The organism is Agromyces sp. NSFZ (assembly GCF_056156205.1).
Genome location: NZ_CM149585.1, coordinates 389,138 through 504,480 on the forward strand (window position 1 = coordinate 389,138; position 115,343 = coordinate 504,480).

General features: G+C 65.0%; 94 protein-coding genes, 2 tRNA genes and 1 pseudogene (2 of these 97 running past the window's edge). 67 read left to right on the forward strand and 30 right to left on the reverse strand.

The window, feature by feature from the left end; all coding sequences use genetic code 11:
- From ACVFI9_RS01920 to ACVFI9_RS01930, 3 genes are all read left to right on the forward strand, one after another.
- Positions 1-763, forward strand: the 3' portion of a protein-coding gene (locus ACVFI9_RS01920) for an inositol monophosphatase family protein (protein ID WP_474764358.1). It extends 77 nt beyond the left edge of the window; the window shows 763 of its 840 coding nt (coding positions 78-840); its start codon lies off the left edge, out of view; its stop codon occupies positions 761-763.
- A 291-nt stretch (positions 764-1,054) separates the two neighbouring features.
- Positions 1,055-3,187 carry a M23 family metallopeptidase gene (locus tag ACVFI9_RS01925; RefSeq protein WP_474764359.1) on the forward strand — a complete coding sequence of 711 codons (2,133 nt, stop codon included), beginning with the start codon at positions 1,055-1,057 and terminating at the stop codon, positions 3,185-3,187.
- A 315-nt stretch (positions 3,188-3,502) separates the two neighbouring features.
- On the forward strand, positions 3,503-4,438 hold the full coding sequence (locus tag ACVFI9_RS01930) for an endonuclease domain-containing protein (protein WP_474764360.1): 936 nt from the start codon (positions 3,503-3,505) through the stop codon (positions 4,436-4,438).
- Positions 4,439-4,549: 111 nt separating this feature from the next.
- Here ACVFI9_RS01930 and ACVFI9_RS01935 read toward each other — a convergent pair whose 3' ends face one another.
- A complete protein-coding gene (locus ACVFI9_RS01935) occupies positions 4,550-6,235 on the reverse strand; it encodes a glycoside hydrolase family 13 protein (protein WP_474764361.1) in 1,686 nt (561 codons plus the stop codon).
- A gap of 271 nt (positions 6,236-6,506) precedes the next feature.
- Between ACVFI9_RS01935 and ACVFI9_RS01940 the strand changes: the two genes are divergently transcribed.
- The 4 genes from ACVFI9_RS01940 (at position 6,507) to ACVFI9_RS01955 (ending at position 12,393) form a co-directional block, all read left to right on the forward strand.
- A complete protein-coding gene (locus ACVFI9_RS01940; RefSeq protein ID WP_474764362.1) occupies positions 6,507-7,742 on the forward strand; it encodes a sugar ABC transporter substrate-binding protein in 1,236 nt (411 codons plus the stop codon).
- Between the two features lie 76 nt (positions 7,743-7,818).
- A complete protein-coding gene (locus ACVFI9_RS01945) occupies positions 7,819-9,438 on the forward strand; it encodes an ABC transporter permease subunit (RefSeq protein ID WP_474764363.1) in 1,620 nt (539 codons plus the stop codon).
- 65 nt (positions 9,439-9,503) lie between these two features.
- Entirely contained in the window at positions 9,504-10,427 is a 924-nt protein-coding gene (locus ACVFI9_RS01950; RefSeq protein WP_474766354.1) for a sugar ABC transporter permease, read from the forward strand.
- A gap of 31 nt (positions 10,428-10,458) precedes the next feature.
- Positions 10,459-12,393: a glycoside hydrolase family 13 protein gene (locus ACVFI9_RS01955; RefSeq protein WP_474764364.1), complete on the forward strand. Its 1,935-nt coding sequence runs from the start codon at positions 10,459-10,461 to the stop codon at positions 12,391-12,393.
- A gap of 26 nt (positions 12,394-12,419) precedes the next feature.
- Here ACVFI9_RS01955 and ACVFI9_RS01960 read toward each other — a convergent pair whose 3' ends face one another.
- The 3 genes from ACVFI9_RS01960 to ACVFI9_RS01970 are packed head-to-tail and all read right to left on the reverse strand — an operon-like array spanning position 12,420 to position 15,136.
- Complete coding sequence (locus ACVFI9_RS01960) at positions 12,420-12,821, reverse strand: PIN domain-containing protein (RefSeq protein WP_474764365.1); 402 nt, start codon at positions 12,819-12,821, stop codon at positions 12,420-12,422.
- Positions 12,806-13,057: a type II toxin-antitoxin system Phd/YefM family antitoxin gene (locus ACVFI9_RS01965; RefSeq protein WP_474764366.1), complete on the reverse strand. Its 252-nt coding sequence runs from the start codon at positions 13,055-13,057 to the stop codon at positions 12,806-12,808. Before ACVFI9_RS01965 ends, ACVFI9_RS01960 begins: the two co-directional genes overlap by 16 nt.
- A 39-nt stretch (positions 13,058-13,096) precedes the next feature.
- The gene (locus ACVFI9_RS01970) at positions 13,097-15,136 is read right to left on the reverse strand and encodes a hypothetical protein (protein ID WP_474764367.1); all 2,040 of its coding nucleotides are present in this window, start codon (positions 15,134-15,136) and stop codon (positions 13,097-13,099) included.
- A gap of 167 nt (positions 15,137-15,303) precedes the next feature.
- On the opposite strand from ACVFI9_RS01970, the gene ACVFI9_RS01975 reads away from it, so the two are divergent.
- From ACVFI9_RS01975 to ACVFI9_RS01985, 3 genes are all read left to right on the forward strand, one after another.
- The gene (locus ACVFI9_RS01975; protein WP_474764368.1) at positions 15,304-16,959 is read left to right on the forward strand and encodes an MFS transporter; all 1,656 of its coding nucleotides are present in this window, start codon (positions 15,304-15,306) and stop codon (positions 16,957-16,959) included.
- A 138-nt stretch (positions 16,960-17,097) separates the two neighbouring features.
- Positions 17,098-17,169: transfer RNA gene (locus tag ACVFI9_RS01980), tRNA-Thr, on the forward strand.
- 37 nt (positions 17,170-17,206) lie between these two features.
- Positions 17,207-17,280 (forward strand) — tRNA-Met (locus tag ACVFI9_RS01985).
- 158 nt (positions 17,281-17,438) lie between these two features.
- Here ACVFI9_RS01985 and ACVFI9_RS01990 read toward each other — a convergent pair.
- Positions 17,439-18,548 (reverse strand): tyrosine-type recombinase/integrase, encoded by a 1,110-nt coding sequence (locus tag ACVFI9_RS01990; RefSeq protein ID WP_474764369.1) that lies wholly within the window; start codon positions 18,546-18,548, stop codon positions 17,439-17,441.
- A 400-nt stretch (positions 18,549-18,948) separates the two neighbouring features.
- Between ACVFI9_RS01990 and ACVFI9_RS01995 the strand changes: the two genes are divergently transcribed.
- The 4 genes from ACVFI9_RS01995 to ACVFI9_RS02010 all read left to right on the forward strand — a co-directional run bounded on the left by ACVFI9_RS01995 (position 18,949) and on the right by ACVFI9_RS02010 (position 27,270).
- Positions 18,949-20,466, forward strand: coding sequence for a class I SAM-dependent DNA methyltransferase (locus ACVFI9_RS01995; protein ID WP_474764370.1), 1,518 nt, complete (start codon positions 18,949-18,951; stop codon positions 20,464-20,466).
- The gene (locus tag ACVFI9_RS02000; protein ID WP_474764371.1) at positions 20,459-21,658 is read left to right on the forward strand and encodes a restriction endonuclease subunit S; all 1,200 of its coding nucleotides are present in this window, start codon (positions 20,459-20,461) and stop codon (positions 21,656-21,658) included. Before ACVFI9_RS01995 ends, ACVFI9_RS02000 begins: the two co-directional genes overlap by 8 nt.
- Positions 21,655-24,651 (forward strand): type I restriction endonuclease subunit R, encoded by a 2,997-nt coding sequence (locus tag ACVFI9_RS02005; protein ID WP_474764372.1) that lies wholly within the window; start codon positions 21,655-21,657, stop codon positions 24,649-24,651. Before ACVFI9_RS02000 ends, ACVFI9_RS02005 begins: the two co-directional genes overlap by 4 nt.
- A gap of 75 nt (positions 24,652-24,726) precedes the next feature.
- Positions 24,727-27,270, forward strand: coding sequence for a DEAD/DEAH box helicase family protein (locus ACVFI9_RS02010; protein ID WP_474764373.1), 2,544 nt, complete (start codon positions 24,727-24,729; stop codon positions 27,268-27,270).
- A 563-nt stretch (positions 27,271-27,833) separates the two neighbouring features.
- Here the strand turns inward: ACVFI9_RS02010 and ACVFI9_RS02015 are convergent.
- Positions 27,834-28,430: a hypothetical protein gene (locus ACVFI9_RS02015; RefSeq protein WP_474764374.1), complete on the reverse strand. Its 597-nt coding sequence runs from the start codon at positions 28,428-28,430 to the stop codon at positions 27,834-27,836.
- Positions 28,431-28,533: 103 nt separating this feature from the next.
- Between ACVFI9_RS02015 and ACVFI9_RS02020 the strand changes: the two genes are divergently transcribed.
- The 4 genes from ACVFI9_RS02020 to ACVFI9_RS02035 all read left to right on the forward strand — a co-directional run bounded on the left by ACVFI9_RS02020 (position 28,534) and on the right by ACVFI9_RS02035 (position 33,106).
- On the forward strand, positions 28,534-28,737 hold the full coding sequence (locus tag ACVFI9_RS02020) for a helix-turn-helix transcriptional regulator (protein ID WP_474764375.1): 204 nt from the start codon (positions 28,534-28,536) through the stop codon (positions 28,735-28,737).
- A 604-nt stretch (positions 28,738-29,341) separates the two neighbouring features.
- On the forward strand, positions 29,342-30,112 hold the full coding sequence (locus ACVFI9_RS02025) for a DUF2637 domain-containing protein (protein WP_474764376.1): 771 nt from the start codon (positions 29,342-29,344) through the stop codon (positions 30,110-30,112).
- A gap of 394 nt (positions 30,113-30,506) precedes the next feature.
- Positions 30,507-31,229 carry a hypothetical protein gene (locus ACVFI9_RS02030; RefSeq protein ID WP_474764377.1) on the forward strand — a complete coding sequence of 241 codons (723 nt, stop codon included), beginning with the start codon at positions 30,507-30,509 and terminating at the stop codon, positions 31,227-31,229.
- Positions 31,226-33,106, forward strand: a complete 1,881-nt coding sequence (locus ACVFI9_RS02035) for a type IV secretory system conjugative DNA transfer family protein (protein ID WP_474764378.1) — start codon at positions 31,226-31,228, stop codon at positions 33,104-33,106. Before ACVFI9_RS02030 ends, ACVFI9_RS02035 begins: the two co-directional genes overlap by 4 nt.
- A 184-nt stretch (positions 33,107-33,290) precedes the next feature.
- Here ACVFI9_RS02035 and merA read toward each other — a convergent pair whose 3' ends face one another.
- Complete coding sequence (gene merA, locus ACVFI9_RS02040) at positions 33,291-34,667, reverse strand: mercury(II) reductase (protein ID WP_138176038.1); 1,377 nt, start codon at positions 34,665-34,667, stop codon at positions 33,291-33,293.
- Positions 34,668-34,767: 100 nt separating this feature from the next.
- On the opposite strand from merA, the gene ACVFI9_RS02045 reads away from it, so the two are divergent.
- Positions 34,768-35,157, forward strand: coding sequence for a heavy metal-responsive transcriptional regulator (locus ACVFI9_RS02045; RefSeq protein ID WP_138176040.1), 390 nt, complete (start codon positions 34,768-34,770; stop codon positions 35,155-35,157).
- A gap of 15 nt (positions 35,158-35,172) precedes the next feature.
- Here the strand turns inward: ACVFI9_RS02045 and istB are convergent, their stop codons facing one another.
- From istB to ACVFI9_RS02065, 4 genes are all read right to left on the reverse strand, one after another.
- Positions 35,173-35,973: an IS21-like element helper ATPase IstB gene (gene istB / locus ACVFI9_RS02050; RefSeq protein WP_251201782.1), complete on the reverse strand. Its 801-nt coding sequence runs from the start codon at positions 35,971-35,973 to the stop codon at positions 35,173-35,175.
- Positions 35,970-37,664, reverse strand: a complete 1,695-nt coding sequence (istA, locus tag ACVFI9_RS02055; RefSeq protein WP_138176056.1) for an IS21 family transposase — start codon at positions 37,662-37,664, stop codon at positions 35,970-35,972. The genes istB and istA overlap by 4 nt, the downstream gene beginning before the upstream one ends.
- 133 nt (positions 37,665-37,797) lie before the next feature.
- Positions 37,798-38,064, reverse strand: a complete 267-nt coding sequence (locus ACVFI9_RS02060) for a hypothetical protein (protein ID WP_474764379.1) — start codon at positions 38,062-38,064, stop codon at positions 37,798-37,800.
- A gap of 599 nt (positions 38,065-38,663) precedes the next feature.
- Positions 38,664-39,269, reverse strand: coding sequence for a DNA-processing protein DprA (locus ACVFI9_RS02065; protein WP_474764380.1), 606 nt, complete (start codon positions 39,267-39,269; stop codon positions 38,664-38,666).
- Between the two features lie 866 nt (positions 39,270-40,135).
- Between ACVFI9_RS02065 and ACVFI9_RS02070 the strand changes: the two genes are divergently transcribed.
- The 3 genes from ACVFI9_RS02070 to ACVFI9_RS02080 all read left to right on the forward strand — a co-directional run bounded on the left by ACVFI9_RS02070 (position 40,136) and on the right by ACVFI9_RS02080 (position 42,452).
- The gene (locus tag ACVFI9_RS02070; protein WP_474764381.1) at positions 40,136-41,485 is read left to right on the forward strand and encodes a ParB/RepB/Spo0J family partition protein; all 1,350 of its coding nucleotides are present in this window, start codon (positions 40,136-40,138) and stop codon (positions 41,483-41,485) included.
- 352 nt (positions 41,486-41,837) lie between these two features.
- Positions 41,838-42,068: a glutaredoxin-like protein NrdH gene (nrdH, locus tag ACVFI9_RS02075; protein WP_474764382.1), complete on the forward strand. Its 231-nt coding sequence runs from the start codon at positions 41,838-41,840 to the stop codon at positions 42,066-42,068.
- An 18-nt stretch (positions 42,069-42,086) separates the two neighbouring features.
- Positions 42,087-42,452, forward strand: coding sequence for a single-stranded DNA-binding protein (locus ACVFI9_RS02080; RefSeq protein ID WP_474764383.1), 366 nt, complete (start codon positions 42,087-42,089; stop codon positions 42,450-42,452).
- 343 nt (positions 42,453-42,795) lie between these two features.
- On the opposite strand, the gene ACVFI9_RS02085 is transcribed toward ACVFI9_RS02080, so the two are convergent.
- Positions 42,796-43,107, reverse strand: coding sequence for a hypothetical protein (locus ACVFI9_RS02085; protein WP_474764384.1), 312 nt, complete (start codon positions 43,105-43,107; stop codon positions 42,796-42,798).
- A 348-nt stretch (positions 43,108-43,455) separates the two neighbouring features.
- Here ACVFI9_RS02085 and ACVFI9_RS02090 point away from each other — a divergent pair, with 348 nt between their 5' ends.
- The 12 genes from ACVFI9_RS02090 to ACVFI9_RS02145 all read left to right on the forward strand — a co-directional run bounded on the left by ACVFI9_RS02090 (position 43,456) and on the right by ACVFI9_RS02145 (position 57,974).
- Positions 43,456-44,685 (forward strand): MinD/ParA family ATP-binding protein, encoded by a 1,230-nt coding sequence (locus ACVFI9_RS02090; RefSeq protein ID WP_474764385.1) that lies wholly within the window; start codon positions 43,456-43,458, stop codon positions 44,683-44,685.
- 20 nt (positions 44,686-44,705) lie between these two features.
- Positions 44,706-44,993, forward strand: a complete 288-nt coding sequence (locus ACVFI9_RS02095) for a pilin (protein ID WP_474764386.1) — start codon at positions 44,706-44,708, stop codon at positions 44,991-44,993.
- A gap of 83 nt (positions 44,994-45,076) precedes the next feature.
- A complete protein-coding gene (locus tag ACVFI9_RS02100; RefSeq protein WP_474764387.1) occupies positions 45,077-45,682 on the forward strand; it encodes a hypothetical protein in 606 nt (201 codons plus the stop codon).
- A complete protein-coding gene (locus ACVFI9_RS02105; protein ID WP_474764388.1) occupies positions 45,682-47,028 on the forward strand; it encodes a hypothetical protein in 1,347 nt (448 codons plus the stop codon). The genes ACVFI9_RS02100 and ACVFI9_RS02105 overlap by 1 nt, the downstream gene beginning before the upstream one ends.
- Positions 47,025-48,680, forward strand: a complete 1,656-nt coding sequence (locus ACVFI9_RS02110) for an SCO6880 family protein (protein ID WP_474764389.1) — start codon at positions 47,025-47,027, stop codon at positions 48,678-48,680. Before ACVFI9_RS02105 ends, ACVFI9_RS02110 begins: the two co-directional genes overlap by 4 nt.
- A complete protein-coding gene (locus ACVFI9_RS02115) occupies positions 48,677-50,122 on the forward strand; it encodes an ATP/GTP-binding protein (RefSeq protein WP_474764390.1) in 1,446 nt (481 codons plus the stop codon). Before ACVFI9_RS02110 ends, ACVFI9_RS02115 begins: the two co-directional genes overlap by 4 nt.
- Positions 50,123-50,126: 4 nt before the next feature.
- On the forward strand, positions 50,127-51,173 hold the full coding sequence (locus ACVFI9_RS02120; protein WP_474764391.1) for a hypothetical protein: 1,047 nt from the start codon (positions 50,127-50,129) through the stop codon (positions 51,171-51,173).
- 300 nt (positions 51,174-51,473) lie between these two features.
- Positions 51,474-52,697 (forward strand): IS256 family transposase, encoded by a 1,224-nt coding sequence (locus ACVFI9_RS02125; RefSeq protein WP_474762828.1) that lies wholly within the window; start codon positions 51,474-51,476, stop codon positions 52,695-52,697.
- Positions 52,698-53,048: 351 nt separating this feature from the next.
- Entirely contained in the window at positions 53,049-53,255 is a 207-nt protein-coding gene (locus ACVFI9_RS02130; protein ID WP_474764392.1) for a hypothetical protein, read from the forward strand.
- Between the two features lie 489 nt (positions 53,256-53,744).
- Positions 53,745-54,053, forward strand: a complete 309-nt coding sequence (locus ACVFI9_RS02135; protein WP_474764393.1) for a hypothetical protein — start codon at positions 53,745-53,747, stop codon at positions 54,051-54,053.
- 247 nt (positions 54,054-54,300) lie between these two features.
- Entirely contained in the window at positions 54,301-55,335 is a 1,035-nt protein-coding gene (locus ACVFI9_RS02140) for a HEPN domain-containing protein (RefSeq protein WP_474764394.1), read from the forward strand.
- A gap of 284 nt (positions 55,336-55,619) precedes the next feature.
- Complete coding sequence (locus ACVFI9_RS02145; RefSeq protein WP_474764395.1) at positions 55,620-57,974, forward strand: hypothetical protein; 2,355 nt, start codon at positions 55,620-55,622, stop codon at positions 57,972-57,974.
- 228 nt (positions 57,975-58,202) lie between these two features.
- On the opposite strand, the gene ACVFI9_RS02150 is transcribed toward ACVFI9_RS02145, so the two are convergent.
- Positions 58,203-58,772, reverse strand: coding sequence for a hypothetical protein (locus ACVFI9_RS02150; protein WP_474764396.1), 570 nt, complete (start codon positions 58,770-58,772; stop codon positions 58,203-58,205).
- Positions 58,773-59,148: 376 nt separating this feature from the next.
- Between ACVFI9_RS02150 and ACVFI9_RS02155 the strand changes: the two genes are divergently transcribed.
- The 5 genes from ACVFI9_RS02155 (at position 59,149) to ACVFI9_RS02175 (ending at position 63,617) form a co-directional block, all read left to right on the forward strand.
- The gene (locus tag ACVFI9_RS02155) at positions 59,149-60,345 is read left to right on the forward strand and encodes an IS481 family transposase (protein ID WP_474766251.1); all 1,197 of its coding nucleotides are present in this window, start codon (positions 59,149-59,151) and stop codon (positions 60,343-60,345) included.
- Between the two features lie 242 nt (positions 60,346-60,587).
- On the forward strand, positions 60,588-60,872 hold the full coding sequence (locus ACVFI9_RS02160; RefSeq protein ID WP_474764397.1) for a helix-turn-helix transcriptional regulator: 285 nt from the start codon (positions 60,588-60,590) through the stop codon (positions 60,870-60,872).
- Positions 60,873-60,975: 103 nt separating this feature from the next.
- Positions 60,976-62,205 carry a cytochrome P450 gene (locus tag ACVFI9_RS02165; RefSeq protein WP_474764398.1) on the forward strand — a complete coding sequence of 410 codons (1,230 nt, stop codon included), beginning with the start codon at positions 60,976-60,978 and terminating at the stop codon, positions 62,203-62,205.
- Positions 62,202-62,972 carry a glucose 1-dehydrogenase gene (locus ACVFI9_RS02170; protein ID WP_474764399.1) on the forward strand — a complete coding sequence of 257 codons (771 nt, stop codon included), beginning with the start codon at positions 62,202-62,204 and terminating at the stop codon, positions 62,970-62,972. Before ACVFI9_RS02165 ends, ACVFI9_RS02170 begins: the two co-directional genes overlap by 4 nt.
- Before the next feature lie 51 nt (positions 62,973-63,023).
- Positions 63,024-63,617 carry a TetR/AcrR family transcriptional regulator gene (locus ACVFI9_RS02175; RefSeq protein ID WP_474764400.1) on the forward strand — a complete coding sequence of 198 codons (594 nt, stop codon included), beginning with the start codon at positions 63,024-63,026 and terminating at the stop codon, positions 63,615-63,617.
- 79 nt (positions 63,618-63,696) lie between these two features.
- Here the strand turns inward: ACVFI9_RS02175 and ACVFI9_RS02180 are convergent, their stop codons facing one another.
- From ACVFI9_RS02180 to ACVFI9_RS02190, 3 genes are all read right to left on the reverse strand, one after another.
- Positions 63,697-64,119, reverse strand: coding sequence for a nuclear transport factor 2 family protein (locus ACVFI9_RS02180; protein ID WP_474764401.1), 423 nt, complete (start codon positions 64,117-64,119; stop codon positions 63,697-63,699).
- 88 nt (positions 64,120-64,207) lie between these two features.
- Positions 64,208-64,849: a TetR/AcrR family transcriptional regulator gene (locus ACVFI9_RS02185; protein WP_474764402.1), complete on the reverse strand. Its 642-nt coding sequence runs from the start codon at positions 64,847-64,849 to the stop codon at positions 64,208-64,210.
- Between the two features lie 2 nt (positions 64,850-64,851).
- Positions 64,852-66,483, reverse strand: a complete 1,632-nt coding sequence (locus ACVFI9_RS02190; RefSeq protein WP_474764403.1) for a class I adenylate-forming enzyme family protein — start codon at positions 66,481-66,483, stop codon at positions 64,852-64,854.
- 147 nt (positions 66,484-66,630) lie between these two features.
- On the opposite strand from ACVFI9_RS02190, the gene ACVFI9_RS02195 reads away from it, so the two are divergent.
- The 9 genes from ACVFI9_RS02195 (at position 66,631) to ACVFI9_RS02235 (ending at position 77,417) form a co-directional block, all read left to right on the forward strand.
- Positions 66,631-67,410: an enoyl-CoA hydratase-related protein gene (locus tag ACVFI9_RS02195; RefSeq protein ID WP_474764404.1), complete on the forward strand. Its 780-nt coding sequence runs from the start codon at positions 66,631-66,633 to the stop codon at positions 67,408-67,410.
- 128 nt (positions 67,411-67,538) lie between these two features.
- Positions 67,539-69,617, forward strand: a complete 2,079-nt coding sequence (locus ACVFI9_RS02200; RefSeq protein ID WP_474764405.1) for a hydantoinase/oxoprolinase family protein — start codon at positions 67,539-67,541, stop codon at positions 69,615-69,617.
- Positions 69,614-71,383: a hydantoinase B/oxoprolinase family protein gene (locus ACVFI9_RS02205; protein WP_474764406.1), complete on the forward strand. Its 1,770-nt coding sequence runs from the start codon at positions 69,614-69,616 to the stop codon at positions 71,381-71,383. Before ACVFI9_RS02200 ends, ACVFI9_RS02205 begins: the two co-directional genes overlap by 4 nt.
- An 86-nt stretch (positions 71,384-71,469) precedes the next feature.
- The gene (locus tag ACVFI9_RS02210; RefSeq protein ID WP_474764407.1) at positions 71,470-72,624 is read left to right on the forward strand and encodes a saccharopine dehydrogenase family protein; all 1,155 of its coding nucleotides are present in this window, start codon (positions 71,470-71,472) and stop codon (positions 72,622-72,624) included.
- 61 nt (positions 72,625-72,685) lie between these two features.
- Positions 72,686-73,729, forward strand: coding sequence for a 3-keto-5-aminohexanoate cleavage protein (locus tag ACVFI9_RS02215; RefSeq protein WP_474764408.1), 1,044 nt, complete (start codon positions 72,686-72,688; stop codon positions 73,727-73,729).
- A 52-nt stretch (positions 73,730-73,781) separates the two neighbouring features.
- Entirely contained in the window at positions 73,782-74,765 is a 984-nt protein-coding gene (locus ACVFI9_RS02220) for an NADPH:quinone oxidoreductase family protein (protein ID WP_474764409.1), read from the forward strand.
- Between the two features lie 22 nt (positions 74,766-74,787).
- Complete coding sequence (locus tag ACVFI9_RS02225; RefSeq protein WP_474764410.1) at positions 74,788-75,549, forward strand: SDR family NAD(P)-dependent oxidoreductase; 762 nt, start codon at positions 74,788-74,790, stop codon at positions 75,547-75,549.
- Between the two features lie 58 nt (positions 75,550-75,607).
- A complete protein-coding gene (locus ACVFI9_RS02230) occupies positions 75,608-76,393 on the forward strand; it encodes an electron transfer flavoprotein subunit beta/FixA family protein (RefSeq protein WP_474764411.1) in 786 nt (261 codons plus the stop codon).
- A 28-nt stretch (positions 76,394-76,421) separates the two neighbouring features.
- Positions 76,422-77,417, forward strand: a complete 996-nt coding sequence (locus ACVFI9_RS02235; protein ID WP_474764412.1) for an electron transfer flavoprotein subunit alpha/FixB family protein — start codon at positions 76,422-76,424, stop codon at positions 77,415-77,417.
- A 69-nt stretch (positions 77,418-77,486) separates the two neighbouring features.
- Here the strand turns inward: ACVFI9_RS02235 and ACVFI9_RS02240 are convergent, their stop codons facing one another.
- From ACVFI9_RS02240 to ACVFI9_RS02265, 6 genes are all read right to left on the reverse strand, one after another.
- On the reverse strand, positions 77,487-78,308 hold the full coding sequence (locus tag ACVFI9_RS02240) for an SDR family NAD(P)-dependent oxidoreductase (RefSeq protein WP_474764413.1): 822 nt from the start codon (positions 78,306-78,308) through the stop codon (positions 77,487-77,489).
- A gap of 53 nt (positions 78,309-78,361) precedes the next feature.
- Positions 78,362-79,342, reverse strand: coding sequence for an ABC transporter permease (locus ACVFI9_RS02245; protein WP_474764414.1), 981 nt, complete (start codon positions 79,340-79,342; stop codon positions 78,362-78,364).
- On the reverse strand, positions 79,339-80,847 hold the full coding sequence (locus ACVFI9_RS02250) for a sugar ABC transporter ATP-binding protein (protein WP_474764415.1): 1,509 nt from the start codon (positions 80,845-80,847) through the stop codon (positions 79,339-79,341). The genes ACVFI9_RS02245 and ACVFI9_RS02250 overlap by 4 nt, the downstream gene beginning before the upstream one ends.
- A 42-nt stretch (positions 80,848-80,889) precedes the next feature.
- Positions 80,890-82,080 (reverse strand): sugar ABC transporter substrate-binding protein, encoded by a 1,191-nt coding sequence (locus ACVFI9_RS02255; protein ID WP_474764416.1) that lies wholly within the window; start codon positions 82,078-82,080, stop codon positions 80,890-80,892.
- A 44-nt stretch (positions 82,081-82,124) separates the two neighbouring features.
- Complete coding sequence (locus tag ACVFI9_RS02260; protein ID WP_474764417.1) at positions 82,125-83,597, reverse strand: APC family permease; 1,473 nt, start codon at positions 83,595-83,597, stop codon at positions 82,125-82,127.
- Between the two features lie 349 nt (positions 83,598-83,946).
- Positions 83,947-85,314, reverse strand: a complete 1,368-nt coding sequence (locus ACVFI9_RS02265; protein WP_474764418.1) for an APC family permease — start codon at positions 85,312-85,314, stop codon at positions 83,947-83,949.
- A gap of 382 nt (positions 85,315-85,696) precedes the next feature.
- Here ACVFI9_RS02265 and ACVFI9_RS02270 point away from each other — a divergent pair, with 382 nt between their 5' ends.
- The 7 genes from ACVFI9_RS02270 (at position 85,697) to ACVFI9_RS02300 (ending at position 92,405) form a co-directional block, all read left to right on the forward strand.
- Complete coding sequence (locus ACVFI9_RS02270) at positions 85,697-86,863, forward strand: aminomethyl transferase family protein (protein ID WP_474764419.1); 1,167 nt, start codon at positions 85,697-85,699, stop codon at positions 86,861-86,863.
- A gap of 2 nt (positions 86,864-86,865) precedes the next feature.
- Complete coding sequence (gene purU, locus ACVFI9_RS02275) at positions 86,866-87,708, forward strand: formyltetrahydrofolate deformylase (RefSeq protein ID WP_474764420.1); 843 nt, start codon at positions 86,866-86,868, stop codon at positions 87,706-87,708.
- A 34-nt stretch (positions 87,709-87,742) separates the two neighbouring features.
- Positions 87,743-88,138, forward strand: a complete 396-nt coding sequence (locus ACVFI9_RS02280; protein ID WP_474764421.1) for a cupin domain-containing protein — start codon at positions 87,743-87,745, stop codon at positions 88,136-88,138.
- Positions 88,139-88,207: 69 nt separating this feature from the next.
- Positions 88,208-88,552 (forward strand): 2Fe-2S iron-sulfur cluster-binding protein, encoded by a 345-nt coding sequence (locus ACVFI9_RS02285; RefSeq protein WP_474764422.1) that lies wholly within the window; start codon positions 88,208-88,210, stop codon positions 88,550-88,552.
- A gap of 15 nt (positions 88,553-88,567) precedes the next feature.
- Positions 88,568-89,797, forward strand: coding sequence for an NAD(P)/FAD-dependent oxidoreductase (locus ACVFI9_RS02290; protein ID WP_474764423.1), 1,230 nt, complete (start codon positions 88,568-88,570; stop codon positions 89,795-89,797).
- A 72-nt stretch (positions 89,798-89,869) separates the two neighbouring features.
- On the forward strand, positions 89,870-91,159 hold the full coding sequence (locus ACVFI9_RS02295) for a cytochrome P450 (RefSeq protein WP_474764424.1): 1,290 nt from the start codon (positions 89,870-89,872) through the stop codon (positions 91,157-91,159).
- Positions 91,160-91,190: 31 nt separating this feature from the next.
- Positions 91,191-92,405, forward strand: a complete 1,215-nt coding sequence (locus ACVFI9_RS02300; protein ID WP_474764425.1) for a cytochrome P450 — start codon at positions 91,191-91,193, stop codon at positions 92,403-92,405.
- A 91-nt stretch (positions 92,406-92,496) separates the two neighbouring features.
- On the opposite strand, the gene ACVFI9_RS02305 is transcribed toward ACVFI9_RS02300, so the two are convergent.
- Entirely contained in the window at positions 92,497-93,384 is an 888-nt protein-coding gene (locus ACVFI9_RS02305) for an alpha/beta hydrolase (protein WP_474764426.1), read from the reverse strand.
- Between the two features lie 321 nt (positions 93,385-93,705).
- Here ACVFI9_RS02305 and ACVFI9_RS02310 point away from each other — a divergent pair.
- The 3 genes and pseudogenes from ACVFI9_RS02310 (at position 93,706) to ACVFI9_RS02320 (ending at position 96,643) form a co-directional block, all read left to right on the forward strand.
- Positions 93,706-94,862: pseudogene (locus tag ACVFI9_RS02310) on the forward strand (IS3 family transposase).
- Positions 94,863-95,013: 151 nt separating this feature from the next.
- Entirely contained in the window at positions 95,014-95,934 is a 921-nt protein-coding gene (locus ACVFI9_RS02315) for a HipA domain-containing protein (RefSeq protein WP_474764427.1), read from the forward strand.
- Positions 95,918-96,643, forward strand: a complete 726-nt coding sequence (locus tag ACVFI9_RS02320; protein WP_474764428.1) for an HIRAN domain-containing protein — start codon at positions 95,918-95,920, stop codon at positions 96,641-96,643. The genes ACVFI9_RS02315 and ACVFI9_RS02320 overlap by 17 nt, the downstream gene beginning before the upstream one ends.
- A 389-nt stretch (positions 96,644-97,032) precedes the next feature.
- On the opposite strand, the gene ACVFI9_RS02325 is transcribed toward ACVFI9_RS02320, so the two are convergent.
- Both ACVFI9_RS02325 and ACVFI9_RS02330 read right to left on the reverse strand, forming a co-directional pair.
- Positions 97,033-101,115 carry a hypothetical protein gene (locus tag ACVFI9_RS02325; protein WP_474764429.1) on the reverse strand — a complete coding sequence of 1,361 codons (4,083 nt, stop codon included), beginning with the start codon at positions 101,113-101,115 and terminating at the stop codon, positions 97,033-97,035.
- Between the two features lie 381 nt (positions 101,116-101,496).
- Positions 101,497-101,991, reverse strand: a complete 495-nt coding sequence (locus tag ACVFI9_RS02330; RefSeq protein ID WP_474764430.1) for a hypothetical protein — start codon at positions 101,989-101,991, stop codon at positions 101,497-101,499.
- Positions 101,992-102,583: 592 nt separating this feature from the next.
- On the opposite strand from ACVFI9_RS02330, the gene ACVFI9_RS02335 reads away from it, so the two are divergent.
- The 6 genes from ACVFI9_RS02335 to ACVFI9_RS02360 all read left to right on the forward strand — a co-directional run bounded on the left by ACVFI9_RS02335 (position 102,584) and on the right by ACVFI9_RS02360 (position 109,364).
- Positions 102,584-103,834 (forward strand): DDE-type integrase/transposase/recombinase, encoded by a 1,251-nt coding sequence (locus ACVFI9_RS02335; protein ID WP_474764431.1) that lies wholly within the window; start codon positions 102,584-102,586, stop codon positions 103,832-103,834.
- Positions 103,835-104,932: 1,098 nt separating this feature from the next.
- Positions 104,933-105,895 (forward strand): hypothetical protein, encoded by a 963-nt coding sequence (locus ACVFI9_RS02340; RefSeq protein WP_474764432.1) that lies wholly within the window; start codon positions 104,933-104,935, stop codon positions 105,893-105,895.
- Between the two features lie 179 nt (positions 105,896-106,074).
- Entirely contained in the window at positions 106,075-107,016 is a 942-nt protein-coding gene (locus ACVFI9_RS02345; protein ID WP_474764433.1) for a hypothetical protein, read from the forward strand.
- 511 nt (positions 107,017-107,527) lie between these two features.
- Positions 107,528-108,190 (forward strand): DUF3800 domain-containing protein, encoded by a 663-nt coding sequence (locus tag ACVFI9_RS02350; RefSeq protein ID WP_474764434.1) that lies wholly within the window; start codon positions 107,528-107,530, stop codon positions 108,188-108,190.
- An 18-nt stretch (positions 108,191-108,208) separates the two neighbouring features.
- Positions 108,209-108,445, forward strand: a complete 237-nt coding sequence (locus ACVFI9_RS02355; RefSeq protein WP_474764435.1) for a helix-turn-helix transcriptional regulator — start codon at positions 108,209-108,211, stop codon at positions 108,443-108,445.
- A 67-nt stretch (positions 108,446-108,512) separates the two neighbouring features.
- Positions 108,513-109,364 (forward strand): enoyl-CoA hydratase/isomerase family protein, encoded by an 852-nt coding sequence (locus ACVFI9_RS02360; RefSeq protein ID WP_474764436.1) that lies wholly within the window; start codon positions 108,513-108,515, stop codon positions 109,362-109,364.
- Between the two features lie 85 nt (positions 109,365-109,449).
- Here the strand turns inward: ACVFI9_RS02360 and ACVFI9_RS02365 are convergent, their stop codons facing one another.
- The 5 genes from ACVFI9_RS02365 to ACVFI9_RS02385 are packed head-to-tail and all read right to left on the reverse strand — an operon-like array spanning position 109,450 to position 113,500.
- Complete coding sequence (locus ACVFI9_RS02365; RefSeq protein WP_474764437.1) at positions 109,450-110,220, reverse strand: SDR family NAD(P)-dependent oxidoreductase; 771 nt, start codon at positions 110,218-110,220, stop codon at positions 109,450-109,452.
- Positions 110,220-111,416 (reverse strand): acyl-CoA dehydrogenase family protein, encoded by a 1,197-nt coding sequence (locus ACVFI9_RS02370; protein ID WP_474764438.1) that lies wholly within the window; start codon positions 111,414-111,416, stop codon positions 110,220-110,222. The genes ACVFI9_RS02365 and ACVFI9_RS02370 overlap by 1 nt, the downstream gene beginning before the upstream one ends.
- A 13-nt stretch (positions 111,417-111,429) precedes the next feature.
- Complete coding sequence (locus tag ACVFI9_RS02375; protein ID WP_474764439.1) at positions 111,430-112,578, reverse strand: acetyl-CoA C-acyltransferase; 1,149 nt, start codon at positions 112,576-112,578, stop codon at positions 111,430-111,432.
- On the reverse strand, positions 112,575-113,009 hold the full coding sequence (locus ACVFI9_RS02380) for a MaoC family dehydratase (protein ID WP_474764440.1): 435 nt from the start codon (positions 113,007-113,009) through the stop codon (positions 112,575-112,577). The genes ACVFI9_RS02375 and ACVFI9_RS02380 overlap by 4 nt, the downstream gene beginning before the upstream one ends.
- Positions 113,006-113,500, reverse strand: a complete 495-nt coding sequence (locus ACVFI9_RS02385) for a hypothetical protein (protein ID WP_474764441.1) — start codon at positions 113,498-113,500, stop codon at positions 113,006-113,008. The genes ACVFI9_RS02380 and ACVFI9_RS02385 overlap by 4 nt, the downstream gene beginning before the upstream one ends.
- Before the next feature lie 150 nt (positions 113,501-113,650).
- On the opposite strand from ACVFI9_RS02385, the gene ACVFI9_RS02390 reads away from it, so the two are divergent.
- The 3 genes in view from ACVFI9_RS02390 to ACVFI9_RS02400 are tightly spaced (at most 7 nt apart) and all read left to right on the forward strand, a layout consistent with a single transcriptional unit that may run on beyond the window.
- Positions 113,651-114,214: a VOC family protein gene (locus tag ACVFI9_RS02390; protein ID WP_474764442.1), complete on the forward strand. Its 564-nt coding sequence runs from the start codon at positions 113,651-113,653 to the stop codon at positions 114,212-114,214.
- Positions 114,211-114,396, forward strand: a complete 186-nt coding sequence (locus ACVFI9_RS02395) for a ferredoxin (RefSeq protein ID WP_474764443.1) — start codon at positions 114,211-114,213, stop codon at positions 114,394-114,396. The genes ACVFI9_RS02390 and ACVFI9_RS02395 overlap by 4 nt, the downstream gene beginning before the upstream one ends.
- Positions 114,397-114,403: 7 nt before the next feature.
- A protein-coding gene (locus ACVFI9_RS02400; protein WP_474764444.1) for an NAD(P)/FAD-dependent oxidoreductase crosses the window boundary here: on the forward strand, positions 114,404-115,343 show its 5' portion. Its footprint extends 281 nt past the window's final position; only the first 940 of its 1,221 coding nucleotides appear in the window; it begins with the start codon at positions 114,404-114,406; its stop codon lies beyond the right edge, outside the window.

Genomic DNA, 115,343 nt, shown 5'->3' on the forward strand with positions numbered 1-115,343 from the left:
GGCCGCGGAGTTCACGCTCGAGGCCCGGCGGGCGGGCGTGAGCGTCGCCGACACCAAGTCGACGCCGACCGACATCGTGACCGCCGCCGACCGCGACACCGAGGCGCTCATCCGCTCGATGATCCTCGAGGCACGGCCCGACGACGGGATCGTCGGGGAGGAGGATGTCGCGCGCATCGGCACCAGTGGGCTCGACTGGGTCGTCGATCCGATCGACGGCACCGTCAACTACCTCTACGGCATCCCGGCCTGGGCGGTGAGCATCGCGGTCGTCGAGGGCGCGGCGGGCGGGGACGTGGGTGGGACCACCCTGGCCGGTGTCGTCGTGAACCCGGTCAACGGTGAGCTGTTCGAGGCGAGCGCCGGGGGAGGTGCGCGGCTCGGCGGTCGTGACCTGGCCGTGAACACCGGCGTGCCGCTGGCGGCGGCGCTCGTCGGCACCGGGTTCGGTTACGCGCCGGAACGACGTCGCGAGCAGGCGGCCGTGCTGCTCGAGCTGATGCCGAACATCCGGGACATCCGCCGCATCGGTTCGGCCTCGCTCGACCTGTGCGCGCTCGCCGCCGGGCGACTCGACGCGTACTACGAGCGCGGGTTGAACCCGTGGGATCACGCCGCGGGGGCGCTCATCGCCCGCGAGGCGGGTGCACGCGTCGGCGGGCGGCGCGGGGGTCGGGAGAACTCGGAGTTGATCGTCGCCGCGGCCCCCGATCTCTACGAGGAGCTCGCGGCCGCGCTCCGGGCGGCCGGCCTCGACGCCTGACGCGGGCGGGGTGGCCGTGCGGATGCCGCGCGGCGCTGGGCGCGGGTGCCGCGGCGCTGCGGTGCGGTGCCGCTGGCTGCTGCGGTGCGGATGCCTCGCGGCTGCGGATGCCTCGGGGCTTCGGTGCGGATGCCGCGGCCGGAATGCCCGGCCAACATCGAAAAGCATCGCGGAGCGTGGCGAAGTCCGATGAGAACGGCTACTCTTTACCAATCCGTTATCGCGGCCTCCGGGCCGTGATGATCACCTCCGATCCGATCGTCCGTCCCCGAACGCCGAAAGTCCCCCCACGTGCCCGAGTCCCCCCTCGTGCCCGACGGTTTCGCGCCAGGCACCCAGGTCCCACTGCGGCCTGAGCGACCCCTGACCCGACGCGAGATCCGCGAACGAGAGGCGGCGGCGCTGCGGCGCGACGGAGGCGCCGAGGTGGATTCGCGGGGAGTGGTGCCGCAGGCGGCGACGCCGTGGATGTCCGCGCCCAGCGCTGCGGTCGCACCGGGCACTATGGCCGCGCCGGCCGGTACAGCCGGACTCGGCGCCTCAGTCGCCGCGGCACCGGCCGGGCCGTCCGCTCGGGTCGCTCCCGCACCGACCCCGCCAACCCCGCCGACTCCGCCTGCCGCGCCCGCACCCGGTGGCCGCGACCCGTTCGGGGCCGCGCAACCGAGGCCGCCGCGACCCGGGTTCGATGAGCTCTTCGGAGCCGGCGCCCCGGCGTCGCATCAACCGCCGACGCCCGCCCAGTCGCATCCGACTCCGTCCGCATCGACGTCCACCCCCCGACGCCGCATCGCCGAGCAGACCCCGGTTCCCTTCCACACTCATGAGGCCGAGCAGGCCGACCGCCCCGTCGGCCGCCGCTCGGCCTCTGACGTTCCACCGCGGGCCGAGATCGCCAGCGATTTCGACGCGCTCTTCGCGGGCATCGCCGACGACGAGGCCGAAGAGCGCAGCGGCCGTGGCATGCGGGCCGCGCGCTCGGAGCGCCAGGGTCGCAGCGACCGCAAGGCGGCGAAGGCTGAGATGACCGCGAGGGCCGAGAAGACGGCGAAGCCGGGCAGGTCCATGTTCGGCAAGTCGGCCCCCGCCGGGCCCCGCCGCACGGGCGGAGTCCCCAGCTCGCCCGTGTCTGGCGCTTCGGCCGCCGCGGGCGCTTCGGCCGCCGTCGATCTCGCCGCGCTCATCGGCGGAACGACGGCACCCGGCGCCGCGTCGGCGACCGCGCAGGCAGCGTCCGGCTCAGCGGCCGGATTCGCGGCAGCCCTCTCCGCGGCGGCCGCGGTGCCTTCGCCGTCGCCGGCCGCGCGTGATGTCGCTCCCGTGGCGCCCTCCGCGGCGCCGGCTGCGCCTCGGTCCTCGGTGCCGTCGCCCGCACCGTCCGCACCGGCCCCCCTGACGTTCGATCGCCGCGCACGCCGCGCTGCCGACGACCTGTTCGATGTGTCGACGGATGTCGCGGCCGACCTCTTCGGCCTCACCCCGGAGCCCGCCGTCGTGCCGGGCCCCGCGTCCACGCCCAGGGGCGTCGATGCCCCGAGCAAGCTGCCCGAGCCGGTCGCCGGCACCGGCGCCGGGCTTCCCGAGCCCGCACGCGACGACCGCCGGCGCCAGCAGCCGGCACGCGATGCCGTACGTCAGGCCCCGCGCAGCACGAAGGTGCGGGTGCGAGTTTCGACGCGCCCGCAGTCGCGCCCCGTGGCATCCGCCTCTCGTGCCCGTGGCGGCCGCCGGATCGTGGCCAGTCTGGCCGCGATGAGCTTCGCCGCACTCCTCGCGGTCGCGACGACGATTCCGTCGTTGTCGCTGCTGACGCCTTCCGACGTGCAGGCGCTCGCGCTCTCGAGCACCAACGGCCCGGCCCTCGACGGTCAGCGTGTCGTGTTGAACGGCGACATCGTCGCGCAGAGCGTGCAACGCGAGGGCTACGAGTCGCAGACGATCGAGGAGTACGCGCGGGCCGCCGGCATCCGCCCCGAGGCGACCTTCACGAACAACCCCTCCGGCACCATCCAGTGGCCGTTCGCGGTCGGTGTCCACATCGGCGACCGCTTCGGGTATCGCGACTGCTGGGGCTGCTCGAGCAACCACGGCGGCCAAGACTTCAACCCGGGGCTCGGCGCCGAGATCCAGGCCATCGCCGACGGCGTCGTCTCCAACTCGACCGACTCCGGCGGATCGCTCGGCGTCGTGATGATGATCGACCACGTGATCGACGGCGAGCTCATCACGAGCGTCTACGCGCACATGGAGTACGACTCGCGGCGCTTCGAGGTGGGCGACACCGTCGAGGTCGGCGACGTCATCGGCACGACGGGCGACACCGGCATGTCGACCGGCCCGCACCTGCACTTCGAGATCCGCATCGGCGGCATCAACGGCACCAAGGTCGACCCGCTCGAGTGGCTCTACGCCAACACGAACTGACGCCGCCCGCCGCCTACTGTCGCGCCATCCGCCCTGCTCGGGCCGCGCGCCATCCGCCCTGCTCGGGCCGCGCGGCATCCGCCCTGCTCGGGCCGCGCGGCATCCGCCCTGCCGCTGTCCCCGTCGATCGCTGCCGTGCCGCCGATCGCTGCCCGCGCCGGCGGTCGCTGCTGTGCGAAAGAACACATGAGAATCGACGGTACGGCCACCCTGAGGACCCCATGGATCGGATCTTCATGCATTTCGCGCGGTCGAGTTCTTCACAGATCGCCCGGAGCCGGCCATCGGATGCCCCAACCGGGGCACACTCGACGCGTGTCATCGGTCGCGCAGCACATCCGTGAGAACGGCGGGGTGCTCCCGTACTCCGTCCTCGACACCGCCGGCCACTCGCGCAGAGCGGTCCAGACGGAGATCGGGCGCGGACTGATCCTGCGCGTGCGGAACGGATGGTTCGCCGTTCCCGACGCGAACGACGAGGTCGTCCGAGCCGTGCGCGTCGGGGGAGCTGCGACAGCGACAACGGTCGCCCGACTCCACGACCTCTGGGTGCTCGACGATGGCCTGCTCCACGTGCGGGTGCCGCATTCGACCGGCCGCCTCAGCTCACCGCACGACCGCCACGTTCCGCTTGATCGCGAGAAGCACGCGGTGTGCGTGCACTACAGCGCCCGTCGGCCGCACGATCGCGCGCGCGACCCGCTGACCGTCGCGCTCGCCGAGATGTTCGCATGTTCCGAACCGTCCAACGTGCTGTCGACGATCGACTCCGCGCTCGAGAGGGGCGTCCTCCAACTCGGGCATCTCGACCTGATCAAGCGTCGGATGCCGCCATCGCGACGTCGACTCCTGGTCGCCGTGGACCCTGACAGCCAATCAGGCATCGAAACGAAGGTTCGCCTCCTGCTTCGATCGCGACGGGTCCGCTTCCGGAGCCAAGCGGACATCGAGGGCGTGGGACGCGTCGACTTCCTCGTCGGCGGGCGACTCGTCATCGAGGTCGACGGACGTGCCTTCCACACGGGCGAGGCATTCGAGGAAGACCGGCGCAGGGACTTCGTGCTCATGACGCGCGGGTATGCAGTCCTCCGGCTGAGCTACCGCCAGATCATCGACGACTGGGAGCGTACGCGCGCGGGCATCGTCGCGCTCCTCGCTCGCGGCGAGCACCGTTGGGACGGCCGAGGGCCGTACGAGCCCGAGCTGCCGGCATCGGCTCTCAGCTTGAGTGCCGGAGCCGAGAACGCATGAGAATCCGCATCATGAGTCCCGTGGGGAACGCATCATGCGGATTCTCATGTGTTTTTCGAACGGCTGGAGGGCGGGCGGATGACTCGGCATCCGCCCGCCCCGCGACACGCGCTAGGCGCGCAGCCAGACCGCCGTGTCGGCCGGAAGCGTGCGGCCGTCGAGGGCGCCGCTCGCGAGCAGCACGTCTCCGGCAGGCAGTTCGACCGCAGCCGTGCCCGCGTTCGCCACCACGACCACCGACCCGTTGCGGAGCGCCACCACGCCGTCGCCGAAACCGTCCAGCCACTCGAGCGTTCCCGCGCCGAGCGCATGCTCGCGGCGCAGCGCGAGCAGCGCCCGATACATCGAGAGCGTCGAGTCGGGCACGTCGCGCTGCCGATCGCGCGCGAGCTCGCGCCACTCCGGCGGCTGCGGCAGCCACGGGTCGCCAGCCGGGCCGAAGCCGTAGTTCGGCGCGTCGCCCTCCCAGGGCAGCGGCACGCGGCATCCGTCGCGTCCGTACCGCTCGCCGCCGGTGCGGAACCACGTGGGGTCCTGGCGGGCGGAGTCGGGCAGGTGGATGACCTCGGGCAAGCCGAGCTCCTCACCCTGGTAGATGTAGGCCGAACCGGGCAGCGCGAGCATGAGGGCGGTCGCGGCGCGCGCACGCCGGAGCCCGTCCTCGTACGACGGCAGGCCCTTCGAGCGCGGACCGAGGCCGTGACCCTGCGGGTTCGGCTCCGTGACCGAGAGTCGGGTCGCATGGCGCACGACGTCGTGGTTCGACAGCACCCACGTCGAGGGGGCGCCGACCTCGCCGAACGCGCCGAGCGATGCATCGATCACCTGGCGCAGGGCCGCGGCATCCCACGGCGTCTCGAGATAGGCGAAATTGAACGCCTGGTGCATCTCGTCGGGCCGCACCCACTTGGCCACCCGGGGCAGCGGGTCGACCCAGGCCTCCGCGGCGAGGATGCGTTCGCCGGGGTACTCGTCGAGCACCGCCCGCCAGTCGCGGTAGATCTCGTGCACGCCCTCCTGGCCCCAGTAGGGCGCGTGGTCGTCGGGCTCGTCGCTGATCTCGGGCTCGAGGGTGACGCCGGATGCCCCGGTGCCTCCGGCACCGCCCATGCTCCCCGAGTCGGCGGGCGGCGTCCAGTCGGGAAGGCCCTCGGCCTTGACGAGGCCGTGCGCAACGTCGACGCGGAAGCCGTCGACGCCGCGGTCGAGCCAGAAGCGCAGGATGCGGCGGAACTCGGCGCGCACCTCCTCGTTCGTCCAGTCGAAGTCGGGTTGCGAACTGTCGAAGAGGTGCAGGTACCACTGGCCCGGCGTGCCGTCGGGCTCCGTGACGCGCGTCCAGGCGGGGCCGCCGAAGACCGACTCCCAGTTGTTCGGCGGCACATCACCGAACGGCCCGAGGCCGTCGCGGAAGAGGTAGCGAGCGCGCTCGGGGCTGCCGGGCGCCGCGGAGAGCGCCGCCTGGAACCACTCGTGCCGGTCGGACGAGTGATTCGGCACCATGTCGATGATGACGCGGATGTCGCGGGCGTGCGCCTCGGCGAGCATGGCGTCGAAGTCGGCGAGCGTGCCGAAGCGCGGGTCGACGTCGCAGTAATCGGCCACGTCGTACCCGGCGTCGCGCTGCGGGGACGTGAAGAACGGGGAGAGCCAGATCGCGTCGATGCCGAGGGCCTGCAGGTCGCCGAGGCGGCCCGTGATGCCGGCGAGGTCGCCCATGCCGTCGCCGTTGGCGTCGGCGAAGGACCGGGGATAGATCTGGTAGATCGCGGCGGTGCGCCACCACTCGGAGGTCATGTCGAGAACTGTACGTCATCCCGCCAGTACATGGAAACGCTTGCAGCAGCGCCGCGCCCCGCAATGGTCACAAACCGGTATCGATGCGAAACATCCGGTTTGGTAATGGCGCGTGCGCAGGGTATACCTGTAATCGCTTGCACAACTGCGAGCACTCACACGGAAGAACGGCCTTTCGGGCACGGTGCTCGGTTCCGCGATCCGGAACGGGGACCACAGCTCCCACACCTGGCGAAGGCGCCGATCTCACACCACTGGGAAGGGCACACCAATGAGGGTGAACAGGAAGAGCCTCCTCGCCGCCGGAGCGGTCGCGGTCGTCGCGACGCTCGGTCTCGCGAGCTGCGCGAGCGGCGGCGACAGCGGCTCCGACGGGGATGCCTCGTCGAGCGGCACGCTGACCGTCTGGGTCGACGCCGAGCGCGTCGACGCGCTGAAGGGCGCGGCCGAGGCGTACACCGAGAAGACCGGCGTCGAGGTCGAACTCGTCGGCAAGGACAACGCCGACATCAAGGATGACTTCATCCAGCAGGTTCCGACGGGCAAGGGCCCCGACATCACCATGGGCGCGCACGACTGGCTCGGCGAGCTCTCGACCAACGGCGTCGTCGCACCGATCGAGCTCGGCGACTCCGCCGGCGACTACCTCCCCGTCGCGATCGACGCGTCGACCTACGAGGGCACCGTCTACATGCTCCCCTACGCCGTCGAGAACATCGCGGTGCTCCGCAACGCCGACCTCGTCCCCGAGGCCGCCACGAGCTTCGACGACATGATCGCCAAGGGCCAGGCCGCCGGCCTCGCGCAGCCGTTCGTGGTCGAGCAGGGTGCCGAAGGCAACCCGTACCACCTCTACCCGTTCCAGACCGCGTTCGGCGCTCCCGTCTTCGGCACGAACGACGAGGGCTACAACCCCGAGGACCTCCAGCTCGGCAGCGCGGGCGGCGAGCAGTTCGCCACCTGGCTCGGCAGCCAGGGCAAGAACGGCACCGGCCACTTCAACACCGACATCGACGGCGACATCGCCAAGCAGGCCTTCCTCGACGGCACGGCCGCGTTCTGGCTCACCGGCCCGTGGAACGTGGGCGCCGCGATCGACGGCGGCATCAACGTCGCGATCGACACCGTGCCCAGCCCGACCGCCGACGCAGCCCAGCCGTTCGCCGGCGTCAAGGGATTCTTCATCTCCGCCGAGTCCGAGAACAAGGTGGCCGCGAACGACTTCCTCGTGAACTACCTCGGCACCGAAGAGGTGCAGCTCGACCTCTTCGAGGCCGGCAACATCCTCCCCGCGCTCGAGTCCGCCGCTGAGACCGCCTCCAGCGACCCGATCATCGAGGGCTTCGCCGCCGTAGGTGCCGAGGCCGTGCCGATGCCGGCGATCCCGGCCATGGGCTCGGTGTGGCAGTACTGGGGCATCGCCGAGGCCGACATCATCAACGGTGCCGACCCCGTCGCGACCTGGCAGAAGCTGACCGCCGACGTGCAGGCTGCGATCAGCAAGTAACGACCGAGCGCAACCGGGCCGGATGCCCCAGCGACATCCGGCCCGGTTCCCTCACGTTCGACGGGAAGCGGGCAAGATGAGCACCATGATCGACGACGAGGTCGGCACGGCACCGCCGAAGCGGCCGACCAAGCGGCAGCAACAGGCCACGAGCATCGCGGACGCGGCATCCGGCGGCGTCAAGATGATCCTCGTCAAGCTGCTCCTCCTCGGCATCCTCGACGCGATCGCGGTGTACGCGGTCTTCGTCCTCGTCACCGGCGGGCAGTGGCTGATCGCCGCGATCGTCGCGGTGGTGGCCGCGGCCGTGAACTGGATCTACTTCTCGCGCCGGAAGCTGCCGGCGAAGTACCTCACTCCCGGCATCATCTTCCTCGTCCTCTTCCAGGTGTTCGTGCTCATCTACACCGGGTACATCGCCTTCACCAACTACGGCACCGGCCACAACGGCTCCAAGGAGCAGGCGGTGTCGTCGCTCATGGCCTCGTCGCTGCAGCGCGTCGAGGACTCGCCGACGTACCCGGTCACGGTCGTCGACCAGCTCGGGACGCTCGGCCTGCTCGTCACCGACCCCGACGGCGACGCGTTCCTCGGCACGAACGACCAGCCGCTCCAAGAGGTCGATGCCGACATGGAGGGCGGCAAGGCCGTCGCGGTCGACGGTTGGACCAGCCTCAGCTTCGCGGACGTGCTCGCTCGCACCGACGAGATCACCGAACTCGCGGTGCCGTTCTCCGACGACCCGAACGAGGGCGCGCTGCGCACGCCAGACGGGTCGAACGCGTACCAGTACGTCTCCACGCTCGAGTACGACGAGGCCGCCGGAACGATGACCGATGTCACGACCGGCACCGTCTACTCCGACGTCGGCACGGGCGCATTCACCTCGGACGACGGCGATGAACTGCTGCCCGGCTGGCAGATCACCGTCGGATTCGACAACTTCGTGCGCGCCGTCACCGACCCGCGACTGCTCCAGCCGCTCGTGTACGTGACGCTTTGGACGTTCGCGTTCGCGCTCATCTCGGTCGCGTCGACGTTCTTCCTCGGCCTCTTCCTCGCGATCGTGTTCAACGACATGCGGATGCGCGGACGCAGGTACTACCGAGTCGCGATGATCCTGCCCTACGCGATCCCATCGTTCCTCTCCGCGTTGATCTGGGCGGGCATGATGAACGAGAGCTTCGGATTCATCAACCAGGTGCTCCTCGGCGGGGCATCCGTACCGTGGCTGACCGACCCGTGGATGGCGAAGGTCTCGGTGCTCATCGTGAACCTGTGGCTCGGATTCCCGTACATGTTCCTCATCTGCATGGGGGCGCTGCAGGCCATCCCCGACGACATCCTCGAGGCGGCGAAGGTCGACGGTGCGAGACCGTGGGCGGTCTTCCGGCTGATCAAGCTGCCGCTCCTGCTGGTGACGGTGGCGCCCCTGCTCATCGCGTCGTTCGCATTCAACTTCAACAACTTCAACGTGATCTACATGTTGACCGACGGTGGCCCGCGCGACTCGAACGCGCCGATCCCCGTGGGCTTCACCGACCTGCTCATCACGATGGTGTACAAGGTGGCCTTCACCGGGCAGTCGCGTGACTACGGCCTGGCGAGTGCGTACTCGATCATCATCTTCATCGTGGTCGCGGTGATCGCGGTCATCGCGTTCCGCCGCACCAAGAGCCTCGAGGAGCTGAACTGATGGCCGCGAAGCCCACAAAGGAACACCGCTCCTGGATCGAGGCCCCGGTCGTGGAGGCGGAGATCATGGCATCGGGCCTCGACCGCGAGGCCGAGCGCGCCGAACACCCGCGTGGCGTCCGGGCGCGTCGGCCATTCAAGTTCGGTCGATGGTTCCGCGAGACCGGTTGGCGCCACATCGTCGGCATCGTGATGGTCGCATTCGCGCTGTTCCCCATCGTGTTCGTCGTCTCGTCGTCGCTGAACCCGCAGGGCACGCTCACCGGCTCGAACGCGCTGTTCTCCCGGATCGGTCTCGACAGCTACGTGCGGATCCTGACCGACCCGCAGGTGCCGTTCTCGCAGTGGTTCCTGAACACGATCATCATCGCCAGCGTGACCGCGGTCAGCACGGTGTTCCTCGGCGCGCTCGCCGCGTACTCGTTCTCGCGCATGCGCTTCACCGGTCGGCGGTTCGGGCTCGTCACGATCGTCGTCGTGCAGATGTTCCCCCAGATGCTCGCCGTGGTCGCGATCTTCCTGCTCATGAGCACGGTGGCCGACTGGTTCCCCGCCATCGGCCTGAACACGCAGATCGGGCTCATCATGGTGTATCTCGGCGGCGCGCTCGGCGTGAACACGTTCCTCATGTACGGGTTCTTCAACACGATCCCCGCGTCCATCGACGAGGCGGCGAAGATCGACGGCGCCGGGCACGCGCGGATCTTCTTCACGATCATCCTGCGGCTCGCGGCGCCGATCCTCGCCGTCGTGGCGTTGATCTCGTTCATCTTCACGGTGAACGAGTTCGTCGTGGCATCCGTCATGCTCATCGACACCGAGAAGCAGACCGTGGCCGTTGGCCTCACGAAGCTCGTGTCGAACCCGCGCTACGCCGACTGGAGCGCGTTCTCGGCGGGTGCCGTCATGACGGCACTGCCCGTGGTCGCCCTCTTCCTCTTCCTGCAGAAGTACATCGTCGGCGGCCTCACGGCGGGCTCGGTCAAGTGACGGTCGGACGCGTCGAGTAGCCTCGGGAACCATGCTGACGCCCCACCACGACGGCTCGCCGCTGCACGTCTCGACCCAGACGCCCGCGCTCGGCGAGGTGGTGCGGGTGCGCCTGCGCGTGCCCGAGTCGTTCGGTCCGCTCGCGTGGGTCGGCACGCGCTCGAACCCGAACCGCGAGCCGCGGTTCAGCGAGGCATCCGTCATCGCGTCGGCAGACGGCTGGACGTGGTGGGAGGCGCCCGTCGAGGTCGAGAACCCGGTCCACGGCTACCGCTGGCTCCTCGTCGGCGAGGACGGCCGGCAGCTCTGGTTGAACCAGCTGGGGCTCTCGACGATCGAGACCCGCGACCACGACGACTTCCGGCTCGTCGCCCATGAGCCTGCCCCCGAGTGGGCGGCCGAGAGCGTCATGTACCAGGTGTTCCCCGACCGGTTCGCGAAGTCCGAGAGCGCGCCCTTCGACGCGCTCAAGGAACGCGGCGAGCTGCCCGCGTGGACGGTCCCGGCCGAGTGGGGCGACCCCCTCGATCCGGTGCCGCCGGGGCGCTCGGCGCAGGTCTTCGGCGGCGACCTCGACGGCGTGCGGCAGAAGCTCGACCACCTCGAGCGGCTCGGCGTGAACCTGCTGTACCTCACGCCCGTGTTCCCGGCGCGGTCCAACCACCGCTACGACGCGTCGACCTTCGATCACGTCGACGAGCTGCTCGGCGGCGACGACGCGCTCGTGCGACTCGTCGAGGAAGCGCATCGCCGCGGCATCCGCGTCATCGGAGACCTCACGTCGAACCACTCGGGCGACGCGCACGAGTGGTTCCGCATGGCGGTGGCCGACCCGTTGTCACCCGAGCGTTCCTTCTATTACTTCCGCCCTTCGACAGGCTCAGGGACCCCTTCGACGGGCTCAGGGGCCGAAGGTCCGGTCGCTGAGCCCGTCGAAGCGGGGGCCCCGGAGTACGAATCGTGGCTCGGCGTGCCGAGCCTGCCGAAGTTCGACTGGAGCTCGCCCGAGTTGCGCCGCCGATTCATCGAGGGGCCCGACTCGGTGGTGGCCCGCTACCTGAGGCCCCCGTTCTCGCTCGACGGCTGGCGCATCGACGTGGCGAACATGACCGGCCGGCTCGGCAACGTCGACCTCAACGCCGAGGTGCGGCAGACGATCCGACGCACGATGCTCCAGGTGAACCCCGACACGATCCTGATGGGGGAGTCGACGAACGACGCGGCATCCGACTTCCAGGGCGACGCGTGGCACGGCGCGATGACGTACACGCCGTTCACGCGCCCGCTGTGGAGTTGGCTGCAGGCGCCCGGCAGCACGGCGGCCGGCGGCATCGGGTTCGCGCTGCACCGCGTTCCGACCTTCGACGGCCGCGACTTCCATGAAGCGCACGTGCGGTTCGCGGCGGGCTTCCCGTGGCGCACGCGCCTCGCCACGATGAACGCACTCGACACGCACGACACGCCCCGGTTCGCCACCTCGGCGAGACCCGGCACCGTGCCCGTGGCGTTCGGCCTGGCGGTGACACTGCCCGGCATCCCGGTCGTCTGGGCGGGCGACGAGTTCGGGCTCACGGGCGTCGACGGCGAGGCATCCCGCACGCCGATGCCGTGGGGGAGCGAGACGGATGCCGCGGTCGTGCCCGTGCTCGGCACGTACGCGTCGCTCGTGGCGCTGCGGCGAGCGCATCCCGTGCTCGCGACGGGCGGCATCCGGTGGCTCGCCGTGGGAGAACATGCGGTCGCGTTCATCCGGGAATCCGCCGAGGAGTGCGTGCTCGTGTTCGCGGCGCGCGGCCCCGCGAGGCTCGAGATCCCGGCCGACGGCGTGGTCGGGGCGACGGATGCCGCGGCGCACGCGTTCGGGGATGCCCGGCTCGAGGCATCCGACGGTCTCGTGCAGCTCATCGCCGAGGGGCCGGGCTTCACCGCATGGCGGCTGCCGGGCGTCGACGCGCCCGCGTGGTGACCGCCCAGGTGGGGGCCGGTGAACGTTCAGACGACGATGCAGTCGACGCCCGGTAGTGCGTCGAAGCGGGCAGCGCGATCGGTCGTCAGGACGATGCGCTTCGTCGCCACGGCGGTTGCGGCGATGATGAGGTCGTGCGCTCCCCGCTTCGTTCCGGTTCGGGAGACGTGCGCGAGGAGACGCCCGTGCGCTTCCGCCGTTTCGATGTCATAGGGCTCGACCGGCAACGTCTCGAGCACGCGCACCAAGAACTCGGCGCGTCGCTCGCGATGCTCGGCGGAGGTGAGTTCGATGCCGGTTCGGAGTTCGGCGAGGGTGACCGCGGAGATGACGAGGTCGTCGTCGGGTTCGACCACAGCGGCGAGATCCCGGCGCTGGCGTTCAGAGGCGACCAGCACGCCGGTGTCGAGGATCAGTCGGCGGGCCATGCCGGCTCGGTGAGCTCGACTGCCTCCCGTGCGGCGGCGACATCCTGCGCGAAGTCGTCATCGACGGGACTGTACTGGAGCAGCGCCACGACCTCGGATCCGTTGCTGAGGTCCGCCGGACCGACGGTGGCGATACGTCGCCCCGCGCGGGTGATGATGATGGTCTCGCCCCGCTCGGCCTCATCGAGCAGCGCAGCGAACGACCTGCTGGCCTCGGTGGCGGTCATCGTGCGCATGAGATCAGATTATCTGATCGAGGTCCAGTGACCAAGCGGTCAGTACGGGTAGAACTCGGCGGAGTCGCTGCCGATCCACTCGGCCGGCAGTTCCACCGGGGGTTGCTCGCGGCCGTCGTTCACGTCGGCCTGGGTCGTCGGGTCGTAGCGGAGCCTCGCGCCGGTCGCCGCCACATCACCGCCGTCGAAGGTGTCGTCGGCAACGGTGAACGTGAGGGTGATGACCGCCCGGCCGCGATCGGCGGGACCGGGCAGCTCGCAGATGCCGGACGCGAACGAGGCGCAACCGCGAGGCGACCCGTTCAGGATGAGCGCCTCCGGCCAGGTGAGCTCGACGCCGAGCGCCCACGAGCCGGTACGCAGCGTCTCGATGTCGGACGGCAGCGGCGTGTGCGTGATCTCGACGGTCGCCGTCACGGCCTCGCCGGCCTCCGCCTCATCGGTATCCAGTTCGACGGAGACCGGGAACAGGTCGTCGACCGCGATCAGCAGCTGCTCCGCGCCCCGGATCTGCTCGCCGAGCTGCGCCGACGGCACGTCGACATCGTCGACCGAGAGCTCGACGCCCTGCGCGGAGACCAGGCCGGCTCGGGGCGGATCGACGTCGACCGCCAACGTCGCCGAGACCTCCCAGAGGTCGAGGTCGGGTCCGAAGAACACCACGCACGTCGCGTCGGTGTCGCCGAGGGCGTCGCAGCCCTCGAAATCGTCGAGCTCGGCGAAGCCGGGCAGCAGGAGCTCGAACCCCACGCGCGCCGACCCCTCGGAACCGTCGCCAGACAGGGTTCGGTGGACGGTGATCGTCGCCTGACGCTCGCCCTCGCCGGAGTCCGGCGGCTCGGTGATCGCGACGTCGAGCCAGAACGGATACGGTCGCAGTTCGACGGGCAGGCCCGCCTGGCCGAAGCTCGACCCGTCGGCGGTCTCGAGCTCCTGCACCTCACCGTCGGCGCGCGTGAGGAGCCGCGTCGCCGCAGCGTCGACCTGCCCGCTGAAGCCGGCGGGCGGCGTCGCGAACGTGAGTTCGGCTCCGCCCCCCGTGCCGCTCGGGTCGATGAGGCACTCGTCGCCCGGTCGCGGTTGGCCCTGCAGTTCCCGGTCGATCTCGGGGCCGACCCAGCTCTCGCAGGTGGAGTCGGAGAGCGTCAGCTCCGGCGGCCACTGCACCGCGACGGCGACGAACGCGCCCTCGGGGGCATCCGCGAGCGCAGCCTCCACGGCGATGATCGCGTCGTCGCCCGCCTGTCCGAGGTCGGTGGCGTCGAGCTCGACCGCGACGTCCACGGGCGGGGCGGATGTCCCGTCGGCGGGGGTCGCCGACCGGTTCGCGTTCGGGTCGGCCAGGCCGCCCAAGGCGAGCCCGGCGAGCCCGACGACGGCGAGCACGGCGAGCGCGGCGGCGGCGGCGAGCGCTGCGATGAAGCCGCGCTGGGAGAACACCGGCTGCTGGCTGAACATGCCCCGCAGTGAGATCGGCGACGCGGCCTCGGGTGCGACGGTGACGACGAACGGATGCTCCACCGGCTCGCCGCGCCAGAGGATGGTGCGCGCGCGGAGACCGACCTCGACGCCCTCGGTGCTGCCGGCCGGGATCGTCACACGTCGCCGCTCCAACTCGACCGCAAGCTCGCCGGCGTCGACCGAGAGGTTCGCGTAGGCGTGCGCATTCCCGGCGTTCGCGATCAGGATCCCGGTCTCGTCGCCGCGGCGCCCTTCGATGTGGATCGGTGTCAGCGCGGCCTTCAGCCGGCTCACCGGGCGGACGGCCACGATGGCCTCCGCCGCCACGGGGTCGTCGGGCTGCGCCGCGGCCGCGATCTCGAACCGTATGACGTGACTCCCGACGGGCCAGGAGGCTTCCGGTGGGAGGTCGATCGTCGCGGTGGCGGTGCCCGATTCGCCGGGGTCGACCAGCAGGGTCGGGGGCTCGATGGTGATGTGGTCGGCCGCCTCGGCGTCAGCCGAGAGCCGGTACGACTCCGCGTCCGCGCCATGGTTGTGGATGGTCAGGGTGACGGATTCCGCGCGTCCCGGAGTCAGCGCGAACGACGCGGGCTCGATGTCCACGACCGTGTCCATGGTTCGACGGTACGTCGGCCGGGCCGCATCGGCGAGCCCGCCGCTCCGCTTCCGCGGAGGTCGGGATAGGGGAGGAGGGCTGGCGCACCACGTCGCTGTGGCGGCATCCGACCGCTCGACCGTATCTTCCCGACGCGGTGTCGAGAAAAGGAGTAGGGTATTGCCTCGTGCAGGAAACGAACCGATTCCACCGACTCCGCTGGCTCGGGTTGGGCGCGATCTCGCTGGCCGTCGCGCTCATCATCATGGATGCCACGATCGTGTCGGTCGCGGTGCCGGTGATGGTGACCTCGCTCGATCTCACCGCCACGCAGGTGCAGTGGGTCCAGGAGGTCTACACCCTCGTGTTCGCGGCCCTGCTCATGGTGTGGGGAACGGTGAGCGATCGCATCGGACGGCGCCGGCTGCTCGTGATCGGTCTCGTCGTCTTCGTGGCGTCGAGCATCCTGTGCGCCTTCGCGCCCGACGGCACCTGGCTCATCGCGGCGCGCGCCATCCAGGGCGTGGGTGGATCCATGATCCTCCCGACCACGCTGGCGCTCCTCAACGCGACCTTCCGCGGCCCCGAGCGCACCATCGCCTTCGCGGTGTGGGGCGCCACGATCGGTTCCATGGCCGCGGTCGGACCGGTGCTCGGCGGATGGCTCACCACCGCGTTCTCCTGGAACTGGGCGTTCTGGATCAACCTGCCGTTCGGCCTGATCGCGCTCGCCGGCGTGCTGATCGCGATCCCCGAGTCGCGCCAGCGCGAGACCGGCCGGTTCACCGACTGGCTCGGCGCCGGTGCCTCCATCCTCGGATTCGGCATGCTCGTCTTCGCGCTCATCGAGGGTCGGGCGTACGGCTGGTGGGAGGCGACGGACTCGGCCCCCGTGAGCCTCGGCGGGTTCAGCATCATCCCGGTGCTGTTCGGGCTCGCCGTCATCGTGCTCGGCGCGCTCGTGTTGCGGGAGCGTTCGCGTGTGGCTGCCGGCAAGTCGGTGCTGCTCGACGTGACGCTGTTCCGGATCCCGACGTTCGCCAACGGAAACATCACGGCGCTCACCGTCTCGCTCGGCGAGTTCGGGCTCATCCTCTCGCTGCCCTTGTGGTTCCAGTACGTGCGCGGCATGGATGCGCTCGGCGCGGGGCTGGCGCTCCTGCCGCTGGCGGTCGGGTCCTTCCTCGCGAGCGGCGCGGTGCGATCGCTCTCGAAGCGGATGTCCCCGGTGCAGCTGGTTCGCCTCGGCGTGCTCCTCGAGATCATCTCGCTCGCGGTGATGGCGATCATCATCCGCCCCGACTCGGGCCCGTGGGTCACGGGCGTGCCCCTGTTCTTCTACGGCATGGGCGTCGGATTCGCCACTGCACAATTGACCCAGCTCATCCTCATGGACGTGCCGCTCGACAAGTCGGGACAAGCCTCGTCGACCCAATCGACAGCGCGCCAGGTCGGTTCCGCGCTCGGCATCGCGATCCTCGGCACCGCCCTGTTCACGACCCTGCGCCTCGGCACCGAGGCCCGGCTGAGCGACGAGATCGCCGCAGACCCGCAGGTGGGCGAGCTGGTGAAGGGCGTCTCCGACTCGGCTGGAGGGCTCATCGCCGAGCTGTCGACGAATCCCGCGACCGCGCCGATCGCCGAGGCGGCACGAGAGGCGCTGACGCAGGGCGTCTCGGTGGCGGCGTGGATCGGGATCGCCGCGCTCATCATCGGCCTGCTCACGACGATTCCGCTCGGGCGGCGGTCTGCCGCGACGGCACCTGCTTCCGAGGGGCCGGCTTCGGCTGCAGTTGGAGCCGAGGCATCCGATTCGGGATCAGATGACGTTCGGGCGGATTGAGCGCGCTGCACGACGCGGTTGACGAGCCGGTTTCAGGTCGTCGCGAAGGTGCGGGGCACGGGTTCGCGGCGCATCGACGCCGGTTCGAAGCATCCGTGCCGAGGTGATATCCTCGTACGGTTGCCGAGTGCGGCACACGCCCCGATAGCTCAGTGGTAGAGCACTTCCATGGTAAGGAAGGGGTCGTCAGTTCAATCCTGACTCGGGGCTCTGGTTCGTTCCGGGCGTATGCTCGAAGGACCTTCCCGGCGGGGTAGCTCAGGTGGTTAGAGCACACGGCTCATAATCGTGGTGTCGCGGGTTCGAGTCCCGCCCTCGCTACAACAGCAGAATCTCGCGGATCTCAGGCCGTTCAGGTCGATGGATTCAGCTCGCGTCGATTCGCGTGACCACATTCTGACCACATCCCAAACCGAACGGGTGTGATTCCGACCTTGGGATCGTGATCCACCAACGTGTAGCCGTAGCCCGGTTCGGTGTCAGTCGAGCGCGCTCAGGACTCTCGACGCAGCTTCGTCGAGTCGAACAGCGACGATGTCCAGGTCGTCGTCGAAGAGGTCGGAGTAGGTGTCGAGGGTCATCGCCGCCGAGGCATGCCCGAGCATTCGCTGGACTGCTTTCACGTTCGCCCCGGAGGAGACCGCCAGGCTCGCGGCGGTGTGGCGGAGATCGTGAATGGTCATCGGCTTGAGGCCGGCGGTATCGAGGGCGCGGTCGAACCAGGAATTCTCGCGGATGGTCGGCGTTGTGAGATGGTTTCCGAACCTGTCGGGGAAAAGCACCGAGCCGCCCTCGCGATCGAGGCACAGCTCCGCCAAGGAAGTAGTCAGGAATGCAGGGAACGGCACCACGCGCCTCTTGTGTGTTTTGGGAGTCCCGACGACGACCTTCCCGCCCACGAGCACAGCGTTCACGCTCACGGAGAGTCTGCGGCGCTCGAGATCCACGTCGCCCACCCGGAGACCGCTCACTTCGCCCCATCGAAGGCCGGTGTACGCCAGGACGCGGATGAGGGGAGCATGGGCTCCGGAGGCGCGCGCGAGGCGGTCGACCTGCAGATGAGACAGGTAGATGTGCTCTTTACTCACCTTGCGAGGCAGTCCCACCCCACGCGCGGGATTGGAGGGGATACGGCGATCCTTCACGGCGGCGTCGAGGATGCTCGCGAGCACGCCGTAGCAACGATGGACGAGCGCAGCCGACTTTGGCTTGGATCGCCCCGGTTCGCCCGTGCTCAGCCGTGCGACCCAGCTCTGAACATCGCTGTGGCGGACGTCCGCGACGGCAACGCGTCCCCACGACGGCTCGACGTGTAGTCGCCATGCCGACTCCACGACCGCGGTCGAGGACGGTTTTAGGTGGGTTTGAGACTCGAGCCATGCGGCGCCCAGGGTTCCGATTGTGATCCGGGCCTTCGACGGATCGATGAAGGTCCCGGCGGCCTTACCAAGCTCAACACTTGCGAGGAAGAGTTCGGCCTCCTTCTTGGTGGTGAATCCCCTCTTCGTGGTCTGGGAGTGGTCAGGCTTTCGGTACCGCACCCGATAGCGCTTGCCGGCAGCTGTCGAATACGGCTCGACGGTTCCCACTGATCAGCCCCTCCCCGAAACGAGACATTCCACCTTACGAGCGGCGACCTCGCGGACGACGATTATCCTCGCGGTCGCAGACATTGATCGGGTCCCATCGCAATCGGGGTTCCCACCTTGGCTACGATCGGTCTCGGTCGTGACCTTCCGATTTTCAGTCCGCGTCGATGCCGCGGAATCTCGGTGGTCGGGATCGATACCCCGATGAATCCGCGGCATTCGGCGGCAATGTGATCACCATGCATCCCGATCGGTGGTGGGCACTTGTGGGCAAGATGTGGGCACGGTTGGCGTGGATCCTCCTGCGACACGAACGGGGGCGGGCTCGCCGATCTGACGTAGTGGCAGAGTAGCCGTAGCGCCGGTGTCGGCGTCTCAGCCTGTTGGAGCAAAAGCCGCAATGACCCTCGCGCCCACCGACCAACTACACCTCACCCAGGCGCAGCTCGAGAGAGCGCTTCTCGCGGCCGCGAACGCCTTGCGCGGCCCGGTCGATCCCGCTGATTTCAAGAGTTACGTCTTCCCAGTGCTCTTCTTCAAGTGGATCAGCGACACCTGGGACCACAACCACGCCCGCGCCATCGCAGAGTTCGGCGACGATCTCGACGATGAGATCGAAGCCGACTTCCACGTCTTCGCCATCCCCGATGACTGCCACTGGCGAGACGTCTACAACACCGTCGAGAATGTCGGCGACAAGCTCGCCGGCTCGCTGCTGTCCGTACAGGAAGCAAACCCGGGATCTCTCGACGGCGTGTTCGGTGACGTCAACTGGGCGAACACCGAGCGCCTCCCCGAAACAGCCCTCGTCGCATTGCTCTCCGCGTTCAACAAACTCCGACTGGACCCGGAATCGGTGAGCGGCGACATGCTCGGAAGCGCGTATGAGTACCTGCTGCGGGAGTTCGCCGAAGAGTCCGGGAAACGGGCTGGCGAATTCTTCACGCCACGACATGTCGTTCACCTCATCGTGAAGCTGCTCGACCCGAAGCCCGGCGAGTCGGTCGCTGATCCCGCCTGTGGCTCGGGCGGGATGCTTGTCGAGACGGTGACGGCGGTAGACGCCGCGGGTGGCGATTCGCGGACGCTGCGGCTCTACGGGCAAGAGATCAACCTCACCACCAGCGCGATCGCCAAGATAAACCTGTACCTGCACGGAGTCGAGGACTTCACCATCGTCCGCGGTGACACCTTCCGTGAGCCGAAACTTCTCGACGGTGACGCTTTGCGCCGCTTCGACATGGTGATCGCGAATCCACCGTTCTCGCTGAAGAACTGGGGAGCGGATGCCTGGGCTGGCGACCGTTTCGGTCGCGCGATCGGCGAGGTGCCGCCGACGACGAATGCGGACTTCGCGTGGATCCAGCACATGGTCGCCTCGATGAAGCCCGACACCGGGCGAGTCGGCGTCGTCATGCCGCACGGGGTGTTGTTCAGGGGTGGCAAGGAGGCACGCATCCGCGAAGAGCTTCTGAAGCGCGATCAACTCGAGGCTGTGATCGGGCTGCCGACGAACCTGTTCTACTCGACGTCGATCCCGGTATGCATACTCGTGTTCCGCGCGCGCAAGCCCGCCGACCGCGTCGGCCGAGTGCTGTTTGTGGATGCCTCAGCCCGCTTCCAGCCCGGCAAGAACCAGAACCAGATGTCGGATACAGACATCAACGCCATTGCCGCCGCGTACCGTGCCGGCGCCGACATCGACCGCAAGGGCGGTCTACAACTGCGACTTGTTGACCACGCCGAGGTCACCGAGAACGGATACGACCTCAACATCGGACGCTACATCAAGAGCGAAACCGTAGCAGAAGCGAACGTCGAGGAGGCGCTCATCCTCATGCGCGAGGCGCAACAGCGGTTGGTGGACGCCCAAGCAGCGCTCGACGAGCGGCTGCGGGAGGCTGGGTTCGATGCGTGAAGGATGGGAGCGTATCCCACTCGGCGCTGTTCTCGAGCAAGTGAGTCGCCCTGTTGAAGTCGCCACGCTAGACGAAGTGCCTTTCGCCGGCGTGCGATGGTACGCGGAAGGCGTCTACGCCCGAGAAGTTGTTCCCGCCAACACAGTCAAGACGAGAGTCCTTAACGCGCTCAAGACCGGCGACATCACCTACAACCGCATGTGGGCCACGAAAGCGAGCTTCGGGCGCGTTCACGAGAACGTCGACGGATGCCTAGTTACGAACGACTTCCCGATCTTCTCGGCTGATTCCGCACGGCTGGACGGTGCGTATATGGAACTAGTGTTCGCCACCGGACGCTTTCAACGTGAGGCAGCAGCACGATCCACAGGCACCACCGAGCGCCGGCGGCTAAAGGAGCCCGAGTTTCTCGGTATCGAGGTCGACCTCCCGCCCCTCGCCGAGCAGCACCGGATCGTCGACCTGATCGATGCGCTCGACGAAGCCATCGAGGCGGCGAGTGAAAATAGGGTCGCGCTCGCACGTCTGTACGATGCGGCCCTCTTCGAGCTTGGAGACGGCCGATTCCCACTTGTGCGCGTCGCAAGCGCTGTGACTGTCGCTCGCGCGGGCGGTACACCATCGCGGAAAGGCGTCGGGCTTTACGGCCCGGGAACGCCGTGGCTGAAGTCAGGCGAAGTGAACAGCGATTGGATCTCGACGGCGGGCGAGGAGATAACTGAGGCTGGACTTCAGTCGTCGTCGACATGGCTGGTTCCGGCAGGGTCGACGGTCGTCGCAATGTATGGGCAAGGGAACACGAAAGGGACGGCGGGCTGGCTCCAGCGTCCAATGGCGACGAATCAGGCAGTGTTAGCGCTTGTGCCTGACCCCGCCAAGATTGACTCTCGATTCCTGCTCCACGCACTTCGCTCTCGTACGGGCAGCCTCCGATCGCGAGCCGTAGGGGCCGCGCAGCCGAACCTCAGTAAGGAACTCGTGGTGGGGGAGCTGATCCCGCTGCCGGAGTTACGCGAACAGCAGGCGATTGCGGCTCGACTTGATTCGATCAGGGAAGCTCAGACGGCAGCTCGAGGGTCGGCCGACACCTTTCGAGCGGTCCGCTCCGTGATCCTCACGTCTCTACTCTCTGGCGACCATGAGATCCCATCGTCCTACGACCGATTCCTCGAAGGTGTGGACGCGGCATGAGTGGGTGGAGTGAGGCATCCGCGGTGCAACGGCCGATCGTCGAGCTGCTCGTCGCCAGCGGATGGACACATCTCGCGGCGTCCGCCCTCGAACGGCAGCACACGTCGGTGATCATAGAGTCGCGGGCGCGCGCCGCGATCGAACGGCTGAACCCGCAGCTGGCCGACAAGCCGGATCGGGTCGACGAGGTGCTGCGGCAGCTGCGTATGACCGTGATCGACGGCGGTAGTCTCGGGCTCGTTCGGTCGAACCAAGCATTCCTCGCATGGCTGCGGGGACGGCGCACCGTGCAGCTTGTCGACCCCGTGCGCGATGTGCCGGTGTCGCTCATCGACTTCGCGCATCCGCAAAACAACGACTTTGTCGTGTCCGAGGAGGTCGTCTACGGCACGGCCGGCGACAGCGCCCGATTCGACGTCGTGTTGTGGGTGAATGGGTTCCCTGTGGTCGTCGGCGAGATCAAGACGCCGTTCGATCAGAAGAAGACCTGGGTGCTCGGGGCGCAGGACATCCACGAGCACTACGAGGCGGAAAGGCGCCCCTTCTTCGTGCCGAACCTGTTGTCGTTCGCGACGGAGGGCAAGGAGTTCCGATACGCGAGCGTGCGGGCGCCACTGAACCGGTGGGAGCGGTGGGGGTCTACCGAGACGTCCGCGACCCTGGATGGCTGGGATCGGGTGAAGCTCAGCGTCGAGTCGCTCCTCTCGCCGGCAACCGTGCTGACGATCATCCGCGACTTCGTGCTCTACGAGAACGTCGTGATCAATGGGGCACCTCGGCTCGTGAAGATCCTGCCGCGCTACTTCCAGTTCGAGGCGGTCGAGGCTGTCGCTCGCCGCGCGAATGAACCGGGCGCGCGCAAGGGGCTGGTCTACCAGACGCAGGGCTCAGGCAAGACGCTCGCAATGAGCTACGCGGCGGCGAAGCTCATCCGCGATACGCGGCTAAAGAACCCGACAATCATCGCGATCGCCGATCGAGTTCAATTGGTGAGGCAGACCTTCGACCAGTTCCACGCGACCGGGATGCCGCGACTCACCGTGGCGTCGAGCGCCGCCCACCTCCGCCATTTGCTGCGGAGCGATGAACGCGGCATCATCTTCACGACCGTGCACAAGTTCGACGGCGCCGGCCACCTCAACGACCGCGAGAACATCATCGTCCTCGTCGACGAAGCGCACCGCACCCAGGAGGGAACCCTCGGGCAGCAGATGCGGGCGTCGCTGCCGAACGCGTCGTTCTTCGCGTTCACAGGCACTCCCATCGCCGACCTCACCCGCAACACGTTCACGCTGTTCGGCGATGAGCGAGACCCCGGACACGCGCTGAACACATACGACTCCGACCGGTCGATCGCCGACGGCACGACCGTACCGATGCGGGTGTCCGCGCGGATGGTGAACTTCCACATCGACCAGGCGGCCCTGGACGCCGCGTTCGAGGAACTCGCCGCCGCTGAGGAGCTCGATGACGACGAGAAGGAGTTCGTCGCGTCGAAGCTGTCGAAGGTCTCGACACTCATCGCCAACCCCGACCGCATCAGGGCGGTGTGCGAAGACATTGTCGAGCACTTCTACGCGAAGGTCGACCCGCTGGGTATGAAGGCGCAGATCGTCGTCTACAACCGCGCCATGTGCGTGGCGTACTTCGACGTTCTCCAGGAACTGCTTGCAGCGCGCGGTACCGACGAAGCTGCCGTTGTGATGTCGGTCGCCGCAAAGGATGAGCCGGCGTTCGCGCCGCACGAGCTGAACGACACAGAAGAGGAATCGCTCCTCAACCGGTTCCGCAATATCAGCGACCCAATGAAGTTCCTCATCGTGACCTCGAAACTCGGCACCGGATTCAACGCGCCCATCGAAGGCGTGCTCTACCTCGACAAGCCGCTCAAGCTCCACACGCTGTTCCAAACGATCACCCGCACGAACCGCCCGTGGTCGCACCCCGACACGGGGCAGCCAAAGGAGTACGGGCTCATCGTCGACTACATCGGCCTGGGCGACGGCTTTGCGCGCGCGATGAAGCCGGCGAACCCGGATGCCGCGCAGGCGGAGATCGATGATGACGGGCTACTCGACGAGTTCGCGGCATCCCTCGACAGCCTGCTCGACCGGTTCATCGGCATCGACCGGGCGGTCGCCGATTTTGCTACCCTCGAGGCTGCGATCGAGCGGGTGCCGCCAGGATCGAGCCGCGACCGGTTCGCGGTCGACTTCGCCTACGTCGCGGGGATCTGGGAGGCGCTCGCCCCCGACGCCCGGCTCGAGACCCGGAAGGCCGACTACCGCTGGGTCGCGAAGATCTACGCCGCAATCACCCCGGTCGACGGTGACAGCGCTTTGCTCTGGGCTCGACTCGGAACGAAGACGCTCGCCCTCGTGCACGAGCACATCTCCAACGTGCAGGTGCGCAACCCGCTCTTCGACGTCGTCATCGCAGACGAGCTCACCGTCAAGCGGCTCATAGAAGAAGGCCTGCTCGAACCATCCGAGGCTCCTGATGTCACCGCTAAGAGCGCCGAAGAGATCATGGACACGATCGCCGAACGCATCAAGAAGCGTCTCACAGTCCACGGGCATCCGGTGTACAAAGCACTCGCCGAACGACTCGAAGCTCTGCGCCAAGCGCAACTAGCCAAGGCCGAGGACTCGATCGAGTTTCTGCGGGAGATTTTCACCGTGGCCCGAGACCTCAAGGTCGCAGAGAAGGCAGATGACGCAGGCGAACTCGAGCTGCTTCCCGATCCGCGGGTCGGGGCACTCAGTCAGATCTTCGAGGAGTTTCGGCCGCCGAACACTCCTGTCATCATCGCTGATGTGGTGAAGGCCGTCGATCGAATCGTGGTCGAGGTCGCTTTCGAAGGTTGGGTGCGCACGACCGAAGGCGAGAAAGACGTGCGCCTTGAGCTGCGCCGGGTATTGAAGAAGTTCAGCCTGCCCATCAAGGGCGAGCTATTCGATCGAGCGTACGAGTACATCGCCGAGAACTACTGAGCGTGGTTTTTTGCGATGGCGTGGTAAGTCCTGCTCGTGAGGTGATCACTTGGGAGAGATGATTGCGATCGCGTAGTGCCATCACGGCATGCGAGATTCTACGCGCGGACCGAGAGCGAAGGTTGGGACACGATGGTTGATTTTGGTGCAATGCTGGCAGGTTCCGAGCAGGAGGCCCCGATTGAGCCCCGTGAGCTGCACAGCCAGCTCAAGAAGGCTCCGGGATACGGTTACCTGCGGGATGTGCAGGGTCAAGTCCTCACAGCGTGGCACGCACGGCGCCACGAGCGCGACATCGTGGTGAAGGTGAACACGGGTGGCGGGAAGACCATCGACGGTCTGATCATTCTGCAGAGCTACCTGAACGAAGGGCTCGGCCCCGCCCTATTCGTAGCGCCAAGCAACTATCTCGTGAATCAGGTTCTGGCAGAGGCGCAGCGCATCGGTATTGAAACGACAACGAACGTTGACAGCGCCGCATATCTGAACAGCGAAGCCATCGGCGTCATCAACGTGTACGAGCTCGTGAACGGGCGCACCAAATTCTCTGATCGTCGGCCCACACGGCCCCGCGCGCCAATCGGTGCTGTCGTCATCGACGACGCCCATGCCGCGATTGCCACCACCCGCAGTCAGCTTGCTCTGTCTATTCCACGCACCAACTCGGTGTTCGACGAGCTCCTCGCGTTATTCGCCGATGACTTGAAGACCCAGTCGTCCGATTCGTACATGGACGTCCGGGACGATCGGCGGGGGGCTCCCGTGCGAGTGCCGTTCTGGGCTTGGAGGGCGCGGGTCGAGCAGGCACGCGAGATCCTGCGCACCCAGACCGGTGATAAGCAGGCACTCTACTTCCAGTGGCCTGCGGTGAAGGATGTGCTGCACCTTTGCCGTGCCGTCTTCTCCAACCAGGAGCTGACGATCACGCCACTATGTCCGCCCATCGACCATGTCACTTCATTTACCGAAGCCAAGCGGCGGGTCTTTCTCACCGCGACCCTCGCTGACGACAGCGTCTTGGTAACCGATTTCGGTGCCGACCCCGAGAATGTGTCGCAGCCCATCACGCCGGTCACGGCCGGCGACATCGGCGAGCGGATGATTCTCGCACCGCAGGAGATCAACCCCTCCATCAGCGCCGAGAGCATTCGTGAGGAGATCGTCAAGCTCAGCGCGACACACAACACGGTCGTCCTCGTCCCAAGCGAAGCGTGGGCGCGGGCATGGGCCGCGGATGCCGCGATTATCGCGATGAAGGACGAGATCGACGGTGCTGTCGACCGGCTGCGGAGTGGCACGCATGTCGGCCTTGTAGTGCTGGTGAACAGGTACGACGGCATCGATTTGCCCGACGACGCCTGCCGCGTGCTGATCCTCGACGGACTGCCGGAGGCGTTCAGTCCGGAAGAGCGCCTGGAATCGCTTCTCGTTAGCGCAGGGACCGGAATTGACGACAGACAAGTGCAGCGCATTGAACAAGGGATGGGCCGTGGTGTGCGCAGCAACGAGGACCACTGCGTGGTTGTCCTTCTCGGACCGCGTCTTGCGCAACTGACTGTCGACCCACGCACGTTCTCCCGATTCAGCCCAGCTACGCAAGCACAGCTGAAGTTGTCCCGGCAGGTTGCCGCTCAGATGGATAACCTGCCGCTGTCTCGGATTATCGATACCGCCAAGCAGGCGCTCGCGCGCGATGAGGACTGGGTCAGGCTCTCCCTGCAGACGCTCCGCAACATTCCGCCGAGGCCCGGGCATGTGAGCGACTCGGCCATTGCAGAGCGAAGGGCATTCACTAAAGCACAGAATGGTGACACCCACGGCGCCCGTGATCTCGTCGCCGCAGCGGTTGAGAGCGAAGAGCACGAAGCTGTCGCCGGCGTACTACTCGAGTTGCAGGCCACCTACGCAGATCTCACCGACCCGGAGCTCGCGCAGCAGACGATCGCGATTGCGCGGGAAAAGAACACCAACGTCACCAAGCCACTCGCAGGCTTGGCCTATACGCCACTCGCGTCGCACGAGCCGCAGACCGTCACCTGTGTTGAGCGACTCGCCAAGCTCTATTCCACCCCCGCCACACTCCGTCTGGACTTCGAATCCGTCATTGAGGACCTCGCCTTCGATGAGTTCCGTGTTGAACCGTTCGAAGAGGCACTACGCCGTGCGGGCCAGCTCATCGGGCTGGGTTCCCAGCGACCGGAGCACGATATCAATGACGGCGGCCCAGACAACCTCTGGGCACTTGGTGACAACGTGTTCTGGGTCATCGAAGCCAAAACGGGAGCGAAGAGCCCCGCGATCGGTAAGCGAGACATGGGACAACTCGCCTCCTCCATGCTTTGGTTCGGGCAGCGTTACGATCCGAAAGCAAAGCCCGTTCCCGTGATGGTGCACCGCGCAACCCAGGCCTACGCGGATGCGTCCCCCGTGACCGAGATGCGCATCATCACCGAAAAGGGCCTGGGCGAGTTCGCTGCCGCGCTCAGAGCCTTCGCCGTAGGCCTAGCTGAGTCCGGCTGGACCAACCCGGCAACCGTCGGGCGACTGCTCAACGGTCATGGTCTCACCGCAGACCAGCTCGAGAAGTTCACAGTCCCGCAGCGCGGTGTGAAGCGCTAAGCCCGACCAGCACGCGCACGCCGACTCACGATTCGCGGGTGGGGCTGGACCGATCATCGCTGCGTCCGCAGCGGTGGCCGGCCTCATCTAGTCGATCATCGCATCTTCCCTGAGCCGAGTCGCCGCCTCGCTGCCGCGAACGCGCGGACCGATCGCGCTCGGGCGACACTGCGGTCTATGCCGGCCACTGCTCAGCGCTCATGCCCGCAAGGCGCACGGGTCGGTCAAGATACTCACCCGCTGCTCCCGCAGCGGTGTCGGTTTGAGGATCCGCTCACGGACGCCACGTCAGGAGTTTCAGAGTCCCGGGATGAGCGTGACGTTCGCAGAGCCGCGCTCCATGTTGCGGCGCAGCTCCCAGATGCGATTTCCGACCATATAGGTGCGCACTCGCGGCATCGGCTTCATGTTCGTCACGGGTCTGCTCGTCACCGCATAACACGGCAGTCAAAGCCGACGAGCGTGCTGCAAATCGTCAGCGCGATCGGCCCCGCACAATCGCACGTACGAGTCAACGTGCACTATGCGGCGGCACCTTGTTATGAAGCTAGTGGAGGGCTTCTCTACATTTCCGCTTCTTGGTCTAGTGAGTCGACGACGAATCCCGACGTTGCCAAGAGCCGTCGAAGTTCGCCAGCTCTCCCCTCGAGCGCACCGATGCGACTAGCGGTGACATTGTCTTGGCCCGGGATCTCGACGTCGGACTCCGACGCGATATGAAGCACGACTTTGAGCCGACTGATTTCGCGAACGACAGATGCGAGCTCGCGTAGCGCCTCGAGATCCTCGCGATCCCTACGCTCCGCAGCCGACGTTGGTCGGTGACCTCCGGAGGCGACGCCCGAGAACCAGGCATCGAACTCGGACGCGGTGAGGCCCTGAAGGTCGTCGCTGATGTTCTGCAGATCGAGAGACGCCGCTGGGCGAACAAGAGGCGCGAGCAAGAAGCTCGGTGGAACGCGCAGTGCGTACGCGATGCTGAGGAATTGACTGAGGCTGAGATCTGCCTTGCGACCCGACTCGATGTTCTCGAGAACCGACTCGGTGATCTTCGTGCCGCTTAGGACCTCGGCAAGCTCGCGGGTGGTTCGGAATCCGCGCTCACGTCGTGCCGCGCGAATACGGGCCCCGATACTCGACTCCGCTCGGTAGTCCGCCATTTCGACAGAGTACCGCGTTCGGTGTTGTCATGACGAAGACTTCGCGCTACCGTGAATCTGACAACCACAACATCAACGAGTTGTCAGAATGAAGGAGAGCGTGATGGACAGGGAGTTCATTCAGCCGGAGACCGTCTCAGAGATCACCGGACTCTCGGTGGGGGCGCTGGCGCAGCTGCGGTACACGGGTCAGGGCCCTAGGTTCTACAAGCCGACCAAGCGCACCGTGCTGTACAAGCGCCACGAGGTCATCGAGTGGGTCGAGTCCACCGCGCGAACCCGCACGGGCGCCGAGTCGTACGCCTGAACGCATCAGGAGCAAAGTCCGTGACCGCGGAAACCGGATTGCGTAAGTGATGGGCCTGTACGCGGCGAAGAGTGCCGTCCTGTTGGCGGCCCGCCTACAACTCGGGAACGCTGCGGCCCGGCTACTGCTGCATATGGCGCTGGAGTGCTGGGATGAGGACAGCCCGGATGGGCGACTCGCCCGACGTTACTTCGGCGGACGAGAGATGGCGGCGATCGCCTTGGGCTACATGGCACCCGACAACGACTCGGTCGCCGCCCGGTCAGCCGTCAAGCGTGCGATTGCTGAACTGGTCGCCAAAGGCGCGATCGTGCGGGTGCGGTCGGGCGGCCGCGGGCTGCCGGCCGAGTTCGAGCTGTGCGTGGCCAGTGACCGCCCACAGGGCCGTCGGTCCCCTGTGGAGAACGTTGTGCTCGCCTTTCAGCCGAGGGCCCAGGGGACCGCTGACCGGTCCCCACAGGGGATCGCTCACCGGTCCCCATAGGGGATCGCTGACCGGTCCTGCAGGGGGTCGCTGACCGGCCCCCTTAAGAAACAGGAAGGGAACAGGAATGAACAGTAAAGAATCAGTACGCGCGCGAAGCGCGAACCACAGAGGCATGCAATGAGCCGAACGTCTACGCGCAATCCACCGAGCAAAGACCGGGCAGCGCAACTGCGGGCGGCGTCCAAGCCGCTTCGGATCTTCCTCGGCTGGCTCATCGCCGCGGCCGGCAGCCTCGCGATCTTCATGTCTTGGGGCGCTCTGCACGACCTGGCGCTGCACGTCGGAGGGATGCCCCCAGATCGCGCGGTCGTGTTCCCGATCGTGGTCGACCTCCCAGCGCTGGCGGCAATGCTGATCGCGCTGCTCGTGCCGGCGCCGTCCCGGTTCCTCCGAACGCTGCCGTGGTTCACGTTTGGCCTCTTCAGCGCGCTCACCGTCGCCGGCAACGCAGCGGCAGTGGCGATTGCCGACCCACGGACAATGATCCTCGGCCAGCTGCCCGCCGTGGTCGTGAACGCGGTCCCCGCGATCGCGCTGCTGCTGACCACCCACCTCGCGGCCGCAACCGTGTATCGACGTGACGACGAGCCGCGCCGCATCACCCGCGCAGCGTCAAGTGTGGTCGGGTCGTCGAACCGCTCCCAGGCAAGCGAGCCCGCACCGGAACCGGCAGACCCCGCGACGATAGTGTCCGACCAGCCGTCGACCGCATCCAGCAGAACGGACGATCGGGATGCGCGCAGGGTCGAGGTGCTCGAACTCGTCGGCAGCGGCACGCCGGTGCGTACCGCGGCTCGAGCAGCGGGCGTCGCTCCCACTACGGCGCAGCGGTGGGTCGAGCGGGCACGTCGTGACCGCGTCCTCGTAACAGACGGGGCGATCGGGTGACCCGCGGCGGCAGCCTGCGGGTAGCCCGAGGCAACGCGGTGCACCTTCTATCGAGGCATCCTCGACAGTCGTTCAGGCGGCGTGTCACCCCCGTTCGGGGGTCGCGTTTGGGTTGGATGACCGTACGCTCACCTGTTCACCCGGCGCGAATAGGCAAGCGAACGGTTTTCCCCGTCCTTTCCCTGTCCTGCTGCCCCTGCCGCGCTTCGCGCGCTTCCCAACCTCCCCCACTCATCCTTCGGAGTTCCTGAGGGAGGTTGGGAAGTAAAGCAGGGGCAGCAGGACAGGGAAAGGACAACAACAAGAAACAAAAGACAAACCCGGGGCGCGACGGCAGACAAAGCAAGAGCAAGGCGAGTGATGGCAATGTGCGTAGAGGGGCGGAGTTGGGCTGATGGTGCAGTTGACGAGTCGTGATGAGGCGATGCTCGAGTGGTTGAGCGTGGTCCGGATGGCGGACGTCGAGGCGATCCGATGGGCGCTCGCGGGCTTGGCTGGGGATCATTCGGGGTCCCCACTGAGCCGGAGGAAGGCGCAGCAGTGGGTGGCCCGCCTCGCAGGGGTCGGGCTGGTGGATCGGGCGCGCCCGAACTTCCAGGACGGGCAGGTGGTGTGGGCGACGCACCAGGCGATCGGCCGGTCCGCACCAAACCTGTACCGGCAGACCGCCCGCCACGAAGTCGCGGTCGCTGCAGCCTCGGCCCGGTACTTGGCGCGCGGGTACGCGTGGTACCGGGACCGGCGACCCACGTCCACGCAGGATCATGAGGTCGACGGGGTCGCTGTGCGTGGGGATCGGATCGAACTGATCGAGGTGGAGCTGACCCCGAAGACGCTGCACCGGTACAAGGCGATCCACACGCACCATGCGACCCGGATGACCACGACCGGGGTGACCCGGGTGGTGTACCTGTGTACCGCGGAAGCGGCGCGGGTCGTTGCCCGCGAAGCGGACCGGTTCATCTTCCGCACCGAACGAGAACGGCTGGTGACCCTCTCGGTGCTGGACGCGCGCGGCAAGTGGGTCGGCGACGACGCCGACCTTTGGGACGACGCCCCGGCACAAACTGAGGGTGACCCGTCGGTGACCCTGCCCCTGTGGGGGCGGGTCGGATGAGCGTGGAGCAGACCACGGTCCCTCTCGAGTCGGACGGGCTAAGCGACGGGATCGAGGCGATCCTCGGTGCATGCCTGCTCGTTGTGGTCGGCTTGGTCGCGTTGCCGCTCCTGGTGCCCGTCGTGGTGGTGCGGGTCGCGGGCGAGGGCATCGCGACGAAGGCGTCGTTCTGGAAAGTGCGGCGCGGCCACTGGGTCGCCAACACGGCGGGCATTGTCGCGGTGAGTCTGCTCCTCACCGCTGAGGTGCTTCTAGTGGGGGAGTGGGTCGGATCGGGTGGGGCGGGTCGGTTCTTCGCCGACGACTGGGTCGGACAGCTCGTTCCGGTGTTCGGGCCATGGGCATTGGTGAACCTGTTTACGGGTGTGTTGCTGCTGCCGGTGACCTGGTCCATCCGGCGCAGGCAGATCGCGGAACGGGTCCGGGCGCGGCGGATCGCGGACGTGCTCCGGCAGGAGCGGATCGAGGTGGCCCGCAAGCGCGCCGCTGACGCTGCCACCGCGGACCGGATCGGGATCCGCCTCGACCCGCAAACGGGCCGCATTACTGGGGTCCGCGACGGCGCAATCACGGTGCCGCACCGGGTCGATGGTCGGGAGGCGTTCGGGTTCGTGACCCGTTCCACGGTGCTGAGCATCGCAGACCGGTTCCATGACGCCCGTCAGGTGCGGGACTGGGTCGACCCGACCCGGAGGTACCTGCTCATGCCCGGCAGCTCGTCCGCGGCGCGGGCGCTGATCATCGCGGAGTCCGGCAGTGGCAAGACCGTGCTGATCAACGGGCTCGTGCTCTGCGCCCTCGAGTACGGGTGGCCGGTGTTCGTCATCGACGCGAAGGGCGACCCCGCCGACGCCCGATCCATGGTCGCGCTCGCCCACGCCGCCGGCCGCACGGCAACCATCGGCGGTCAGTGGGACCTGTTCTCTGGGACGGCGGAGCAGGTCACCGCGAAACTGATGCGACTCATGCCCGTCCCCGACGGCGCGAACCAGCACTACCTCGACGAGACCCGAGGCGTGCTCCAAGCCGTCCAAGCCGAGACGCCCATCCGCTCGGCCTTGGATCTCCGCGACCGGCTCCTGAACCCAGGGCCCCACGTCCGAGACCAGTTCGACCTCACCCTCGTCAACCAGACCGTCGACCGCAACGGCACCAGCGCCGGTGCCCGGGCGCTGCAGAGCCTCGCCGTCGCGCTCCGGCCGCTCGAACGATGGATTGACGAAGACGGCTGGTCCTACACCGCGCCACCAGCGGACCTCACAGTCATCCCGCTCTCTCCCGTCGACGACGCCCAGGCACGACTGGGCGACCTGCTCCTGCTGGACCTGCGGAATTTTCTCTCGGCGCGGCTCGAGGCGGGCGACAAGTCACCGGTCCTAGTCATTGTCGACGAGTTCCCCCAGCTCGTCACCGGAGCGCAGGACCCCGGAGACACCGCCGGGAGCCTGTTCGAAACTGCCCGCTCCGCTGGCGTTGGCCTGGTGCTCGCTACCCAGAGCCCAGCCGGTCTCTCCAACGACGACATCCGCCGACGCCGTGCCCTGACCAGCGGGGCAGCGCTGATCTTCGGCCGCTCGAAGGATCCCGAAGAGATCGTCCAGTACGCCGGGACGATGATGCGCATGGAGGCGGCGGGCCAGGCTGCCGGCGACCGACTTGGGTCGGCACGTGCCCAACACACGTTCGTCGTCCCGCCCCAAGACGTCCGCGAAGCAGCGGACGGCGCGTTCTGGCTCGTCCAAGGCGGCGCGATCGCGGCATTCCGCGCACTGCCACAACGAACCCTCCCGGCATCGAAGGTCGTCCCTGAACGGGCCGACCTGGTTGCAGAAACCGAAGCCGACCACCCGGCCACGCCTGCCGGCACCGGAGGCTGAGCAGTGGGTCGGGTCGAACATCAGTGTTTCGAAATCTGAACCGTGCGCGATCCGTCTCCTACCGACGACGGGAGGAGGTCCGTTCGCCTGTACGTAGTGACTTTGTCAACCTGATCTGGCCCCGGGGTGACGTTTTGAAGTGGCCCCGTCGAGGCGTCGGTTCGATGTGGGGCGCTGTCTGCTGTCAGGCGCAGCAGGAGGTGGGGAGTTCGTTGCGGAAGAGGTTCGCGGTGAGGCGGATGCCTTCGGCCATGGTGAGGTACGGGGCCCACGTGTCGGCGAGTTGGGTGACGGTGAATCCGGCTTTAATGGCGTAGGTCGCGGCGAGCATCATCTCGCCGGCGGTTTCGGCGAGGGCATGGACGCCGAGGACTTTGCCGGTGTCCGCGTCGGCGACGATCTTGATGCCGCCGCGGGTGTTGTGGTTCGTGATGGCTCGGGGCACATCGGACAGCCTCAGGTATCGGCAGGCGCACCGGTATCCGGCGGCGATGGCTTCGGCTTCGGTGATGCCGGCGGAGCCGAGCTGCGGCGCGGTGAACAGGACGGAGGGCAGCCCGGTGTAGTCGACCTGTTCGTGGTGGCCGAGGGCGTTGCGGGCTGCGATCTTCCCGGCCATCGCGGCGACGTACACGTACTGGGGCACGTCGGTGACGTCGCCGGCGGCGAACACGACCGGGTTCGTGGTCCGCTGCTGCTCGTCGACGATGATGAAGCCGCGGTCGTCGGTCGCGACGCCCGCCGCGGCGAGGTCGAGCCCGTTGGCGCGTGGTGTGCGTCCGGTGGCGATGAGGACGCGTTCTCCGGTGACCGCCTTGCCGGTGCGGGTGCGCACCCGCACCACGCCGTCGTCCTGGATGATCGTGGCGGCGCGGTCGCCTACGACGGTGATTCCCTCGGAGAGGAAGGCCTTGCGGAGTTCGGAGGAGAGTTCGGGCTCGGCGTGCGGGGCGAGCCGGCCAATGATGGTGACGGCCACGCCGAGGCGGGCGAAGAGCTGGGCTTGTTCGAGGCCGACGAAGCCGCCGCCGATCACTACGAGCGAGGCGGGCAACTCGGTGAGTTCCATTGCCGTGGTCGAGGTGAGGTAGTCGACGTGCTCAAGCCCGGGGATGGCCGGGACGTGCGGTTCGGCGCCGATGGCGACGAGATACGACCTGGCACGAACCGGTCGTTCGTCGATGAGGAGGGTTGCCGGGTCGGTGAATGTGGCGGCGCCGGGGAGGATGTCGAACCCGTAGGCGGCGGCGATGTCGGCGTACTTGGTCTGGCGGAGCATGCCGACGAGGTCATCCTTCTGCCGCACGAGGGCGCCGAGGTCGACAGTGCCGGCGGACGTGGGGGCGCCGGGGAACGGGTTCGCGAGGGCGGCGTGGCGGGTGTGCGCGGCGGCGAGGAGCGTCTTCGAGGGCACACAGCCGACGTTCACGCAGGTACCGCCGAGGGTGCCGCGTTCGATGGCGACCACGCTGGCCCCTTCGAGTCGGGCGTGGATCGCGGCGGACATCGCCGCCCCGCCCGTGCCGATCACCGCAAGATCGAACTCGCTGTGCTGCGTCATGATGCCTCCTCGGGTGAACCGGGCCGCTTGCGCGGTCACATCCGTCAGAATGGACCTTCAAGCATGCTTGAAGGTCAAGCCCGTTGGTGGAGGTGTCACAATGCGGATCGGAGAGCTCGCGGAGAAGGCGAGGACGAGGCCGTCGACGCTGCGGTACTACGAGGAGCGCGGACTGCTGCCGCCGCCGGAGCGCACACCGGCCGGGTACCGCAGCTATGGCGACGAGACGGTGCAACGGCTCGCGTTCATCGGCCGGGCCCGCGCGGCGGGCCTCACCCTTGCGCAGGCCGCGGAGATCCTCGATGTTCGCGACGCGGGCCGTTCGCCGTGCGCGCATGTGCGGGACCTCCTTGACCGCCGACTCGTGGAGATCGACGAGCAGCTCGAGCAGCTGCACGCCCTGCGAGGGAGCATTGCCGAGCTTCGAGCGCACGCGGCCGCTACGGCGTCCGAAGCCTGCACACCGGAGTCCATCTGCCGCTACCTCTGAATGGCTTTCGGATCGCTACTGCCGCTGACGGGTGTGGTTGAGGCGATAGGAGGTGGTGCCGGTTTCGATGATGGTGCCGTTGAACGTGAGCCGGTCCACGATCGCCGCGCACAGGCGCGGGTCGGTGAAGGTCTTCGTCCAAGCGCTGAATGACTCGTTGGATGCAATCGCGACGGAGTTCTTCTCTTCGCGCTCGGTGAGGACCTGGAACAGGAGTTCCGCGCCGCGCCGGTCGAGTTCCATGTAGCCGAGCTCGTCGATCAGGAGCAGGTCGACGCGGCCGTACCGGTTGATGGTACGGGTGAGCTGTTTCTCGTCGGCGGCTTCGACGAGCTCGTTCACGAGCTTCGTGGCGAGGGTGTATCGGACGCGGAAGCCTTTCTCAGCTGCGGCGGTGCCCAGGCCGATGAGCAGGTGCGACTTCCCGGTGCCGGAGTCCCCGATCAAGCAGAGCGGGTCGCCGCGGCGGATCCAGTCCCCGTTCGCGAGGGTATGGATCGTCGCCGGGTTGATGTTCGGATTCGCGTCGTAGTCGAAGTCGCCGAGCCATTTGTTCCTCGGGAACCCGGCTGCGGACACGCGGCGGACCACGGACCTTCGGTCCCGGTCGTCGCACTCGGCGAGGAGGAGTTCGGCGAGGAAGCCTTGGTAGGTCAGCTGCTCGCGTTCCGCGGCCGTGATCGCTTCGTGCATCACGGCCCGCATGGTGGGTAGGCGGAGCCTGCGGCAGGCTTGGTCAACGGCGGCCGCGGCGGCTTCTTCGGTCAGCCCGCGCTGTCGACGCAGGGTCGTGGTGACGTTGGTGGGAGTGGTCATGTTCCGGTGATTCCTTCTCTCTTATCGGTGACCGGCGGTTCCGGTTCGGGACGTCGGCTGAGGAGTTCGTCGTAGTGGGCGACGGATGGCAGCGGCCGCCGGTCGGCTGGGAGTCCGGCGATCACCGCGGCCGGATCCGCGAGGCGACGCTGGGTGAGGCTGAAAACTCGCTGCACATCACGTCGCGGTTGTTCAACGCGATGACGGTCTGACTCGGGCCCGGCCGCGTGCAGGCGGGCTTCGACCGCGACGACGTCGGCAGACACCGCCCCGACCGTGAGCGCGGCACGGATCCCTGCGATCACGTCAACGGTTCGCATGGTCCTGTGGAGCAGGAGCACGTCGATCAGCGCCCTTGTGCCGGCGCTGTCGCCGTCGACCTTCCGCGCTTGCTGCCAGAACGCGTCATGCGTTGTCGTGAACACGCCGGCTTCGCGTGCACGGGCCAGCGCGGTGGATCCGGGCAACGCGCCGGGCTTGCGTCTGAGGACCTCGAGGTAGTGGTCGAGGTTGATCGATTCGCCGCCGCGGGCCACGACCCGCTCGTGCCGAGCGACCTCGGCGTGGCCATCGAACACCACAAGTTCAGACGCCCGCAACGAGACGCGCACCTTTCGCCCGATCAGACGGGCGGGCACGGAGTACCTCGCCATCCGCACGGTGATCAGGCTCGAACGGTCTACCCGCGGGTAGAGCACCAGGCCAGGGTCGAACAGCTCGCCTGGCAATGACGCAAGGCGTGCTTGTTCGTCGGTGAAGTCTTGCCCGACAGTGCGGATCCGGGTGTTGATACGCCGCTCGTTGTCGCGCGCGTCCCACCGGCGGATCTGCTCGTTCAACTCGGCGAGCGAGTCGATGACCGGCATCGGAGAAAGCCAGGTGCGACGAAACCGACCGACTTCGCCTTCGACGCCGCCCTTCTCATGGGCGCCATCGATCCCGGGCTGGCAGTAGAACGAGTCGAACCCGTAATGCGAGCGGAACAGCACCCACCGGTCGTTCTCTATCCGACTACGGCCCTTCCCGTACAGCACCGTCTGCACCGCGGCCGTGAGGTTGTCATATCGGATGTGCAGGGTCGGGATCCCACCGATCTCGTCGAACGCGTCGATGTGTCCCTCGAGGAACGCTTCCTGCGATTGCGTCGAGTACACCCGGTGCACCGCCTTCCCCGAGTGCGAGAGCCGGAACGTGAACATGTGGCACTTCGTCTTCACCCCGGCCAGGATCACCCAGACCTCGCCGAAATCGACTTCGGCTTCCTCACCAGGTGCGTGCTCCTGCGGGACGAACACCTCGACGCGGCGCCCGGCGGCGGCGTCGATCTGAGCACGACGTACGCGCACGTAGTCGCGGACCGTCGAGTAGGACAGTCCCGTCGCTTCGTGCTCGTCGACCAGCCGCGCGAGAACCCTTGTCGCCGTGTGCCGCTGCTTGCGAGGAGCGTCCAGATCCTGCGTGAGCATCGCGTCGATCACCGCCTTGTACGGCCCCAGCCGAGGCGACATCCGCGTCGGAGTCTTCCGCTGCGGCGGAACCGGCGACGCCAGCGCCTGCCGCACCGTGCGACGGTGCACCCCGAACCTGTCTGCCAACGCGCGCACCGATAGCCCGTCGACGCGCGAGGCACGCCGGATATCCGCGAACAATTCCACTTTCGACCCCTGCCGGGCCCGCTCATCCTGAAGCAACACGAAACACACGCTCGGGTGGGGCCAGATCAAACCGTCAGAACCGCCCCGGCAAGTCAGAAAGTGGGGCCACTCCTAGCCGTCACCCCGGGGCCAAAACAGACTGACAGAGCCACGTAGTCGCGAACACCACCTAATGGGGGCTCCCGTACCTAGGGCGGCTGAAGGACCGCACGTAGGCGCTGTGGACCTCTTCGACCGCTTCTCGCAGCTTCACGTTCCGGCCACCGAGCCGGCTACCTCGGAGCTCGCCGACATAGACGAGCGCGCCACCCTCCCGGATGATGCGCACCGCGCCGTACTCGTGTCCACTCGCGTCGACCATCGTCCACACGCCAGGGGTCTTCTCCACGGCGTTCAGGAGCGGATGCCATCGCGAGGTGTCATGCTGCGATGGCATTGCGACTTCCGCTTTTCCGGGCCGCGATCGCGGCCTCGTACTCCTCCCACACAGTCTCCGCCGCGAGCCGGAGGCTGTCAGGTGGGAAGTAGCCGATGAGGTTGCGCGCTCCCAGGTCCGAGGACCACGTCTCCGCGCGGAGGAGTGGCTTCGGTGGATGACCGATGGTGACTTCGCGGATGACCGCGATGCGGCGTGAACCGTCGAACTGGATCCACTCGCCGGGCGTGACGGATCGGAGTTTGGGTTGCCAGTATTGCAACGGGCCTGGGCTCCTTCCTGGGGAGGGGGAGCGCGCCGGCCCGCGCGATGCGTCGATTATAGAAGCCCGTGCCGTCGCTCGGCCTCGTCAAACGGACGAACGGTTCCTCAACGCCGGCGCAACGAGGTTACGCGCAGCGCCATCGATGGGAGTACGGCGAGGTGGCAGGTGCGACACCACGTGGTGCCGCTCAGCCCGGTTACGCACCGCGTGGAACAGCTCGGGCAGTCAGGCTCCGTCGACTCGATCTCGAACACAAGAACACCGTTGCACACCAGCGGATCGGCGGAGCCCCGCCATCCACAGCCGTGTGCCACGCGTCCCGACTGAGCTCGATTCACCGCGTTGCCACTGACGCACCCACGGGGCGGCCGAGTGCTCGTGCCGCATCGGCGGTCATGCGCGCGTTCATGCACCGGGATTCGTCGACGACGATCATCCGCGTAGCCAGAGCCGCGAGCACGCGCCGTGCAAAGCGGATCCCGTGTGCCGTCGCGGCAGTCCCCGGAGTCGCAGCGCTCACCGTCACCGAGGTGGGGCGTTCGGGGGCTGAGAGGCGGTCCAAGCCGACCGAGGTGACCGTGATCGTGGCGCCCCGCATCGCGCTCGCTGCCGTCAGCGCGAGCCGCTCGACCCCTGGTCCGACACCGGAGGCGACGACCCAGCCTTGGTCCGCGAGTGACGTCGCGAATTCCAGCGTCGCGTGCCGCGCCTCACGTGACGGGTGCCGGGGGCCGACCACGGCGGCCGCTTCCTCCGTGAGGACGCTCTCGACGCCCCGGACCCACAACAGCAACGGCGCGGCGTCACCCAGCGCATCCAGCCCACGCGGCCAGCTGTCCTGATTCGGAGCGATGAGTGCCAGGCCCGCTTGTTCGGTCGCGGCGATCACGCCAGCCGTGTCATCGATTGATGCGAGGCGGTCGAACACGTGGTCGGTCATTCCGGCTGTCCTGCTGCCGGATCTGCCCGCCCGGACCGAGCGGAGCAGGAGAGCGGCACTGCCTGTCTGGCGGATGGCAGCCCCGACGGTTGTGTCTCCGGAGAGGCCGGCACAGACCAGCGCGACCCGAGCCCGGATCTCTTCGTCGGAGGGGGTAGTGGTGGAAGCGGAACGTGCGGCGGTCCAGGTCACGGCAGGGATGTCCTCTCGGATCGATCATTTTGTTTGCCTTCCGGCAAGAGAGATCGATTGCGAAGGGACGAGGCGAAGTGCCCAGATTGTCGGGCGAAATAAGCCCTCCGGGCGCGTCCGGCAATCTGGGAACGAAGCCGCAGGCACGAGCTACGATCGCCAGCCGGAATGGCCAAACAAATCACCAGGGCAGGGCCGCATCGCGGCTCCTATTCCAGCGCTCTTCTGCTGCGCCTGCTCCGTCAGGCGCCAGCCGCCGCGGAGGCGGCGAACCCGGTTCATCCCAAATAGTCGCGAGCGACTCCCCGAGACGTGGCAGATCGAGCACAATCCGGCCGCGCTAGGCGCGGCTGATCTACATACCGGGATGCGGCGCGACCTACCGAGATGTTGGCGCCGAGCTCGTAGCCGATGCGGACGCCGGCAAGCCGGCGACTCCTCCACGAAGCTGAGCGGCCTCGCCGCCCCGATTCTCGGGTTTTTCGCCCTTGCTGGCCGTTCATAGTAGTTCGCTCCGACGGCTGCGTGCCCTCAGCTCGCTATTTGCAGACTCCGCCCTCCGCTGCGCTCCGGGCTCCGCTTAGCAACCGCTCCCTGCGGGCACTTCGCCGGCTCCCGCTCTCTATCGATTCTCTTTGCCAGCAAGGCCAAAAAAAATCAGTGAGGAGAGAGCAATGACCCAGACCCCCAGCGCCGCCGCAGTTTTGCAGGTGGTGGAGCACATCGACCCCGCGAGCATTCGCATCGAGGACAACATCCGCGAGGTAGTCACCCTCGAAGACGGATTCATCGCCAGCATCCGCGAACACGGCGTGATCCAGCCAGTGCTCGCGATCCGCAACGACGACGGCACCCTGTGGGTGCGGGACGGGCAGCGCCGAACGCTTGGCGCACGAGCGGCCGAGGTCGCAACGATCCCCGCCTACGTCGTCAACGCAGGCGACGACCGGGCGCTGCGAATCGTCCAGCAGATCATCGCCAACGACCAGCGCGCCCCGATCAGCGAGGCCGAGCGAGTCGAGGCGTTCCACCAGCTCGCCCTTGAAGGACTCAGCGTGGCGGCAATCGCCAAGCGCACCGGCCACACCACGGAGCGCGTGAGAGCGAGCGTCACGGTCGCCGCCAGCAAGTCAGCGACCGACGCCCTCGCGACGGGCGCACTCACGCTCGATGCCGCCCTGATCCTCGCGGAGTTCGAGGGCGACGAGGACGCCACCGCGTACCTGCTCGACGTTGCCACGGATCGACCTGCGCAGCTTCCCCACGCAGCGCAGCGCATCCGTGACGAGCGCGCGCAGGAGGCAATCGTTGCCGAAGCGATCGCGACTCTCACGGAGCAGGGCATCCGCACCGTTACGGACCGCGACGAGTACCACCGACTCACGTCGCTCACGGACGCCGACGCCGACAGCGAGCGGCCCGAGATCGACGCCGACGCGCACGCCAGCTGCGAGGGGCATGCGATTCTCGTGAAGGCACCCTGGCGCACCGAGGACGCCGCCATCCTCACGCCGGTTTGCATGCTTCCTGACGCGCATCACCTGCGGTGGGGCTCCCCCACCACGCAGCAGAGCGGACCGATGACGGAAGAGCAAAAGTCCGAGCGCCGCGAGGTCGTCGCCAACAACAAGGCATGGGATTCCGCCGAGGTCGTGCGCCGCGAATGGCTCACCACGTTCCTCAGCCGCAAGACACTCCCCAAGGACGCCGCCTCGTTCGCCGTTCGCGTCGCAGCCTCCAGCGGCGGGGATCTCGACAAGGGCCGCAGTCTCGCGCACGCCCTGCTGGGCGCAGAGCTCCCGAGCGGCTACTTCGGCAACGCGCTCCCCGAGATCGCCAAGACAGCGAGCAGGACCGGGCACGTGCTGCTCGCCCTGGCCCTAGCCGCCGTCGAGCAGGGCACGGGCCGCCACACGTGGCGCAACCCACACGAAGGACTCACGCGCGACTACTTCAATCAGATCGCAGCGTGGGGATACACGCTCTCCGATGTCGAGCAGATCGTCGCCGCAACCGCCGAGTAACTCATTCCGCCGGGTGAGTGGATGAGTCTTCACTCAGATCCTCACCCGGCGGCGGGCGACGGCCTTTCGGCCCGCCGGCGAGGGGCGACCCCCTCGCGCTCCCCAGGGCGAGAGACGCCAGCACAGAGGCTGGCGGGGAAGCGGACCGGCTACGCCGCACAGATCAGAGACGTTTCTTTGACCTGTCCGGCCGAGCATAGTAGCTCGCTCCCGTGCCTCCGTGCCCAACTTTTCGGACGCGTCCCTGCGGGGATTACTTCGCCCGAAAACTGGTGCACTGCAGCACTTCCGCTCACATTCGATGCCAATTGCCGGACAGCAAAGAAGAACGGTTGCTGGATAGGAAAAGACGATGAGCAAGCGGGTGACGGTCTATACGAAGCCAGCATGTGTGCAGTGCCAGGCAACGCACAGAGCACTCGACAGCAAGGGCGTGGAGTACGAGGTGGTCGACCTCTCGACGGATGCCTCAGCGCTCGAGCGGGTAAAGGACCTCGGCTACCTGCAGGCACCTGTCGTCATCACCGACGACGACCACTGGAGCGGATTTCGACCCGACAAGATCGCGGCACTGACCGCGTAACCACGAAGGAGAAACGCAATGTCCGTTCGAACCATCACTGGAAATCTGGCTGCCGACCCCGAGGTCGTGCAGGCTGGCAGCATCCGCCTCACGAAGTTGCGCGTCATCGAGAACACGGGGGAGTACCGCAAGGACCAGTGGATCTCGCACGAAACGCCGACGACCCATCACGTCGAAGCTCGTTTCGAGCTCGGTGAGAACGCCGCAGCGACCCTACGCACCGGCGACGCGGTGATCGTCGTTGGCCGGGAACGCACCGCGAGCTGGGATGCCGGCGAGGGAAGGCGCTACGGAAGGGTGCTCGACGCCGACAACATCGGCCCCGATCTCAACCGGGCGATCGCCCAGGTCAGGCGAGTCACACCCGACGACGACGGGCAGTAGCTCGAAGCGCCACGGTGCTGCGTTCCAAGGTCACGGCTGGCTCTCTCCCGGCCGGGACCTTGGAACGCAGCATCATTGGACCCACCCGTTTAGCGAACGTCACCAAGAACAGAGAGGATTGGTAATCGACCGCAGGCATGGCAAATGACGAGAGGGGGAGCTATGCGAATCCGCGTACCGGTGAACCGCCGCGTCCGGCGAGTGTTGCTCGTCATCGGGCTCGTTGTCGCGGCATTCGTGCTCTACGCGCTCGTCACGCTTTACGTCGCCGCCTAGCTCATGTACTCATCGCGAGTACGCATGTGCGAACGTAGCAGGCCGGCTGCGATAGCTGTGGGGAGTGCTACCGCAGCATCCAAGCCATGAACGCGGTGAGATCGTCCGTGAGGGCATGGCGGTTCACGGTGTACCGGATCCGCTGCCCACGCCGCGGCGCCTCCACATCCCCGTCGACATAGCCCAGCGCCTCGAGTTCCGACAACGCAGATCGAACGCCGCCTGCGCTCACGCCGGTGCCGGCGACGATCTCAGGTCGCTTCGACCCTGGGTGGTCGAGAAGGAAGCGAAGCACCGAGACCCGAGCATGGCCCGCGATCGCTTCGCGCGCTGCCGCAGCACGTGGCGGTAGGTCCGCGAGAGCGAGACGCTTCGGCATCCCCCCATTGTGCCTGAGCAACACCGCCATGGTCAGTGCATCTATCGGATCAGCCTTCACGGTGGTAGCGTTCCAACATTGCGATTAAATCGCAATGTTGAGAACTTGCAATCCAGAGACGGGGTTGTCGCTACCCTCGTTGGGGGGACAAGGCCGGAGAGGAACGGAGGGGAAACCGTGAGGGACCATTTCTCCCGAAATGGCGGGCCAGTTCTACAGTTCGAAGCTTGTGTGAGCTGCGGTTCCGACAAAGTCGGAACGCACTATTGCACCCAGTGCGGCGCGCTCGTTCGGCCCACCCAAACGCTTAACGAATCGTCATCGAGCAACCGAAAGGACAACGGCGAAATGACGCAGCAAGAGAATGAAGCGGGGGCTGTCGCGGCGTTCCCCGGGGCACAGCGTGCTGCCGGCTACGTGGAGGATCCGCACACCATCCACGGCGCGGAGCTCGCTGCGGTGCGCGCCCAGGCGAAGGAAGCAGCCGCCGAGGCAGAACGCGACGAGACCGCGCTCGAGCACGCCGCCGCAGCGTCCGAGGTTGTAGCCGGTCCGCTCGCGGGGGAGAAGTCCACGCCGATCACTGCGAAGGCATCCGTTACATTCGCACCGGCGGCCCGGCCGCAGGATGTGCTCTCCGAGCCCTTCAACGAGCTCAGCACCGCGACGACCGTCGAGGCGCCCGCCGTCGCGAGCAAGGGCCTGCGCGGAGCAATCACCAAGCTCGGCATCCGCGTGGCACCCGGCGCGCTGGAGCAGGCGGAACTGGACGCCGCTGCCATACGACGGGACGCCGAGCAAATCATCCGGCAGGCAACGTGGACCCGCGCCGTCAGCGTGCTCGTCGCCAACCGGAAGGGCGGGGTCGGGAAGACTCCCGTTTCGCTCCTCCTGGGCGGTGTGCTCGCCGCTGTGCGTGGGGGATCGGTTGCCGTCATTGAGGTCTCCGACGACCCCGGCGCCCTCACCTTCCGAGCGGAGGGCAACCCGCCTCGAGGCGTTGGAGAGCTTGTGCGCGATGTCGACATGATCCGCACTGCGGGCCAGCTCGCCGGCTACACCGCACCGCAAACGTCGTTCGCCTCCGTCATCGGCTCTGTGGGCAGGCGTCCGCGTCTAACCCGCGAAGACGTCACCGATTTGGCGAAGGTGGTGGATGAGTTCTACGCGATCCGCGTCATGGACTCGGGGAATCAGCCGAGCTCTTCAGCATTCCAAGGGGCCGTCGACACCGCCGACTCCCTCGTGATCCCCGTGCTGAATGCCGGTGACGCAGTGCTCGAGGCTGTGGCACTGCTGGACGAGCTCCACGCCGTCGGCGGCAAGGCCGCGACGCTCGCCAATAACGCGATCATTGTCCGTCTCACGGATGGGCGGCCGGAACACAAGCACGTAGTCGAGCGCATCAACAGGATCATCGACGGCGCAAAGGTCCGCGCCACCTTGAGCGTCCCGTACGACGCCCACATCGCCGAACGAGGACAGCTCACGCTCGACGCGCTCGCGCCGGCAACCAGGGATTCGTTCACCGCGCTGGCCGCCGACGTCGTCTCCTACCTGCAGCAGAGCATCCGCTAACACCACAAGAAAGAGAGCGCATGATGGAAAACCCACTCGATGGGATCCTCCCCGACTTCAACATCTTCGGCACCGAATTCACGGAGCTCTGGCAGAAGCTGGTTGCTGGCCTCTGGGGCATCGGCATCATCCTCGCCGTCGTGTTCCTCATCATCGGCATCGTGAAGATGGCCAGCGCGTCGAACGGCGGCAACCCGCAGGAATACAAGACGGCGCGCACCCAGGCGATGTGGGCGGGTATCTCGCTCGGCATCCTCGCAGCCCTTGCGGTAATCGTCGGCGCGATCCTGGCTGTGTTCGGCGGATAGGGGAGGAACCGATGCGAGCCGAAGCACGACCTCCCCGGCGGAAATGGCCATGGGCTGTTGCGAGCGTCGCGGCACTGGCCCTCATGGCCGCAGGCGCCGTCTGGTACGGCGACCGGGCGAACACGGCTCCTACGGAGCCGGTGGCATCACCAACCCCACCGAGCGAAGTCACGGCCGCGCCCGACGTCGAGCCGGCCGGCTGCCTCGGGGGCGACGCCCGCGACGCGGGCATGGTCCTCGCGGCACAGGACGAAGCCCCCCACACCAGCAGCGGTGCCGTTGAGTTCGCGACGTCCCTGCTGCGTTGGATGCACCAGTACCCGGTGCCGGCGGCCGCAGATGTGGCAGCAGTCGAGGGATCCGTACTCGCGAGCGATTCACCATATGACCTGACCGCGGCCTACGCCGGCGGGCCGAACACATCAGGCGCGCTCGTGCCTGATGGCACGCCCTTCTATCTCTCCACAGTTCCCGGTGTGTGGAACCTCGAGAACTACGGCAAGGACCTCGCGACCGTCACCGTCGGCGCCGGCGTGGTAATCAACGGCGAGCTGCATCCGACGTTTCGCATGGCCAAGACCTACACACTCGTCTGGGAAGGCGGGCATTGGACTTTTGATCACGCGAGCCTCGATCGCACCACCGAAGAACTGTTCTCGATCGGGACTCCGTACACAGGGGGCTGCTGATGTTGAAGCAGGAGCCGTGCGCAGATCCGCTGTGCATCGTCAACGGGATCGGCGAGACCATCGGCGGTGCTGTCAACTTCTGGCAGGACCCGTTTGGCAACACCTTCGAAGCGTTGAAGGACGCCGCATCGGGACTGGCCAGGGATGTACTGCCGGCGCTCACCGAGGCGACGCTGCCGGATCTGACTGCCGAGTGGTTCCTCAACGCCTACGCGATCGCGTTCGCTGCAGGCATCTTCTTCGCGGTCGTACTGCTCATCCCGCAGATCCTCCGCACGGCTCGTGGCACCATGGCCGGCCGCGACCTTCTCGAGTCGATCGGCCTGTACTTTCCCCTGTTCATCGTCGGCGCGATGTTCGGCCCGATGTTCGGCGTGCTCCTCGTGAACTTCTTCCATGCGCTCGCCAACGTGTTCATCGATTGGGGCATCTCAGGCAACTACTCCGAGGTTATCGGCCGCATGCAGGCCATGATCGACGGCGCTGACCCTGCCGCGATGACTGGAGGCGTGTTCGTCGCCTGCATCCTCATGCTCTGCATGGTCATCGGCCTATTTCTGGTCGTGCTCATGCTCATCGTGCAGCTGGTGACCCTGTACTTCACGGGCGTGCTCGTGCCGTTCGGCCTCGCATGGATCATCGACCCCACACACCGCACCTTCGGCATCCGAATCGTATTCGTCTGGATCGGTATCCTCGCCGCGCACCCGGCGCTGTTCTTCCTACTCGGCTTCGCCTACAACATCATGGGCAACACGATCGTGACACTCGGTGAGAACGACCCGCTGCAGACACTCGTGACCTTCGTCGTTGCCCTACTCGCGCTGTTCATCGCCGCGCTGTCCCCACTCTTGCTGCTGAAGTTCGCGCCCATCATCCCGACCGGGCTCGGGACCACCAATGGGCCGTCGCTCGGCGGGAGCCCAATCGGCGCGCCCAGCATGACGGACGCCGGGGATCGCTACGGCGCACCCGCGCCGCCCAGCAACACAAGCACGTCGAACTCGACGTCGACCACGGTTACAAGCGACGCGGAACTGGCATCGCAGCCTTCGGGAGGTGGACTCTCCGACGTTGCGGCAGCACGCGCCGCTGAGGGCTCGGCGGGTGCCGAGGGTGCCGCCGGCGCGGCTGCGACGACCGGCTCAGCTGGGGCCGAAGGGCTGGTGGCCGCAGGAGCGGTCGAATCCGCGACAGGCGTTGGTGCCGCGATCGGCGTGCCGACGCTCATCGCGGCCGGCGCCGTCGCAGTGACAGAGAAGGCTCGCGAGCTCGGCAACACCGCCGCCGACCAGGCGGTGGCCCCGATGGACGAGCAAGGCACGATTGGGGAGGACCGGCCATGATGCAGACGCAGACGCAGACGCGCGCGATCGTGCGGCATCTGGGCGGCGAGTCGGGGCACCGGTCGTTCTTCGGCGGCTCGCATTCCAAGACCCGACTGGCCCTCCTTGGGCTGTTCATCATCGGCGGCATGGTCATCACCGTGTTCGCTGGCTGGCCGGGACTGCTGGTTGGCCTGGTGGGGGTGACGGTCACGCTCCTCGTTACTGCTCGCACTCACCGAGGAACGATCGCCGAGCGGGCGCGCAAGCGCCGCCGCTGGAAGCAGCGCGTTGCCAACGGCACCGATGCGTTCGACCCCTACGACGTCGGGGAGTGGGACCAGCGCGAGCAAGCGGCGCATGTTGCCAGAGGCCGCGAAGGGAAGTGGGCAGCCCAGCGCGCTCTGGCCGCAATGCGGGCGAACCCAGACGGCGCGGACGGCATGGGCTGGCTGCAGTACGGACGAGGCGTCGCGGGCATCGCCTGGCACGCGCCCGTAGGGGAGCGCGGCTATCTCTCCGTCGTGTTTGCCGTGACCGGGCAGCTGCGCGGAATCGAGTCGACGTCGGTCATGAGTCGCGCAGCGGAAGCCTGGGGCGCCTTCCTCGCCTCGCGCGCCGTACCGTCCGTGCTAGTGGAGGACGTCCAGACCATGACCCGAGTTTTGCCGGCAGACACCGCACTTCAAGAGTTCTGGGTGCTCAATAGCCTCGACTCGAGCGCACCGGCTGACGCAATCGCGTCCTACGAGGAAGTGCTGCGCCGCACCGGCGACGGAGCGATGGTGCAGCGACACTTCGTCACCGTCAAGTGGCCGCTCACGCCGGCGTTCTACGACGCCGCCCGCAAGTACGGCGAGGGGCGCGACGGGTGGCGAGGGCTCATGCGCGAAGAGATCGCTTCTGCGCACCGTGGGCTCACGGAGGCTCGCCTAGGCCACGCCGACGTGCTCTCGGCACGTCAGGTCGCCGCAGTCATGCTGCACCAGCAGAACCCCTCGCGGCCGATTGACTACGTGGCCGACGTTCATCCCTCGCGGCTCGGCTTGGCGTCGCATGATGAGTTCTCCGCGCACGTCGTCGGCGGCACCGACCCGGCGACAGGCGAGACGGTTGAATGGTGGCACCGCACCGCGAAAATCGAGGCACGCGCGCTCGCGACAGCACCACGCACACAGCTGTGGATGCTCGACCTCCTCATCGGCCGTGACCTTCCGTTCGTGCGATCGGTGAGCTTCCACATCCACCTCGTGCCCGCAGGTGAGGCGAAGGCCGCAGCACAGCGAGACCTCGTGCGCGATCAAGCCGAAGCGATCTCAAAGACCGAGGGCGGCCGAGTCGATCTCGATGAGACGGGCACGGCAATGAGCGCATCGAAGCGTCGACGCATCGACCTCCGCGCTGGCACAGGCCATCACGGTGCGGCGTGGGTCGGCTACGTGACGATCTCCGCTCGCTCCCGCGACGAGCTCGCACGAGCCTCCCGCCAGCTCGAAGAGACGTGCTCGACAGGGCTCGGCATCGAATACCTCGACTGGCAGGACTCATATCAGGCCGCGGCATCTGGCACTACCTGGCCGATTGGGCGCGGTATCAGCGCCACCGACACGTCGTTTTCGGCGCGCGTCTATCGCGTGCTGGCAGGCAAGTCAGAGAAGGAGGCAATCTCGTGAGCGAGCAGAAGACCGAACGCAAGGGCATGTGGGCGATGCCCGTGTTGCGCACGTTCGCACCGCCCGTAGAGACGGTGGGCGAACTGGGCACGAGCAACAGCGAGATCGTGCCGTGGGAACTCCCCGGAACGCAGCTGCGCACCAAGCCGCGCGCTGCCGCTCGCGGCTTCTACGGGCCCACCGGTGTTGGTGCCCCCACCACCACCCGGCAGGCCGAGATCCTGAACACCGCGCTCATCGGGCCGCCCACAGGCACAAAGGGTGTGGTCAACGGGCGTGACGTGCTCTCCCGCACGTCAATCGCGCACGACCCCGTGACCGCGTACAACGCCAGCCCCCGCGAGGTCTCGAGCCCGAACACCGTCGTCATGGGCGATGTCGGGGCGGGAAAGTCGAGCTTCGTGAAGACTGTTTGCGTGCTGCGGCCCTTGCTGCTGCAGGGTCGCCGCGCCGTCATCTTCGACAAGAAGGACCAGTCCGGCGAAGGGGAGTACTCCAACGTTGTGCGCCGCTACGGGTATGAACCGATCCGCTTCACTGCCGACGGCACCGGCACCCGGCTGAACCTGATGGACCCGATGATCGCGCGCGGCACTGGCGTGAAGGGGCAGGCGCGACTCCTGAACATCATCACCCGGCTCGGCCGCGGTGACCAGCGCTTGAACGAATGGGAAGAGGAGGCGCTGCGTGCCGCGCTTCACGGCACCCTCGCGCGCTTCGAAGACGGCCGCACCGCCGTGCTGGCCGACGTGCTCCCGAATCTGGGTGTAGTCGACCACTCTCGCTATGAGACGCTCTCCCCAGAAGCGCGTGACAAGCTGCACCAAGCCGGCCTCTCCGTGCGCTGGACACTCAACGGCCTGCTGGACGAGTACGCAGGACTCCTCGACGGCGAGACCTCCCGCGAGGTCGACCTGACGGGCAAGCTCACGTCATTCGATATCTCGCAGCTCCCTGACGACGGGCCCGCCGTGCCGGTTGTCATGGCGATCGGGAACATGTGGATGCTCGGTCGCCTCCGCGACGAGCGTGGCTGGGCAACCACGGTCGTCTACGAGGAGGGCTGGCACATGATCGGGGGACCCAGTGCTCAGCTGATCAAGTCGAACCAGAAGCTGTCCCGCGGACTAGGGATCAGCAACGTCTTCGTCATGCACAAGGGCACCGACATCCCACGAGACTCGCCCGGCGTGACGATCATCCAGGAAGCCCAGAGCGTCTACGTGTTCCGGCAGGGCCGTCCGGAGGATGCTGTGTGGGCTCAGGAAACCTTCGGTCTTGCCCCGGAGACGGCGGCGACGATCGAACGACTCCGGGACGGGCACTTCATCTTCAAGTACGGCTCTCACCCGGAGACCCATGTGCAGCACATCCGCTCGCAATGGGAGATCGACGTAACCAACACCGACGAGGCGCTGGCGGCCGCCGCGGGACGGAAATAGCGCCATGGGCGTCGGCAAGGCCGTTGTGGCGGCCGGCGTGGCGTTCGGCCTCCTGCTGGCGGGGACGCTCACGTTCGGCTCCGCGGCCGCCAGCTGCGGCGGCGGCAGCGTGAACCTGGCGAGCGTCGAGCAGAGCGGCGCGGTCGCCGGCTACTCCGGCCAGCAGCTGGTCATCGCCGGCACGATCATCAACGCTGCAGCCGAGCTCGGGCTCAACCACCGGGCCGCGACCATCGGCGTGATGACAGGAATGGGGGAGTCGAGCCTTCGGAACCTCGACCACGGTGATGCCATCGACGACACGACCATCGGCGTGTTCCAGCAAGGCGAGAGTTACGGACCCCGGGCGGATCGGCTCGACCCGCACAAAGCAGCTGTCGCGTTTCTCGCGCGCCTGGTGCAGGTGCCCGGCTGGGAGACGATGAACCCGTCACATGCGGCCCACGCCGTCCAGATCAACCAGGACCCCGACCACTACACAAGGTACTGGCCCGCGGCGATCGAGGTCGTGCAAGCACTCTCGAGCAGCGCCAGCGGTGGCGACTGTTCCGTCAGCGGTGACTCGCAAGCGCTCGCACAAGAATTGATGCGATCAGCCGGCACCGGGCAGCTGCGCGTGCTCGAGCCGCGCTACCTCGACCAGATCAAGGCGGTCGCAGACGGTCGCGTCGAACCCGACTGCGGCATCGAAGCCAGCATCCTTCAGGTCATGGTGCTAGCCGTGCGATCGTTCGAGACCGTCGGGGTGAGCGACATCAACCGCAAGTGCACCGGCTCGCTGCTCGGCGCCGGCACCGGTTCCTCACACTGGATCAACGACGGAGGTAGCGCCGTGGACTTCTACGCGCTCAATGGCCGCACACTCACCGGCGCGGACCCCCAATCCATCCGGTTCATCTCGATGCTGGACCCGACCATGCCCGAGGGTGCAAGAGTCGGGCAGTTACAGTGCCGCGACGACGCTGGGATCTCGCTTGCACTCCGCAACCTCCGCGAGTTCCCGGATAGCTGCGACCACCTACACATCGATGTCGCTCACGCGATCGACTAGCAATGGGGGTCCCCAAGGGGTTCGCAAACGCGGGTGACACCCCATCCTGACGGCGGTGAGGCTCTGGTAGCCAAGAACGACAACGAGACCGGTACGTGGTCCCGAACCAGCAGCGCACCGGCCGGACGTTCGGCTGTCACGGCGACTGTTGCTCGATTCGCGCGCGGCCAACTGATGGGTGGCGTCCCCTGGGGTGGTGGGGTTTTCGGCGGGGTCGCCGGCGTCGTGGACGTAGGCGAGCCATCGTGCGATGGTCAGTGAGAACTGTCTAGGAATCTCACGGAAGGACACATACGCACGATGGCTCTTGACCAGTCTGCCCTCCTCGAGCTGCTCGGGGAACTCAAGCTCACCGATGTCTCGGACCGGATCCGGGTCGCGACCGAGACCCTGTACCAGGAGTTGATCGACGCGGAAGCGGCCGCGTTCATCGGCGCCGCCCCGTACGAACGCACCGACACCCGCACCGCCCAGCGCAACGGCACCCGGCCCAGGGCGTTGACCACTACCGCCGGGGAACTCGAGCTGCGGGTACCGAAGCTGCGCCAGGGGTCGTTCTTCCCGTCGCTGCTGGAACGGCGCCGCCGGGTCGATCAGGCGTTGTTCGCGGTCGTGATGGAGGCGTACGTGCACGGCGTCAGCACGCGCAAGGTGGACGACCTGGTCAAGGCGCTCGGCGCCGACACCGGGATCAGCAAGTCCGAGGTGTCGAGGATCTGCGCGAACCTGGACGAGGACGTCGCCGCGTTCCGGGACCGGCCCCTCGCTGACACCGCCTACCCGTACGTGTTCCTCGACGCGACGTACTGCAAGGCGAGGGTCGGCCGTCGGGTGGTGTCCCAAGCGGTCGTGGTCGCGGTCGGGGTCGCACAGGATGGGCGGCGTGAGGTGCTCGGGTTCGAGGTCGGTGACACCGAGTCGCAACCGTTCTGGACCACGTTCCTGCGCTCCTTGAAGGCGCGTGGGCTGGGCGGGGTGCAACTGGTGATCAGCGACGCGCACACCGGTCTGATCGCCGCGATCGGCACCGTGCTACAGGGCGCGTCCTGGCAGCGGTGCCGGGTGCACTTCATGCGCAACGTGCTCGCGAACGTGCCGAAGACCGCCGGGCCCATGGTCGCGTCGATCATCCGCACGATCTTCGCCCAACCCGACCCCGAGCACGTGCACGCCCAGTTCGACGAGGTCGTCCGGATGCTCACCCGGTCGCATCCCAAGGTCGCCGAGATGCTCGAAGACGCCCGCGACGACCTGCTCGCCTTCACCGGATTCCCACAGCAGCATTGGAGGCAGGTCTGGTCCACGAACCCGCTGGAACGGGTGAACAAGGAGATCAAACGCCGCACCGACGTCGTCGGCACGTTCCCGAACCCGGCCGCGCTGCTGCGACTGGCCGGGCACGTCCTGATCGAGCAGCACGACGAATGGGACGGCGCCGACCGCCGCTACTTCAGCGAACACTCCATGAAGCTCCTCAACGTCGAAGCCGAGGAGGTGGCCATCCCGGAACTGACCGCGGCATAATCAACCACAGCTGACCCGCACGGTGTCGAGAAACTCCACCAACCAGCGGGACGCCACCCAACTGATGACGCAACCTTGGAAAGGTTCAGCGGCGAGCTGGAGCTCTGGTCGGCACCTGCGTAGTGGCCGATTGGTACCCCTTGGGTGATCCGATTGCTTTGTCCTTTCGGCCTCCGACCGTAGTTCGCTCCGCCCTCGCCGTGCTCTCCGGTCGCTATTTGCAGACTCCGCCCTCCGCTGCGCTTCGGGCTCCGCTTAGCAACCGCTCCCTCCGGGCACTCCGCCGGCTTCCGCTCTCTACCGATCTCCGCGCCGAAAGGGCAAAGCAATCGGTCAACGAAGGAGAGAGCAATGACCGCCAAGACGTTTGACATCCAGGTGATCAAGACCACAATCTCCACCCGGGCGGGTGCGCACATCGTTAGCGACAAGCTCAGCGCACGAGCAATCGACCTACAGGGCTTCGGTCAGGTCGGGTACGAGCTCATCTCGACAATCAAGCTCGAAGGAGAAGGGTTCGTAACGCTGGTGGACACGTTCCAACGGCCGTCCGACTAAACGCAGGACGGGGCGGCTCGCGCCGACCCGTCCTGATCCAGAATGACCCGTCGGTGGCCTCGCGCACATCTTGAGGCCCGACTCCAGCCTGCAAACTCGCAACCGCTTGGGGCGATGGCCCGAGATTGGATACCAGGTTGCAGATCGGCTAGAACGATTAGCGCTCGCCTGAAAGTGCTCGCACAGCGGTCACAAACGCAGGTATGCCGATGCGCCTGTGCCCGCCCTGAAGGCTTTGGCCAGCGAAGCCCAAGTCGACGGGCATAACAACACGCTCATTGTCCGGGACGAACCGAGGCATCGCGCGGCTCACCCAAGGCCATCGTCGTCTAGGTAACGTCGCGTCTCGCTTGACCCCTTCCGCATCTGGAGGGTCGATCGCCCTCTTCAGCGCAGGGCGGAGCACAGTGGCCCATGCCGCACCTCCTAGGCTTGGGATCAACGGGAGGAGACGCGGAGTTGAATGATGGCAGCGCTCCAGTATCAGAGGTGCAGGACCTCTTCCGTCGAGCCGTCCGCTCCCTTGCAACAGGTCCGGGGCCAATACGGGAAAGGCTTGTCGGGGCCGTCGAGTTTTCGCACATCAGCGATCCAGTGAACATACTGCCCGACCTTCCGGCAGACATTGTGGACCTGCAGCGTGAACTGCAGATGCTACTCAAGAGGGCCAACGACTTGGGTGACGGATCGGCACAGGCGGGCGCGGCATGGCTCGATGAGGCCGACTGCATGGGGCTTGCAGTCCTCATCGTTGAGGCCTCATGGACCTTGGACCACTTGTACGAGGAGCCCAGGTAGCCATATGTCGGATGCCGAATTCAACAACTTTTTCCCACTTGACGTCACTTGGGATCACGATGACGGGCACCGTTCAGGAGTTCTTGTCGAGAGCGGGGGGGCATATTGGTTGGAATCCGAGTACAGCTGGAACGCGCGCTCAAGTTCAGACAGCCGAGCGATCCTTCCGACCGAGATTCGAGGGAGGTCTTCGCACGGACCCTTCTACATGCGGGCGACAGTGCAGCGGACCCAAGGACGCGGCTCGATGAGAATCGGGGACCTTCGGATCGGCACCGATGAGCCCAACATAGCGATCGTCCGTGCCTCGGCGGTCTTTGAGCACGCCGATCAGGTGGTTCGTCACTATCAGCGCGACGGGGCCGCGCGCTCACCCCACGAACTGCTTAGGCTTCCACCACTCGAGGGCGCGCCCGACATGTCCCTGCTCTATGAAGCAGGCGCTATGGAGCTGCTTTCGACATCACCTACGCAGCTCGAGAATTTCGAGACGCAGCTAGACGCATTGCAGCGACTCCTCACCTTCGCGTCACAACGCTCCGCGGCTCGATTGTCCCTTCAGGTTGAGACCCACGACGGAACGCTGGTGCATGTTTTCGGACGCACTGCCACCCAGAGAAGCGGGGCCGGTCATCTTGATTACCGGGATTTTCCGGTCAGGCTTGGCCGCGCGAACACACAGCAGATCATCGATCGCTGGTGGGCCATGATGGACGACCTACGACCTATTCCACAGGCACTGAGCAGCATCCTGTCCATGCCTGGTTATCTAGAGTCGGATTTCCTTTTGTATGCCACTGCAATAGATCGAGTAAGCGAGGCGTGGACCAACGAACCGGGCATTCTCACACCCGAACAATTCGGGAGCCTGAGAACTGCGGCCCAAGCGATTGGCCTGCCCAACACCTACTACCTGTCAAACGAACCCACGTTCGCGGCACGCGCTCAAGCGCTCGTCCAGCTATTGCCGGACGACGTCTGGGCAGCCGTGAAGGTTGACCAAGAGTCCTGGCTTGCGTCCGTCAAACGCCATCGCAATCTCGTCGCACACTCCGCACAGCAGAAGGCAGCGCACCGCAAGTTCCTCACTGGCCCCGGGTTACGAGCACTGCGAGACGCCACTGCAGCAATCGTTACGCTGGTGATCGTTCAGCACCTGGGCGTAACGGACGACGCTCTCGTGTTCGCCGCTTACCGGCAGAATTACGTCAGGATCACCAAACATACGCTCCGGACGCTTGGGTTCTCGAATGAGGGGATCCTTCCGTTGCCAGACTCCTAGCCACTAGGGTGCTCGAGCGTGCTTGGCGACAGGCGCCACAACACACTCGATTCACATCAGCCGCCGGAAGGCTACTCTGCTCGCAACGAGATGACCTGGGCGTCCTAATTCCCACCCCGTCACCGATTCCACAACCTGCAGCTTTGCGTTTCTCGTCCGCGGGGCCCGTCCCTCGAACGAAAGGATCCGCTATCGACGTGCGCTTACGGACCACGCTACGCGCGTACGGGACGTCAAACTAGAGAGCGAAGGGTCGCGACTGCGGCCGCGGTTCAGGGGGCGTGATGCGAGGACTGCTCGACGACGATCTGCTTTCGGGTGTACACGAGGTGGTCGTGAGCCTGCGCCCGCAACGGGTGCTGAGACCTGTCACTGGTGTCGAGGATGCTGTCGCCACCGCGACCCTCCTCTGTCAGGTGTGGGGTGGCACTGGCGCACCTCTGGTCGCGGCGGTGAATGGCCACGCGCCCGACTACCTCGTGCGCGCGGCGCTCGAAAGCGAGATCGACGGCTTCGCGGGCGAACTGCCTTTCGCACCCGATGCCTCGCGTTTCATCGAAAACGTCCATGGCGCCTGGGACTATCCCGCTGCCCTAATAGCCGCGCACAAGCCGCGGGACCACTTCGTTCCGATCGAGGTGGTCGACCTCGATCCCGGTGATCCGTGGCGGCTCGCCTACCTTGGTGTGCTGGGTACTCTGCCCGAGGACCTTGACGAATCGCTACGTCAAGCGGCGGGTCTCGAACGTCTGCGTTACGACGATGTCTTCCCTCTCCAGCGCGTGACGGTACGCGGCGGACTCGAAGACCTGCTCGCGCGTTTGGAGCCGGCGCCGCGACACACGCCTCGCGAGATGTCGTCCTTCTTCCTCGCCTCCGGGCAGGAGCCGAACACCGGCTTCTTCGGCGGTCCGTCCGCCATTCCAGACCGATGGGCAGTCGCGCAAGCGGCCGGGCCGAACATCGTCGTGGTGATGAGCCCGAACGATGTCGACGACTTCGCCCTCTTGTGGAATCTGCGCGGGGCATGGGGCGACGCGCGAGCGATGCCGATCGGAATCCCAAAGGATCAACTCGACCACGATGCGCTTCGCCGCTTGCACCAGCCGGGAGTCACGACGTTCTTCGGGTGGAGCGGCGGGCACCTCTACCTCACCAGCGCGTCGCTCGATCTCGATCAGCTGTCCGATCTCGCGGCGCAAGGTCACGGGGTAGAGGTGGCGCGCCCGTCGGAGCTTCTGCGGCTGGCGGCCGCACCGTCGAGACCCCACCGCACCGTACAGACCTGGTCTGAGGGCGCGGCGAGCATCGTGCCGATGACCGACGAAGATCGAACCGTGCTCGCAGCGACGGCGCACCGACCGCCATCTTTGTGGGCGGCGGTGCGGGTGCCGGATCAGCCCGTGCCCGCGCTCGGATCACTGCGTAGCCGGTACTCCGCCGGTTTGGTTGGGGGAGCCGTGCCGTTGCAGGTTCCCAACACCCCACGCCGCAGCGGAGCCGTCGACGTCCGCTGGCCAAGCGGGTGGACGTCGCTGGCCGCCGCCGCCGAAGACCAAGATCTAGCGGTGCGCCCTTCTCAGCCGGGTATCGCTGCCATGGCACTCTTGCGCGCGCTGGGAGACGTTCGTCAGGCGTACTTCCTCAGCGATTCGGAGATCGTCGCGATGCTCTATGAGCTCGCCGAGCTCAGCGGCATGTCGTGGTGGAAGGGTCGGTGGAAGCGAGTCGAGGCAGCGCTACAGCACGCGCGGTCGGACACTGAGATTGAACAGTTCGCCGCAGAATTCGGCCGCGACGAGCCTGTAATCGCGCCGCCGCACGAGGGTCGACCCCTTTCATTTTCGGCGATTAAGGCTCGCATCGGTGATCGCGCTGCCACCGAGAAGTGGATCGCCTGGGCGCTCGATCGAAGGTTGCTCGTCAAGGGTGTCGGATTGGCCTGCACGGCGTGCCGAGCCCCGTTCTGGGTGCCGTTGGCAGAACTGGCTCCGCCCCACGTGTGCCCGGGATGCGGGCGTACCATCGCGCAGCCCTTCGGCGCCGATACGGTGGCGTTCTCGTACCGCCTCGGAGAGGTCGTACGCCGGTGTGTCGAACTCGATGCCCTCGGGCACGTGCTGGCGCTGCGATGGTTAGTAGAGCTGTTCGATGATTATGGCCTGGTTGGTGCTCACCCCGGCGTGGAGTTTGTTCGCAACGGAACAGTGATCGCCGAGATCGATGTCGTGTTGCTGATGGGCGACGGGTCGCTCGTGCCTGTGGAGGTTAAGCGGCGCGCGAAGGGATTCGACGAGGGGGCCGCAGTGCAGCTGGACTCGGTCTCCGATCTGTTGAACGCTCCGTTCGACGTCGTCGCGGTGCTTGAATCGGTTAGTGACGGCGACGACATCCGGTCACGGATGCGACAGTTGCCCGAACGGCCACGCTTTCTGCTCACCGCCGAACATTTCGGGATGTCTCACGTCATGTGGGGGATGGGTGCGAATCCTTTCGACGCGCCGACATCCGACAGCGATCTCGCCACCGCCCAACACCGCGAGTGGGTACGCGCGGCCGCGTCGATGGGTGAGCGCCCGACCGACCCATTTGCCGAGACGGTGTCGCACTGGAGCGAGAAGCGCCTGCGGGGTGAGTAGGCCCGGATCCGCGCTCGCCGGAATGAGGTGACCCTCGTCCCCTTCTGCTCGAATCGCGTCCACTGCGACGATCTGGCGGTTGTGCAGGAGGATGGTGGCGCTAGCGGTACTGGCCCGTTTGCCCACAAACCATGTCGTGTCGTGCGGGATCATGGTGATTCGAGAACCCCAATTCCGCGGATCTGGGCAATCGATACCCAAGACGCACCGAAGAAAGCTTCTGGGTCATCAGGCAGCACCGAGTAGTTCGTGGCCACGCACCTGAAGCCGGTTCAGCAGGGCCCCGAGATGCCTAAGAGCTTCGAGGTCAGCCTCCTTGGTGTCCTGGTCAGGCGGTTCCTGAAAGCTCGAAAACGCGCTGCGCGTGGCAAGTCCGATTCCCGCACGCCCTGAGAAGAAGTCGTTGAGTTCCGTGAGAACACGGCGCAGTTCCTCGTCACGGACGACAAGTAGGAGTTCAATCAGCAGCCGTGGAAACAACTTGAGCTCGGCGAGGCCGGCCTCAATCGTTTCTAGCTCGGTCTTTCGTAATCCTTTCGCAGGACCACCGACAGTGGTCGGCCAGTGGATCTGGGTCTGGGTAACGGCGAACGCCATCCAGTACGTACCCCTCGCGATTAGGTCGGCGAGGAGATCCCGGACGTCCGCTCGGTGCCGCTCCTGTCTCGCGAGTTCCGACTCCCTAGCCACGGCAAGGAGCTGTTGCCTTGTGGCCATATAAGTCACGCCAGCACCGAGCAAAGAGCCAAACAAACCGGCGGCTGCAGCGATCACCGCGGCAATCATTCCCTCAGACACGAATTCACGCTATCGATGGCCGCAGACAGCGATCTCTTCCAACATGCCTTAGCGCGGTCGACATGGCCATTTGCCCGCTATCTCGTGACCACAGTTTGACCACATCCGAACCACCAGAAGGATGATTCAATCGAGGGTCCTGTGACGCGGGACGCCCGAGATTCCGCGAATCCCGGCCGCGACCGGCGTCGTTGCGCGGGGATAATACGAGCACACGGCTCATAATCGTGGTGTCGCGGGTTCGAGTCCCGCCCTCGCTACTTTGAAATTGTATGGCTTCGGTTGATGCTGGACATCTTGTCGTCGGGTGATCGTTGACGGTGTTCCGGTTGATGCTTGACAGTGTCTTCGGGTGATGGTTGACACTCTCTCCATGTTGAGGGAGTTGGCTGTGTCTGAGCAGCGGTACCAGGCCGTTCTGGCGGTGATCGCCGAGGGGTGTTCGGTGGTCGAGGTGGCCGGCAGGTTCGGCGTGTCGCGGCAGAGCGTGCACGCGTGGCTGGCGAAGTACGAGGCTGAGGGTGTGGCCGGTCTGGAGGATCATTCGCATCGGCCGCGGTCGTCTCCGGCGCAGATGCCGGCGGATATCGAGGCGCTGGTGCTGGAGTTGCGGCGGGCGCACCGGGGGTGGGGTCCGCGGCGTCTGGTGCACGAGCTGGGAAGGCGCGGCGTGGATCCGCTGCCGTCGGAGTCGGGCGTGTATCGGGCACTGCGTCGTGCCGGGATGATCGAGCCCGGCGCGCGTCGGCGTCGGAAGGACACGTGGAAGCGGTGGGAGCGGGCCGCGGCGATGGAGCTGTGGCAGATGGATGTGGTGGGCGGGTTCGCGTTGCGCGATGGGACGCACCTGAAATGCCTGACCGGGATCGATGACCACTCCCGGCTGATCGTGTGCGCGCATCTGATGCGCCGGGAAGTGTCCCGGAACGTGTGCGAGGGTCTGGTCGGCGCGCTGCGCCGGTACGGGCTGCCGGTGCAGATCCTGACCGATAACGGGAAGGTGTTCACCGGCCGGTTCAATCATCCGCCGGTGGAGATGTTGTTCGAGCGGATCTGTCGGGAGAACGGCATCGATCACCTGTTGACCGCGCCCAGGTCGCCGACCACGACGGGCAAAATCGAACGATTCCATCGGTCGTTGCGGGCCGAGTTCCTGACGGGGCGGGTGTTCGGCTCGTTCGTTCAGGCGCAGGCGGAGCTGGATGCGTGGGTCGCCGAGTACAACAACGACCGCCCCCATCAGGCCATCGGGATGCAGACGCCCGCGGCCCGGTTCGCAGCGTCGCTGGCATCGGCCGTGCCGGTGACCGTGGACGCGTCGGCGCTGGAGCGGGATCGGAGGGGCAACGACTGGATCACCCGGACGGTCTCAGCCGTCGGCACGGTATGCGTGGCGTGGCAGCAGATCAGTGTCGGCAAGCACCGCGCGGGCGCGCGCGTGGATGTCCACGTGACCGATGAGTTGCTGCAGATCTGGGACGGCGCCGACCTGCTGAAGACCGCCGTCCGTTCAAACCCGGGGAAGGAGATCCGTGTGAAGAAGGCGTTCACCACACCCGTGCGCGGGGCCTAATCTGACAACGAGAGTGTCAACCATCACCCGACGCTCCAACGTCAGGCATCACCCGAAGACCTACATCGCTACTTTGAAATCTCGGTTGACCAGGGGTTTCTTGTCCTAATAGAAGGACAGGACTCGATGAGTTCAACGATTATTCAACGCTTGTTCGTCAGCGCCCGCGGTTCGCGGGCTTCTGGAGAGAAGGTGTTCGGCCCGTCCCGGGTCGCTTGGAGTGACCTGGGACACCTACGGGTATGGACCTCGAACGCCTCTCGGGACTCGGCCTCGAGCCGATCCTCACGACGAGCGAGCTCGCCGAGTATCTCGGCGTGCACGTGCAGTCGATCTACGACCTGCGCGCCGCCGGCCGGGGACCTGCCGGCATCCACGTCGGAATACGTCCTCCGCGACCACGGCTGTACCTCGACCGTGGTGTTGTCCGCCCCGACGACCGAGACGTCGGCGCGATTGAGCATCCGGATCACGGAGAGTGCAAGGCCGGCCTGGTCGAGGCGGAACTCCTGTGTCTGCGCGAATAACTCGATGGAATGCGGAGTCACCTATGTTTGTGGACATCTCCGAGTACTGTACATTTGTACAATATTCCATGGCGGCAACGATGCAGAAGGAATGAGAGCGAACATGACCACACCTGCTCAAGAGATCCGATTTGATCCCTTTGAATATGAGATCCAGAAGGATCCGTACCCGGTCTACAAAGCGCTGCGGGATCACGCGCCTATCTACCATGTCGAGAAGCACGATCTGTGGGTGTTGTCCCGCTACGCGGATATCCAGTCGGTGATCGTCGACTGGCCTATGTTCTCGAATCGCGAAGGCGTGGACATCGACAAGACGGACTCGCTCCTTTCCCCAGGGAACATGGATGAGAAGGATGGCCCTGAGCATGACAAGTACCGTCACCTGATCCAGCGCTGGTTCAGCCCTAAGCAGATCCAGCAGAATCTCGTCGAGCCCCTTCGCCGCGAGACCGCTGCTCTCGTCGCAGCCTTCCGCGAACGAGGTGGCGGCGACGTCGTCGAAGACATCGCCTGGCAACTCCCGACTTTCGTGGTGACACGGATGTTCGATGCGCCGCAAGAGGAGCGTGCCGTGCTCGCCTCGATGATGAAGCCGGTCTTCGAGCGGATCCCCAACGACCCAGTACCCCCGAGGGCCGCCTTCGACTCCGGCGAGCGGATAACTCGGTGGTGCGAGGCGTTGATTGCGAAGCGCCGGGGTGAGCAGATCTTGGATCGCCCGGATATCCTCAGCATGCTCCTCCGTTCTGAACTCGACGGAGAGCCTCTCACCGACGAGCAGGTGCTTGGAATCATCAGCCATCTGATCGTCGCGTCGAGCGGGACAACGCAGGACCTCATCAGCAACACCGTTTGGCTGCTGGGAAGCCACCCCGAAGAGCGCGCCAAGCTGGTCGCTGCGCCCGATGCGATTCCGAATGCCATCGAGGAATGTTTGCGCTACGAGGCGGTCGTGCAGTCCGTCTCGCGAGTGACCAACAAGGATGTCGAGTTCTACGGCGTCACGATCCCCGCCGGTGCGACCGTGGTGAACCTCCTCGGGTCCGCCAACCGGGATGACCGGAAATGGGAGGACCCCGACCGGTTCGACGTGTCACGAGCTCCGGGCGGTGCCTTCACCGACGGCGCGGCGACGGCGGGAGGTCACCTCTCGTTCGCCCAGGGGATTCACCTCTGCATCGGACGACCGATCGCCCGACTCGAGGCGAAACTGGTTGTGGAGGAGTTCCTTCGCACGATGCCCGATTACCGCATCTCGGCTCCGCCAACTCGCGCTGTCTCGCATGTCGCGCGCGGGTTCGAGCACGTTCTCGTCGAAGCGGAGGCATGAGCGTGGGCAATATCGAGCTGACGCTCTTGCGGGACAGTGCATACTCGCTTCGCGACAAGGTCATCCTGATCACCGGTGCCACGGGTGGTATGGGTCGAACTCACGCTGAGCTCTGCACGCAGCTCGGTGCACGGGTAGTCATGGTCGATGTCTCGGAGCCGGCCCCCGATGCTCACGCGAACGACGACACGACCTTCATTCGTGCGAGTGTCTCGTCCGCGGAGGATTGGCGCGAGGTCGTGCGCAGCGTCGAGGCGAAATACGGACGTCTCGACGGTCTGGTGAACAATGCGGGAATCCTTCTCACCCAGACGCTCGAAGAGACGCAGCCGGAGGATTTCGATCGGATCATCGAGGTCAACCAGAGGGGCGTCTACCTCGGCATGCGTGCGACCCTTCCGCTCCTCAAGCGAGCGGGGTCGGGGTCGATCGTGAACGTGTCCTCGACAGCTGGCCTCGTGGGGATCGGCGGCTGTTTCGCGTACTCGGCGAGCAAGTTCGCCGTGCGGGGCATGACGAAGGCCGCCGCGGTCGAGCTGGCGCCGTGGCGCATCCGGGTGAACTCTATCCACCCTGGCGACACCTTGACTCCGATGATCGCGGGGCTCGAGAACACTTCGGCGGTGCCCGATTCCTCAACCATCCCGCTCAAACGCTTTGCGGAGCCGATGGAGATATCACGTGCGGTGACGTTCCTGCTGAGCGACGCCGCGAGTTACATCACCGGGGCCGAGATGGTGGTCGATGGCGGGTATACCACAGCATGACCCAGTACCCCCGCCGTAGGCGCGGCGCTCCGTCGTGTGGATAGTGTCCTCATGATGGAACAGACACGCAGGAGATCGACCGAAGAGAGCGGTAGCCGACGCGATCGCATTGTCGCGGCTGCCTTGGAGGTGATTCGCCTGCAAGGTGTCGACGGGTTGACGCACAGAGCAGTCGCCCGCCAGGCCGGGATTTCCCTCGGCCTCACCACGTACTACTTCGACGGGATCGAAGAGATACTCGAGTCCGCTTTCGACCTCGCGATGCGAAGGGACGTCGCATTTCTCGCAGCTTGGGCGGATGGTCTGAAGGAGGGTGCTGATCTTCCCACCGAACTGACGGACCTCGTTTTCATGCTCGGCGTGCGAGAGTCGGAGAGCGTCTACGTTAACTTCGTGCTCGTACTCGCGGCAGTCCATCGGCCGCACCTCCACGAGAAGGCCCACACATGGGCCAATTCGCTGACGCTCATCATGGAACGCTGCCTCTCGCGCGAGGCGGCTGCTGCCGTGGCGACCGTCTACGACGGGACGCTGCTTCGCCAGGCGATCACGGGGAACGTTGCCTCGCGTGCGGAGATCATGGCGAATTTCCGGCGCGCGTGTGGTGACGAGTCCATTTGGGCCATCGCCGTAGTCGACTCGTGACCCTCGGACTTCTGGACCACAGAAAGACCAGACCACAGGGACGCACCGACAGCCTTCGATCGCCGCAAGGGCGATGCCGTCAGCTGAGATCGCCGAAGAACGCCTCAACCTCGGGCTGATTCATATCGGCGAAATAGCACTCGACGATCTTCCGTCCCTCCCACTTATAGAAGCCGAGGCGCTTGGTGACGACTTCCTTGTCGCCCTTGCCCCACACTTCGTGGACGAGCATCAGCACGCCGTCTTCGCCAATGAGCAGGACGTTGTCCTTCTCGTCTTCAGCGTCGCCACCGACCTGCCAACGATCGACGTAGGCATTCACCCGGCCGATCCAGTTATCGACGAAGTCCTTCTTGCCCCGGTAGATGCCTGCGAGCGGCCCGTTTCCCCCCATATGGACGACGACATCGTCCGAGTAGAATGCCATTCCTGCCTCTTGGTCGCCGCGACCCCAAGCCTCGTGGTACTCCTCGAGAAGTTTGTGCATGGTTTCGATGCTCATAAGACCTCCTGTGTTGAATGGGCGCACCGAAATGGGCGTCCGGATCGGTCGGTCGGGCGCGCCGCAGAGGTGGCCCGGCTCGCTATTGCTACTTCTCGACTCGAGATCCCGCGCCGACCATGTTGCGTACAAGATCTACGAGGATCTCAGCGACTTCCGCGCTGCTGAGCTTCCCGCTGGGATTGAACCAGGAGTAGACGTATTCACAGAGCGTGATGATGGTGAACGCCGTGACGTTGACGTTCTCGACTTTGAAGACCCCCTGCGCGGAGCCCTCTCGGAGCACCTGCCGGATCTGATCCCGGTACTCGACTTGAAGTACCTTCACAGGAACGAGGCGCTCAACCGGGATGTCCTCTGCCTGCGCCTTGCTCAGGTCGAAGGTGCGCGCGGCGTCGGATTTGTCCAGCTGCCAGATGACGTGCGCCCGAACGAACTGCTCGAGCCGATTGGTTGGGTCGGCCGCAGTGGCCGCAGACCGGACAGACGCGGAGAAATCGCGCATTGACGTCTCAATGACCTCTACGTAGAGGTCCTCCTTGGACGGGAAATACCAATAGAGCGCGGGCGCGGAGACACCCAGTTCGCTCGCCACTGACTTCATGCTGGTGCCCGAGTATCCGTAGCGGAGGAACATCTGGGTTGCGACTTCCATGACGCGTTCGCGCCCGACGTGGCCCCTACCCTGAGGGTTTTTCGTTCCTGGTCCTCGCGTGGACTTGGTCGTCACACTCAATGTCTGGCCTCACTTACTTCCACGCCTGCGGGCGAGCCGGCTTCGTAGTTGAAATGTACTTCGCGTGCCTTCATTGAGCGCCGGGCCACACCGGCTTCCGTACGACGGTTGTCGCGCTGATTTGCGGTCGCTTCGAAGAGCGCCGCAACGGCTCGTCGGTCTACCTTTCCGCTCGCCGTCCTGGGCAGCGGTGTCTGTGTGAAGATTCGCTCGGGAACTGCGTAGTCGGGCAGTTGTGTGCGCAACTGGCTCAAGGCAGAGTCCTCGGCGAAACTCTCCCCAGGACGCTCTTCGACCGCGGCGAACACGCGATTCTGCAGGATCGAGTCTGCGACCCCGAATACGCATCCGATGGCCACCCCTGGCACCGCCGCGAGCAGTCCCTCGATGTGGGCCGGCAAGACCTTCTCCCCACCCCGGTTGATCACGTCATCGACGCGTCCCTCGAAATAATAGAGGTCGCCATCGAGTCGCGCGAGATCGCCGGTGTGGAGCCATCCGTCGCTGATCTTCGAAGCGGTCAGTTCAGGCTGTTGCCAATAGCCGAGCATGACGGTCGGGCCCTTTGCCCAAAGCTCACCGATCTCGCCGTCAGCGACGTCGACTCCGTTCGCATCGACGATACGGATTGATGTGAACGGCACGGGCATGCCGATCGATTCGCCGAACTCTTCGGCGAACTGCGGGGGGAGGAAGGAGATGGCTGAGCCGTACTCCGAGAGCCCGTAACCGTGGTAGAGCTGGAGCCCTGGCCAGCGAGAGAGATACTCGTCGATCCAGGTGCTTGGCATGGGTGAGCCGCCGTAAAGCAGGATCCTCATACTCGAGAGCGCTTGGTCCGCGCCCTCAGCCAACATGAGGAGGCGATGGATGCTCGGAACTGCAGCCAGGTACGTGACCGGTCGTTTGATGAGCGCCTCGATCGCGAGCGCCGTGCGGAACTTCTTGAGTAGGTCGGTCCTGCCGCCGACGAGGAGCATGTGACCGAACTGATCGATGAATCCTGTGTTGTGGAACATCGGAACAACGACCAGTGTCGAGTCGTCTGGTGTCGTGTGCATGACGCGAACGAAGGCCCAGGATGCCTCGGCAAGCGCGCCCTGCGAAAGCGTCGCTCCCTTCGGCCGTCCTGTGGTGCCGGAAGTGAAACTGATCAGCGCGGGTGCGTCGAGGTCGAGGCCCGTCGATTCTGGGAAGATGTTGCTCGGTAGGTCGTGGAACAAGTCGAAGACCGGTGTATCTGAGACCTCGCTCACGATGCCTGTGTGCTCTTCGTCGCGCAGGACGAGCGCGGCGTCGAGTACCTTCACTTGATCGGCGAACTGACGGGGGTTGAGGCGGTTGTTCGCGGGAGCGATGACCGCACCAAGGCCGAGGACCGCCATGTAGTGGACGACCCATGGGATGGAGTTGTGGCCAACGATCACCACACGATCGCCGGAATGCACGCCTTGTTCATGTAGCCAGGTGCGGCAACGTGCCACTCGATCGACGAGTTCACCCCACGTGAGTTGCTCACGTCCCGAGGTGAGTGCAAGCCGGTCGGGGGTGGCGCGACCCCAATGCTCGAGTGCGTCCGAGAGCGTGGGAAACGGGATCGAGGCAGTGCTGAAGCCGGAGGTGTTCACGGGCTGTTTCTCTCTTCATCGAGTGATGCAAAGCCAGATCGAGGCTGAGGACGCATTCGCTAACTAAATGTCTATTAAGTAATGTAGGACGCAAAGCGGGCTGGGTCAAGTGCCGAATCGGCTCCCGGCCCGCAAAGGAGGGATGCCATGGAAACCGGCGTGTCGACCCAGGTGCTCGACGAGATTCTGATCGTCACGATTGATCGGCCGAAGGCGAATGCGATCAGCGCAGCGACGAGCGTGGCATTGCACGAGGCGTTTCTCAAACTCGACGATCGAGATGATCTGCGGGTGGGGATCGTGACGGGCGCAGGGGAACGCTTCTTCAGCGCGGGTTGGGATCTCCGCGCCGCCGCCGAAGGAGAAGCACATGATGCTAATCATGGAGCCGGAGGCTTCGCCGGGCTGACCGAATTCTTCGGCCTGAGGAAGCCTGTGATTGCTGCGGTTAACGGCGCCGCCTACGGTGGGGGCGTTGAACTCATGATGGCTTGCCATCTTTCCGTCGTGGCGGATTCAGCAGTATTCGCATTTCCCGAGGCGGGTCTTGGCATTCTGCCCGATGCAGGGGGTCTGACTCGGCTGCCGGCCCTCACTTCTCGGGCGATCGCGCTTGAGTTGCTGATTACCGGAAGACGGTTCGTCGCGGAAGAAGCGCTCCGCTGGGGGCTCGTGAATCGGGTGGTACCGGCGGGTCGAGTCCTCGACGAAGCAATCGCCCTCGCCCGATCGGTTTGCCGGGCGGCGCCTCTTTCAGTTCAAGCTGTGCTCGATACGGTTGCCGCCACTCGAGGCATGATCGACCAGGAGGCATTCACTGTCATGCGCGCCCTTCCGTCTGTGGAGCTCGCCCTGCATTCGGATGACGCACTCGAGGGTCCAATCGCCTTCGCGGAGAGCCGCGAGCCGCGGTGGCTGGGCCGCTGACCCCAACGCGCCGGCGACATTCTTGAAAGCGCGTTCAAGAAGACTTGACATCTACTTACTTAACGTTAAAGAATGAATAGAACCGCGGCGGCAGCGGCGACCGAATTGGATTACAAAGGAGTAGCCCCATGAGCTATCAGATCTCCGCTGACACTGGGGGAACCTTCATCGATGTCGTCGTGCAGGGGGGGCCGGAACCGGTGATCGGCAAGTCCCTCACCACTCACGACCGAGTTTTCCGTGGCCTCTCGAGCGCCCTCGATTTCGCCGCGGAGCAGCTGGGTCTGACCGCGGTGCAGCTCATCGCCGAGACCGACTTGTTCATCTATGGAACAACGCGAGCGACGAACGCGATTGTCACCCGAAACACGGCGAAGACCGCTTTGCTCACCACCCAGGGCTTCGAGGAGACTCTCGTTCTGAAAGAGGGAGGAAAGCAGGACGGGTACGACTACTCGAAGCCGTATCCCGACCCCTACATCCCGCGCCGCTACACCTTCGGTGTCCCGGAACGGATCGATTCTGAGGGGCGAATTCTCCGCGAGCTTGATGAGGCTCATCTTCGGGACCTCATCGAGCAGATCGCCAACGATGGCTTCGAGTCGATCGCTGTGTCATTTCTTTGGTCGGTGGTGAACTCGGCTCACGAACTCAGGGTCGCGGAGATCATCGAGGAGATCGCGCCGCAGATCCCGGTGACACTGTCGCACCAGATCGCGCCGATTATTCGTGAATACCGACGCACCTCTGCGGCCGCCATCGATGCCTCTCTAAAGCCCCTGATGCAGCGTCACTTCAGGGAACTTGCGAACGACCTGCGCGACTTCGGCTATCACGGGGAGATCCTCGTGTCCACGAGCCTCGGCGGTGTCATGAGCATCGATGAGATCATCAAGTCGCCGATCCACGCTGCCCGGAGCGGTCCCTCCATGGCCCCGCTGGCAGGGATTCAGTACTCGATTCTCGAGGGACTGGGCGAGGACATGATCGTCGCCGACACCGGTGGCACAACGTTCGACGCAGGCATCTCCCGCGACGGCGCAGTCGTCAAGACTCGCGACACGTGGCTCGGGCCCGAATGGGAGGGCGATCTTCTGGGGATCTCCTCCGTCGACATCCGGTCTCTTGGTGCCGGCGGCGGCTCGATTGCTCACATCGACGCCGGCGGACTGCTGAAGGTTGGCCCCCAGTCTGCCGGCTCCGAGCCGGGCCCCGCCTGTTACGGTCGCGGCGGTACTGAGCCCACCGTCTCCGATGCGGCCTGTGTACTCGGATACTTCGATCCCGACTACTTCCTCGGTGGGCGAATGCAACTGGATGTGGAGGCTGCGCGCACAGCGATCGGAACACTCGCGAATCAACTCGAGATCACCATCGAAGAGGTGGCCTGGGGCATCATCACCCTCGCCAGCCAGGAGATGGTGAAGGCAGTCCACGAGATCACCGTGGCACAGGGACTCAACCCGCGAGAAAGCACTTTGGTCGCGGGCGGCGGCGCGGCCGGCATCAACATCATGCAGATCGCGCAAGAACTCGGGTCCGAGCGCGCCGTTCTTCCGAGGATGGCGTCGGCTCTTTCCGCCTCGGGCATGCATTTCGCTGACATCGTCAAGGAAGAATCCGCGGCGCTGATCACCTCCGCGAGCCGCTTCGACGCAGCGCAGATCAATCGACTGCTTGACGGTCTCGACGAGCGGCTGCACGCATTCGCCGATCGGTTCACCGACCGATACCCGAACTACAAGATCGAGTACAGCGTTGAAGCGCGTTACCAAAACCAGATCTGGACGATCGACCTGCCGCTTTCGCGCGACAGGTTCAACGCGCCCGACGACTTCGATCAACTCGTCACCGACTTCCATGACCTGCACCAGCGCGTGTACGCAGTCCGTGACACAGGCTCGGATATCGAGTTCCTGAACTGGATTTCCCGCGTCACGATCGAGATTCCTCGCACTGCCCAGACCCGTAAGACCGTGGAAAAGCACCGAGCGTCGACGCCAGACAGCCGGGACTGCTATTTCGGCGGCACTGGGCGGGTGACCACACCCATCTATAAGTCGGAGCACCTCGCACTCGGCGCGCATGTCTCCGGGCCCGCGATCATCCAAGAACCCACCACCACGCTGGTGGTCTACCCGGGCATGGCCGCCGAGGTCTCCGGAACGGGCAACTACTTGCTGCAGATCGAGAGGATCCGCGCATGACCGCACAGAAGTTCGACGCGATCCGCACGGCGGTCCTCGCGAACGGAATCGATGGCATCGTCCGCGAAATGACCAACACGCTACTGCGCACGGCACGTTCGGCGGTCATCAACAGCGCGCGTGACTTCTCCTGCGCCATCCTGACGAACGAGAACGAGCTTCTCGCCGCGGCCGAAGGCATTCCGGTGCACATCTTCGGCGCGCAGTTGCAGGGGCGCGCCATGCAAGCGGCACATCCAGACATGCGCGAGGGAGACGCCTTCCTGGACAATGACCCCTACGTCGGGAATTCCCACGCCGCCGACCACACGATTCTGGTACCGGTGTTCATCGGCGACGAGCACATGTTCACGGCGGTGGCGAAAGCGCACCAAGCCGACACAGGCAACTCCATCCCTACGACCTACCATGCCGCGGCCAAGGACGTGTACGAGGAGGGTGCCCTGATCTTCCCGGTCGTGAAGGTGCAGTCTGATTACGAGAACAATGACGATGTCATTCGCATGTGTCAGTCGCGCATTCGCGTTCCATCGCAATGGTATGGGGACTACCTCGCTGCGTTGGGCGCCGCCCGTGTCGCAGAGAGGCGACTCAAGGAGTTCGTCGCGAAGCACGGCATCGACACGGTGAAGCAGTTCATGACGGACTGGCTGAACTATGCCGAGAAGCTCACCAAGGCTGCCATCGAAGAACTCCCGGCTGCAGAGCTCTACAACACGGGCCGCCATGACGCGTTCATGCCCTTCCTCCCCGACGGATTGGACTTCAACGTCAGGATCACGATCAAGCCAGAGGAAGGCATGATCCACGTAGACCTCACGGAAAACGGGCCAAACGTCGATTGCGGCCTGAACCTCACCGAGGCGACGACTCGCGCTGCGGTCTTCGGAGGCATCTTCAACGCGATACCGCAGAACATCCCCAAGAACTCCGGCGCATTCAGGCGGATTCAGATCGACATGAACGAGGGATCAGCCGTCGGCAAGCCGAAGTTCCCGCACAGCTGTTCTGTCGCGACCACCAACGTCACTGATCGCCTGATCAACTGCGTGGGTGCTGCGTTCGCCCAGCTGGGTGCGCCGTATGGGGTGGCCGAAGGGGCAGTTGGCGTGGGAGCGGGATTCGCTGTTCTCTCCGGTACCGATGTTCGCACTGGTGAGCCGTTCGTCAACCAGGTCGTGGTCACTGCGAACGGCGGACCGGGCAGCGCGTACGCAGATGGGTGGGTGAACTGGCAGGTACCGTGCACTGGCGGGCTGATGTACCGCGACTCCATCGAGATCGACGAGATCAAGATGCCGATTGTGTACAAGTACCTCAAGTTCAAGGCCGGCACCGCAGGCGAAGGGCAATTCCGCGGCGGCCCCGCGTTCGAGTACGCATACACACCCAAGGACAACCCCGTCACGGTGATCTACCCCTGCGACGGACAGATCGAGCCCCCCAAGGGCGTACTCGGAGGCGCCAATGGTGCGGTCGCGGAGACCTGGCTGGAACGCGCCGACGGTTCCCGCGAGAAGCTGCCGAACACGGCCGCCATTCTCTTGGAGAAGGGTCAGACCATCATCGGTGTGGATGCTTCGGGTGGTGGCTACGGTTCCCCGTTCGAGCGGGATCCGGAGCTCGTGCTCAAGGACGTCGTCGAACTCTGGGAGACACGCGAGCGCGCCGCTGAAGCATATGGAGTCGCGCTCGTCGAAACGCCCGATGGGCTCGCGATCGATCGCGACGCCACCAAGCGACTGCGCACGGGGGCGAGCAGCTGATTGTCGCCGCCACCCGGGCTAAACAGGGTGGGCAACCGTTAGTCGATCGGGCGGCAGCGCTCGTACTTTTCAAGGGAACGATAGAAGTGTCGAAAAAAACCATTGCGGTCCTGGGCGCGGGCGGCGCCCAAGCATCGGGGGTCCTTCGAGGACTCGGCCGGGCATCGGAAGAGCTGCGGATCCTGTGCTGCGATCGACAGTTCCGCTCGCCTGCCGCCATTCGGGCCGGGGAGCAGGAGGTAGAACTCATCGAGTTCGATCTGATCTCCGAGCCCGCGAAACTCGAGGAGGTGCTTCGCTCGGCTGACCTCGTCGTGAATTGCACCGGACCCTATTACACACTCGGGCCGATCATCCTCGATGCGGCGATCGCCGCGGGGACCGACTACGTGGACATCTGTGATGATGCAGACGCAACGGAGTTGCTTCTCGAGCGCGACGCCGCCGCCAACGAGGCTGGTGTCACCGCGCTCGTCGGCATGGGCTCAGCGCCCGGCACGACGAACGTACTCGTCCGTCTCGCCCTCGACGCGCTACCCGACGGCGATGCATCGGTCGAGATCTCTTGGTGCGTCGACGCGAACGACATGGTCGGCGCGGTTGTTCCGCATTTCGCTCATTCCTTTCGAACCGCGATGCCAGAAGTCGGCACGAACCCGAGCTGGGAGATGCTGGAGCCTCGGAGCGTCAGCTTTCCTGAGCCAATCGGTGAGCAGCTGGTCCTCACTCTGAGCCATCCCGAGGTGCTGACGCTTCCGAGGTTCACCCGCGCGACGAAGGTCGTGAATCGCGGCGGCCTGATCCCCGAGGACTTCACCCATCTCGGATGGGTGCTGTCTCGCCTGCCTGAGAGCGACGATCGGGCCAGAGTCACCGCCGAAGTGTTCGAGACTGTGCGAAATCAGCACGCGAATCGCGAGCCAGTTGGGTCCGGCTTGATCGTCGATGTGCGCGTCGGTACAGAGGGCATCGTCTTCATCTCGGGCGGCACGATGACCCAAGACGACGCGACAGGAACACCGGCGGCCGCTGGTGCGCTCATCGCTCTCGATGGCAACGTTCCCGGTCCTGGCATCGTCTCGCCTGAAGTGCTGAGCCCCTCGGACTTCTTCTCGAGGCTCCGCGATGTTTCGGCCGGCGGCGGCGGCATGACCGCGTACCGCACGCTCAACGGCGAGATTTCGGAACGCGCCCGCATCCGCGATCTGCTGGCGGGCAACGATCTCAAGACCGTCGCCTGAACTCCACACATCCACTCTCGACACCACCGGCGCGCATTGCGCCCTCACGAACGGAGACAACATGACCACCATCGACTGGGAGCGCGTTCAGAACGGCTTCGAGCGCGAGCGCGAGAAGATGATCTGGCGACCGTACGGTATCCCCACGGTGCTCGATCTTGAGCATTCGGCGTTCCATGACGCCCCGATCTCCAAGCCATGGAGCGTGTCTGAGAAGCTCGCCGTATCGGTGGCGATCACCGGTGCCTTCTTCCGTCACGACCAGAACCCTCATCAGCCCATCACACCCGATGAGATCCTCGCCTCGGCACGAGAGGTCGCTGCCAACGGCGCGAGCTCGGTACACATCCACGTACGCGATGATCAGGGCTATAACGCTCTCTCACCCGAGCGGTTCAAGCACGTCATCGAGCCACTGCGGGAGGAGTTCCCCGACCTCGTGGTCGACGGCTGCCTGGTTCCAGCCCTCGCCGGCGAGTGGGAGCTGATGAAGGAGGTGCTCGACGCCCGCCTCCTGCATGCTGCGCCGATCAACGCGACAGCGACATACCTCGGGGACTCGCTGTTCGTGAAGCAGGCACCCGTCATGATGGAGAAGGTTCGCCTGATCAACGAGTCCGGGGCCGTGCCCGAGATCGCGGTGTATACCGACGCCGACGTGTCCAACGCGGACCGTTTCCTGATCAAGAGCGGGCTCATCAAGTCGAAAGCCGTATGGCTCGTGCTCCCCGCGCTTCCGGGTTGCAGTCCGATGGACAACCCCCGGCAGATGATCGAGAGCCTCACGCGCACTGTCGCAGCGATCCGCGATGTCGATCCCGAGGCGTTCATCAATGTCGCGGCCGCCGGCAGGGCGTCCACCTGGCTCGCGACGCTCGCGGCACTCATGGGTCTCCACATCCGGGTCGGCATGGAGGACACCTACTACCTTTGGCCTCACCGCGAGGACCGGATCCAGAGCAACATGCAGGCGTTGGAGATGGGCAAGCTCATCTCGCAGGTAACCGGGCGACCCATTGCGACCCACGAAGAGTATCGGACGATGATCGGCCTGGAAGCCTCCGACGTCTCCAGAGCACCCGTGGCCGCTGGCCAGATTGCATGAGGAACAGTCGAGTCGGCTGCCTGATCCGAAGGAGCGTTGCACATTGCGAGCGGTGACCATTTCGCGGCTCGACGGTCCCGAGGCCTTCGAGGTCGGGCAGCTTGCGCCGCCCGTGCGAGGCGAGAACGAGGTGCTCGTTAAGGTGCACGCCGTCGCGCCGGCATTCCCCGACCTGCTGCTCTCGCGCGGGCAGTACCAAGTCAGGCCCGAACTGCCCTTCAGTCCCGGTTCTGACTTCAGTGGCGTAGTGCTTGAAGTGGGCAACGAATCCGCCTTCGCGCCCGGGCAACGCGTGGCCGGCTGCGTGAGTTACGGAGCTGCGGCCGAGGTGATCTCGGTACCCGGGGAACTCTTGTTCCCTCTGCCAGATTCGCTCGACCTGGAGACCGCAGCTTCAATCCCGATGAATTACCTGACGGCCTATTACGCCCTGATCACGAGAGGTGAGGTCAAAGCCGGCGATTGGATCCTGGTGACCGGGGCCTCGGGCGGGGTCGGATTGGCCACCATCCAAGTGGCGAAGGGCATGGGTTGTCGCGTGATTGCACTGGTTTCGGGTGAGGCCAGGAAGGCAGTCGTCGAAGCCGCGGGAGCTGACTTCAGCGTGCTTCCCGATCACTTGCCCGCCGGCGTGAAGGCGATCACCGATGGCCGTGGAGTCGACGTCGCTGTCGACATGGTCGGAGGAGACGTCACCAACCTGCTTCGCGTGTTGGCTCCGCTCGGACGACTGATGGTCGTCGGATTCGCGTCAGGCGAAATCCCGACTGTGAAGGTCAACCGCCTGTTGCTCAACAACATCGACGTACGTGGCGTGGAATCGGCCCGGATGATCTTCGAGACCACGGAGAGCCAAGCGGCGTGGAAGCACCTCATGCAGATGATCGAGCAAGGCCATGTGCGACCGGTCACGGTCTCGGGCGGCGACTTCGCCGGCTATGGGGGAGCGCTGCAGCGACTCGCTGATCGATCGGTGGTCGGCCGGGTGGTGCTCACTACCGGCGCCGAAACGACCACTGAGCAGTTACATGACTGACCACGGATAGGAGGGAACGAGCATGTCTTTCGAAGACAAGACAGTTGTCGTCACCGGCGGCGGCTCGGGTATGGGCCGCGCAATGGTGAAGGAGTTCGCTGCAAAGGGGGCGAAGGTTGCGGCACTCGACATCAATTTCGCAAACGCACAGGCAGCCGTAGAGGGACTCGACGACGCAGTTGCCGTCCGAGTGGACATCAGCAAACCGGAATCAGTTTCGCAGGCCATCGCGTTCGTCCTTGATTGGGCCGGCCACATCGACGTGCTCTGCAACAACGCGGGTATCATCGATAGTTTTCGCCCGGCGCACGAAATCCCGATCGAGGAGTGGAATCTCAACATCGCCGTGAACCTCACCGGCCCGTTCCTCATGGCGCGCGAGGTCATTCCCATCATGCTCAATCAGGGCAAGGGCGCGATCATCAACACCGCCAGCCTCTCCTCATTCAGTGCAGCGGGCGGCGGGACTGCGTACACTGCCGCCAAGCACGGGGTGCTCGGGCTCACTCGCCAGCTCACCTTCGACTACGGGCGCCGCGGGATTCGCGTCAACGCCATTTGCCCCGGAGCCACCCGCACCGGCCTGACGATGCCGGAAGGCGGCTCCGATACGCTGCCCGACAGCGACGCCGAGATCCTGCGCACACCGGCCGGACGCTGGTGCGAACCCGAGGAAATCGCAAAGCTCGCGGCCTACCTTGCGAGCGACGACGCCGACTTCATTCACGGATCGGCGATGGTCATCGACGGTGGCTGGTTGACGGCGGCTCGCAACCCCATCTGATCAAACACCGCCTCGGCAACCAATGCGGGGCCCGAGAGACCGAAGGGCGGGAGACCCGGTGAAGATCGTGGTGCTGGTGAAGGAAGTCCCGGACACCTCGGACGAGCGAAAGCTCAGTCTCGAGACCGGTCTGGTGGAGCGCCGCGCCTCCGAGTCAGTCACTGATGAGATCTGCGAGCGCGCACTCGAGGTGGCACTGTCGTATGCCGACTCGGCTGAGAATGTAGAGGTATCGGTGCTGATGATGGCTCCGAGTGGGGCTACCGCTGCCATTCGATGTCTCGCGCTCGGGGCCGGCTCGGCCGTGCATGTTGCGGATGACGGGCTCCGCGGCGCGGATCTGCACGATACGGCGAATGTGATCACGACTGCTCTGCGCAACATCGGATTCGACCTCATCATTGCGGGGAACCAGTCCACCGATGGCATGAGCGGTGTGCTGCCGGCCATGATCGCAGAGCTGCTCGACATTCCGTTGCTGGCGAATCTTGCAAGCGTCGCGATCGAATCGGAACGCGTCTCAGGTACCCGGGTCTCGGACAGCGCAACCCTCCAAGTGATGGCAACGTTGCCCGCCATCGTTTCGGTAACTGAACGACTGCCCGATGCCCGATACCCGAGCTTCACGGGCATCACCGCTGCGAGGAAGAAGCCGCGCGAAACGCTCACGCTCGCGGATCTGGGCATCATCCTCCAGGATTCCAGCGTGCCGCGTGTCATCATGACCGGTGTAGCCGAGGGACCACAGCGAGCCGGCGGCGTGAAGCTCTTCGCCGAAACGGGGCGAGAAGGCGCTGTGGCTACCGAGTTTGCCGCGTTCTTGTTGAAGCGCCAGTTGGCCTGACGTGCAGTTCTGCCGAGGGAGAGAAAACGTGAACGGTGCTGACTCAATTCTCGTGCTGCTGGACCTCGCCCCCGACGGGAGCTTAGCGAAATCATCGGCCGAATTGCTCGGGGCTGCGGCACAGGTCGGACCTCCGACAGCGCTCGTCGTTGGTGACCGAGCCGCAGCCGAGGCGGCCTCAGCGCTGGGCGCGTGTTCGGTTCTTCATGTGGATCGCACCGGGAGTGGCTCTAGGTACGGAAATGCGGTGGGCGGCGAGGTCGTCGATGCGCTCATAGCGTCGGCGGCGCTGGTGCAGCCCGAAGCGACCCTCGTATCGCACTCGGTCGAGGGTCGGGAGAGTGCTGCGAGGTTCGCGGTGCGAACCGGCTCGCCGCTGATTGTGGATGCCGTGGCGGTGGGCCGGGATGCGCTCGGTGTCATTGCCCACAACACGGCCTTCGGCGGTGCATACCGGGTGGACACCGCGTCAACGTCTGGCGCACCGGTCATCACCATACGTCCGGGCATCAGCGATGCGCGGGCTGAGCCGTGCCCTGTGAATGTGATTCCGCTTGAACCGGCCCCGTCGGGCAGACGCGTCGGCGAGGTGGTGTCCATCAGCGCGCTCCCCGAGGGCGGCGAACGCCCCGAATTGCGGTGGGCGAAGAAGGTGGTCTCCGGGGGATTCGGCCTGGGTGAGAAGGAGAACTTCCAGCTCGTCGAGCAGTTCGCCGACGCGCTGGGTGCCGCGGTTGGGGCCTCGCGGGTCATCGTCGACGCCGGCTGGGTGCCACAGTCGTATCAAGTAGGACAGACCGGAGTGCAGGTGGCCCCGGAGCTGTACGTCGCGCTCGGAATCTCCGGGGCGAGCCAGCACCTGGCAGGTATGCAGTCGTCTCAGACGATCGTCGCCATCAATAGCGACCCCGAAGCGCCCATCTTCGACGTCGCGGACTTCGGCATAGTCGGCGATCTGTTTCTTATTGTGCCTGAGGTCCTATCGGAGCTTGCGAAGCTGAGGCGTCCAGACCAGCCCGACTAGCGGGTCGTATGTCGGTCCGTCCGTACTTCGCAGGAAGGGCGTGCGCTGGTCGCGCACGCCCTTCTGCTGTCATGAGCCGAGCGGGATAGCGGGCTCGGGGAGCGTCTCGTAGATATAGAGGTTGGAGGTCACACCGCCGTCTACGACCAAGTCGATGCCGGAAACCGCCGATGCATCATCGGACGCGAGGAACGCGACCGCGGCCGCGATCTCCTCCGGCTCGACGACGCGGCGCAGCGGGACCCTCGAGAAGTCGTTCAGCATGTGGCGGAGTACGTTCGGGGTGGACGTCTTGTGCAGCATGTCGGTATTCACGAATCCGGGAGCGACCGTATTCACGCGAACGCCGAGCGGAGCAAGCTCGAGCGTCATCGCTCGTGCAAGTGCCGAGACCGCCGCCTTGCTGGCGTTGTACGCCGGGTAGGGGCCGTCTGCGCCGAAGGCATCGACGGATGAGATGTGCACGATTGATCCCTTGCCGGACCGGACCATGTGTCGCGCCGCTCCCCGCGACATGACGAACGTGCCGATCACGTTGGTTTCAAACGTATTGCGGAACGCCTCTGATGTGGATTCAAGGAAGGGAGGCTCGTCGAAAATCGCAGCGTTGTTGACGAGCACGTCGATGCTTCCTCGTTGCTCCGCCACAGAATCGACGAGCCCGTCGACCTCGGCCTCGGCGGAGATGTCCACCGTGGCAATCTCCGAGCCGGCACCGGCCGCGGAGATCTTGGCGGCCGTCTCCTGGAGTGGAGCGAGCGTTCTACCGACCAACGTGACGTGAGCTCCTTCGGCGGCGAGCCGGAGTGCAATTGAGCGGCCGATCCCCTGGCCCGCTCCAGTCACGATAGCGTTGCGTCCTTTCAGGCGAGGCGCGGCGTTCGATTGCATAGTGTTCCCTGCTCCTGTGCTGTCGATGGATGGACTTCTTTGTAACGACTGGTTCAGGAGGCCCTGGTTCGCTTCCGAACGACGACTTCGAATGATACGGCGGCGATCAGCACGAGACCCTTGATCAGATCCTGGGCAGGGGACGGCAGCGCCAGCGAGGAGAACAGGTTGTTCATCGTGGCAAGGATCCCGACCCCGATAGCCGTTCGCCACATCGCGCCAGTTCCGCCGTACAGCGACGTACCGCCGAGAACGACCGCGGTGATCGCGTCCAATGCGACGCTCGGAGCCTGGCTGGAATCGCCCACGGAGAGCTTCGAGGCGAGAATCACGGCGGCGAATGATGCGAGGAATCCGGTGATGACGTAGGAGGCGATGGTGATGCGATCGACCGGAAGTCCAGCGAGACGTGCTGCTTCCCGATTCCCACCGGTGGCGTAGAGCTGACGGCCGTACGTCGACCTGGCGAGTGCCAGCCCACCGATGAGGAAGAGTACGACGACGACGAGAAACGAGATTGAGACAGGCCCGATGCGTCCGGCGCCGAGCAGGTTGAACTGCGGGCTCGCAGGAACGATGATCGGGCGCATCCCGGATACCAGAGCTGCGGCACCAAGGAAGATCGACGCACTCGCCAATGTGGCGATGAACGCATTCACCTGGAGCTTGGTAATCACCAGGCCGTTGAACACGCCCGCAAGAAGGCCGATCAGCAGGGCGATGAGGATCGCTGCGATAACGGGCAGCCCGGCCATGTACAGCATCGCGTAGGCGACCGAGCTCATCCCGAAGGTGCCGGCGACCGAGAGGTCGAATCCGCCGCCGATGATCACCAGCGTCATGCCGATCGCGATGATCGCCATGCTCGCATTCTGCGTGATCGTGTTCTGGAGGTTCATGGGGCTCAGGAATGTGGGGTAGGAGATCTGCGCTGCGACGACGAGGACGAGGAGCAGGATCACCATCCCGTACTTCATCGCCAGTTGCGAGACCTTCTTTCCGGTCCCCGGTGCTTGGATTGCACTAGTTGTCATGAGTCCTGTCCTATTCCGAAGGCGAGTTTCAGGATGTCGTCCTGAGTCGGGCGGGAGCTGGCGTTCAGCTGCCCGGCGATCCGCCCCTGCCTGAGGACGTAGATGCGGTCACTGACTGCTGCCACTTCCTCGAGGTCACTGGAAACGAAGACGACGCCCATTCCTGCATCCGCCATCTCCCGGAGCATGTGCATGATCTGGCCCTTTGCGCCGATATCGACTCCGCGGGTCGATTCATCTGCGAGAAGCAGTTTTGGGGAGCGCAACCCCCACCGCGCGAACAAGATTTTCTGTTGGTTCCCGCCGGAGAGGTGACCGACCGGAAGCCCGAGCAGACGTGCGGGAATTCCGAACCGCTCGGCCATCCGATCGACGAGGCGACGGACTGAGGGGCCGTGTATCCAACCCAGACGGGAGACCTGCCGAAGATCACCCACGATGATGTTGTCGGTTGAGGAGCGTTCGAGTGCCAACCCGTCGGACTTGCGCTCCTCGGGAATGTAACCGACGCCCAAGTGCCAAGCTTGTCTCGGGTTCTCGGGAGGGGCGACCACTCGATCACCGATCGTAAGGGTGCCGCTGCGGACGGGCTGAGCACCGGCGAGTGCGCGGAGGAGCGTCGAACGTCCTGAACCGACCAGCCCGCCAATGCCGACGATTTCGCCTCTGTTGACGGTGATGCTGACGTCGACCAGTCTCCCGACATTGAGATCAGTCACTTCGAGGAGTGGTTCGCGATCCACGGTGCTGGCGGTCACGGAGTGCGTGCTCGCTGCGTACGCCAACTGAGCGGCCTCCTCGCCGAGCATCGCCTGGACGAGCGAGGTCTCCGACCACTGTTCGACCGGCGCCTTCCGGATCAACTCGCCGTTACGGAACACGGTGACGGTGTCTGAGATCGAGAGCACTTCGTCGAGGTAGTGGCTGACGAAGATGACGGTGACCCCGCTGTCGCGCAGTTCGCGAATGGTGTTGAAGAGCGAGGTCCGCTCGTCAGGTGCCAGAACGGCGGTCGGCTCATCCAGCAGGAGAATCCGGCTATCCAGCGCCAGCCCGCGCATGATCTCGAGCATCTGTTGGTTCGCCAGCGACAGTGAGCCGACCCGGGTTCCGGGGTCGATCTGCACGCGAAGCCTGGCACACAGCTCGAGATACCGCGGCTTCAGCCGCTCCCAGTCCACGAATCCGAAGGGTGAGCCGAGTTGCCCGATGAAGACGTTCTCGATAGCGGTCATCTCGGGGAAGAGCGAGAGCTCCTGGTATACCGTGGCGACGCCGGCCTCAGTCGCCGAGCGAGCGTCCAGTCCGCGCTGGAACTCACGGCTCAGTACCGAGAAGCTGCCCTCGCTCGGGATGATACGGCCAGAGAGCAAGCCGAGGCAGGTGGATTTCCCCGCACCGTTCTGCCCGACGAGTGCGTGAATGCGTCCAGGTTCGAACTCGACCTCGAGCCCGCGCAGGGCGTAGAAGCTTCCGTATGTCTTGCTGACATTCGCGAACTTCACAGCGGCGCCCGTCGCGGGCCCAAGAGTCTCCTCCATATTTCGTCAGTACTCGAATGGGAAGTCGTTCACGCTGCCCTGATCGATGACGACATTCGACTGCGTACTCGTCGGTTGGTCGCCTCTTCCGCACTCGCTGAGTACGAGCTTCGGCACCGTCTCGCCTCCGAACGCCGAGCTCAGAATGTCCACGCTGCATGCTCCGGTGGTGTACGGGAAGTAGGGCACGCTCGCGGTGACCTTGCCATCCACGATCGGCTGCTTGACGGTCTGATCGCCACCCAAGTCGTAGACGACCACCTCGTCGCGGTTCGCATCCGCGAGCGCACTCAGTACACCGATCGTGATCGTGGAGAAGTGGGAGAGGATGACCTGCGTATCGGGGTGAGTGACCAGGGCGTTCTGCGTTTCCTTGAGGGCTGAATCACCCGAATAGTCGGCGTAGTACACATCGAGCAATTCGAAGTTCGGGTTCTCGGCGGCGGCGTTTCGAACAGCCTCCTCAGCTGCGATGACGACGTCCTGAGCACTGGGACCAGCGATGTAGACGACCTTGGTGGGCTGGGTGACCTGTGAGCTCACGAAATCCGCCCACAATTGGTAGTACTCGACGGTTCCGCCGCCCATGATGGTGCTGACCGAGCCAGGAGCGACTAGATCCATGCCCGTCGCCAGCGTCTTTCCGCAGAGCGGTGTGATCACGGGGACGACTGCGATGTCGGCTGCGGGCGCATCTACGGTGAGGGCGTTACACACCGTTGCGCCCTCCGCCGCATACACCACGAAGGCGTTGAACTTGCCGCCTTCGATGGCATTCTCGATCTGGGAGAGCTGCTTGTTGGCATCCCACCCGGCCTCGAACTGGGTGACCTTGGCTCCAAGCTCCTTCGCCATGTCCTCCACGCCCTTGGACATCGCCTGGGTATAAGTCGTGTTCATTGCGGCGTTGAAGAATGCGATGTTCAGTTCGTCCGGCGTGGTGATGCTCAGCTCTGCATCGCCGAGATCGAGCGAGAGCGAGCCGTCATTCAACGACGCTGCGGTCTGGCCAAGGTCGGATGCCCGCCAGTTCAGCGTTGACCGGATGTCGTTCCGATTCTGATCTCGATCCGCCTCGCCGGCGGTGGAGTCGACCGTGGCGCATCCGGAGGCGGCGAGCACGAGAGCGAGTGCGAACGTGACACTCGAACCGATCCTTCGCATTGTGCTGCGGTATTGCACTGCATTGGACTGCATAGAAAGCTCCTGTGGGGTGTTGGATTTACAGAGTCGCGGCGTTCTCACTCACTCGCGGGGTCGCGGTCGTATCCGCCGATTCGGGCGTACTGAGCGGGGCGACGAGACTTCAGAATCGGAGCGACGATCAGGCCCGCGATCAGGGGCACCGCGAGAAGCAAGAGCAGCCAGTCGAGCTCGCCTTCAGCGCCGCCGACTACGAGTTCGAAATTCGTCAGCGCATAGATGGTGAGGGCCAGGAGGAAGACGGTGGAGATTAGCGGGGCGATCAGCGTCTTCCAGACGTTCTCGCCGGGTTCCTTGGGATTGCGTCGGAACCAGACGAGCACCGCGACGCTCACCAACACCATCAGGATGATGATGCCCGTGCTGCCGAGGCCGGCCATCGCTGCATAGGTGAAGCCGGGGTCGCTGCCGATGATTGTGAAAGCCACTACGACGATCGCGCCAATGATGGTGCTCGCCAGTGAGGCGCGATACGGGGAGCGGAACCTGGGGTGCACGGCCCCCAAGAACTTCGGCAGGCCACTGTCAGTACCCAGATTGAAGATGTAGCGCGTCGAGGCGTTGTGGATGGAAAGCAGGGATGCAATGAGGGCAGTGATCAGGAGGAGGTTGACCACGTCTGCAAACCAAGCACCGATGAACTGCGTCGCACCCATCGTGAACATCTCGGCGAGGTTCCCGTTCGCGACCTCCTGCGCGTTCGCACCGAACGCGGACGCCAGCATCCACACCGAGAACACGTAGAGACCACCGATGAGGAGCACCGAGATGTAGGTCGCGCGGGGGATGGTGCGGTCGGGGTCCTTGACTTCGTCCCGGTAGAGCACCGTGGCTTCGAACCCGATGAACACGAGAATTGCGAAGAGGAAGCCCACCCAGGCTTCGGCGCCGGTGAACTCGGCCACATTGAACGAGCCGAGCTGGAGACCCTCCGATCCTCCCTGGAACAGTACGGCGAGGTCGAAGATGAGAACCAGCACGACCTCGAGCACCATGACCCAGACCAATACCCTGACCGAGACGTCGATGTTGAAGTAGCCGAGCACGCCGATCAGGACCAGGCACACGAGGGACCCCGCCCACCAAGCGATCTCAGTTCCGATGAATCGTGCGACGAGGCCTTGGATCACGATGCCGGCGAAGCAGTACACCCCGATCAGGATGGCCAGATAGGAGAGGGTCGCCACGTACGCGCTCCCGAGTCCGGCAGGCCGGCCGAGACCGGTGGTGATGTAGGCGTAGTAGGCGCCCGGCCGGCGCATGCGGCGGGTCATGGCCATGTAGCCAACCGTGAAGATCAGCAGGGCGCCGGTGATGACCACGAAGGCAAGGGGTGCTGTAATCCCGTTGACGCCGATGGTCAGCGAAAAGTAGCCGGCCATGGAAACCAAGGGCGAGGAGAACGCGAGAACCGCGAGCACCAGCTTGAACGTGTTCATGTGTCCGGACAAGCGCTCGGGGGCCCGCTGGACCGTGCCCCCCGCCTGAGAGGGGGCAGCCGTTTCGGTCATTTCTTCACCTTTCGTGTGTTCGCCATTGAATGCACGTTAAGTAGTTACTTAACATCAATTCATTTTCTGTGTCAAGTTGTTTTGGCCGGCTTCATCGGCAAAGGGACAGAGGCAGCCGGATCTCTTGCCGCTTGCCAGCCGAACGAGACTGGCGCGCTCAGCTCTGAACCTGTCGCCAGCGTGTGCCAGAACACGCCGGCCAAGGATTTTGAGGATCTTGTGCTGAGAATCGAGGGTGTCGATCCGGATGCGGCGAACGAAATGGGGCAGTTGCTATCGTCCGACGCGTCGACAGCAACTGCCCCGCCTGATTCCGAGCGACGCCTCTTGGCATCGCATCAGGACCCTCCTAACGACCGGCAGTGAGTTCCTCGTGGGGATCCGATGGCTCCTCGACGCGCTCTGGCGTGGCCTCTGACCGGCCTAGGTGCTCGAAGCGTTCAGGCTTTTCGCGACGGTAGTAAAGGGCGAGCGTGACGCCTGCCAGCAAAGCAGCCGGCAGCGGAAGGAGCAGCCACGTGTATTGGCCGGGCTCGCCACCCACGAGTTGGTGGAAATTGACCGTAGCGAGTATGACGACGGCGACGAGCGTCATGGCCGCAATCGCTGGGGCGACATACGTCTTGAACGCATTGTCGGGGTACGTTCCTCGACGCACGACGAACCACGCGATGACCGCCACCGAGACGAGTGCCATGAGGGACAGCACGCCCACGGAGCCCATGCCGATCAACTGAGCGTAGAGCAACCCCTCATCAAGGGCGAGCACGGCGATGAGCGCGATGAGTGCGCCGGTGACCACGGCCACCGTGGTCGAGGCGACGTGCGGGGAGTGATGTTTGGTGTGGACTCGGGCGAGCGAATGTGGCAGCGCTCGGTCGTATCCCAGGTTGTAGACGTATCGCGAGATCACGTTGTGGATGGAAAGCGCCGCCGCAATCGCCGACGTTGAGACGAGCACAAGTGCGATCTGGACGAAGACGGAAGCGACGTACTGATCGATAGCCATCGGGAACATCTCGGTGGGCGACGCGGTCGCCACGTCAACGGCTTCTGCACCGAAAGCGGTGATCAGTGCGTAGCAGGCGAGGGTGTACAGGATGCCGACGAACAGGACGGCCCCGTAGGTGGCGCGCGGAATGGTCCTGGTGGGATTGCGAACCTCATCCCGGAACAGCGCCGTGGCCTCGAAGCCCATGAAAACGAGGATCGCGAAAAGCAGGGTGATGCCGATATCCCCCTTCAGGAATTCGCTCGGCAGCAGCGGTGCGGCAGAGAGCCCGTCCGCGCCGCCCTTGGCGAGGGTGAAGAAGCTGAAGATGGCGATCAACGCCACTTCCAAGCCCATGACGACGCTCAGTACCTTTGCCGACAACTCGATGTTGAAGTATCCGAGGATCGAGATCGCTGCCCATCCCGTCAGTGACCATACGTACCAAGGGGACGCCGGACCGCCGAAACTCTCGATAGCGGCCGAGACGGCGATACCGAACCATGCCAGGTTGCCGACATGAACGAGGAGATACGAGACGACTGCGAGGAAGGCGGTGCCAAGTCCCATGGACTTGCCCATCCCCCTGCTGACGAAGGCATAGAAGGCTCCCGGCTTGTCGACTCTCTTTGTCATCGTGACGTACCCGATGCTGAAGAAGAGCAGGATCACGGTGGCGAGGATGAAGCCGAATGGGGCGCCCTCTCCGCCGAAGATGATGGTCACTGGGATGAATCCGCTGACGACCGAGAGTGGAGCGGAGAACGCGAGAACGGTCAGGGCCAAGGAGACGCCGCCCATCTTCCCGGACAGATGTATGTTGGGTCGCCCGGAGTCTGGCGGGGCTTCGATCGTGGACTCATTCCTAGGACCGTGGCTCGTCATCGTTGACGCTCACTTTCTTGTCGAGACTTGCGCGGAGTACCACACCGATTGCGGCATTCTCGCTCGACGAGCGGGACGCGCAGCCTGCTACGAGCAAGCCGCCCGACTCCGTCTCGCGGACTTATTTGACATTCAATAAGTGAGTCATGTCAAGTGTCTCAAGATATTGAATGCACATTCATTCAGTTCTTGCTAGAGTCGCCACCATTCGTGCGGAGAGCGAATGACCCTGCGCCCTGAGTTCACGGGCGCCCCCGATTGGAAGGTGGAATCAATGCCGATGCCGGTGGGACTCGAACCCGCTCCGACGACAGCGAGGTTCGCCGGTCGCGTTGAGGAGTGGGACGACTCGTTCGGGATGCCGTTTGCTCGGGATTACGGAGACCCCGAAGCTGAATACGCGGCACTGCGCGGCGGGGTTGTCGCCCTGGAGTACTCGACCATCCGCAAGTGGTATGTCGAGGGCCCTGCAGCGGTGGGCGCTGTCGACGCCGTGTTCTCGCGTGACGTCGCCGCTCTCCCGCTGGGTCGCGTCGCGTATGGCGTCGTCGTGGATGCCGACGGAATGATGATCGAGGATGTCACGGTCGTGAAGTTCTCCGACGATCAAGTCGTCATGCTCGGAGGCGACATGCTGACCCAGCAGCAGCTCGAGAACGCTGTACCGCCGGGCACAACCGTGACGGATCGGCGCAGCGAGTTCGCCGTAGCGTCGCTTCAGGGTCCGCTCAGTCGTGAGCTGCTGCAGCGATTGACGGACGCCGACGTCTCGAACGGAGCGCTTCCCTACTACGGGTCGCTGACCCAGGTGAACGTGGTCGGGGTGCCTGCAACGATTCTGCGGCTAGGCTTCACGGCTGAACTCGGGTATGAAGTGATGGTCTCGGTTGAGCACGCCGAACTGCTCTGGGACGCGATATTGGCGCAGACCGACCTCGGGGTTCAGATGATGGGGATGACCGCCATCCTCGTTGCTCGTACCGAGGCCGGCTTCGTCATGGGCGGTTACGAGTACGACCGCGCGACGCTGCCGTTCGAGTGCAGCTTGGGCTGGACTCTGGACCTCGAGAAGCCGGCATTTCAGGGGCGGGACGCTTTGATGGCCAAGAAGGACAGTGCGCCAACCCGTTTGGTCAGCGTTGTGACCGACCTGGCGCCTGAAGGGCTGGACGGGCGAGCTCTGCTCGTCGCTGGAAGATCGGTCGGCCGAATCACCATGGCTGTCGCCTCTCCAGTGCTCGACGGCAAGACCCTGGCACTTGCTCGAATCGAAACGGCGCTTGCCCGCACGGGGACGGAACTCGACATCGCGGGCCCTCACGGCCTCGCGATCGGTACGGTGCGCAAGTCTCCCGTATTCGATCCCGAGCGTCTGCGCGTGAGGTCGTGACCATGGACAGGTACATCGTGCGGTTGACCGCCGCAGACCAACCAGGGATCATCCACGCCCTGTCGGGGGGGATTGCCGCGCAGGGCGGCAATATCTTGGAGAGCGCTCAATTCGCCGACGCAGACAGTGGATCATTCAGCGTCCGCGTCGAGTTCGAAGCTCCGCTCGCGAGGGAATCGATGAGGGAGGCGATCGTGACCCGCGTGTCCGCTTTCGATCCGGTCATCCAGCTTCGCGCGGCCAGTGATCGACGTCGGGCGCTTATCATGGTGTCCCAACTCGACCATTGCCTCGACGACCTGCTGTATCGGCATCGGCGCGCGGAACTACCCGTCGACATCTCGGTGATCGTCTCAAACCATGAGCTCCTCCGCGACGAAGCGGAACGCGCCGGGATTCCGTTCGCTCACATCCCCGTCACACCTAGGACCAAACGGTCTGCAGAGCAACGGCTACTCGACCTCGCACAGCAGTACTCAATAGATTTCATCGTCCTGGCGAGATACATGCAGATCCTTTCGGATGAGTTCTGCGCCAGGTACTCCGGTCGAATCATCAACATCCATCATTCGTTCCTGCCGAGCTTCAAGGGTGCGAAGCCGTACCACCAAGCGCATCGGCGCGGCGTGAAGCTCATCGGTGCTACCGCGCACTATGTCACTGCGGACCTCGACGAAGGGCCCATCATCGAGCAGGACGTGGTGCGCGTTGACCATCGAAGCAGTGCGGAACAGCTTGCGGTGATCGGTCGGGACGTTGAGCGCTCGGTGCTCTCCAGGGCCGTTCGGCTCCACGCTGAGGATCGCGTGTTCCTGGCCGGTGAGCACACCGTGGTTCTGACCTGAGCCCGTTGCGACTCGAGAATGTGAGGACTTCGAGATGGCAATGAAGAAGCGTTCCGCCCTCCGCCCTGATTTCCTCGGAGCGGGTGAACTGCTACCCGTTTCCGAGCAATATCCGCGCATGAAGGCTCGATGGGTGGTGTCACCCCAGTCTGGCGGATGGCGAGACTATGCCATCTCCGAGTGGGAGCTCGATCGCGCTGGCTTCGCCGACCTGCATCCTCACGACGAACTCGCGTACGTGCTCGACGGCGAACTCCATATCGAGGCCGGTGGATTCGAAGTGATTGGACGACCTGGAGACACATTGCGGGTGCCCGCTGGTTCGAAAGGGAGGTACTGGGCTCCGGTCTACGCGCGGATGCTCGGCATCTATGGACCAAACCCCGAGGGTGAGGCCTCCGAATACCTCGAATATTGGGAAATCGACTAGTCCGTCGTCTGGGCGGGCATGAATTGCCCGCATTTGACGACCTTGCTTGATTAATGTTAAATAAGTTCCATGGCAACGACGCTCAGGGAGACAATGATGTCCGAGATCACCTACCATCACGCGGACGGCACCGTCATTACCGTCGAGGCGCCGCACGGCACTTCGGTGATGCGCACCGCGCTTGTCAACAGCGTCGATGGCATCATCGGCGAGTGCGGCGGGCAGGCAATGTGCGCCACGTGCCATGTCTACGTGCGGGACGGCGCCGAACTGCCTGAGGTCGGTGAAGACGAGGACGAGATGCTCGAGTGCACCACTGAGGAGCGCCGAGCCAACTCGCGGCTCGGTTGCCAGCTCGTTGCCGGACGAGACTTCGACCAACTCGAGGTCGACGTGCCCGCTACCCAGAATTGACAGGCAGCCAGGACCATGACTGCAGTTATCATCGGCGCCGGCCACGCAGGCGTTCAGGCTGCCGAATCGTTGCGGATCGAGGGCTACTCGGGGCGAATCGTGCTTCTAGACGAAGCTCCGCATCTGCCGTATCAGCGCCCCCCGCTGTCGAAGGACTATATGAAGGACACCGACCCCGCGCCAATGCCGCTGCGCGGTGCCAACTTCTACGGTGACCACGACATCGACCTGCGCCTGGGAGTGCGCGTTGAGGCGATCGACCCTGCCGCTCCCACGGTGCGGCTAGGCAATCAGGAGTCCGTTTCCTTTGGCGATCTGATCATCGCCACAGGTTCCATAGCCCGTCGCGCCACCTGTGATGGCAGCGATCTGGCCGGGATCAGCTACCTGCGTACGGTGGATGACGCGCAGGCGCTGCGCGCGCAGCTCGATGAAGATCACGGTCGGGTCGTCATCATCGGCGCCGGGTTCATCGGTCTCGAATTCGCCGCGGTCGCCGCACTACGGGGGCTCGATGTCACCGTCATCGACTTCGCTCAGCGTCCGATGCAGCGTGTGCTGAGCCCGTCGATGTCGGGCTACTTCTCCCAGTTGCATGGGGACCTCGGGGTGAAGCTGCACTTCGACGAAGGGCTCGACCACTTCGTGGGCGAGCATGGACAGGTGACCTCCGTGGTGGGAACCTCCGGAGCCTCCTACCCCTGCGATTTCGTAGTGGTCGGCTTAGGGGTCATCGTCGACGAAGCGCTCGCGTCAGCGGCGGGCATCAAGTGTGACCGAGGGGTGCTCGTGGATGAGTACCTTCGCACGAGCCACCCGCATGTCTACGCCATCGGCGATTGCGCGGTCTTTCCGTCGCGGCACTTCGGCGGCGATCTGCGTTTGGAGTCGATGCAGAACGCGACCGACATGGCCAAAACGGTAGCGCGGACGATCGCTGGAACTCCTACCAAGTACGACACAGCACCGTGGTTCTGGTCGAATCAGGGTCCCGTGAAGTTGCAGATCGCGGGTCTGGCTGACCCAAGCGATGTCTTGATCGAACGCGGCAGTCGGACTCAGGGCAAGTTCAGCCAATTCCTCTTCCGTGACGGCAAGCTGGTCGCCGTCGAGTCGGTGAACTCGCCGGCTGACCATGTCGCCGCACGCAAGCTGCTCGAGAGCGATGAGGGCATCACCATGGATCAAGCTCGCGATCGCGAGTTCGACCTCAAGGCGTACGTGAAGGGGCTCACGGCCGCCTGAGGCGATGCCTGTACCTGCCCACACCATCCGGTCACTACCCGCGATTGCGACCACAGAGCTCAAGGAGGAGCTGTGACGAACGAAGAAGCGTTGATGGAGCAGAACGTCCGTGCGGATTACCGCTTCGGGGGTATCTCGTATCAGCGGTTCGAGCCGCTCCCGTCAGGGGGTGGCGCGCTGTCCGCGTACGAGTACTTCCCGTGGGACGACCCTGAGTTCGAGCAGGATCCGCACCGCTGGTACACTCGCGCGCAAGCCGAAGCGCCGGTGCTGCTCGAGGAGTCCGGAACCTACGTCGTCTCCCGGTACGCCGACATCATGGAGTTCGGCCCGATGGAATGCATGTCCGTAGAACCCGGTTGGGACGCAGCCGGTCCCTGGTCGGTAGCGAGCTCGACCATTATCGGCAGCGATCCGCCTCTCCACACCCAATTGCGTCGGGTGACCACGAAGTGGTTCGCACCCAAGGCGGTTCGGGAGTGGGTGAGGACGACCGCTTCGGTGACGGATGAGATCCTCGGTGAGAGCGACGGTGGCCTCATCGACGGGTGGCGCGAACTCGCAGTGCTACCGACGCACCGCACGATGTGCAGGGTGCTGGGCTTGGATGATGCGGACGCGAATGAGGTGATGTCCGAGATGAGCCGGACGATGCCGATGCTTGCCGCGCTCCCTCGGCCAGGCACCATCGACATGGCGACTGATGGGTTCGCCAGACTCGAGCGGCGTGTGGACACGTTCTTGGCGAACCTCGGAGAGAAATCCGAGGGAGGGCTCGCCGAGGCACTGCTTGCGGCAGAGAACGATGGGCGCATGACCAAGGAGCAGATGCGCGCGACGCTGCTCATGCTCTACAGCCTCGGACACATGGATGTCGGATATCTCATCGCAGCGGGGCTCCGTGCGTTCGCCGAGATGCCGGACGTATATCAGGCATACCGGGAGAACGAGGATCTGCGCGACGCGATCATCAACGAGATGGTTCGGTTCGACCTGCCTGAACTCAGCTTCTACCGCACCACGCTCGAAGACGTCACGATCCGGGGTGTCGAAATCCCCGCGGGATCCCGGATCCGATTCGTCATCGGTGCGGCGAACCGCGATCCCGAAGTGTTCGATGACCCGCACCACTTCGACTACCGCCGTCCGCAAGAACGAAGCCGCAATCTGTCATTCGGACTGGGGCCGCACACCTGCGCAGGACAAGGATACGCACGAGCGCAGGCACGAGCGATCTTCGACACAGTCGCATCTCGTGCCAGCCACATCGAGTGCGCCGGCCCGTTCGAAATGGACAACACCGACTTCTCGCGTCACTACGTCAGTCTGCCGCTGAAGCTGATCTGGTCCCGAGGTTCTTGACCCACAACTCGCTCTATTGAATGGAGACACCATGACGACCAAAGCGACAGCCACTGCTTCTACTGCGGCTCCGGGCGAAGATCTGCTTCCCTGGCGGGATCCGGAGTTCATCAAGGCGCCGTGGCCTTGGTACGCGCGCGTCCGGGAGCAGTTCCCGGTGCTCCAGCTCGAGGACGGGACCGTCGTCATCTCGCGCTATGACGACGTCACCGAGCACCTCAAGAACCCCTCGTTCGTCGCCGTTTCCCCTGACGGAATCGGCGATAGCCCCTGGGCCGCCAACCTCAATTCGGTGCTGCTGACGGAGGGCGAACGCCACTCCCGAATCCACAAGTCGTTTCGCAAGTGGCTGACGCCCGTGAAGGGGAAGGCGATGGGAGAAGTTGCTGCCCAGACGGCTCGCGAGGCCCTCGACCAGATCGGACCCGCCGGCACCATCGAGGCACACAGCAAGCTCGGTGTTCAGCCGGCAGCGGACGCCATGGCGGCGGCGCTCGGCATCCCGCGCGAAGATGGCATGTCCTACGTTTACGCAACAAACCAGACTATGGATTCCTTGGGATGGAACCCGACAGACGACGAGAAGACCCGCGCGCGCGAGGGATTCGGCTACATGTTGTTCCAAGCCGAACAGCTCATCAAGCAGAAGAGGAAGAACCCCGGCGACGGGCAGCTGCTCGACGAGATGATCAAGATCACGGATGAGGGTGGGCTCTCAGAGCGCGAACTCAAGGAATCCATTCAGATTCTCTGGGGGTCAGCTGCGCACAACCCCGGTTACGTGATCGCGTCAGCGCTCGCCGACTTCGCCACCACCCCCGAGGCGTGGAAGGAGTACCGCGAGAACCCCGAGGCAAGGACCGCGATCATCAACGAGGTGTTCCGGCGCGCGCTGCCGGAGGTACTGGTCGACCGATACGCTACGGAACCCGTGGAGATCCGCGGCGTCACTATCCAGCCCGGAACAATGGTGCGGTTCCTGCTCGGTTCTGCAGTTCGCGATCCAGAGGTATTCCGCAACCCTGATGGTTTCGACTGGACTCGCCCGCCGGCCGCGAGCATGGCAATCGCCTTCGGCTCCGGCACCCATGCTTGCGCAGGGCAGGCTATCGCGCGCATCGAGGTGCGCGCGATCCTCGACGTAATCGCTGAGCGCTACGAGAACATCGAGGTCGTCGGCGAACCCGTCTGGATGCTCTCCGACCGCCACCGCAACTGCGAAGGCCTTACAGTCCGCCTGAGCTGAACGGCGGATGAATCGTCTTGGCCATCGAATCCGCGCTGCGGGTGGACGCGGATGGCACGGACGGTCGCGATGGCCGGTCTGTCGCTCGTGCTCAGGGAGCGGCTGTGAGGTGCCGGGCGAACCAATCCGCGGCAGCGGCGGCGACACGCTCGCGGTGCGCGGTGTAGACCGAATAGTGATCGCCTGGCACAAGGAGCAGTTCCTTCGGCGCGAGCGCCCGATTGTAGGCCGCAAGCTGGAGGTCAACGGGGGTGACGGCATCGTGGTCGGCCACGATCATCAAGAGCGGCCTCGGGGAGATCCGCTCGATGAAGGATCCCGGCTCGTACTGACGAGCTAACTCCAGAGACCGAAGCGTGACGAAGTTACGCCAGGACGGACAAGCCGCCCCCTCGGTCGACATGTAGGCGAACGATTCCGGTTGCGGATATGCCGCCGGGGCGTCGGGGTCGAGCGCGATGGTTTGAAGCGTCCGGATCTCACCAGTCACGAACCGGTTCTCCCGATCGGCTTCCAGCTCATCCGTCATCGCAAGGTATTGAGCACCCGAGCTGCGCCGCAGACCCGCCTGGTAGCCGCTGATCGTCGGAACCTGACTGACGACAGCCTTCACGCGACGATCGACGGCGCCGAGCACCAGGGCGTGGCCGCCCGAATAGCTGGTTCCCCAGACGCCGACTCGATTCCTGTCGATCTCCGTTTGGTTGACAAGGAAGCTCACGGCGGATCGGAAATCTTCGACCTGCTTCCACGGGTCTATCTCCTGCCTGGGCTTTCCCTCACTCCTTCCCAAGCCGCGGAAGTCGAAGGTCAGCGTGGCGATTCCTCGCGACGTGATCTCACTGGCGTAGTACTGCAGGTCGCCCTCCGCGACCATTGACCAGCCGTGAGCGAGCACCACGCCGGCCAGGGCATGCTTCGCGGTGCCAGGAATGCGCAGAGTCCCGCGAATGACGTCCCCCTCGACTGCAAACTCCACTGGGCGAGTTTCGGCCTCAATCCGTGCGTTCACGCGGTTCCTCTGTTCTCGAGCAGTCCTTAACTATCGTAAATTAAACATGCACGAACTCGATTTGAACACCCCTCCGGGCCGGCGACTTCCCGCCCGCGCCCATGACTTGACCATGTGGATCGCAAGTGACAGGTCGGGGCGAATGGCAACGCCGGAGCCAGCGGTCACCGAGAGGGCGCGTCCCATAGCTGGGTCTGCTGCACGGATAGGTGACAGGTTGACCTGACCCACGGATTGGGTTCCAGTTTCGGTGGCTAAGTGGTGGCCTGATCCGAGAGGCTCATCCTCATGCCACGTCCCTATCCGCCGGAGTTTCGTGTTCGCGCTGTTGCGCTGGTGCGGTCCGGGAAGCAGGCCAAGCAGACCGCGGTCGAGCTCGGCATCCACCCGGTCACGTTGTCGACCTGGATCCGTCAGGACGACATCGATAACGGGCGAAGGCCCGGCGTTTCGACGTCGGAGTCCGCGGAGTTGCGTGCCGCCAGGCGGCGTATCCGCGAGCTCGAGACCGAGTTGGCGATCGTGCGGCAGGCGGCGAAGTTCCTCGATGAGGAGAGTCCCCGCCCAAAAGGTTCTACCCGGTGATCGATCGTCTCGCCGACGCCGGGGTCCCCATCGACCGGTGCTGCCAGATCCTCGGGATCGCCAGGCAGAACTACTACAAGCACAAGCGGAAACCGATGACGCAGTCCGAGCTGCGGCGGCAGTGGCTGACCGGGCTGATCCGCGAGGTCCACGTCGCCTCGCGCGGCACCTACGGGTACCGGCGCGTGCATGCCGAGCTGACCATGGCAATGGGAGTGACCGTGTGCGCCCGGACGGTGTTCAAGCTGATGCACCTGGCCGGCATCTACGGGCTTCCCGGCCCGGTGCGCACGAAGCGGCTGCGAGGGGTGGTCACCGCCGACGATCTCGTGAATCGAGAGTTCCACCGGGTGCGTCCGAACGAACTCTGGGTCACGGACATCACGCAGCACCGGACGCGAGAAGGCTGGCTCTACTGCGCGGCCGTCCTCGACGCCTACAGCCGTCGGATCGTGGGCTGGTCGATCGACTCGAAGCAGGACTCGACCCTCGTCGTGAACGCGCTCGACATGGCCATCCGCAATCGCAAGCCGGAACCTGGCGGTGTGGTGCACGCGGATCACGGCACGCAATTCACCTCCTGGGTCTTCGGCGAGAAGATCCGCTCCGCAGGCCTCCTGCCCTCGTTCGGCACAGTCGGCGACGGGCTCGACAACGCCATGATGGAGAGCTTCTGGTCGTCCATGCAGATTGAGCTGCTCAACCGGAGGAAGTGGAAGACCAGGGTCGAGCTTGCGAACGCGATCTTCGAGTACATCGAGATCTTCCACAATCGACAACGCCGGCATTCCGCCCTCGGCTACCGCACCCCGACCGAGTACGAAAGACTCAACGACAACACCATCCGCGCCGCCAGTTAGCGACCGAGACTGGAACCCATCAGGTGGGTCAGGTCAAGATGACACCTATCCGTGCAGCAGACCCCTATTGCGCCGCCGTCGCTGCGGGCGAAGATGTGGGTCGCACTGAGCGGGGCCAGTTGGTTGATGGTGGCGGGCTATTGTCGTGCTGATGAGTCCTACGTCAGTTCGTTTCCCGACTTGGGAGCCGGTCGAGGTTGAGTCCGCGAACCTCGACGACGCCACCGACGAACCGCTCGGCACGAAGGAGAAGTTCTGGATCGCGAACCCCGACGACGGCAGTGCATGGCTCTTCAAGCTGGCCCGGGAGATCGACGGCCGCACCCTCGGTGAAGACTGGGCTGAGTGGTTGGTTCACATGGTTGCTCGTGAGCTGGGAATCCCGACGGCCGAGGTTCGTCCGGCGACTTTCGAGGGACGTCGAGGGATCTTGTCGAAGAGCGTCGTTCCCCCGACTGGCCGCTTGGTCCACGGCAATGAGTTACTTGTCGAGCGATTCCCTGAGTACGATCCAAGCGCCCGGCGTGAGAACGCCGGCTACTCAGTCACGGCAGTTCACCGAGCGCTTGCGGGGACATCGGCGCCGTTCGATCGCCCTGACCTCGAGCTTTTGACCGGCTTCGATGTGTGGACGGGATACCTGACGATGGACGCCCTGGTGGCTGGACGCGATCGCCACCATGAGAACTGGGGCATCGTCAACGTAGCTGGTCATCGCTTCCTGGCGCCGTCGTTTGACCACGGGAATGCCCTGGGCTTTCAGGAAACGGACGAGAAGCGCGAGCGATGTCTGGCTCATCGCAATGAGCTCGAGGCGTGGGCCGCGAGAGGCCGCAGCCACCACTTCGCCGGACGGCCTGGACTCGTGACGCTCGCAAAGGAGGCGCTCGAGGCGTCCTCGAACGAAGCCCGCGACCACTGGCGCGCCGTCCTGGCCGGGGCGGATTTTCAGCGGCTGGAGGCTATCGTGGGCGTCATACCGGAAGAAGTAATGTCAGAGGGTGCTCGTAAGTTCGTGCTCGAGCTGATGACCGTGAATCAAAGGAGGTTGCTCGATGAGTACCCAACTTGATGAGCGTGGCCGCACTACCGCGACCAACCATGTCGCTCGGAGGCTGCTCCTCGTCTGGCGCAACCCGCAGACCCGGCGTCTCTCGCCAGTCGCTCAACTGAACCAGCTTGAGAGCGGGCGGTTTGTGTTCAGTTACCTTGACGGAGCCCGAGACGAAGACGGATTTTACCCGCTCGACGAGTTCCCAGACCTCGCGAGAAGCTATGTCTCCGATGCTTTGCCTGCCTTCTTCGCAAACCGTGTCATGTCTGCGGACCGCGCTTCCTATCGGGAGTATCTAGACCGCCTTGGCCTCGCAGAGATCTCTGCCGATGATGTACCGATGGAGGTGCTTGTCCGCTCGGGTGGTGGACGAGCGACTGACACCTTCCACATTGTGGAGTCCCCGCTGGCTGCCGCCGAGCAGTTCACCAGCCGGTTCTTTGTTTCCGGCATCAGCCATATTGACGGAGCAACCGCTTTGGCAGACCGACTTCAAGTTGGCGACCAGCTGGGCCTCCGCCGAGAGCCCGCCAATCCGGCGAATCCGCGCGCTGTACTGCTGGACGCCGCAGAGGGGCGTCCTATCGGCTGGGTACCTGACTGGCTGTGCGACCACGTGAGTGAGTTGATTGAGGGTGGATACGAGCTTCGTGCTGTTGCGGAGCAGGTAAACCTGAACGCCCCTATTCGCCAAAGGATCCTTTGTCGCATTGACGCCCGCCGATAATCGCTTTCGCAACATCGTTCAGGTCGCCAGCGCTGGCGAAGGGGATCTGAAGGACGGACCATTCGATCCGAACGGCAGTTCAAGGTGGAGTACTCAAACGCGGCGGGTCACCCGCCGGGCGCTCGATCCTTGTTGGGGCTGCTGCCGAGCTGATCTTCAACATCTGAGATTCTCGCGCGGGTGGGCGGGCTTGCGCGTTGTCCACGTGAGCTGACTCATGCATCACGGTGGGATGTCCTCCGTGTCGCCCTGGAATCGTGAGCATCTTGTGGCGGTCGCCCAGTCGCGCGTGACTTTCGGATTCACGCCGTGAGCTCTACGCGAGCTCGAACATCGCTGATTCCGGTGACAAACCGCCGCATGTAGGCTGCCCGAGTTGGGGCCGTGGACTAACCCAGCCCGGGGCTCCGCGTTATGCTTCCGCGTTTGCGCCTTGACCATGAGCTGGGTGATGGCATGCTTCCGTTGACTACGATGGTCCCGACGAGTGATGGCGCCTCCGGATTGGTCATGCCGTGTTGTGCTGGGTGCAGGGTGAATATGTAGTTCTCGGGGGTTCCCGGCGGTAGTTCCTTCGCGCTCATGTCCAAGATGGCGAGAATCGATAGTCGGCTTCCGTCGGCTGCAGCGTATTGCGTTGGTTGTGCCATGTATCTCGGAGCAGTATCGCGCGTCACTGCCACGTTCCGTTCTACCTTCAACTCGGCGGTTATCAGATCATGCCGAAGGTCGATGAATCCCAGTGCAAGGCGCGATCCGCGTTCTACCCGACCGCCCAACTCGGGATCCGACAAGAGTCGCTCATACAACTCGTCGTGGAACATCCGTTCCGTTACCCGTTGTCCCTTCCGGTACCGACGATCCCATGTCAAGCGGAATCCTTCGCGGCAAATGGCGGTGAAGAAGCGACAGAACGCTTGAATTTCCTCGTCGCGATACCCACCGTCCGGCAGCGACGCGTAGAGGCGCAGTAGGCGCTCGTCGATGCTCGGGAACTCGGTAAGAGTGTCGCGCGACGAATCGTAGGGACGCATGCGAATCTGACTGTGGCCGGCGACATCCAGTGAGCGAATGTACGGTTGACCGCCTTGCGACCCGTGCCAGCGGAGGTGCACAGCGAACGGCAGTGCTGGTCGCGCACTCGGCAGCCCAAAACGTAGTACGAGCGTGCCGTTGGCTTCGAGGGTCGGCGTCGCTTGCTGCGGACGTAGCCACGACATAGCCGGAAGCTGGATCTCGCTCTTGCCGATTGTGCCGACCAGTTCCAAGTCGAGTCGTTCTGCCCATTCTGGCCAGTCGTCGGGCTGTACCTCTACTTCCAGGTCGTAAACCGTGTTCGGTCTGAGGACGGCGGGTCCAGTCAGGAGTTGTCCATCGATGGAGATCAGGACCACAGCCGTCGGAGTCGGGCTCGGGCTTGTGTCCTCGTTCTGATGCCTTCTTAGCTGCTTGCGGTCTAATGGGGCACCTTCTACAAGGACGAGCGGGACTGTGAGCTCAGACCATTCCACGAGTAGTTCCGGTATTGCGTCATCTGCGATTGCCTGAGGCGTCTTGCCGAGCGAGGTGAGTAGCTGTGCTGCAATCGGATCATCCTGATCGAATGTTGCCGAGACTTCGCGCTGGACAGCGCGTAGCCCACGATGCGCTGCTTTGGTCTGGGCGGCGATTTCGCGCGTGTCCCCTTGACTTTCTGCGGCGTCGAGCCGAAGCAGCTTCGCCGCGACAAGGGCCAGGCCGGCGATCGCGCGCACGTACGCGGCGGTTGGCGTTGCCCGCCGGGCCGAGGAGTTCAGCTTCTTCGCGAGCTTCTTGAGTCTTCCCGCGCGTTCAACCGTTAGCTCCGCTGAGTCGACGAAAGGGGACGCGGGGCTGGCTCTCAGCAGCCGTCGAAGTTCCAACCGCAGCCCCGTCTGCTCGACAACCGCTGAAACCGCCTCCGACTCGTCGAGGTCTGGTGTCTCAGGCATAGGGAATGCAAGGTCATGCGTCGATTCAGCAGCGAGTGCGAAGTCGACCAAGCCTATGAGGCGACGCTGTAGCGCGAACGCGGGCGTGCCGGGGACAAGGGCTCGGAGATCGCCGATGATTGCTCGGGCATCCGAGGTGCGCCCCGCACGCCAGGCGACTTCGACGACCTCTAATCCCCGATAGAGTCCTTCGGCGCCAAAAGAGCGGGCTGCACGTGAAAGTTCCGAAGTGCTCAGGTCGAGCAGTCCCGAGCCGGATGAAAGGAGTGAAACGAGTTCTCGGTCATCGTTGTGGTTGAAGGAGTCGTTGACCTGAGGGTCCTCCACCAGTTGCAGCCTGAGTCGCGCCATCGGCCCACTTCGACGGGTCTCCGCTGACCACGAACGCTCGAGCAGGCGCTGGAGGTCATATCCGTCGAGTTCGCTGGCTCGATTCAGTGCCTCCAGCTCAAGAGCAGATCGCTCCTCGGGAAAGTGTTTCGCAAGGGTGGAGATTGCGGCGATCGCAGCCTTCAGGAGCTCCGGGTGGTCGCCCTTTGGCAGGGATTCACAGATGACGATGGCGAAGCGAAGAAGCCGGAAGTTGGCCGCACGAGAGAGCAATAGTCCCGGGGCAGATTCCATCAGCGCCTTAGCGACGATCACTGTGTTGTTCTCAATCAACGCCGGTAGAAGGTCCTCGAACGTGGACGGCAGGCGCTGTCGATGTTGGATGGTGCACCACGCAGTGATCGCCCTCGACGCGAGAGCGGGTGAAGGGTCGACGAGATACGTGTAGATCAGGGGAAGCACCGTCGAAAGCACGCCTGACTGCTCGCCGTGCGCAGCGCCGATGTCGCCTAGAACGGGGAGTAGCCGCCAGCGGATCTCCAGTTCCAAATCGGCCTCTCGTTCGTAGGCGAGGAACGATTCGATCGCGGCCACGACTGCGACTGCGTCGGCCGCAGCCGCTGATTCAACGGCACTCAGCAGCCGATGCGCAGCGGCGCTGTAGGAGTGCTGTCGAGAAGATGCCTCCATCGCCTCCAACATCGGATTGGAACTGGGGCCCGTTGCAAGGCTCGAAGTGGTCGTATCGTTCATTGCCTGCAGGGCAGTGAGTGCTCCGCCAAGCAGGGCATTGCACTTCGTGAGCGCCCAGACTGGATCGTCCGAGGCGAGATGCTCCATGATCTCCGCCGCCTGAAACGCGACTTGATCACCCCATGAGCCACCGAACCTCTTCGCGCACTGGTCGGAGACTTGCTCCAGAACCAACGCCCGTTGGGTCTTCGACAGTTTAGGGTCCCCCCTATCATGTCGTCGATCGCGATTATCAGCGAGGTGCGACAAGTACCGCCACGCTTCGAACAACGCTCGTCGATCATCATCCGACGCGTTGCGACCCGCCGCTTCCAGGGCGGACTCAATGTCCCCGAGCCCGTGGAGGAGAAAGAGTGCGATCGTGCGCAATACACGCGACTTCGGATACCTGTCGAATCGCTCACCCGACTTCATCGAGTTTCTGATCAGGGCGGGAACAAGTCGTGTTGCCAGCTGAGGATGGGTGTCGACGAGTTGCGCGATTGAAGCGGCGGCGGCGGCGCGTTCCTGTTCGCGGAGCCGATCATCGTCCTCGCGAGGAATCGCACCGGGAGGCAAGAGCAGCGCCGAATCGATGGCCGGCGCTGGCAGCATGCTGTCCAATACCTCAACCGTTGCTTCTGGCGCCATATCCGCAGCGAGAGCAAGCGCGGCGGGGTCCGAGGCCCTCTTGGGGCCGAGATGCCCTACCGAGTCGTGCTGGGGTGAATGTGCCGCCAAGATGAGACTGCGCACTACCGAGTGACTCAGATCGAACACACCGACCGCGTCCGCGAACTGAACCAAGACTCGAGCGGCGTCGTCGTTCCTCCCGGCGTCCAGAACCTTCACCGCGATCCCTGTGAGGCGGGCTTGTAGCTCGACCCTTGAACGAGCAAGCACCCGCAATGGCTGGAAGAGTCCTTCGCCAGGATGGGAAACAAGCAACTCGAACATCATCTCGATAACGTCCGTTGAGTAGACCTGAGGTGCTCGCTCCGCGAGTGTCTGGAGACGCCGAAGGGCATCTCTCGCCTCGACATTTTGATGCGGTTGACCAGGATCCGGATCAAGAGAATCGAGGTCAGCGATCGCCTGCGCCATGGACGGATCGGCGACGACCGCGCGTCCACGCCGTCGATCGGATCGAAGCTGCCAGGTCGAGTGCGCAGCGTCGATACGGATCCTATCGGCCGCCTCGGCCGCTTGGCTCTCCGCGTTCTGCTCTTCCACGAGCGTGGCGAGAGAAGGAAGGTCGCCAGTTGGATGCCGGAGCTCACATCCCACACAGTTCTCGCGGTAGAAGCTAGTTGCTATGCCCTCGAGCTTCATGCCGGCCATGTCCCCGTTGGCTTTCGGACACCGAATGCGCCGCATGTTGATAGGAAGGCCGGTGCTTGCCTCGAGGAGCCCCCTCCCACCAGCCTCCACGAACTCCATTCGCTGACAATGCCGGCGGGAAAGCTCAATGATGACGGCGTTCTCGCGCCCGGTCGCGAGAGCTCGGTCCCACTCTGGATCCATTCGCTTCTGCCCCCCGATGCCTAGGTCTCCTGCTGGCCGCCCTTACGTGCGGTCGATGGCGAACTGCGTGCATTCGGGTCTTTGTTCGCCATTCGAAACTTACATTGCTGGCAGGTTCTCACTGATGACTCCTAAACAACATCCCTGGTGGGCGTAGCAGCGCTTTTGGTCGCGCCCTAACCCATTCGCCTGGGCGACCCCAGCAGGGTCACGAACTTCGACAAACCGACCGAGGTTCGCCGCCTATCGGGTTCAGCGACGACTGCACCACCGCGACGTGAAGCACCTCGGGACAGCTCATTTGCGGCCGAACTCGTGCGTCTCGACGTGGGCCCGCTTTCGGTGGGTGTTGGGCGACTGAACCCATTCGACCCGTACCTCAATTTCGTAGGGGGCGCCGTCAGTGGTGATCTTCGCTTGCCTCCATGCATACTCACCGCGACGCATGACCCGTCCGTAGTCCCAGTCCGTGAATCCGTCCGGGTGCATGACCGGCTTCGTCCCGGGCAATGGCTCGGCTCCATTTGGATCCCGGTAAGGGACCCAGCCTTCCCACACGTTCCCCGGCTGGTTCTTCACGCGGGAGTAGATCGAGACCCGTTCGGCGTCGCCGGGACCGAGCTGTCTCACCTCGGCACGCCAAGACTCGGACCCCCGATACTGACCATCTTGCCGAGAGAAATCGAACTCCCAGTTCGGCTTCGCAGACGCACTCTGCCGGTAGATCGAATAGAGGGACGCGAGCAGCGCAACACCCGCTATCCCTGAGGCGACCCAATCCGCGGTTGTCATGGGGCCGAGCGTAGCGACCGGGGGCAATGGGCGGATGGCGCGAGAGGCGTTGTCAGCGGTTGAGTTCGGGAAGACCGCACCCCGAGTTTCGGGAAACGGCCCCGCCGAAGACACGGACGCGCGGGCGTTGCTATCGAAGCGTTCCTGGACAGCTCTTCTGCCGAGCGTGCGTCGCCCATGCGCCGGCCGAGTTACCGCGCATGTGATCGAGTAGTCGCGGGTTTCGTGGTTCTCGCGACCTACTCGACGGTGCCCCGCGTTTGTCAGACCTCGGCGTCGCCAGTTCGCGGTCGCGGAAGGGATCGTGGTGAGGATCGCAGTGGCGCCGTTTCGGCTTCAACGGGCGGGGAACATGCCGACCGCGGTTTGCAGGCATCTGCTAATTGACGAGTCGATGTACTCGGGCCGCCGCGAGCTCGAGCTCCTCGACCGTCAACGACAGTCGGCGACGAAGGGTTCGAGTCTGTCCGAGCACCCGCCGTTGGGGTGCGAGACTGTCATGTCGCAGGACATCGGTGACAGTTCTGAATCATTAGATCGGTGACGGTTCGGAGCTGTTTGGTGGTGACAGTTCCCCTCAGATGTTTGAGGGATGAGCCGCAATGAGCCTGTCGATCCTCGTGTCCGCCTCGCGATCTCGCAGTGGCCGCCGGATGCGCCACGTGGGGCGGTGTCGACGTTCTGCCTGGAGCACGGGATCTCGCGGAAGACGTTCTACGAGATCCGCAGGCGGGTCGCGGTTGACGGGCCGGCCGCGGCGCTCGAGCCGCGGAGCCGACGGCCGAGGACGAGCCCGACGGTCATCGCGGACGAGCTCAAGGCGCAGGCGGTCGGGGTGCGGGCCGCGTTGGAGCGGTCGGGTTTGGATCACGGGCCGATCAGCGTGCACGAGAAGATGCGCTCGCTCGGGATGACGGCGCCGTCACCGGCGTCGCTGGCGCGGATCTTCCGCGACGCCGGCGTCGCGAAGCTCGAGCCGCGGAAGAAGCCGCGGGCGGCGTTTCGCCGGTTCGTGTATCCGGCGCCGAACGCGTGCTGGCAGTTGGACGCGACCGAGTACGTCCTGGCGGGTGGGCGCAAGTGCGTGATCTTCCAGCTCATCGATGACCACTCGCGGTACGCGGTCGCGTCCCTGGTCGCGGACGCGGAGACCTCGGACGCAGCGATCGCGGTCGTGGACAAGGGCATCGCCGCGCACGGGGTGCCGCAACGGCTGCTCACGGACAACGGGTCTGCGTTGAACCCGTCCCGGCGCGGCCACGACGGCCAGCTCGTCGCGCACGTGCGAGCGCTCGGCGTGCAGCCGATCACCGGGAAGCCGTACCGGCCGACGACGCAGGGGAAGAACGAGCGGTTCCACCAGACCCTGTTCCGGTTCCTCGACAAGCAGCCCATCGCCGGCACCCTCGCGCAGCTGCAGGAGCAGGTCGACCGGTTCGATGCGATCTACAACCGGGAGCGTCCGCACCAGGGACTGCCCGGCCGGATCACCCCACAGCAGGCGTGGGAGGCGACCCCGAAGGCCGACCCTCCGAAGCCCGGCCCACCGCCGCCGCGCACGCCGATCGCGTTCCGGACCGATGGCCGCGACGACCAGGTGCGGGTCGTGAAGGTCGCGGGGAACGGAACCGCGTACGCCCGCGGGATCTGCTTCCAGACCAGCCGCGACCACGTCGGCCAGCAGGTGTACGTCGTCTACGAGCCCGACGGCGTCATGATCTTCGACGACCGCGGCACCCTCATCGTCGAGCACCTCTGGCCGGCACCCGGCACCCGGTACGTCGGCAGTGGGAAGCCCCGCGGCCGAAGGCCCAAGACCCTCCCTCTGTCACCGATGTCCTGACACATGAAGTGTCACCGATGTCCTGAGGCAGAACAGTCACCGATGTCATGAGACATCACAGTTGGGGTGCGAGACTTGATGAGCGCACGCTTATTCAACGAATATCGATCCGAGGTGGCTCCAGGCGTTCCCAGCTGTCCCGAGTACAGTGGTCCACGCAGCATCCGTTCTCGCAAGGAATCCCGGGCCAATCCGAGACCATTCGAGGTTTCCGGAGCGCGGCGAGAGACTCGCGTGGCATCCCGTCCGCTCCGTGGTGTCGCGGGTTCGAGTCCCGCCCTCGCTACAACAGAATCCCTGGTCAGCCGAGGGTTCTCTCTTTCTGGAATCGGCCGATACTAGATGATCTGGCCCCGATTCAACGCTTATTCAACGTTTATTGCTCATCGCGACGCCGCGCGGAGGCCTTGACCAGATCTTCAGTCCGGCGAGCTGATGAAGCGCGGACGCCCGGGCATGCTCGCGCGGTGGTCACGTGTGCTGTACGCGGAATGTCCGCGAGGCGCGTGTTTCTGCGGATGTCGACGTCATGGAGCTCGTACCCCGTCACCTCGAGCGCTCGGATTTTCCAGCCCGTAGACGGCGGCGGGCCGCGAACGGGGAAGTAGTCAGCATTGGCTGCCCATTTGATGATGAGACCAGATGATTACGGTTCGAGTCTGAGTTTCAGAACGCGAACCAAGTCGAATTCGCAGCGCCGGGTGGGGCTGCGTCCTCTCGATGACGACCCCGCAGGCAGCGTAATCGGCGGAACGACGAGGTAACAAGCACACCCCTGATGAACTACACGACGTCAATACGGCTCGAAGACCCTGACCTCGCCCATCGGTGGGGCTCCAGAGGGTGGTGTGACCACGAAGCGGAACGCTGGGTCCGCTACATCCTCGCTGGCTACGGGATCGTCGAACTCCTCGATCGCCCCGAAGCTGCTCGAAGCGATGCGCTCCCGGGGCTACGACGACGAAGACCTCGCCCGGCTGAGCGAGCTGATCGAAAAGGTCTTCGCGCACGACACGGAACCACAATCTCCCCCCGATGACGTAGCTCGTCGCGAAGGCAATCTCGCGCTTCAGCACGCCGCGCCACTATGGTGTGACCGTGCCTAGCGACGTGGACGCCACTGCCTGGCTCAGCGCACCCAAGGCGCCCGAGACGGCGGGTCCGAGCGAGCACGATCCATCAGCTTGGCATTATACGAACGCCGCGGGCCTCGACGGCATTGCCTCGACCAGCGTGTTGTGGGCGTGCTCAACGAAAGGATTGAACGACAGCCAAGAGGTTCGTTTCGGGATCGATGCGTTCCGTCGACTTTGGGAGCGCGTGAAGCCCAATCTCATCGATGGGGCACCCGTGGTCGAGTTCGAAGAGTGGCTCGCTGACATCGAACAGCGAGCGTTCGCCCGTGAGGTACTCGTTGTTTGCGCCTGTGAGGACGGCAACAGTCTCCTCCACTGGCAGGCGTATGCGCAGATTCACGACGGCTACGCGATCGAGCTGTCGCCAACCGCGGAATATAAGCTGCTGGCGTCCGATCGGCAGCCCGACCTCTTCCAGCCGGATGATGTCCCCGCGATCTATTGGCGCCCGGTCACCTACGGGGACAAGGATCCCGAATGGAACTGGGATTACTGGGACCCCACGCGCCGCATGCTCGAGGGGGCGCTCAATGCGTTCGGCGCATTGAGGGAGGGTCGTGTCACGGATGAGGCGCTCCTGCGCGACCACCTCGACCGGCAATACGTGTCGCTCGTGTACGCCTACAAGCACGAGGGTTTTGCCGGCGAGCGAGAACTGCGACTAATCGTTGTTCAACCACCGATCGATGGGTTCACGACGTACCGCGAATCTAGGTACGGCCCGGCCACCAAAGCCCTCCTCGCCGCGGTCGACGAATCCGACCCTGAACGCTACACAGTGCGGCGCACGGCGCAGCTGCCGATTCTCTCCGTGCAGCTTGCGCCTCGGAATCCAGAAGGCGACGAACAGCGAGTTCGCGAGCTGCTTTTCGCGGGCGGCTACAGAGATGTACCAATTACGCGATCGACCACGCCCATCCGGTAGCGCGGCACGTGGGACTCGGACACGTGCGTCCCGCGTACGAGTCCGAGCGCGGGCGTCACCAGCATCCCTTTCGCGACGGAGTCGCATTGATGCATGGAGCGGGATCCGGTCATCGCGACAGGGTTCTTTCCGAACGGGTCGATGACCGCGACCCTTCTATGCACTGACATACTTTCCGAATGCGTGTGCTCGAGGCGTTGCCCGTATTGCCTAATGTCCCCTCGTATGAAAACGCCGTCGCTCACCTTGTTATCGGCCTGCTGATCTGGGCGGTGTCGGAGCAGGTAGGAAAGCTGCTCCTGACGTACCACGCGGAGTACCAGGAGATAACGAGCTTCTGGCAGGTTGAGAACAGCGTTGGCTTCAACGCGATCTATCGGATACTCTTCGCTCCCATAGCCATCGTCGGCTTCTCGATTATCTTCTACCTCACTGATTGGCTATGGCCGATCACCGGCATCTGGACGTCGGCCATCTGGTTCGCAGTGATTCAGGCGGCAGGCATCATTCTCCTCGCGCGGTGGCGATTGGTGAACAAGTGGAAGTTCTTCTCGTTCCACATCGTCTCAATCGCACTCTCCTACTACCTCTACGCAAACCTCATCTCGAAAGGCATCGACAAACTGCTCCCCGACAAAACCAACCTCAGAACCGAGCTGTGGCTGGTTGTGGCTCTGTTCTTTTATGGAGTGTTCCGCTCGATCAAGGAGAACCAGGCCCGCTTCGAGGCGCGCAAACGAAACTACATGGAGACACGCGCGGACAAGTTCCGCGTCAAGTATGCGGTTGAGCTCGCGACCTACGACTCCAACTTCAGGGACGCACTTATTGCCGTCATGATCTACGAGGACTACAACCGGCCAAAGGTCGCGCGAATCGTCGAAGACATCCGGGGCGCACGGACGCGCGGAATCATGCAGGTAGCTGGCGCCAAGACAGATGCCGAGAGTATTCAGAAGACGGCTGACGCACTCAAGCCTGGTTGGATCGCATATCGAGCTATTCCCGAAGGGACTCCCGGAAAAGACTCCAAGGTCTACGAGATGTTCCGGCTGCACAATCCGAACGGTTGGGACTACGCAAGTCGAGTCACCGAGATCTACCAGCGGATCGCTCACTGACCGACGGCCAATCGAGCCTCGCGGACCACATGCCGATTGATCGAATGGGTGGCCCCGACAAGACGCTGAGGTGCGGATTCTCGCAGCCCTCCACGATTCGCCGGCATGGGTCGGAATCCGGGAGTAAGCTCCCCGTTCTGATTGCTGTCGAATACTCCGCTGGATGGGGCGGCGGTAGATTCGGCGCCAAGTCGTATCCGGGACGTGGGAGGGTGGCGAAGGTGGAAATAGCTGTGGCTGGTGTAGGTGTGGGGCATCTCATCTCGATCTTGAGGGCCGCCGGTGCCGCCGCTAGTTTCAGCTCGCTGTGGACCCGCCAGGCTCCTTCCGGGCCACGTCGACATCAGACCTCCGGTTCAGTTCATAGCTGATGCGAGACGACCGTCGGTTTCGTGAGGGCCGATAGTGCGCCACAACGGCGCACCCCAGAGGAGAGGACTCAAGAGATGAGGACTAAGGACCCACGGCAGCATTCGAATCCTGAAGTTTCGCCGCGCGACAAGGTGGGTGGGTGGTCGTCGAGAGAATGGAGGATGTGCTGCATGCGTACGTTGACGAGAGCTACGTCAAGGACGGGGTCTACTTCGTCGGTGCGCTAGTTATCGACCCATCCGAGCTGTGGCGGCTACAAACTGGCTTAGAGAGCATCCTTTGGAGGGCGAACAAACAGCACCAGGTTCCACTCGACATTGAGTTCCATGGACGGGATCTCTTTCAACGAAGCGGCGAATGGCAGTGCCTGAGAAACAAGACTGATACCGCCCACGCGATCTATCGTCATGCCGTGCGTTCGATTACTGGGGTTGGATCGAGAGTCACCATACGCGGTATCGATGTGCAGCAATACCAATCGGTGCACGCCGTCGTGCTCCCACCTCACACGATGGCGCTCATCAACACCCTCGAGATGCTGAACCACTACGGGGAGCGGCGGGACAGACAAATCAAGGTCTTTGCCGACGTGGTAGACGACCAGGCGGATCACGAGCGCCGTGTCGACCTATATCGGTCTCTAGATCCTGCCTCGCTCGGCTACAAGCGCCAGTTTCTGAGCTACATCGAGAGTCCGATCGAGTGGGTCGACTCTCGGGATCATCATGCGCTTCAGGCCCTCGACCTGAGCCTCTTCATCTGTGGAGAAAGTGTTCGGCCCGTCCCGGGTCGCTTGGAGTGACCTGGGACACCTGCGGGTATGGACATCGAACGCCTCTCCGGGCTCGGCCTCGAGCCGATCCTCACGACGAGCGAGCTCGCCGAGTATCTCGGCGTGCACGTGCAGGCGATCTACGACCTGCGCGCCGCCGGGCGGGGACCTGCCGGCATCCATGTCGGACGCGAGATCCGCTACCGGGTCTCTGAGCTCCGCAGCTGGATGGACCGGCTCCACGAGCCTGAACCTAGCCTCGCGAATCGTGGGGGTGACCGCTGATGGCCGGGCGGCCGCGACTGCCGATCGGCACCTTCGGCGAGATAAAGACGATGCATATGGCGCTCGAATGCTGGGACGAGGACGCGCCCGACGGGCGTCCGCCGCGGCGGTACTTGGGTGGCCGCGAGATGTCGGCGATCGCGCTCGGGTATATCGCCCCGGACAACGGGTCGCGCGCCGCGAATCAAGCGGTCAACGCGCTGTCGCTGAGCTCATCGAGAAGGGCGCTATCACCCGGGTGCGCGTCGGCGGGCGTGACACCGCGGCGACGATCAGCGCCGATGATTCGTGTGCGGTCGTCGTGATCGAGGCCGAGGGTCCGCGGTTCTGTGGCGGCGGCGATCTCGCGGGCATGTCGGCGGCGGATTCTCCGGCTGAGTACGTGCGGGAGCTGGCCGGCACGGTGCACGAGGCGCTCCTCACATTCGCCGAGTCCGACAAGGTGTTCGTCGCCGCGGTGCAGGGACCGGCCGCCGGGGGCGGGTTCGGGCTGGTGCTGAACTGCGACTACGTCGTGGCAGCCGAGACGGTGACGTTCGTGAGCGCGTACTCGAAGGTCGCGCTCAGCCGCGACTGCGGCTCGTCGTACCTGCTTCCGCGCATCGTCGGGCCGACGCGGGCCACCGAGTTCGTGATGGTCGGGCGCCCGCTGGGCGCCGCGACCGCGCGTGAGTGGGGCGTCGTGAACGCCGTCGAGCCCGCCGATCAGGTGCTGCCGGCGGCTTTGCGGGCCGCCGAGCGGATCGGCGCGATCCCCGCTGCTGCCCGCGTCGCATCCAAGCGACTGCTGGGCGCCGCGTGGCTGCCCGCCTATCGCGAGCACCTCGACCAGGAACGTGACTCCATCGCGCGCCTCGCCGCCACCGGGGAATCCACGAGGCTGCGCGCGGACTTCCTCAGGCCGGCACGGCATGGCTGAGACGCGGAGGTCCTCTCCGGTCCGTCGCTTGTTGACGACGGACCGGACAGGACCTGGGAGGCGCGGGTGGTTCTCGGACGCGAGGTCAGCGCGGAGGCATCCGCGCGCCGGCGTCGACCCGGATCACCTCGGCGTTCAGGTACGGAACCTCGATGCAGGCCCGCACCACGCCCGCGATGTCTGACGGATGTCCCAGTCGCTGCGGGAACACGTTCAGTCCGCGCAACGACTGCTGCACCGCTTCAGGGGCGGCGCGCACCATGGGTGTGTCGATGGTGCCGGGACAGATCGTCATCACACGGATGCCCCACTGGCCGAGGTCTCGGGCAAGCGGCAGGGTCATCGCGACGATGCCGCCCTTCGACGCGCTGTACGACGCCTGACCCACCTGACCTTCGAAGGCCGCGGTCGACCCGATGTTGACGATGAGACCACGCTCGCCGTCCGTACCGGCCTCGTTGCGCTGCATCTGCACGGCCACGTTCCGGAGCACGTCGAAGGCCCCGATGAGATTCACCTCTATGCCGAGCCGGAAGCGGTCCAGAGGGAACGGCTCGCCGTCGCGGTTCACCACCCTCGCGGCCGGCGAGATGCCGGCGCTGTTGACGAGCACGTCCACGCCACCGAGCAGTTCGGTCGCCGTGTGCACGGCGGCCTGCACCTGCTCCGGTTTCGTGATGTCCACCGGCACGAAGTGCCCGCGCGGACCGAATTCCGTTGCGAGGGCGGCGCCGCGGGAGGTTTCGAGGTCGAAGATGACCGCGCTGCCGCCGGCCTCCACGATCATGCGGACGATGCCCTCGCCCAGCCCCGATGCGCCGCCCGTGACGATGGCGCGGACGTCACTCGTCTTCATCAGAACGACCTGGGGAGACCGTAGGACTCGGCGATCACGTTCCGGGCCATCTCGCTGGTGATCGGACCGATGCGGTAGAGACGCACGTCGCGCCAGTAGCGCTGCATGTTGGTCTCGAGCGCGTACCCCATTCCGCCCAGGATCTGCAGGCCGAGGTCGGCCGCCCTTCCGGCGTGCTCCGACGCGATGACCTTCGCCATCGTGGACTCGGTGCCACAGGGCTGTCCGGTCTGCTGCAGCCAGGCGGCGTAGTTCGTCATCAGCTCGGACTGCTTCTGCCACATCGCGATGTCGGCGATGAAGTGTTGCAGCGCCTGGAACTGTCCGATCGGCTGGCCGAACGCCTCGCGCGTCTTGACGTGCTCGATGGCGTCTTCGAGGACGCCGTCGATGACGCCGGTGCAGAGCGCCGCGACCATGATGCGCTCGTTGTTGAGCGTCGCGAGCATCTGGTACCAGCCCTTGTTGACCTCGCCGATCACGTACCGGTCCTCGACGAAGACCTCGTCCAGGAAGATCTCGCAGGACCCGACCGACTTCATGCCGACCTTGGGGATCTGCCGGATCTCGACGCCCTCGGACTCGCGCGGCACGAGGAAGATGGTGACGCCGCGGCTGGGCTTCTCCGCTTCCGGGTCGGTCTTCGCCACGAGCAGCAGGTAGTCGGAGACGTGGGCCGCCGTCGACCAGATCTTCTGTCCGGTGATGCGCCAGCCGCCGTCGACCTTGGTGGCGGTGGTGTGCATGGAGCCGAGCACGTCGGTGCCGCCGGAGGGCTCGGTGAGCGAGATCGCCATCCGGATCTTGCCGGCCGCGAGCTGCGGCACCAGTTCCTGCTTGAGTTCCTCGCTGCCGTAGAGAGCGACGGACTTGGCACAGAACGAGGAGATCCCCCAGATCCACACCAGGCCGCCGAGCGTGCGGGACAGCTCCCGGGCGACGATCATCTGCGTGATGACGTCGCCGCCCGCTCCGCCATACTCCTCGGGCAGACCGATGGCGTGCAGGCCCTGCTCGGACATGAGGTCCCACAGCTCGGTGGGGTACTCGAACTCCCGGGATTCCCAGTCGCGAGCGACGCTCTTCGGCAGCTTCTTGTTGACCCAGTCACGCAGGTGGATGCGGAACTCCTCCTGCTCGGGGCTGAGCCCGAAGCTCATGGGTGCTCCGGTCGTCTGCGTGTCGGTGAGGCTCATTTCAAGTGCTCCTTCAGTTGATGCGTTCGATGATCGTGGCGTTGGCGAGGCCGCCGCCTTCGCACATGGTCTGCAGGCCGTACCGGCCGCCGGTGCGTTCCAGTTCGTGCAGGAGCGTGGTCATCAGCCGGGTTCCACTGGACCCGAGGGCGTGGCCGAGCGCGAGCGCCCCGCCGTTGACGTTGGTCCGGGCCAGGTCGGCCCCGGTCTCCTGAGCCCAGGCGAGCACCACGGCGGCGAAGGCCTCGTTGACTTCGAACAGATCGATGTCGTCGATGGACATCCCGGTGCGCTCGAGCAGCTTCTTGGTCGCCGGTATGGGCCCCGTGAGGATCATCACCGGGTCGCTGCCGACGACCGTGCCGGCGTGGATGCGGGCACGCGGGGTGAGGCCGTAGCGGTTGACGGCATCCTCAGAGGCGATGAGCATGGCCGACGCGCCGTCGGCGATCTGGCTCGACAGCGCCGCGGTGTGCCGACCACCCGGCACGTTGGGCTGCAGGGTCGCCATCTTCTCGAGCGTCGTCTCGCGGATGCCCTCGTCGCGCGGGATGCCGTCGAACGGGAGCACTTCCCGATCGAAACGTCCCTCGTCCCAGGCTCGTGCCGCCCGCTGGTGGGAGTCCAGGGCGAGTTGGCGCATCGCCTCGTCGCTGATCTTCCAGGCGTCGGCGATGAGGTCGCCCCCGCGTAACTGGTGGATCTCCTGATCGCCGTAGCGATCCAGCCACTTCGCCCCGTCGAAGGGATAGCCGAATCCGAGCTTCGCGCCCTCGACCCCGGAGCTGTTGAGCGGCACCCGGCTCATGACCTCGACGCCGCCGACGACGACGAGATCGTACTGACCGGCCATGACCCCGTTGGCGGCGAACTGCGCCGCCTGCTGCGAGGAACCGCACTGGCGGTCGATGGTGACCGCGGGGACGTGCTCGGGGAGTCCGGCGCTGAGCCATGCCGTTCGCGCGACATTCCAGGCCTGGGCCCCGATCTGCGCGACGCATCCGAAGATGACGTCGTCGACCGCGCCCGGGTCGGCGCCCGTGCGTGCGAACAGTTCGGCGATGACGGTGGCGGCGAGGTCTGCGGGGTGCGTCTCCGAGTGTCCGCCGCCGCGGCGGCCGGTCGGGGTGCGTACGGCCTCGACGATGTAGGCGTCGGTCATTCGTTGTCTCCTTCGGGGTTGTTCCACGCGACCGTGGCGGTGCCGATCAGGGCGGGACCGCCTCCTTCGATGGCGAGCTGGACGTCGCAGTCGGCGAGCACCTCTCCCGCCTCTTCCCGGACGCTCGTGACCGTGCCCGACGCGATGACGCGATCCCCGGCGTGCACGTTGGACACGAAGCGCACCTTGATGCGACGCAGCGACCCTTCTCCGGCCCACGCCTGCAGCATGTTCTGCACGTAGCCCAGGTTGCACGGCCCCTGGTTCACCGGCCGGCTCCCCATGCCGAGCGACTGCAGGGTGAACGTGTCGAAGTGGATCGGATTGCTGTCGTCGAGCAACGCCGCCATCGTCTTCATCTTCTCGGGGTCGACGGAGTCGACCGCCCATTCGGGCAGTGCGGTTCCCACGACGGGGCCGTTCGAGGTCATGCGGTCCTCCGCGGGTAGACGATGGAGTTCGTGGTCGTCGCGACGATCTCGCCTGCTCCGTCGCGCAGCACGAGCTCGAACGCGATGATGTCGAAGACGCCGGCCCGGCGACCTTCCTTGCGAAGTGCGGAGACGAACTTTCCGCTGACGGTGTAGCTCTCGCCGACGATGAGCGGCGCCATCAGCTCCGTCTCGTGTTCTCCGAACATGGGGCCGTCTTCGGCTTTCGACCCGCAGATGGCGAACAACTCGTCCCACGTGACGCCCATCGCGCCCGAGGAGAGGTAGACGAACAGCGGATGCGCGGTCGCCCCCATGGCGGGAAACGGCCGATTCGGGACCATGAGCACGTCACCGAGCAGCCATTCGCGGTGCGGCGGTATGGTCAGTACGCCACCGGGCAGTTCTCGCCCGATCAGACTGTTCAATTCGGCTTCCCCGAAGGTGGCCTCTTCGGCCTCCCCGACGGGGGCCTCCGCGACGACGCCCATCACCAGCTCCTTCGCTGAATCTGTCGACAACCTATTTCACCTACCAATCGATTGTTACATTTAACGCAATCGGATGTCAACGAGGTTCGTCCTTGTCAAACAACCGTTTGGTTGCATAGAATTCAGGTCACACCCAAGAAAGGGGCAATGATGCCGAACGTGCACATAGATCACGTCTCGATGTGCGTACGAGACCTCGAGGTCGCGATCAAGGACTGGCAGGAGATCCTGGGCGTGCTGAAGCCCACGTTCCTCGAGAACCTCACCCGAGGTGCCGGAACGTCCGATGGGACGGGCATGGTCTGGGCGACCTTCCAGAACCCGGATCCGAACGGCGTGTCGATCCAGCTCTGGGCGCCTGCCGATGAGCAGTCCTGGGTCCACCGGCTCTTGGACAAGCGCGGCGAATTCGTGCACCACATCGCCTTCTTGTCGGACGACTTCGGGCACACCATGAGCGAATGCCGCAACGCTGGACTTCCCATCGTGCTCGACGAAGACAGCAGCCCTGACACGATGCCGTGGCTGAGGTGGAACTTCATTCCCGAGTCGAAGACGCACGGCGTGCTCATCGAGCTCGCCACGCGCTATCAGTCCGGTGACGGCGCCTGGCTCCCGCACCCGGGTAACGCCGAACAGAAGGAGCTCAACGAACGACTGCGTGACGAGTTCTATGTCGACGCATCGGCGAACCGGGAGGAACGGGCATCATGAAGGTCACCGTCGACATGGACCTGTGCCAGCACTACGGCCAGTGCGTCTTCGCGGCGCCGCGAGTCTTCCAACTCGATGAATCCGGTCATCTCGTCTACGAGCCGGATCCCGATGACACGACCCGTGCCGACGTGCTCGCGGCCATCGACGCCTGCCCGATGCAGGCGATCCGGGTGGATTGAGCCGGTCATGAGTCTTCCCGAGCATGCGGCCGCCGGCGCCGCACAGACGGTCGCCATCGTCGGAGCCGGCCTCGCCGCCCTTCGCACGGCCGAGAGCCTTCGTGACGGCGGCTTCGACGGCCGCATCCTCGTCTTCGGCGACGAACGGCACCTGCCGTACACCCGGCCGCCGCTGTCGAAGAAGCTCTTGAAAGAGGGCCCTTCCGGGAGTGCGGTGGCATTCCCGCTGCGCGACAACGTCGCCACGGTCGAGTGGCGACTCGAGGAGCGTGTCGAGTCCGCCGACCTGGGCGCGCGCACGCTCCGCACGGCCGGCGGAGAGGTCGTCCCGTTCGACGCCCTCGTCGCCGCCACGGGTGTCCGTCCGCGTCGCCTCCCTGTCGCCGGCCCCGAAGCAGGCCGCCACGTGGTGCGAACGATCGAGGATGCCGCGGAGCTTCACGACCTGCTCGGCCCCGGCGTGCGCGTCACGATCATCGGCGCGGGATTCATCGGGTGCGAGGCGGCCGCCACTGCGGCGAGCATGGGCAGCGTCGTCACCGTGGTCGCGGCGGACCCCGAGGCGATGATCCGTCCGCTGAGCCCCGAGGTGGGCGCGGCCATCCGGCGCAGGCACGAGGCACGAGGCATCCGCTTTCTGCTCGGCCGCGGAATCACGCGGTACACGGGTGACACCCGCGTCGAAGGCGTCGAGCTCGATGACGGGTCCGTCATCGAGGCGGACCTCGTCATCGAGGCCGTCGGATCCGCGTGCAACACCGAGTGGTTGATCGGCAACGGTCTCGACATCGCCGACGGCGTGCTCACCGACGGGTATCTCCGGATCGAACACCCGACCCCTGCGGTCGCGGTCGGCGATGTCGCACGTTTTCCGAACGCGCTCTTCGATGAGACCCCCCGTCGCATCGAGCACTGGCAACTCGCCACCGAAACGGGTCGCATGGCGG

Coding starts and splice junctions, on each gene's coding strand:
- ACVFI9_RS02290 (WP_474764423.1), top strand. CDS start 88,568: ATGACTGCAGTTATCATCGGCGCCGGCCACGCAGGCGTTCAGGCTGCC.
- purU (WP_474764420.1), top strand. CDS start 86,866: ATGGACAGGTACATCGTGCGGTTGACCGCCGCAGACCAACCAGGGATC.
- ACVFI9_RS02085 (WP_474764384.1), bottom strand. CDS start 43,107: ATGCCGAAGCGTCTCGCTCTCGCGGACCTACCGCCACGTGCTGCGGCA.
- ACVFI9_RS02270 (WP_474764419.1), top strand. CDS start 85,697: ATGACCCTGCGCCCTGAGTTCACGGGCGCCCCCGATTGGAAGGTGGAA.
- istB (WP_251201782.1), bottom strand. CDS start 35,973: ATGACCACTCCCACCAACGTCACCACGACCCTGCGTCGACAGCGCGGG.
- ACVFI9_RS01970 (WP_474764367.1), bottom strand. CDS start 15,136: ATGGACACGGTCGTGGACATCGAGCCCGCGTCGTTCGCGCTGACTCCG.
- ACVFI9_RS02315 (WP_474764427.1), top strand. CDS start 95,014: ATGAGTCCTACGTCAGTTCGTTTCCCGACTTGGGAGCCGGTCGAGGTT.
- ACVFI9_RS02360 (WP_474764436.1), top strand. CDS start 108,513: ATGCTGGGACGAGGACGCGCCCGACGGGCGTCCGCCGCGGCGGTACTT.
- ACVFI9_RS02205 (WP_474764406.1), top strand. CDS start 69,614: ATGACCGCACAGAAGTTCGACGCGATCCGCACGGCGGTCCTCGCGAAC.
- ACVFI9_RS02395 (WP_474764443.1), top strand. CDS start 114,211: ATGAAGGTCACCGTCGACATGGACCTGTGCCAGCACTACGGCCAGTGC.
- ACVFI9_RS02140 (WP_474764394.1), top strand. CDS start 54,301: ATGAGAATCGGGGACCTTCGGATCGGCACCGATGAGCCCAACATAGCG.
- ACVFI9_RS02255 (WP_474764416.1), bottom strand. CDS start 82,080: ATGCAGTCCAATGCAGTGCAATACCGCAGCACAATGCGAAGGATCGGT.
- ACVFI9_RS02165 (WP_474764398.1), top strand. CDS start 60,976: ATGACCACACCTGCTCAAGAGATCCGATTTGATCCCTTTGAATATGAG.
- ACVFI9_RS02285 (WP_474764422.1), top strand. CDS start 88,208: ATGGCAACGACGCTCAGGGAGACAATGATGTCCGAGATCACCTACCAT.
- ACVFI9_RS02035 (WP_474764378.1), top strand. CDS start 31,226: ATGAGCGTGGAGCAGACCACGGTCCCTCTCGAGTCGGACGGGCTAAGC.
- ACVFI9_RS02120 (WP_474764391.1), top strand. CDS start 50,127: ATGGGCGTCGGCAAGGCCGTTGTGGCGGCCGGCGTGGCGTTCGGCCTC.
- ACVFI9_RS02130 (WP_474764392.1), top strand. CDS start 53,049: ATGACCGCCAAGACGTTTGACATCCAGGTGATCAAGACCACAATCTCC.
- ACVFI9_RS02065 (WP_474764380.1), bottom strand. CDS start 39,269: ATGACCGACCACGTGTTCGACCGCCTCGCATCAATCGATGACACGGCT.
- ACVFI9_RS02390 (WP_474764442.1), top strand. CDS start 113,651: ATGCCGAACGTGCACATAGATCACGTCTCGATGTGCGTACGAGACCTC.
- ACVFI9_RS02280 (WP_474764421.1), top strand. CDS start 87,743: ATGGCAATGAAGAAGCGTTCCGCCCTCCGCCCTGATTTCCTCGGAGCG.
- merA (WP_138176038.1), bottom strand. CDS start 34,667: ATGACGCAGCACAGCGAGTTCGATCTTGCGGTGATCGGCACGGGCGGG.
- ACVFI9_RS02080 (WP_474764383.1), top strand. CDS start 42,087: ATGTCCGTTCGAACCATCACTGGAAATCTGGCTGCCGACCCCGAGGTC.
- ACVFI9_RS01945 (WP_474764363.1), top strand. CDS start 7,819: ATGAGCACCATGATCGACGACGAGGTCGGCACGGCACCGCCGAAGCGG.
- ACVFI9_RS02110 (WP_474764389.1), top strand. CDS start 47,025: ATGATGCAGACGCAGACGCAGACGCGCGCGATCGTGCGGCATCTGGGC.
- ACVFI9_RS02180 (WP_474764401.1), bottom strand. CDS start 64,119: ATGAGCATCGAAACCATGCACAAACTTCTCGAGGAGTACCACGAGGCT.
- ACVFI9_RS02355 (WP_474764435.1), top strand. CDS start 108,209: ATGGACATCGAACGCCTCTCCGGGCTCGGCCTCGAGCCGATCCTCACG.
- ACVFI9_RS02100 (WP_474764387.1), top strand. CDS start 45,077: ATGGCCGCAGGCGCCGTCTGGTACGGCGACCGGGCGAACACGGCTCCT.
- ACVFI9_RS02025 (WP_474764376.1), top strand. CDS start 29,342: ATGAGCCGAACGTCTACGCGCAATCCACCGAGCAAAGACCGGGCAGCG.
- ACVFI9_RS02325 (WP_474764429.1), bottom strand. CDS start 101,115: ATGGAGTTCGTGGAGGCTGGTGGGAGGGGGCTCCTCGAGGCAAGCACC.
- ACVFI9_RS02345 (WP_474764433.1), top strand. CDS start 106,075: ATGCGTGTGCTCGAGGCGTTGCCCGTATTGCCTAATGTCCCCTCGTAT.
- ACVFI9_RS02095 (WP_474764386.1), top strand. CDS start 44,706: ATGATGGAAAACCCACTCGATGGGATCCTCCCCGACTTCAACATCTTC.
- nrdH (WP_474764382.1), top strand. CDS start 41,838: ATGAGCAAGCGGGTGACGGTCTATACGAAGCCAGCATGTGTGCAGTGC.
- ACVFI9_RS02175 (WP_474764400.1), top strand. CDS start 63,024: ATGATGGAACAGACACGCAGGAGATCGACCGAAGAGAGCGGTAGCCGA.
- ACVFI9_RS02380 (WP_474764440.1), bottom strand. CDS start 113,009: ATGACCTCGAACGGCCCCGTCGTGGGAACCGCACTGCCCGAATGGGCG.
- ACVFI9_RS02160 (WP_474764397.1), top strand. CDS start 60,588: ATGGACCTCGAACGCCTCTCGGGACTCGGCCTCGAGCCGATCCTCACG.
- ACVFI9_RS02060 (WP_474764379.1), bottom strand. CDS start 38,064: ATGCCATCGCAGCATGACACCTCGCGATGGCATCCGCTCCTGAACGCC.
- ACVFI9_RS02370 (WP_474764438.1), bottom strand. CDS start 111,416: ATGAGCCTCACCGACACGCAGACGACCGGAGCACCCATGAGCTTCGGG.
- ACVFI9_RS02215 (WP_474764408.1), top strand. CDS start 72,686: ATGACCACCATCGACTGGGAGCGCGTTCAGAACGGCTTCGAGCGCGAG.
- ACVFI9_RS02070 (WP_474764381.1), top strand. CDS start 40,136: ATGACCCAGACCCCCAGCGCCGCCGCAGTTTTGCAGGTGGTGGAGCAC.
- ACVFI9_RS02320 (WP_474764428.1), top strand. CDS start 95,918: ATGAGTACCCAACTTGATGAGCGTGGCCGCACTACCGCGACCAACCAT.
- ACVFI9_RS02170 (WP_474764399.1), top strand. CDS start 62,202: ATGAGCGTGGGCAATATCGAGCTGACGCTCTTGCGGGACAGTGCATAC.
- ACVFI9_RS01960 (WP_474764365.1), bottom strand. CDS start 12,821: ATGGCCCGCCGACTGATCCTCGACACCGGCGTGCTGGTCGCCTCTGAA.
- ACVFI9_RS02020 (WP_474764375.1), top strand. CDS start 28,534: ATGGACAGGGAGTTCATTCAGCCGGAGACCGTCTCAGAGATCACCGGA.
- ACVFI9_RS02385 (WP_474764441.1), bottom strand. CDS start 113,500: ATGGGCGTCGTCGCGGAGGCCCCCGTCGGGGAGGCCGAAGAGGCCACC.
- ACVFI9_RS02030 (WP_474764377.1), top strand. CDS start 30,507: ATGGTGCAGTTGACGAGTCGTGATGAGGCGATGCTCGAGTGGTTGAGC.
- ACVFI9_RS02260 (WP_474764417.1), bottom strand. CDS start 83,597: ATGACCGAAACGGCTGCCCCCTCTCAGGCGGGGGGCACGGTCCAGCGG.
- ACVFI9_RS02330 (WP_474764430.1), bottom strand. CDS start 101,991: ATGACAACCGCGGATTGGGTCGCCTCAGGGATAGCGGGTGTTGCGCTG.
- ACVFI9_RS02145 (WP_474764395.1), top strand. CDS start 55,620: ATGCGAGGACTGCTCGACGACGATCTGCTTTCGGGTGTACACGAGGTG.
- ACVFI9_RS01935 (WP_474764361.1), bottom strand. CDS start 6,235: ATGACCTCCGAGTGGTGGCGCACCGCCGCGATCTACCAGATCTATCCC.
- ACVFI9_RS02375 (WP_474764439.1), bottom strand. CDS start 112,578: ATGACCGACGCCTACATCGTCGAGGCCGTACGCACCCCGACCGGCCGC.
- ACVFI9_RS02240 (WP_474764413.1), bottom strand. CDS start 78,308: ATGCAATCGAACGCCGCGCCTCGCCTGAAAGGACGCAACGCTATCGTG.
- ACVFI9_RS02365 (WP_474764437.1), bottom strand. CDS start 110,220: ATGAAGACGAGTGACGTCCGCGCCATCGTCACGGGCGGCGCATCGGGG.
- ACVFI9_RS01940 (WP_474764362.1), top strand. CDS start 6,507: ATGAGGGTGAACAGGAAGAGCCTCCTCGCCGCCGGAGCGGTCGCGGTC.
- ACVFI9_RS02225 (WP_474764410.1), top strand. CDS start 74,788: ATGTCTTTCGAAGACAAGACAGTTGTCGTCACCGGCGGCGGCTCGGGT.
- ACVFI9_RS02300 (WP_474764425.1), top strand. CDS start 91,191: ATGACGACCAAAGCGACAGCCACTGCTTCTACTGCGGCTCCGGGCGAA.
- ACVFI9_RS02105 (WP_474764388.1), top strand. CDS start 45,682: ATGTTGAAGCAGGAGCCGTGCGCAGATCCGCTGTGCATCGTCAACGGG.
- ACVFI9_RS01965 (WP_474764366.1), bottom strand. CDS start 13,057: ATGCGCACGATGACCGCCACCGAGGCCAGCAGGTCGTTCGCTGCGCTG.
- ACVFI9_RS02015 (WP_474764374.1), bottom strand. CDS start 28,430: ATGGCGGACTACCGAGCGGAGTCGAGTATCGGGGCCCGTATTCGCGCG.
- ACVFI9_RS02125 (WP_474762828.1), top strand. CDS start 51,474: ATGGCTCTTGACCAGTCTGCCCTCCTCGAGCTGCTCGGGGAACTCAAG.
- ACVFI9_RS02195 (WP_474764404.1), top strand. CDS start 66,631: ATGGAAACCGGCGTGTCGACCCAGGTGCTCGACGAGATTCTGATCGTC.
- ACVFI9_RS02335 (WP_474764431.1), top strand. CDS start 102,584: ATGAGCCGCAATGAGCCTGTCGATCCTCGTGTCCGCCTCGCGATCTCG.
- ACVFI9_RS02090 (WP_474764385.1), top strand. CDS start 43,456: ATGACGCAGCAAGAGAATGAAGCGGGGGCTGTCGCGGCGTTCCCCGGG.
- ACVFI9_RS02045 (WP_138176040.1), top strand. CDS start 34,768: ATGCGGATCGGAGAGCTCGCGGAGAAGGCGAGGACGAGGCCGTCGACG.
- ACVFI9_RS02200 (WP_474764405.1), top strand. CDS start 67,539: ATGAGCTATCAGATCTCCGCTGACACTGGGGGAACCTTCATCGATGTC.
- ACVFI9_RS01995 (WP_474764370.1), top strand. CDS start 18,949: ATGACCCTCGCGCCCACCGACCAACTACACCTCACCCAGGCGCAGCTC.
- ACVFI9_RS02245 (WP_474764414.1), bottom strand. CDS start 79,342: ATGACAACTAGTGCAATCCAAGCACCGGGGACCGGAAAGAAGGTCTCG.
- ACVFI9_RS02005 (WP_474764372.1), top strand. CDS start 21,655: ATGAGTGGGTGGAGTGAGGCATCCGCGGTGCAACGGCCGATCGTCGAG.
- ACVFI9_RS01950 (WP_474766354.1), top strand. CDS start 9,504: ATGGCATCGGGCCTCGACCGCGAGGCCGAGCGCGCCGAACACCCGCGT.
- ACVFI9_RS01955 (WP_474764364.1), top strand. CDS start 10,459: ATGCTGACGCCCCACCACGACGGCTCGCCGCTGCACGTCTCGACCCAG.
- ACVFI9_RS02000 (WP_474764371.1), top strand. CDS start 20,459: ATGCGTGAAGGATGGGAGCGTATCCCACTCGGCGCTGTTCTCGAGCAA.